Origin of the sequence: Saccharopolyspora dendranthemae (genome assembly GCF_007829955.1) — a bacterium.
Classification (GTDB): Bacteria; Actinomycetota; Actinomycetes; order Mycobacteriales; family Pseudonocardiaceae; genus Saccharopolyspora; species Saccharopolyspora dendranthemae.
On record NZ_VIWX01000002.1, the window covers coordinates 1,025,774 to 1,137,600 of the forward strand.

110 protein-coding genes, 2 pseudogenes and 1 riboswitch (2 of these 113 running past the window's edge) are annotated in these 111,827 nt (G+C 70.5%); of the genes and pseudogenes, 60 read left to right on the top strand and 52 right to left on the bottom strand.

Going from position 1 to position 111,827, the window contains the following annotated elements; genetic code table 11:
• A protein-coding gene (locus tag FHU35_RS13495; RefSeq protein ID WP_145739181.1) for an alpha-mannosidase crosses the window boundary here: on the top strand, nucleotides 1-2,202 show its 3' portion. Its footprint begins 774 nt before the window's first position; only the last 2,202 of its 2,976 coding nucleotides appear in the window; the start codon falls outside the window, past its left edge; the stop codon is at nucleotides 2,200-2,202.
• Nucleotides 2,203-2,260: 58 nt separating this feature from the next.
• Here FHU35_RS13495 and FHU35_RS13500 read toward each other — a convergent pair whose 3' ends face one another.
• A complete protein-coding gene (locus tag FHU35_RS13500; RefSeq protein ID WP_246110279.1) occupies nucleotides 2,261-3,343 on the bottom strand; it encodes a peptidoglycan recognition protein family protein in 1,083 nt (360 codons plus the stop codon).
• A gap of 270 nt (nucleotides 3,344-3,613) precedes the next feature.
• On the opposite strand from FHU35_RS13500, the gene FHU35_RS13505 reads away from it, so the two are divergent.
• Nucleotides 3,614-3,925, top strand: a complete 312-nt coding sequence (locus FHU35_RS13505; RefSeq protein WP_145739185.1) for a DUF6221 family protein — start codon at nucleotides 3,614-3,616, stop codon at nucleotides 3,923-3,925.
• A 1,074-nt stretch (nucleotides 3,926-4,999) separates the two neighbouring features.
• Nucleotides 5,000-6,298 (top strand): nucleoside hydrolase, encoded by a 1,299-nt coding sequence (locus FHU35_RS13510; RefSeq protein ID WP_186459409.1) that lies wholly within the window; start codon nucleotides 5,000-5,002, stop codon nucleotides 6,296-6,298.
• Between the two features lie 600 nt (nucleotides 6,299-6,898).
• Here the strand turns inward: FHU35_RS13510 and FHU35_RS13515 are convergent.
• The gene (locus FHU35_RS13515) at nucleotides 6,899-8,452 is read right to left on the bottom strand and encodes an FAD-binding protein (RefSeq protein ID WP_145739189.1); all 1,554 of its coding nucleotides are present in this window, start codon (nucleotides 8,450-8,452) and stop codon (nucleotides 6,899-6,901) included.
• Between the two features lie 140 nt (nucleotides 8,453-8,592).
• Between FHU35_RS13515 and FHU35_RS13520 the strand changes: the two genes are divergently transcribed.
• Complete coding sequence (locus tag FHU35_RS13520) at nucleotides 8,593-9,006, top strand: hypothetical protein (RefSeq protein WP_145739191.1); 414 nt, start codon at nucleotides 8,593-8,595, stop codon at nucleotides 9,004-9,006.
• 6 nt (nucleotides 9,007-9,012) lie between these two features.
• Here the strand turns inward: FHU35_RS13520 and FHU35_RS13525 are convergent, their stop codons facing one another.
• Nucleotides 9,013-10,110 (bottom strand): alpha/beta hydrolase family protein, encoded by a 1,098-nt coding sequence (locus FHU35_RS13525; RefSeq protein ID WP_145739193.1) that lies wholly within the window; start codon nucleotides 10,108-10,110, stop codon nucleotides 9,013-9,015.
• A gap of 235 nt (nucleotides 10,111-10,345) precedes the next feature.
• Between FHU35_RS13525 and FHU35_RS13530 the strand changes: the two genes are divergently transcribed.
• On the top strand, nucleotides 10,346-11,107 hold the full coding sequence (locus FHU35_RS13530) for a dienelactone hydrolase family protein (RefSeq protein ID WP_246110280.1): 762 nt from the start codon (nucleotides 10,346-10,348) through the stop codon (nucleotides 11,105-11,107).
• Nucleotides 11,108-11,168: 61 nt separating this feature from the next.
• Here FHU35_RS13530 and FHU35_RS13535 read toward each other — a convergent pair whose 3' ends face one another.
• Entirely contained in the window at nucleotides 11,169-11,459 is a 291-nt protein-coding gene (locus tag FHU35_RS13535) for a DUF1330 domain-containing protein (protein WP_145739195.1), read from the bottom strand.
• 230 nt (nucleotides 11,460-11,689) lie between these two features.
• Between FHU35_RS13535 and FHU35_RS13540 the strand changes: the two genes are divergently transcribed.
• Both FHU35_RS13540 and FHU35_RS13545 read left to right on the top strand, forming a co-directional pair.
• On the top strand, nucleotides 11,690-12,664 hold the full coding sequence (locus tag FHU35_RS13540; RefSeq protein WP_145739197.1) for a methyltransferase: 975 nt from the start codon (nucleotides 11,690-11,692) through the stop codon (nucleotides 12,662-12,664).
• A 74-nt stretch (nucleotides 12,665-12,738) separates the two neighbouring features.
• The gene (locus FHU35_RS13545; RefSeq protein WP_145739199.1) at nucleotides 12,739-13,197 is read left to right on the top strand and encodes a hypothetical protein; all 459 of its coding nucleotides are present in this window, start codon (nucleotides 12,739-12,741) and stop codon (nucleotides 13,195-13,197) included.
• A gap of 10 nt (nucleotides 13,198-13,207) precedes the next feature.
• Here the strand turns inward: FHU35_RS13545 and FHU35_RS13550 are convergent, their stop codons facing one another.
• Together FHU35_RS13550 and FHU35_RS13555 are read right to left on the bottom strand one after the other, a co-directional pair.
• Complete coding sequence (locus FHU35_RS13550) at nucleotides 13,208-14,620, bottom strand: pyridoxal phosphate-dependent decarboxylase family protein (protein ID WP_145739201.1); 1,413 nt, start codon at nucleotides 14,618-14,620, stop codon at nucleotides 13,208-13,210.
• 148 nt (nucleotides 14,621-14,768) lie between these two features.
• Nucleotides 14,769-15,761 (bottom strand): DUF2278 family protein, encoded by a 993-nt coding sequence (locus FHU35_RS13555; RefSeq protein ID WP_145739203.1) that lies wholly within the window; start codon nucleotides 15,759-15,761, stop codon nucleotides 14,769-14,771.
• A gap of 228 nt (nucleotides 15,762-15,989) precedes the next feature.
• On the opposite strand from FHU35_RS13555, the gene FHU35_RS13560 reads away from it, so the two are divergent.
• Entirely contained in the window at nucleotides 15,990-16,874 is an 885-nt protein-coding gene (locus FHU35_RS13560; protein WP_145739205.1) for a TIGR03620 family F420-dependent LLM class oxidoreductase, read from the top strand.
• A gap of 13 nt (nucleotides 16,875-16,887) precedes the next feature.
• Entirely contained in the window at nucleotides 16,888-17,238 is a 351-nt protein-coding gene (locus FHU35_RS13565; protein WP_145739207.1) for a DoxX family protein, read from the top strand.
• A gap of 9 nt (nucleotides 17,239-17,247) precedes the next feature.
• Here the strand turns inward: FHU35_RS13565 and FHU35_RS13570 are convergent, their stop codons facing one another.
• From FHU35_RS13570 to FHU35_RS13580, 3 genes are all read right to left on the bottom strand, one after another.
• Nucleotides 17,248-18,036: an ArsR/SmtB family transcription factor gene (locus FHU35_RS13570; protein ID WP_145739210.1), complete on the bottom strand. Its 789-nt coding sequence runs from the start codon at nucleotides 18,034-18,036 to the stop codon at nucleotides 17,248-17,250.
• 131 nt (nucleotides 18,037-18,167) lie between these two features.
• Nucleotides 18,168-18,491: a putative quinol monooxygenase gene (locus tag FHU35_RS13575; RefSeq protein ID WP_145739212.1), complete on the bottom strand. Its 324-nt coding sequence runs from the start codon at nucleotides 18,489-18,491 to the stop codon at nucleotides 18,168-18,170.
• 251 nt (nucleotides 18,492-18,742) lie between these two features.
• Nucleotides 18,743-19,465, bottom strand: a complete 723-nt coding sequence (locus tag FHU35_RS13580) for a 3-keto-5-aminohexanoate cleavage protein (RefSeq protein WP_145739214.1) — start codon at nucleotides 19,463-19,465, stop codon at nucleotides 18,743-18,745.
• A gap of 108 nt (nucleotides 19,466-19,573) precedes the next feature.
• Between FHU35_RS13580 and FHU35_RS13585 the strand changes: the two genes are divergently transcribed.
• Complete coding sequence (locus FHU35_RS13585; protein ID WP_145739216.1) at nucleotides 19,574-20,140, top strand: hypothetical protein; 567 nt, start codon at nucleotides 19,574-19,576, stop codon at nucleotides 20,138-20,140.
• On the opposite strand, the gene trpS is transcribed toward FHU35_RS13585, so the two are convergent.
• The 3 genes from trpS to FHU35_RS13600 form a co-directional block, all read right to left on the bottom strand.
• Entirely contained in the window at nucleotides 20,122-21,186 is a 1,065-nt protein-coding gene (gene trpS / locus FHU35_RS13590; protein ID WP_145739218.1) for a tryptophan--tRNA ligase, read from the bottom strand. The two genes, FHU35_RS13585 and trpS, sit on opposite strands and share 19 nt — an antisense overlap.
• A gap of 197 nt (nucleotides 21,187-21,383) precedes the next feature.
• Entirely contained in the window at nucleotides 21,384-22,124 is a 741-nt protein-coding gene (locus tag FHU35_RS13595; RefSeq protein ID WP_145739220.1) for a GNAT family N-acetyltransferase, read from the bottom strand.
• Nucleotides 22,125-22,194: 70 nt separating this feature from the next.
• Complete coding sequence (locus FHU35_RS13600; protein ID WP_145739223.1) at nucleotides 22,195-22,716, bottom strand: MarR family winged helix-turn-helix transcriptional regulator; 522 nt, start codon at nucleotides 22,714-22,716, stop codon at nucleotides 22,195-22,197.
• Between the two features lie 63 nt (nucleotides 22,717-22,779).
• Here FHU35_RS13600 and FHU35_RS13605 point away from each other — a divergent pair, with 63 nt between their 5' ends.
• Complete coding sequence (locus FHU35_RS13605; RefSeq protein ID WP_145739226.1) at nucleotides 22,780-23,547, top strand: SDR family NAD(P)-dependent oxidoreductase; 768 nt, start codon at nucleotides 22,780-22,782, stop codon at nucleotides 23,545-23,547.
• 15 nt (nucleotides 23,548-23,562) lie between these two features.
• On the opposite strand, the gene FHU35_RS13610 is transcribed toward FHU35_RS13605, so the two are convergent.
• On the bottom strand, nucleotides 23,563-24,207 hold the full coding sequence (locus tag FHU35_RS13610) for a LysE family translocator (RefSeq protein WP_246110281.1): 645 nt from the start codon (nucleotides 24,205-24,207) through the stop codon (nucleotides 23,563-23,565).
• 228 nt (nucleotides 24,208-24,435) lie between these two features.
• Between FHU35_RS13610 and FHU35_RS13615 the strand changes: the two genes are divergently transcribed.
• Together FHU35_RS13615 and FHU35_RS13620 are read left to right on the top strand one after the other, a co-directional pair.
• The gene (locus FHU35_RS13615) at nucleotides 24,436-25,422 is read left to right on the top strand and encodes a malate dehydrogenase (protein ID WP_145739228.1); all 987 of its coding nucleotides are present in this window, start codon (nucleotides 24,436-24,438) and stop codon (nucleotides 25,420-25,422) included.
• A 129-nt stretch (nucleotides 25,423-25,551) separates the two neighbouring features.
• A complete protein-coding gene (locus FHU35_RS13620; protein WP_145739230.1) occupies nucleotides 25,552-26,091 on the top strand; it encodes a GNAT family N-acetyltransferase in 540 nt (179 codons plus the stop codon).
• Here the strand turns inward: FHU35_RS13620 and FHU35_RS13625 are convergent.
• A complete protein-coding gene (locus FHU35_RS13625) occupies nucleotides 26,088-27,233 on the bottom strand; it encodes a coiled-coil domain-containing protein (protein ID WP_145739232.1) in 1,146 nt (381 codons plus the stop codon). The genes FHU35_RS13620 and FHU35_RS13625 overlap by 4 nt on opposite strands.
• Before the next feature lie 66 nt (nucleotides 27,234-27,299).
• Between FHU35_RS13625 and FHU35_RS13630 the strand changes: the two genes are divergently transcribed.
• The gene (locus FHU35_RS13630) at nucleotides 27,300-28,097 is read left to right on the top strand and encodes a pentapeptide repeat-containing protein (RefSeq protein WP_145739235.1); all 798 of its coding nucleotides are present in this window, start codon (nucleotides 27,300-27,302) and stop codon (nucleotides 28,095-28,097) included.
• A 13-nt stretch (nucleotides 28,098-28,110) separates the two neighbouring features.
• Here the strand turns inward: FHU35_RS13630 and FHU35_RS13635 are convergent, their stop codons facing one another.
• On the bottom strand, nucleotides 28,111-28,869 hold the full coding sequence (locus FHU35_RS13635) for a PIG-L deacetylase family protein (RefSeq protein ID WP_145739237.1): 759 nt from the start codon (nucleotides 28,867-28,869) through the stop codon (nucleotides 28,111-28,113).
• A gap of 318 nt (nucleotides 28,870-29,187) precedes the next feature.
• Between FHU35_RS13635 and FHU35_RS13640 the strand changes: the two genes are divergently transcribed.
• Nucleotides 29,188-29,844, top strand: a complete 657-nt coding sequence (locus FHU35_RS13640; protein ID WP_145739239.1) for a DUF6518 family protein — start codon at nucleotides 29,188-29,190, stop codon at nucleotides 29,842-29,844.
• Between the two features lie 38 nt (nucleotides 29,845-29,882).
• Here the strand turns inward: FHU35_RS13640 and FHU35_RS13645 are convergent, their stop codons facing one another.
• Nucleotides 29,883-30,641 (bottom strand): SDR family NAD(P)-dependent oxidoreductase, encoded by a 759-nt coding sequence (locus FHU35_RS13645; RefSeq protein ID WP_145739241.1) that lies wholly within the window; start codon nucleotides 30,639-30,641, stop codon nucleotides 29,883-29,885.
• 110 nt (nucleotides 30,642-30,751) lie between these two features.
• Between FHU35_RS13645 and FHU35_RS13650 the strand changes: the two genes are divergently transcribed.
• Nucleotides 30,752-31,387, top strand: a complete 636-nt coding sequence (locus tag FHU35_RS13650; protein ID WP_145739243.1) for a TetR/AcrR family transcriptional regulator — start codon at nucleotides 30,752-30,754, stop codon at nucleotides 31,385-31,387.
• Between the two features lie 20 nt (nucleotides 31,388-31,407).
• Here FHU35_RS13650 and FHU35_RS13655 read toward each other — a convergent pair whose 3' ends face one another.
• Nucleotides 31,408-32,259: a LysR family transcriptional regulator gene (locus tag FHU35_RS13655; protein ID WP_145739245.1), complete on the bottom strand. Its 852-nt coding sequence runs from the start codon at nucleotides 32,257-32,259 to the stop codon at nucleotides 31,408-31,410.
• Nucleotides 32,260-32,329: 70 nt separating this feature from the next.
• Here FHU35_RS13655 and FHU35_RS13660 point away from each other — a divergent pair, with 70 nt between their 5' ends.
• Nucleotides 32,330-33,214: an EamA family transporter gene (locus FHU35_RS13660; protein WP_145739248.1), complete on the top strand. Its 885-nt coding sequence runs from the start codon at nucleotides 32,330-32,332 to the stop codon at nucleotides 33,212-33,214.
• On the opposite strand, the gene FHU35_RS13665 is transcribed toward FHU35_RS13660, so the two are convergent.
• A complete protein-coding gene (locus tag FHU35_RS13665; protein ID WP_145739250.1) occupies nucleotides 33,211-34,143 on the bottom strand; it encodes an AraC family transcriptional regulator in 933 nt (310 codons plus the stop codon). The genes FHU35_RS13660 and FHU35_RS13665 overlap by 4 nt on opposite strands.
• 73 nt (nucleotides 34,144-34,216) lie before the next feature.
• On the opposite strand from FHU35_RS13665, the gene FHU35_RS13670 reads away from it, so the two are divergent.
• Nucleotides 34,217-35,281, top strand: coding sequence for an aldo/keto reductase (locus tag FHU35_RS13670; protein ID WP_145739252.1), 1,065 nt, complete (start codon nucleotides 34,217-34,219; stop codon nucleotides 35,279-35,281).
• A 26-nt stretch (nucleotides 35,282-35,307) separates the two neighbouring features.
• Here the strand turns inward: FHU35_RS13670 and FHU35_RS13675 are convergent, their stop codons facing one another.
• Nucleotides 35,308-35,703 (bottom strand): VOC family protein, encoded by a 396-nt coding sequence (locus tag FHU35_RS13675; RefSeq protein ID WP_145739254.1) that lies wholly within the window; start codon nucleotides 35,701-35,703, stop codon nucleotides 35,308-35,310.
• Nucleotides 35,704-35,757: 54 nt separating this feature from the next.
• The gene (locus tag FHU35_RS13680) at nucleotides 35,758-36,810 is read right to left on the bottom strand and encodes a tyrosine-type recombinase/integrase (protein ID WP_145739256.1); all 1,053 of its coding nucleotides are present in this window, start codon (nucleotides 36,808-36,810) and stop codon (nucleotides 35,758-35,760) included.
• A gap of 179 nt (nucleotides 36,811-36,989) precedes the next feature.
• Between FHU35_RS13680 and FHU35_RS13685 the strand changes: the two genes are divergently transcribed.
• Nucleotides 36,990-37,766, top strand: a complete 777-nt coding sequence (locus tag FHU35_RS13685) for an AAA family ATPase (protein ID WP_145739258.1) — start codon at nucleotides 36,990-36,992, stop codon at nucleotides 37,764-37,766.
• A 42-nt stretch (nucleotides 37,767-37,808) separates the two neighbouring features.
• On the opposite strand, the gene FHU35_RS13690 is transcribed toward FHU35_RS13685, so the two are convergent.
• Nucleotides 37,809-38,678 (bottom strand): AraC family transcriptional regulator, encoded by an 870-nt coding sequence (locus FHU35_RS13690; protein ID WP_145739260.1) that lies wholly within the window; start codon nucleotides 38,676-38,678, stop codon nucleotides 37,809-37,811.
• Between the two features lie 293 nt (nucleotides 38,679-38,971).
• Between FHU35_RS13690 and FHU35_RS30430 the strand changes: the two are divergent.
• Together FHU35_RS30430 and FHU35_RS29630 are read left to right on the top strand one after the other, a co-directional pair.
• Nucleotides 38,972-39,199, top strand: a pseudogene (locus FHU35_RS30430) (alpha/beta fold hydrolase); the annotation flags it as partial.
• Between the two features lie 254 nt (nucleotides 39,200-39,453).
• Nucleotides 39,454-39,735 (top strand): hypothetical protein, encoded by a 282-nt coding sequence (locus FHU35_RS29630; RefSeq protein WP_222429402.1) that lies wholly within the window; start codon nucleotides 39,454-39,456, stop codon nucleotides 39,733-39,735.
• A gap of 10 nt (nucleotides 39,736-39,745) precedes the next feature.
• Here FHU35_RS29630 and FHU35_RS13700 read toward each other — a convergent pair whose 3' ends face one another.
• Entirely contained in the window at nucleotides 39,746-40,495 is a 750-nt protein-coding gene (locus FHU35_RS13700; protein WP_145739263.1) for an SDR family oxidoreductase, read from the bottom strand.
• Between the two features lie 139 nt (nucleotides 40,496-40,634).
• Here FHU35_RS13700 and FHU35_RS13705 point away from each other — a divergent pair, with 139 nt between their 5' ends.
• On the top strand, nucleotides 40,635-41,300 hold the full coding sequence (locus tag FHU35_RS13705) for a helix-turn-helix domain-containing protein (protein ID WP_246110282.1): 666 nt from the start codon (nucleotides 40,635-40,637) through the stop codon (nucleotides 41,298-41,300).
• Between the two features lie 44 nt (nucleotides 41,301-41,344).
• Nucleotides 41,345-41,740: pseudogene (locus FHU35_RS30435) on the top strand (GNAT family N-acetyltransferase); the annotation flags it as partial.
• A gap of 448 nt (nucleotides 41,741-42,188) precedes the next feature.
• Here FHU35_RS30435 and FHU35_RS13715 read toward each other — a convergent pair.
• Entirely contained in the window at nucleotides 42,189-42,836 is a 648-nt protein-coding gene (locus FHU35_RS13715; RefSeq protein ID WP_145739269.1) for a TetR/AcrR family transcriptional regulator, read from the bottom strand.
• A 95-nt stretch (nucleotides 42,837-42,931) separates the two neighbouring features.
• On the opposite strand from FHU35_RS13715, the gene FHU35_RS13720 reads away from it, so the two are divergent.
• Both FHU35_RS13720 and FHU35_RS13725 read left to right on the top strand, forming a co-directional pair.
• Complete coding sequence (locus tag FHU35_RS13720; RefSeq protein ID WP_145739271.1) at nucleotides 42,932-43,780, top strand: SDR family oxidoreductase; 849 nt, start codon at nucleotides 42,932-42,934, stop codon at nucleotides 43,778-43,780.
• Nucleotides 43,777-44,886 (top strand): MBL fold metallo-hydrolase, encoded by a 1,110-nt coding sequence (locus FHU35_RS13725; protein ID WP_186459410.1) that lies wholly within the window; start codon nucleotides 43,777-43,779, stop codon nucleotides 44,884-44,886. Before FHU35_RS13720 ends, FHU35_RS13725 begins: the two co-directional genes overlap by 4 nt.
• 119 nt (nucleotides 44,887-45,005) lie before the next feature.
• Here FHU35_RS13725 and FHU35_RS13730 read toward each other — a convergent pair whose 3' ends face one another.
• Entirely contained in the window at nucleotides 45,006-45,320 is a 315-nt protein-coding gene (locus FHU35_RS13730; RefSeq protein ID WP_145739273.1) for a DMT family transporter, read from the bottom strand.
• Nucleotides 45,321-45,341: 21 nt separating this feature from the next.
• Nucleotides 45,342-45,408: riboswitch (guanidine-III (ykkC-III) riboswitch) on the bottom strand.
• A gap of 174 nt (nucleotides 45,409-45,582) precedes the next feature.
• On the opposite strand from FHU35_RS13730, the gene argG reads away from it, so the two are divergent.
• From argG to FHU35_RS13745, 3 genes are all read left to right on the top strand, one after another.
• Entirely contained in the window at nucleotides 45,583-46,998 is a 1,416-nt protein-coding gene (argG, locus tag FHU35_RS13735; RefSeq protein WP_145739275.1) for an argininosuccinate synthase, read from the top strand.
• Nucleotides 46,999-47,156: 158 nt separating this feature from the next.
• Nucleotides 47,157-47,729, top strand: a complete 573-nt coding sequence (gene mug / locus FHU35_RS13740; protein ID WP_145739278.1) for a G/U mismatch-specific DNA glycosylase — start codon at nucleotides 47,157-47,159, stop codon at nucleotides 47,727-47,729.
• 250 nt (nucleotides 47,730-47,979) lie between these two features.
• A complete protein-coding gene (locus tag FHU35_RS13745; RefSeq protein ID WP_145739281.1) occupies nucleotides 47,980-48,582 on the top strand; it encodes a hypothetical protein in 603 nt (200 codons plus the stop codon).
• 76 nt (nucleotides 48,583-48,658) lie between these two features.
• Here FHU35_RS13745 and FHU35_RS13750 read toward each other — a convergent pair whose 3' ends face one another.
• Nucleotides 48,659-49,477, bottom strand: a complete 819-nt coding sequence (locus FHU35_RS13750) for an ABC transporter ATP-binding protein (protein ID WP_145739283.1) — start codon at nucleotides 49,475-49,477, stop codon at nucleotides 48,659-48,661.
• 196 nt (nucleotides 49,478-49,673) lie between these two features.
• On the opposite strand from FHU35_RS13750, the gene FHU35_RS13755 reads away from it, so the two are divergent.
• The gene (locus FHU35_RS13755) at nucleotides 49,674-50,684 is read left to right on the top strand and encodes a s-methyl-5-thioribose-1-phosphate isomerase (protein WP_145739285.1); all 1,011 of its coding nucleotides are present in this window, start codon (nucleotides 49,674-49,676) and stop codon (nucleotides 50,682-50,684) included.
• Here the strand turns inward: FHU35_RS13755 and FHU35_RS13760 are convergent.
• Complete coding sequence (locus tag FHU35_RS13760) at nucleotides 50,672-51,127, bottom strand: MarR family winged helix-turn-helix transcriptional regulator (protein WP_145739287.1); 456 nt, start codon at nucleotides 51,125-51,127, stop codon at nucleotides 50,672-50,674. The two genes, FHU35_RS13755 and FHU35_RS13760, sit on opposite strands and share 13 nt — an antisense overlap.
• 95 nt (nucleotides 51,128-51,222) lie before the next feature.
• On the opposite strand from FHU35_RS13760, the gene FHU35_RS13765 reads away from it, so the two are divergent.
• On the top strand, nucleotides 51,223-52,143 hold the full coding sequence (locus tag FHU35_RS13765; protein WP_145739290.1) for a quinone oxidoreductase family protein: 921 nt from the start codon (nucleotides 51,223-51,225) through the stop codon (nucleotides 52,141-52,143).
• Between the two features lie 88 nt (nucleotides 52,144-52,231).
• Here FHU35_RS13765 and FHU35_RS13770 read toward each other — a convergent pair whose 3' ends face one another.
• The 5 genes from FHU35_RS13770 to FHU35_RS13790 all read right to left on the bottom strand — a co-directional run bounded on the left by FHU35_RS13770 (nucleotide 52,232) and on the right by FHU35_RS13790 (nucleotide 56,663).
• The gene (locus FHU35_RS13770; protein WP_222429364.1) at nucleotides 52,232-52,951 is read right to left on the bottom strand and encodes a M24 family metallopeptidase; all 720 of its coding nucleotides are present in this window, start codon (nucleotides 52,949-52,951) and stop codon (nucleotides 52,232-52,234) included.
• A gap of 83 nt (nucleotides 52,952-53,034) precedes the next feature.
• Nucleotides 53,035-53,349, bottom strand: a complete 315-nt coding sequence (locus tag FHU35_RS13775) for a putative quinol monooxygenase (protein ID WP_145739293.1) — start codon at nucleotides 53,347-53,349, stop codon at nucleotides 53,035-53,037.
• Nucleotides 53,350-53,496: 147 nt separating this feature from the next.
• Nucleotides 53,497-54,645, bottom strand: coding sequence for a glutathione-independent formaldehyde dehydrogenase (locus FHU35_RS13780; RefSeq protein ID WP_145739295.1), 1,149 nt, complete (start codon nucleotides 54,643-54,645; stop codon nucleotides 53,497-53,499).
• A 397-nt stretch (nucleotides 54,646-55,042) separates the two neighbouring features.
• Nucleotides 55,043-55,720 (bottom strand): histidine phosphatase family protein, encoded by a 678-nt coding sequence (locus tag FHU35_RS13785; protein WP_145739297.1) that lies wholly within the window; start codon nucleotides 55,718-55,720, stop codon nucleotides 55,043-55,045.
• A gap of 112 nt (nucleotides 55,721-55,832) precedes the next feature.
• Nucleotides 55,833-56,663, bottom strand: a complete 831-nt coding sequence (locus FHU35_RS13790) for an undecaprenyl-diphosphate phosphatase (RefSeq protein WP_222429365.1) — start codon at nucleotides 56,661-56,663, stop codon at nucleotides 55,833-55,835.
• A 261-nt stretch (nucleotides 56,664-56,924) separates the two neighbouring features.
• Here FHU35_RS13790 and FHU35_RS13795 point away from each other — a divergent pair, with 261 nt between their 5' ends.
• From FHU35_RS13795 to FHU35_RS13835, 10 genes are all read left to right on the top strand, one after another.
• The gene (locus FHU35_RS13795; protein ID WP_145739298.1) at nucleotides 56,925-57,896 is read left to right on the top strand and encodes an aldo/keto reductase; all 972 of its coding nucleotides are present in this window, start codon (nucleotides 56,925-56,927) and stop codon (nucleotides 57,894-57,896) included.
• Nucleotides 57,897-58,065: 169 nt separating this feature from the next.
• The gene (locus FHU35_RS13800) at nucleotides 58,066-59,046 is read left to right on the top strand and encodes a YncE family protein (protein WP_145739300.1); all 981 of its coding nucleotides are present in this window, start codon (nucleotides 58,066-58,068) and stop codon (nucleotides 59,044-59,046) included.
• A complete protein-coding gene (locus FHU35_RS13805; RefSeq protein ID WP_246110283.1) occupies nucleotides 59,043-59,267 on the top strand; it encodes a DUF5703 family protein in 225 nt (74 codons plus the stop codon). Before FHU35_RS13800 ends, FHU35_RS13805 begins: the two co-directional genes overlap by 4 nt.
• 32 nt (nucleotides 59,268-59,299) lie before the next feature.
• Entirely contained in the window at nucleotides 59,300-60,847 is a 1,548-nt protein-coding gene (locus FHU35_RS13810) for an N-acyl-D-amino-acid deacylase family protein (RefSeq protein WP_145739302.1), read from the top strand.
• Nucleotides 60,848-61,056: 209 nt separating this feature from the next.
• Nucleotides 61,057-61,194: a hypothetical protein gene (locus FHU35_RS29285; RefSeq protein ID WP_186459411.1), complete on the top strand. Its 138-nt coding sequence runs from the start codon at nucleotides 61,057-61,059 to the stop codon at nucleotides 61,192-61,194.
• Nucleotides 61,195-61,409: 215 nt separating this feature from the next.
• The gene (locus FHU35_RS13815) at nucleotides 61,410-62,357 is read left to right on the top strand and encodes an LLM class F420-dependent oxidoreductase (protein WP_145739304.1); all 948 of its coding nucleotides are present in this window, start codon (nucleotides 61,410-61,412) and stop codon (nucleotides 62,355-62,357) included.
• 158 nt (nucleotides 62,358-62,515) lie between these two features.
• Nucleotides 62,516-63,166 carry a TetR/AcrR family transcriptional regulator gene (locus tag FHU35_RS13820; RefSeq protein WP_246110284.1) on the top strand — a complete coding sequence of 217 codons (651 nt, stop codon included), beginning with the start codon at nucleotides 62,516-62,518 and terminating at the stop codon, nucleotides 63,164-63,166.
• A complete protein-coding gene (locus FHU35_RS13825) occupies nucleotides 63,163-64,101 on the top strand; it encodes an ATP-binding cassette domain-containing protein (protein ID WP_145739306.1) in 939 nt (312 codons plus the stop codon). Before FHU35_RS13820 ends, FHU35_RS13825 begins: the two co-directional genes overlap by 4 nt.
• Nucleotides 64,102-64,109: 8 nt before the next feature.
• Complete coding sequence (locus tag FHU35_RS13830) at nucleotides 64,110-64,949, top strand: ABC transporter permease (RefSeq protein ID WP_145739307.1); 840 nt, start codon at nucleotides 64,110-64,112, stop codon at nucleotides 64,947-64,949.
• Nucleotides 64,950-64,965: 16 nt separating this feature from the next.
• Nucleotides 64,966-66,156: a macrolide family glycosyltransferase gene (locus FHU35_RS13835; protein WP_145739309.1), complete on the top strand. Its 1,191-nt coding sequence runs from the start codon at nucleotides 64,966-64,968 to the stop codon at nucleotides 66,154-66,156.
• Between the two features lie 131 nt (nucleotides 66,157-66,287).
• Here FHU35_RS13835 and FHU35_RS13840 read toward each other — a convergent pair whose 3' ends face one another.
• On the bottom strand, nucleotides 66,288-67,031 hold the full coding sequence (locus FHU35_RS13840; RefSeq protein WP_145739311.1) for a TetR family transcriptional regulator: 744 nt from the start codon (nucleotides 67,029-67,031) through the stop codon (nucleotides 66,288-66,290).
• A 141-nt stretch (nucleotides 67,032-67,172) separates the two neighbouring features.
• Between FHU35_RS13840 and FHU35_RS13845 the strand changes: the two genes are divergently transcribed.
• Together FHU35_RS13845 and FHU35_RS13850 are read left to right on the top strand one after the other, a co-directional pair.
• Complete coding sequence (locus FHU35_RS13845) at nucleotides 67,173-68,327, top strand: acyl-CoA dehydrogenase (protein WP_246110285.1); 1,155 nt, start codon at nucleotides 67,173-67,175, stop codon at nucleotides 68,325-68,327.
• Between the two features lie 143 nt (nucleotides 68,328-68,470).
• A complete protein-coding gene (locus FHU35_RS13850; protein WP_145739315.1) occupies nucleotides 68,471-68,920 on the top strand; it encodes a DoxX family protein in 450 nt (149 codons plus the stop codon).
• A gap of 9 nt (nucleotides 68,921-68,929) precedes the next feature.
• Here FHU35_RS13850 and FHU35_RS13855 read toward each other — a convergent pair whose 3' ends face one another.
• Nucleotides 68,930-69,400 carry a YkvA family protein gene (locus FHU35_RS13855; RefSeq protein ID WP_145739317.1) on the bottom strand — a complete coding sequence of 157 codons (471 nt, stop codon included), beginning with the start codon at nucleotides 69,398-69,400 and terminating at the stop codon, nucleotides 68,930-68,932.
• Between the two features lie 114 nt (nucleotides 69,401-69,514).
• On the opposite strand from FHU35_RS13855, the gene murJ reads away from it, so the two are divergent.
• Nucleotides 69,515-71,140: a murein biosynthesis integral membrane protein MurJ gene (murJ, locus tag FHU35_RS13860; protein WP_145739319.1), complete on the top strand. Its 1,626-nt coding sequence runs from the start codon at nucleotides 69,515-69,517 to the stop codon at nucleotides 71,138-71,140.
• On the opposite strand, the gene FHU35_RS13865 is transcribed toward murJ, so the two are convergent.
• The 7 genes from FHU35_RS13865 to FHU35_RS13900 form a co-directional block, all read right to left on the bottom strand.
• On the bottom strand, nucleotides 71,141-71,866 hold the full coding sequence (locus FHU35_RS13865; protein ID WP_145739321.1) for a type 1 glutamine amidotransferase: 726 nt from the start codon (nucleotides 71,864-71,866) through the stop codon (nucleotides 71,141-71,143).
• Nucleotides 71,863-73,260, bottom strand: a complete 1,398-nt coding sequence (locus tag FHU35_RS13870) for a MurT ligase domain-containing protein (protein ID WP_145739323.1) — start codon at nucleotides 73,258-73,260, stop codon at nucleotides 71,863-71,865. Before FHU35_RS13870 ends, FHU35_RS13865 begins: the two co-directional genes overlap by 4 nt.
• An 812-nt stretch (nucleotides 73,261-74,072) precedes the next feature.
• On the bottom strand, nucleotides 74,073-74,687 hold the full coding sequence (locus FHU35_RS13875) for a LysM peptidoglycan-binding domain-containing protein (protein ID WP_145739325.1): 615 nt from the start codon (nucleotides 74,685-74,687) through the stop codon (nucleotides 74,073-74,075).
• A 387-nt stretch (nucleotides 74,688-75,074) separates the two neighbouring features.
• Nucleotides 75,075-75,998 (bottom strand): NrfD/PsrC family molybdoenzyme membrane anchor subunit, encoded by a 924-nt coding sequence (gene nrfD / locus FHU35_RS13880; RefSeq protein WP_246110286.1) that lies wholly within the window; start codon nucleotides 75,996-75,998, stop codon nucleotides 75,075-75,077.
• On the bottom strand, nucleotides 75,995-76,858 hold the full coding sequence (locus FHU35_RS13885) for a 4Fe-4S dicluster domain-containing protein (protein ID WP_145739330.1): 864 nt from the start codon (nucleotides 76,856-76,858) through the stop codon (nucleotides 75,995-75,997). Before FHU35_RS13885 ends, nrfD begins: the two co-directional genes overlap by 4 nt.
• Nucleotides 76,859-76,860: 2 nt before the next feature.
• Nucleotides 76,861-80,136 (bottom strand): formate dehydrogenase, encoded by a 3,276-nt coding sequence (fdh, locus tag FHU35_RS13890; protein ID WP_186459412.1) that lies wholly within the window; start codon nucleotides 80,134-80,136, stop codon nucleotides 76,861-76,863.
• Nucleotides 80,137-80,180: 44 nt separating this feature from the next.
• Entirely contained in the window at nucleotides 80,181-80,591 is a 411-nt protein-coding gene (locus FHU35_RS13900) for a DUF2000 domain-containing protein (RefSeq protein ID WP_145739333.1), read from the bottom strand.
• Nucleotides 80,592-80,674: 83 nt separating this feature from the next.
• Here FHU35_RS13900 and FHU35_RS13905 point away from each other — a divergent pair, with 83 nt between their 5' ends.
• A complete protein-coding gene (locus FHU35_RS13905) occupies nucleotides 80,675-81,520 on the top strand; it encodes an AraC family transcriptional regulator (RefSeq protein WP_145739334.1) in 846 nt (281 codons plus the stop codon).
• Here the strand turns inward: FHU35_RS13905 and FHU35_RS13910 are convergent.
• From FHU35_RS13910 to FHU35_RS13925, 4 genes are all read right to left on the bottom strand, one after another.
• Nucleotides 81,502-82,143 (bottom strand): pyridoxamine 5'-phosphate oxidase family protein, encoded by a 642-nt coding sequence (locus FHU35_RS13910; protein WP_145739336.1) that lies wholly within the window; start codon nucleotides 82,141-82,143, stop codon nucleotides 81,502-81,504. The two genes, FHU35_RS13905 and FHU35_RS13910, sit on opposite strands and share 19 nt — an antisense overlap.
• 131 nt (nucleotides 82,144-82,274) lie before the next feature.
• A complete protein-coding gene (locus tag FHU35_RS13915) occupies nucleotides 82,275-83,324 on the bottom strand; it encodes a PDR/VanB family oxidoreductase (RefSeq protein WP_145739338.1) in 1,050 nt (349 codons plus the stop codon).
• A complete protein-coding gene (locus tag FHU35_RS13920) occupies nucleotides 83,325-84,203 on the bottom strand; it encodes a metal-dependent hydrolase (protein ID WP_145739340.1) in 879 nt (292 codons plus the stop codon).
• A gap of 8 nt (nucleotides 84,204-84,211) precedes the next feature.
• Nucleotides 84,212-85,966, bottom strand: a complete 1,755-nt coding sequence (locus FHU35_RS13925) for an SDR family oxidoreductase (protein WP_145739342.1) — start codon at nucleotides 85,964-85,966, stop codon at nucleotides 84,212-84,214.
• A gap of 196 nt (nucleotides 85,967-86,162) precedes the next feature.
• Here FHU35_RS13925 and selA point away from each other — a divergent pair, with 196 nt between their 5' ends.
• The 5 genes from selA (at nucleotide 86,163) to FHU35_RS13950 (ending at nucleotide 92,098) form a co-directional block, all read left to right on the top strand.
• Nucleotides 86,163-87,446, top strand: a complete 1,284-nt coding sequence (selA, locus tag FHU35_RS13930; protein ID WP_145739344.1) for an L-seryl-tRNA(Sec) selenium transferase — start codon at nucleotides 86,163-86,165, stop codon at nucleotides 87,444-87,446.
• A 223-nt stretch (nucleotides 87,447-87,669) separates the two neighbouring features.
• Entirely contained in the window at nucleotides 87,670-89,409 is a 1,740-nt protein-coding gene (gene selB, locus FHU35_RS13935; protein WP_145739346.1) for a selenocysteine-specific translation elongation factor, read from the top strand.
• Nucleotides 89,410-89,484: 75 nt separating this feature from the next.
• Nucleotides 89,485-90,423 carry a non-homologous end joining protein Ku gene (ku, locus tag FHU35_RS13940; RefSeq protein WP_145739349.1) on the top strand — a complete coding sequence of 313 codons (939 nt, stop codon included), beginning with the start codon at nucleotides 89,485-89,487 and terminating at the stop codon, nucleotides 90,421-90,423.
• Nucleotides 90,424-90,714: 291 nt separating this feature from the next.
• Nucleotides 90,715-91,695, top strand: a complete 981-nt coding sequence (locus FHU35_RS13945) for a phytoene/squalene synthase family protein (protein ID WP_145739351.1) — start codon at nucleotides 90,715-90,717, stop codon at nucleotides 91,693-91,695.
• 70 nt (nucleotides 91,696-91,765) lie between these two features.
• Nucleotides 91,766-92,098 (top strand): hypothetical protein, encoded by a 333-nt coding sequence (locus FHU35_RS13950; RefSeq protein WP_145739353.1) that lies wholly within the window; start codon nucleotides 91,766-91,768, stop codon nucleotides 92,096-92,098.
• 21 nt (nucleotides 92,099-92,119) lie between these two features.
• Here FHU35_RS13950 and FHU35_RS13955 read toward each other — a convergent pair whose 3' ends face one another.
• The gene (locus FHU35_RS13955; protein ID WP_145739355.1) at nucleotides 92,120-93,277 is read right to left on the bottom strand and encodes a S8 family serine peptidase; all 1,158 of its coding nucleotides are present in this window, start codon (nucleotides 93,275-93,277) and stop codon (nucleotides 92,120-92,122) included.
• Nucleotides 93,278-93,481: 204 nt separating this feature from the next.
• On the opposite strand from FHU35_RS13955, the gene FHU35_RS13960 reads away from it, so the two are divergent.
• Nucleotides 93,482-93,907, top strand: coding sequence for a universal stress protein (locus tag FHU35_RS13960; RefSeq protein ID WP_145739357.1), 426 nt, complete (start codon nucleotides 93,482-93,484; stop codon nucleotides 93,905-93,907).
• A gap of 103 nt (nucleotides 93,908-94,010) precedes the next feature.
• Here FHU35_RS13960 and FHU35_RS13965 read toward each other — a convergent pair whose 3' ends face one another.
• On the bottom strand, nucleotides 94,011-94,772 hold the full coding sequence (locus tag FHU35_RS13965) for an IclR family transcriptional regulator (protein ID WP_145739359.1): 762 nt from the start codon (nucleotides 94,770-94,772) through the stop codon (nucleotides 94,011-94,013).
• Nucleotides 94,773-94,931: 159 nt separating this feature from the next.
• On the opposite strand from FHU35_RS13965, the gene FHU35_RS13970 reads away from it, so the two are divergent.
• From FHU35_RS13970 to FHU35_RS13985, 5 genes are all read left to right on the top strand, one after another.
• Nucleotides 94,932-95,858 carry a U32 family peptidase gene (locus FHU35_RS13970; RefSeq protein WP_145739361.1) on the top strand — a complete coding sequence of 309 codons (927 nt, stop codon included), beginning with the start codon at nucleotides 94,932-94,934 and terminating at the stop codon, nucleotides 95,856-95,858.
• 61 nt (nucleotides 95,859-95,919) lie between these two features.
• Nucleotides 95,920-97,368, top strand: a complete 1,449-nt coding sequence (locus FHU35_RS13975) for an MFS transporter (protein ID WP_145739363.1) — start codon at nucleotides 95,920-95,922, stop codon at nucleotides 97,366-97,368.
• Between the two features lie 135 nt (nucleotides 97,369-97,503).
• Nucleotides 97,504-97,668: a hypothetical protein gene (locus FHU35_RS29290; RefSeq protein ID WP_186459413.1), complete on the top strand. Its 165-nt coding sequence runs from the start codon at nucleotides 97,504-97,506 to the stop codon at nucleotides 97,666-97,668.
• Nucleotides 97,665-98,153, top strand: coding sequence for a GNAT family N-acetyltransferase (locus tag FHU35_RS13980; RefSeq protein ID WP_145739365.1), 489 nt, complete (start codon nucleotides 97,665-97,667; stop codon nucleotides 98,151-98,153). Before FHU35_RS29290 ends, FHU35_RS13980 begins: the two co-directional genes overlap by 4 nt.
• Nucleotides 98,154-98,176: 23 nt before the next feature.
• Nucleotides 98,177-99,082 (top strand): pseudouridine synthase, encoded by a 906-nt coding sequence (locus FHU35_RS13985; protein ID WP_145739367.1) that lies wholly within the window; start codon nucleotides 98,177-98,179, stop codon nucleotides 99,080-99,082.
• An 18-nt stretch (nucleotides 99,083-99,100) separates the two neighbouring features.
• Here FHU35_RS13985 and FHU35_RS13990 read toward each other — a convergent pair whose 3' ends face one another.
• The 3 genes from FHU35_RS13990 to FHU35_RS14000 all read right to left on the bottom strand — a co-directional run bounded on the left by FHU35_RS13990 (nucleotide 99,101) and on the right by FHU35_RS14000 (nucleotide 102,432).
• Nucleotides 99,101-100,150: a cyclase family protein gene (locus tag FHU35_RS13990; protein ID WP_246110287.1), complete on the bottom strand. Its 1,050-nt coding sequence runs from the start codon at nucleotides 100,148-100,150 to the stop codon at nucleotides 99,101-99,103.
• Nucleotides 100,101-101,441, bottom strand: a complete 1,341-nt coding sequence (locus FHU35_RS13995) for an MFS transporter (RefSeq protein WP_145739369.1) — start codon at nucleotides 101,439-101,441, stop codon at nucleotides 100,101-100,103. The genes FHU35_RS13990 and FHU35_RS13995 overlap by 50 nt, the downstream gene beginning before the upstream one ends.
• Before the next feature lie 97 nt (nucleotides 101,442-101,538).
• Nucleotides 101,539-102,432 (bottom strand): LysR family transcriptional regulator, encoded by an 894-nt coding sequence (locus tag FHU35_RS14000; protein WP_145740043.1) that lies wholly within the window; start codon nucleotides 102,430-102,432, stop codon nucleotides 101,539-101,541.
• A gap of 119 nt (nucleotides 102,433-102,551) precedes the next feature.
• Between FHU35_RS14000 and FHU35_RS14005 the strand changes: the two genes are divergently transcribed.
• Nucleotides 102,552-103,490, top strand: a complete 939-nt coding sequence (locus FHU35_RS14005) for a CoA transferase subunit A (RefSeq protein ID WP_145739371.1) — start codon at nucleotides 102,552-102,554, stop codon at nucleotides 103,488-103,490.
• A gap of 8 nt (nucleotides 103,491-103,498) precedes the next feature.
• A complete protein-coding gene (locus FHU35_RS14010; RefSeq protein ID WP_145739373.1) occupies nucleotides 103,499-104,257 on the top strand; it encodes a CoA-transferase subunit beta in 759 nt (252 codons plus the stop codon).
• Between the two features lie 59 nt (nucleotides 104,258-104,316).
• Here FHU35_RS14010 and FHU35_RS14015 read toward each other — a convergent pair whose 3' ends face one another.
• The gene (locus FHU35_RS14015; protein WP_186459414.1) at nucleotides 104,317-105,564 is read right to left on the bottom strand and encodes an SLC13 family permease; all 1,248 of its coding nucleotides are present in this window, start codon (nucleotides 105,562-105,564) and stop codon (nucleotides 104,317-104,319) included.
• A gap of 32 nt (nucleotides 105,565-105,596) precedes the next feature.
• Nucleotides 105,597-106,715 (bottom strand): PrpF domain-containing protein, encoded by a 1,119-nt coding sequence (locus FHU35_RS14020; protein WP_145739375.1) that lies wholly within the window; start codon nucleotides 106,713-106,715, stop codon nucleotides 105,597-105,599.
• Between the two features lie 125 nt (nucleotides 106,716-106,840).
• Here FHU35_RS14020 and FHU35_RS14025 point away from each other — a divergent pair, with 125 nt between their 5' ends.
• The 3 genes from FHU35_RS14025 (at nucleotide 106,841) to FHU35_RS14035 (ending at nucleotide 111,027) form a co-directional block, all read left to right on the top strand.
• Entirely contained in the window at nucleotides 106,841-107,788 is a 948-nt protein-coding gene (locus FHU35_RS14025; RefSeq protein WP_145739377.1) for a LysR family transcriptional regulator, read from the top strand.
• 75 nt (nucleotides 107,789-107,863) lie between these two features.
• Nucleotides 107,864-108,688, top strand: a complete 825-nt coding sequence (locus FHU35_RS14030) for an HTD2 family dehydratase (RefSeq protein ID WP_246110288.1) — start codon at nucleotides 107,864-107,866, stop codon at nucleotides 108,686-108,688.
• Between the two features lie 59 nt (nucleotides 108,689-108,747).
• The gene (locus tag FHU35_RS14035; protein WP_145739382.1) at nucleotides 108,748-111,027 is read left to right on the top strand and encodes a molybdopterin-dependent oxidoreductase; all 2,280 of its coding nucleotides are present in this window, start codon (nucleotides 108,748-108,750) and stop codon (nucleotides 111,025-111,027) included.
• Between the two features lie 107 nt (nucleotides 111,028-111,134).
• Here FHU35_RS14035 and FHU35_RS14040 read toward each other — a convergent pair whose 3' ends face one another.
• Nucleotides 111,135-111,827, bottom strand: the 3' portion of a protein-coding gene (locus FHU35_RS14040; RefSeq protein WP_145739384.1) for an AEC family transporter. Its footprint extends 228 nt past the window's final position; 693 of the gene's 921 nt are visible here — the last part of the coding sequence; its start codon lies off the right edge, out of view; the stop codon is at nucleotides 111,135-111,137.

Consider the following 111,827-nt stretch of genomic DNA (forward strand, 5'->3'; position numbering starts at 1 on the left):
CACATCGACTCCGCCTGGCTCTGGCCCATCCGCGAAACCATCCGCAAAGTCGCCCGCACCATCGCCAACGTCACCACACTCCTCGACCACCACGACTTCCACTTCGCCATGTCCCAGGCCCAACAACTCGCCTGGATCAAAGACCACCACCCCAAGCTCTACGACCGCGTCCGCCACCACATCAACCAAGGCGGATTCATCCCCGTAGGCGGAATGTGGGTCGAATCCGACACCAACATGCCCGGCGGCGAAGCCCTCGCCCGCCAACTCATCCACGGCAAACGCTTCTTCCTCGACGAATTCAACATCGAAACCGAAGAAGTCTGGCTACCCGACTCCTTCGGCTACAGCGCCGCACTCCCACAACTCATCCACCAATCCGGCTCCACCTGGTTCCTCACCCAAAAACTCTCCTGGAACCAGATCAACCGCTTCCCCCACCACACCTTCCACTGGGAAGGCATCGACGGCACCCGCATCTTCACCCACTTCCCACCCGCCGACACCTACAACGCCGAAATCACCGGAGCCGAACTCGCCCGCGCCCAGAACAACTACGCCGAACACGGCTACGCCAACCACTCACTCCTGCCCTTCGGCCACGGCGACGGCGGGGGAGGACCCACCCGCGACATGCTCGAACGCGCCCACCGCACCCACAACCTCGAAGGCTCACCCCAAGTCCACCTCCACACCCCAGCCCAGTTCTTCACCACCGCCCAAGCCGACCACACCCAACCACCCGTCTACTCCGGCGAGCTCTACCTCGAACTCCACCGCGGCACCTACACCTCCCAAGCCCGCACCAAACAAGGCAACCGACGCAGCGAACACCTCCTGCGCGAAGCCGAACTCTGGTGCACCACCGCCACCCTCAACACCGGCGCCCCCTACCCCCACGACGAACTAGACACCCTCTGGAAACAAGTCCTCCTCCACCAATTCCACGACATCCTCCCCGGATCCTCCATCGCCTGGGTCCACCGCGAAGCCGAAGCCACCTACACCGACATCGCCCACCGCCTCACCACCCTCATCGACCAAGCCCAACACGCACTCACCGGCGACGGCGACCAACCCATCACCTTCAACGCCACACCCCACACCCACGACGGCATCCCCGCCCTCGGAGCCGCACCCACACCCCACACCGCACCCACCACCCCGCACACCCAACCCGACGGCACCACCACCCTCGACAACGGACACATCCGCGCCACCATCGACACCCGCGGCCTCATCACCTCCCTCCACGACCACCACGCCGACCGCGAAGCACTCGCCGCCCCCGCCAACCTCCTCCAACTCCACCCAGACCACCCCAACCACTGGGACGCCTGGGACATCGACGGCTTCTACCGCAACACCACCCACGACCTCACCGACATCGACACCCTCCACACCACCGACGACGCCATCGTCATCCACCGCAGCTTCGGCAACTCCACCCTCACCCAAACCCTCACCATGCCCCCCGACGAAAAACGCCTCGACATCACCACCGACATCGACTGGCACGAATCCGAGAAGCTCCTCAAAGCCACATTCCCCCTCGACGTCCACGCCGACCGCTCCGCATCCGAAACCCAATTCGGCCACGTCATGCGCCCCACCCACACCAACACCTCATGGGACGCCGCCCGCTTCGAAATCTGCGCCCACCGCTACCTCCACGTCGCCGAACCCGGCTACGGCCACACCCTCGTCAACGACTCCACCTACGGCCACGACGTCACCCGCCACACCCGAGACGACGGCGCCACCACCACAACCGTCCGCCTCTCACTCCTGCGCGCACCCCGATTCCCCGACCCCGACACCGACCACGGCCACCACACCCTCCGATACGCCCTGTGCATCGGCACCGACATCACCGAATCCGCCCGCCAGGGCTACCGCATCAACCTCCCCACCCGAACCCGCAACGGCACCCACCCCGTCACACCCCTCATCACCCTCGACAACCCGAACGTCATCACCGAAGCCGTCAAACTCGCCGACGACCACAGCGGCGACCTCATCGTCCGCCTCTACGAAGCCCGAGGCGCCCAAGCCCGCACCCACCTCACCACCAGCTTCCCCGCAGCCACCATCACCCGCACCGACCTCCTCGAACGCCCCACCCACGACCCCCAACCACCCGACACACCCCTCAAACTCCGCCCCTTCGAAATCCGCACCCTCCGCATCACCCGCGCATGAAAAAACCCGGGGTGGACCGCACCGCGATCCACCCCGGGCACACAACAGGGGAGAGGACTCAGGCCAGCAAACCCTGCCAACTCGCCCGATCCACACCACCCGACACGACCAGACCGCTCGTCGCCTGGAAATCACGCACAGCCGACACCATCCGATCACCGAACACGCCATCCACCGGCACGTAATGCCCACGCGAGGTCAACAACACCTGCGCCGCACGCACCGCCTCACCACCAGAACCCGAACCCAGCCCCGGCGTCACGACCTCCCACGCCAACCCGCCGAACAACCCCGGCTCGTCCAACCGCGCACCGAAGCACGACGGACCGCTCGCACCCCGCTCGACCGACACCCGAGACGCCGCCCGCTGCGTCGCCTCACCGAACACACCGTCCACCGGCACCGACAGACCGCGCGCACCCAACAGCATCTGCAACGCCGTCACGTTCGGCCCCTGCGCACCCGGGCGCAACAGCGTCCAGCTCAGCGGCTGCACCACGACCTTGCCGGTCGCCTTGCCCACCGACTCGCGCAGCTCCGGCAACCGCTTGTAGAGCACATCACCGGGGCACTCGGTCGACATGTAGTCGCGGTGCCCGTAGATCGCGCCCGGCTCGATCCCGTACTGCGAGACCATGTACGAGCACAACGACACCAGCGAATCCCAGAGCGATCCCGGGACCGACGCCGAGGTGTAGGTGCCCTCGTTCTCGATGCCCAGCGCCACCGAGTTCTGCTCACCGGCGTGCGCACCCTTGACGTGCTGCGAACCGCCCTTCAGCGCGGAGAGGCTCTTGTGCCGGCCCTCCATCAGGTGGCCGCCGCGGGAGTTGGTGAAGTTCTGGCCCGTGTCCGACCAGCCGTTGGAGTCCATGTGAAAGTCTTGGATCTGTCTGGATAACTCGAAGGCGTGCGACTGCGACGTGTCGTCGCTGTTGGGCGTCGCCGTGTGGTGCACGATGATCTTCGTCGGCTTCGAGTCCAGCACCTCGATCGAGCCGGAGGCGTCCCGGGCCTTCCAGTCCGACGTCGAGGAGATCGACGGAGCCGCCGAGCTCCGCACCGCCGCACCCGCGGGCAAACCGGCGAATCCCACCGCCGAGACCGCCAGGCCGCCGGCCAGCACCGCACGTCGAGCCACTCGTACTTCTCGTTGCGCCATAACTCTTCCCACTCCCGAAATCCGGTCAGCGATCACGAAACAGGGCCCGTGCCCCCGGGGATCGCCACGCTACGCAGCCGATCACGTGATGGGGAATTCCTGGCGATAAGCCGCCACGAGTTCGCAAAGAAGTAACCAAACGACAAGTCCGCCGCAACACGTCATCACCCGGCACCCCGCGCGTCACCGCTATGGACCGAGATCGACAACGGGCCGACCCGGCCGGGGAACCAGGGGAGACCGCACACGATGGACCGCTTCGTCCAGTTCCTGCGCCGCCAGATCCACATCGACCTGGAGCTGCACGGCCAGGACCGCCACGACGAGGAGAGCGGCAACGCCGTCCACCGCTGCCACATCGGCCCTCAGCGCGGCTTCCGGGAGTGCGAGCTCAAAACCCGCGTGCTCACCCAGCACCAGGACTGCGGCACCGGCCGCGGGCCGTGCGACGTGCTCGGCGACAGCTACCCGCCGGAAGATCAACGCGGCTGTCCCACCCTGGCCCTGCTGGGCCTGCCCTACGTGGACCGCCCCGGCTACGCCTCTCGATGGCTCCCGTAGTGGGACCATCTGCGCAGTTCAGGGCCGATCGAGGGCGTGTTCGAAGAGTGTTCGAAAGGCTGGGGTGGGGTAGCGGTGCCAGGACGCCAGGAGGGGAGCGGCCGGAGGTCTCGCTCCGAGTGCGGAGGAGAAGGGCGAGCAGCCTTCCTCAACCGCGGCTGCGGGAAACCAGACTGAGGAGCGAGCCAGACATGCGGTGCGGCAAGCGTTTTGATAAGTCGATCATGATAAGTGCTGCATAATCTACGTTATCCACGAATTGGAGATGTGGTGAGCCGACGCTGAGGGCGTCTTCCTCCGGGGGATCGAAGCGCCACCGCGGCCGCCGGTCGGCATCCCCAGCAGCTCCTCCCAGGATGTTGTTCCTCGCGAACCTCAACGTCAGGTTCGTCCCGGTGCTGCCACGGCCCGCGGTCGGCGCGGCGAGGCCGACGCGCTCTGACCTGGTGATCGATGAAGGTCAGATGCCCTGACTGGCCCTGCATTTCGAGGTCCAGCCAGACCAACCCAGTTACGTCACTGTGACGCTATTAGTGGTTCATAGGGGTCACGGCGAACCAGGGGGATCCCGGCCGATCGGCGATCGAGCCGTACTTGCCGGCCTGGTCGACGCCGCAGGAACGACCACGAGCTGGCCGAGCCCTCGAAGCTGATCGGCGCGCGCTCAGCGACCTGAACCGAGGCGCCCCGGCGGTCGGCCGGTCACCGCCAGAGCCCCACGGCGTCCCCAGCGCGCGCTCGACCCGCGCGGCACGTCGGCGCCGACTGCGCACAAGCCGACAAGCACTGCGCAGCAGCCCCTCTCAGCCTCATCGCCGCAGGTCCCCGTAATGCCGATAATGCACATTATGTTAAGTGAATTGTGCATAGTGGGCCCTCCGCCGCCCCGCCGGCAACGACGAATCCGCTCGTGACCTGAGGCAACACGGTAACGGGGCGCCAACTCGGGGGCTCCATCAGCGCCCTGCCCTACAAGCAGTGCATCTATGCGATCGGTGATCGCATAGACATGCCGCGCCGCCGTAACTATCGCTGGGACCGTTCGTTTTACGCACTGTGAAACGGGTTCTAGCTGTGCGGGTGGCGCTTGCTTCCATGCTGGGCACCACGGGTCTTTGCCGCGTTCGTCGTGCCAGTGTCGCTGTCCTGGCCTTCGCCCTGGCAGCCGGCATGGCGACGCCTGCACCCGCTGCCCTCGGCCATTCCAACGGCACGACCGCCGCCGTCACGGTTGGGCGTATGCCCTCCCCAACATCGAGTGAAGCAGCTCCCAAGGTCATCTTCGATGGTGACGTGGGGCCCGATCCCTGTGACTTCAGCACACTGGCGATGCTGCACAACCTGCATGACACCGGTGAGATCAACCTACTCGGCATCATGGCCACGATGCCGGAACGCAGCAACGTCGAGGTGGTCGACGTATTCAATCAATGGTACGGACACAGGATCCCGATCAGCACGTTCAAGGATCCGTCAGACAAAGGCTACGACCGGTACGTGAAGCCCTCGTCCGAGGTGGCGCACGCGATGTTCCCGGCAAGCCGCACCATCGCCGCGCGGTACGCGTCATGGAATCCGAGGACCTTCGATCAGGTGCCGAACAGTGTCGGGCTGTACCGGAAAATGCTGGCGGGCCAGCAGGATCACAGCGTTACCATCATGACCGCCGGCCAGCTCTTCAACCTCAAGGCACTGCTCAACTCCGGTCCCGATGCCTACTCGCCCTTGACCGGCATGCAGCTGGTGCGCGCGAAGGTGAGCCGCTTCGTCATGATGATGGGCGCCTTCGGCAAGCCCTTGACCGCCGCCGACCTCGCCTATTACGAGGCGGAGTACAACAACAACCCGCCCAACACCTTCTTCCCACTCGCCGTCTCGCAGCATGCTTCCACCAGCAACGGCGTCGGCGCGGAGTACAACGCACACGCCTGGTATCCCGGCCTGACGCAGGCCGTGTTCGAGAAGCTCGACCAGCTGCCCATTCCGAAAACGTTCGTCGGCAACGAGCAGGGCTGGCGCGTGCCGGCCGGCGAGGCCTACAACAAGCTCGCGCTCCATCACCCGGTCCGCATGGGCTACTACGTCAACAACATCGCCTCGAACCCTCTTCAGCCCGGCGTGGCCAAGACGGATCCGGCGTATGACGAGATCGCGCTCCTCTATCTGGCACGGGGTCGCGGCCGCTTCTTCAACGTACACAATGGGCGGGCAACGTTTGAGTCGTCCGGCACCTCCACGTGGACCAATGACCCGGACTCACGAGATGTGCGCTTGACCCTGGCTCCTGGCGTCAACCAAGATCATTCGCTCACCAGGCTCGTTGAACGGCTGGTGATGGGGCATCCAGCTACCTGGCAGGCGCCGTCCAAGTGAGGTTGCTCGGACACTCCGAAGTCAAGCTCGTCAGGGGCGGACCTGTGGACTTGCTTCCACCGAGCAATGCGCACCTTCTGCTGCTCCACGCACAACCTTGGACCCGCTACGCCACAGCCCGGCCTGCCAGATCTACCGATTAGTGCGAGATCAGATACGCAGCCTTACCAGCAAAGTGTTCGGAGGCCACCTCTTCAGCGAAAAGGCCGCCCCCCGCTCGGCAGTTCCCCGGGTGCGTCGACCGGGAAGGTCGAGTCAGCTCGCGCTGAGGCAATCAGGGCAGTCGGTCTCGCCGAAGGTGAAGCGGTTACAGTCCACGTAAGCCTTCTCGGGCAGCCTCAATCCGCACGCGGTCTTGACTCGGCTGTTCCAGATGCTAGAGATCCCCTTGTGCGTGACACCCTTATGAACGACCTCAGCCTTGAACATGACCCTCTCGCTTTCGGTATCCACTGATGAGTTACTGACCCACCCGAGAGTAGATACCCGCTGTGACGTCCGATAGGCCAACTGGTCAGTAACGTCCCACAATGCGGTGAACGGGCAAGAGGCTTCTGCTCCACTAGTCACCGAAAGTGGTCAGGTGTCGTTGAACGGCAGCTACTCCCCTCCCCTGTGCTTGGCCATGTCGAGGGCGGCGAGGTGGCTGAAGACCATGCAGGCGCCGATGGGGTTTCCGCCGCCGGGATAGGTGGTTCCGGAGACGGCGGCCATGGAGTTGCCCGCGGCGTAGAGGCCGGGGATGACCTGGCCCTGGGTGTCCAGCACGCGGGCGTGTTCGTCGGTGCGCAGGCCTCCCTTGGTGCCGAGGTCGGAGACTCCGAAGGCTGCCGCGTGGAAGGGGCCCTTCTCGATGGGGACCAGCGGTGAGGTGCCTTCGGTGAAGACGCGGTCGAAGGGTTCGTCGCCGCGGTGGAAGTCCTCGTCGGTCTTGTCGGCGGCGAAGGTGTTGAACCGGTCGACGGTGCGCGCGAGGGCGTCGGCGGGGACGCCGATCTTGGTGGCGAGTTCGTCGAGGGTGTCGGCGGTGTGCCAGAGTCCTGCGTCGACGAAGTCCTGGGTGGGGCCCATGGGCACGCTGGTGGACTGGACCGGGGGCCTCTCCCCTGCCCTGTCGTCGTAGATCATCCAGAAGGGCAGGGTCATCTGGCCGTCGGCGATGCGGTCGAGCACGGTGCGCCCGATGCGGTCGTAGGCGGCGGATTCGTTGACGAACCGGTCGCCGTGCTCGTCGACGAAGATGCCGCCGGTGAGCCAGAGGGAGAAGGTGGAGGCGCCGTCGGGGTGGGTGATGCCGGGTGACCACCAGGCTTCGGACATGAGGTCGGTGTCGGCGCCTGCGGCGATGCCGGCGAGGGTGGCCAGGCCGCGGTTGCTGGGTGGTCCCATGGCGTCTCGGCTGGTGCCGGGGACGGCGTGTTCGTCGCGCATCGGCTGGTTGTGCTCGAAGCCGCCTGCGGCGATGAGGACGCCGGTGCGGGCGTGGATGTGGCGGCGTTGGCCGTCCTGGATGACCACGGCGCCGGTGGTGGTGCCGTCGGTGAGCAGGAGTTCGTCGCAGGTGGCGTTGCGTCGGAGGTCGGTGTTGGGCTGTTTGGTCAGGGCGATGAGCAGTCGTGCGAGGAGTGCTTGGCCGCCGAAGAGTCCGTCGGGCAGGGGTTCTCCGGCGCGTTCGGTGCCCAGTGGTGGGCGCAGGTGGTCGCGGAGTGCGCCGAGCTTCTCGGGTTTGACGGGTTTGGCCATGATGTGGCGTCCGGTGGGGCTGGCTTTGGGTGCGGAGCCGAAGTAGTCGGGCCACGGGAAGGGTGCGAACTTGAAGTCGGTGTCGGCTTCGAGGTAGTCGATGAGCGGGGCGCCGGTGTTGAGGAAGGCGTCCTGGAGTGCGGTGGGTGTGCGGTCGCCGACGACGGCGTGGAAGTAGGTGCGGGCGTCGTCGAGGGTGTCGGTGTCGCCTGCGCGTTGGAGTGCGGCGTTGCAGGGGAACCACATGCCGCCGCCGGAGTAGGCGGTGGTGCCGCCGAAGTGGGCTGATGCTTCGGCCACGATGACCGACAGTCCTTCGCGGGCGGCGGTGTAGGCGCCGGTGAGTGCGCCTGCGCCGGATCCGATGACGAGGACGTCGCATTCGTCGTCGGGTTCATGCTTGTTCGCCATGCACCCAAGTAGAACATGTTTCATTTTCTGTGGCGAGGACTTGACGGGGAAAGCTCCCCTCCCCTGGCTTGGCGGGTTCTCGGGGTGGGGTCGGGTTCTTCCCGGATCCGTGGGCGGCGCCGGCCGCCTAGCTTGACGGCATGACTACTCCTTCCGCGCCTGCGTTGAACTGGTCGCTGATCGTGCTGCTCGGGGTGTTCGCCCTGGTGCGGCCGATCCTGAACATCACGGGCGGGATGGACCTGCTCGGCAGACCGGTGGGGCCGGTGTTGCTGACGGTCCTGATCTCGGCCGCTTGGATCGCGGTGGTGGTGTGGCGGCGCAGCGCTCGTCCCGTGCTGACCTTGACCTGCGCGGGGCTGGTGTACGGGGTGCTGGCGGTGGTGCTGAGCGCGGTGCTCTCGCCGATCTTGGACGGTGAGCTGAGCGGGCCGCTGGCCACGCCTGGTGACATCGGTGTCGTGATGGTGCTGCTGGTCAACGCGGTCTGGGGCGCGGCTGCGGGTCTGGTGGCGTTGGCGGTGGAGTCGCGTCGGGAGAGCCTGCGCCGGTGAGTGCGCTCAGCGCTGGTCGTGGTGTTCGAAGATGACTTCGGGGTTGTGGGGTGTGGGGCCGTCCAGGAGCGGTTGCGGGAGGCCGCGCAGATGGTGGTCGAAGAAGGCGGCGACGTAGTCGCGGGTGATCTTCGTGGTGCGGTGGCTGTCGAGGTCTTCGCCGGGCAGCTTGCTGCCGAGCTGTTCGAAGAGGCTTGAGAAGTCGGTGAACGAGGCGTGGTCGGTCGCTGCGACGGTGAGCCAGCGTCGCCAGCCGGTGAGGTGGGTCCAGCTGGTGTCCCAGGTGTGGTCGATGCCGCCGGGCCGGTGTGCGGGGGCGCCGATGAGCATGAAGGGGCGGTCGAGGTCGTCGGTGAGGGGCGGGGCGAAGGTTCCGTCGAGGTTGATGCCTGCGGTGACGCGGGGGTCGTTGTGCAGGACTTGGGTGGTGCTGGCGCCGCCGGTGGAGTGGCCGGCCATGCCGATCCGGTTCGGGCGCAGTGGTGTTCGCTCGGGTAGTTCGTTGAGCAGGAAGGTGACGTCGTCGGCGCGGGTGCGTTGGACGGTGGTCTGGTCGTTGAGCTCGCAGGCGAGGCAGGTGGTGAGGCGTCCGTCGGGGAATTCGGTGGCGACGGATTCGTAGTTGTGCCCGATGGCGGCGACGGTGTAGCCGCGGCTGGCGAGGTCTTCGGCGAGGCCGGTGAGTGCGGCGCGGGGTTGCTTGAAGCCGGGTGAGAGCACGATGAGCGGGAGGGTGGGTGCGGTCGGTGGTGCGTTGGTGTGAGCGTGAGTGCGGGTGGTGCTGAGGGTGTCGTCGGGTAGTTCGGGGAGGCCTTCGAGGTAGTCGAGGGTTGCGCGGGATTCGGCCGGGGTGAGGTATGGCGCTGGTGGCCGGTCGGGGTGTGCTGTGGGGTACCAGAGGGTGGTCATGAGTTCGCGTGGTTGTTGCGGGACCCAGGGGTCGGGGCGTTGGTGGTCGACGAGGTGCAGGCGTGTGTGGCCGATGGGCAGTGCTCCGGTGGGTTCGGGGAGCGCGGGTCGGGGTGGTGCGGCGGTGGCGCCGAGCGTGGTGAGGGCCGCGGCGGTGGTGGTGAGGGCGAGTGCGGTGAGCCGGGTTGGTCGCATACCGGGAGTGTGGCGTTGGCGAGGTGCGGTTGCCTCGGGGTGAACCCTGATCGTGTCCCGCGTGTGGATCTGGTGCTCCCCTGGCGCAATTCGGTGGAGTGGCCGGGTGGTGGGTGCTAGGTTCTCGGTGGCCGTGAGACTTCTCGAGGAGGTGGTACCCGTGATCGCAGTGTTGACGTGGGCGCTCCCCTCCCGGGCCGCGGTCGGGCGATAGGCAGGTCGTCCGGGAGCGCCGTTGCAGCGACTCCCGAGAGGCACGACCATGCATGTCATTTCTGAGGCCCGTCTCGATGACGGTGTTGTCGAACGCGGATTCACCCTGGCCGGGGTTCCCGGCATTCTGTGGAAGCCGGCGTGCGCGTCCGAGTCCGAGCCGGTGCCGCTGGTTCTGCTCGGTCTCCCTCCCCTGGGTGTGGCCGCGATGTATCCGCGACTGGTGGCCCGGGCGGAGGCCTGTGCGGCGGTGGGTTTGGCCGCAGTCACCCTCGAGCTTCCGGGAAGCGGCGATCGGCCGCCGTTGCCCGGCGTGCAGCGGGCTCGGGCGCAGCTGTGGCGGGCGCGGGCGGCCGGTGAGCCGGTGGGTGATGCGCTCGTGGAGTCTCTGGTGGTGCCGCTGGTCGAAGCGGCGGTTCCGGAATGGCGGGCGTTGTTGGACGCTGTGCTGCTGTTGCCGGAGATCGGTGGTCCGGTCGGCTTGTCCGGTGGGGTGATCTCGCTGGGTGTCCGGCTCCTGGTGGTCGAGCCGCGCATTGCGGCGGCGGTTCTGTTCGCCGGGAGCGTGGTGCCTCGGGTGACGGTCGAGGAGGCCGGGAGGGTGAGGGTGCCGCTGCGCGTGTTGTTGCAGTGGGATGACGAGGGCAATGACCGGTGGGCGTCGCTGGAGTTGTTCGACGCTTTCGGTTCGGAGGAGAAGTCGTTGCACGCCAACATGGGCGGGCACACCGGTGTTCCGGCTTCCGAGGGGCTGGCGGCCACGCGGTTTTTACCCGGCACCTGAGGTGAGGCCGGTGTTGTCGGTGCTCGGGGTCCTCGTGGGTGTTCCGCGCCGGTTGCTCGTGTCAGAGGCCGTCGACGAACGTGACGCGTCTGTCGAGCGCGTGCTCCCGCACCCGGAGGGCTTCGGCGTACTCGGGCGAGGCGTACCACTCGTGTGCGCGCTCCAGGGAGGCGAACTCGGCGACGATCACGCGTTGTCCGGCTGGCCGGGCGCCTTCGACGACCTCGGTCGTGCCGCCTCTGGCGAGGTAGCGCCCGCCGTACTGGGCGAGGGACGTTTCGGCGAGGGACTGGTACCTGCCGAGTGACGACTCGTCGACGATCTGGACCTCGGAGATCACGTATGCGGTCACCCCTCGATCATGGCAGGAGTGCCGGCGTCCTGTAGTGATTCCGCCGCATGCCCGCGAGTGGAACGGCTCCTGTCGAGCTCCGTCCGGAGGAGCTGGTGCGGGAGCGGGCGGAGCTGGGATGGTCGTTCGAGGTGGGCCACGCGGTGTGGCCGTTTTTTCTGGGTGCGGGTTGCCGAAGCCGGTGGTGGTTGTTGTGCGGAGGGAGTGGGTCTGTGCGGTCGGTTCGGGAGATGGCTGATCTGGTGACGCCGATGTCGATCCGGGTGGCTGCGACGTTGGGGTTGGTCGAGCGTGCCGGGGACGGGGGTGCCACGGCGGAGCGGCTCGCTGCGGAGGTCGGGGCGTGTGCGTCTGCTCTGCGGCGGTTGCTGGATCACCTGGTCGCGGTCGGTGTTTTCGACTTCGATGCGCTCTCGGGACGGTTTCGGCCCACGCGGCTCGGTGCTCAGATGGGTGAGGCCGGGCGGGACGGCATCAATTTGCTGCTGGACATCAACAGCGCTGGTGGTCGTGCGGAGCTGGCTTTCGTCGAGCTTCTCGGGACGGTGACCACGGGGGCACCTGCGTATCCGCGGCGGTACGGGCGGGATTTCTGGTCGGATCTCGATGTTCACCCGGAGTTGCGGCGGACGTTCGACGCCCAGATGAGCTGGCGGTTTCGCGCGCAGGCACCGCAGATCGCCGAGCAGTTCGACTGGGGTCGCTTCGGGGACGTCGTGGACGTGGGAGGTGGTGATGGGTTGTTGCTGGTGGAGATCCTGCGCGCCCACCCTGGTGTGAGGGGGCGGGTGGTGGATCTGGCGCCTGCTGCTGCGGCGGCTGGTGAGCGGTTCGCGGCCGCTGGGATGCGGGATCGGGCGGTGGCTGTTGCGGGGAGCTTCTTCGGTGCTCTGCCGGCTGGTGGGGATGTTTACGTGTTGTCGGACATCGTGCACGACTGGGATGACGAGCATGCTCGGGTGATCTTGGAGGGGTGTTGTCGGGCTGCGGGGCCTGGCGGTGCGGTGGTGGTGATCGAACCGGTGCGGGGTCGGGCGGTGGGTACGGCGATGGACTTGTTCATGTTGATGTGCTTCGGGGGTCGGGAGCGCACGGTGGAGGAGCTGGTGGAGTTGGCCGGTGGGTGCGGGTTGGTGGTGTCCGGTTCGTCGCGGGTGTCGGAGGGGCGCACGGCGGTGGAGTTCGCGGTGGCGTCTGCGGGGTGATGGGTCGGGTGGAACCGGGTTCGGGGTGTGGTGCGTCGGAGCGGTGAGTGCGCCGGTTCGAGAGGAGTGCCGTGGTGAACGACGCTTGGCCCGAGATGGTGGATGGTTGGGAGTTGGCCCGTTCTCAGGGGCGGGAGACCTATCGCATGCGGTTGGCCAACAACGTGACGGTGTTCGCGATTTGGGAGGCCGCTGCGGGTGCGGGCCGGGTCAAGGCGCGGGTGGGTTCCTCGGGGTTGGGTCGGGAGCTGACCTGCAGCCGGGTGGATTTCCGGGATCGCGAGGCGTTTTGGACGGCGGCGTGGTGCGTGGTGGAGATGGCCGCGAACCTGCCGCTGTTCGAGGGTGCTGCGGAGAGTTCGGCGGATTCGCTGGTGCGGGAGCGTGTTGCCGGGTGCGTGGAGGTCGACGCGGAGTCGTTGACGTTCACGCTGGTCAGTGGCCGGAGAATGACCGTGGTGCTGTCTGGTGAGCAGGCGGCGGATCTGTCGCGTGGGATCGAGGCGGCGGGCCGGGCGGCCGTTTCGAGCTGAGCGCGTGGCCTCACGCGGTGGTGCGCAGCGCCTCGCGCACGGCGGCGATGGCGCGGGTGACGTCTTCGTCGCTGGTGCGCCAGTTGACCACCGAGATGCGCATGGCCCGCATCCCGTTCCACGTCGTCGGGCCGAACCACGCTTGCCCGGAGCGTTGGACCACTTCGATGACCTGCTCGGTGCGTGCGTCGTGCCGGCCTTCGGGGTCGAGGAAGCGCACGAGGCCCTGGTTGATCTCAGGCGTGACGAGCAGCTGCGCACCTTCGAGGGCTCCGATCCCGGTTGCCAGTCGGTGCGCGTGGTCGCTGCAGCGCTCGACCATCTCCGCGATGCCACGCCGGCCCAGTGCCCGGATCGCGGCGTAGACCGGCACCGCCCGCCCGCGTCGTGACCACTCGGGGTTCCAGTCGATCTCGTCGCGCGCGGGCTGTTGCGCGTCGTCGTGCTGGTCGGCGTGGATGAGGTAGTCGGCGCGGGTGGACATCGCTGCGTGGTGCGCCTCGGGGTGGGCCACGAAGACGAGCCCGGAGTCGAAGGGCACGTTGAGCCACTTGTGGCCATCGGTGGTCCAGGAATCGGCGTGCTCGATGCCGTCGAGCAGGTGGCGGTAGCGGTCGCTGGTCCCGGCCCACAGTCCGAAAGCGCCGTCAACGTGGACCCATGCGCCGTGGTGGTGGGCGATCTGGCAGGCCTCGGTGAAGGAGTCGAACGCGCCGGTGTTGATCTCCCCTGCTTGCAGGCACACGATCGTCGGGCCGTGCGGTTCGGCGAGCTCTCGTTCTAGCGCGGCCAGGTCCATGCGCCCGTGTTCGTCGCCGCCGGTGCTGCGCAGGCAGTTGGTGCCCAGCCCCAGGAGGCGAACGGCTCGCCGGATCGAGGCGTGCTCATCACCGGAGGTGAGCACCCGCAAGCCCGGTGCTCCCACGAGTCCCTGGCGTTCGACGTCCCAGCCCTGATCACCCAGCAGTTGGTGGCGTGCGGCGGCCAGCGCGGTGACGTGGGCCTGCTGGGCGCCGGTGGTGAAGGCGAACGAGACTTGCGCCGGTAGGTTCAGGAGTCGTGCGAGCCAGTCGCCGGTGATCTCTTCGATGATCGCTGCGGCGGGGCGGCATGCGTGCAGCGCGGCGTTGTGGTTCCAGGTCGAGGTCAGCCAGTCGGCGGCTAGTGCTGCGGGCAGTCCACCGCCGATCACCCAGCCGAAGAACCGGCCTCCTGCGCTGGCGAGCACACCGGCGTCGCTGTCGCGCACGAGCTCGTCGATCACCTGCGTGTCGTCGCAGCCCCGCTCCGGTAGATCCCGCTTCAGCGCCTCGCGCAGTTGCGCCGGGGTCGCGCTGGCCGCGACCGGTCGGTCCTGGAGGCCGTCGAGGAATGACGCGGCGTGCGCGGCGGTGTGTTCCAGCAGCGGGCGGTGGGTGCTCATCGGACCTCCGGGGATGCGGTCCTGCCGATGCTGGCCCGCCACGCGGCCGAGTGCTGGCGATTTTCGGTCTTCGCGCTCGTGTTGACTCTGGTGAGGGCGTTGCAGGTGACCGGTCGGGTGGGTGCGTGACCGGTCACCTGCTGGTGGCTCAGAACTGGACTGTGCGGCCTTCGGTGGCGGCCTGTTCGGCGGTGTAGGTGACGCCGTGGACCTTGAGGTCGTGGGGGTCCAGGACGGTGATCTGGCCGCCGTCGTTGCCGAGTTCGAAGTGCTCGGTTGCCGGGATCTGCAGGGTTTGGCCGGCTGCGATGTCGGGCACCGGCAGGGGCATGGTGTTCTTCCGGGCGTCGGCGAGGGTCCAGCCGGCGAGGGAGATCGTGTGGTCGGAGGTGTTGAGCAGGGTGATGGTTTCGTTCTCCCTGCCGCCTCCGACGGGGTTGACCATGGCGGCCACGACCCGGATCGAGGCGGTTTCGGTGTCTTCGGGTGCCGGCAGGGCGTGGCCGGTCTCGTCGTCGGTGTGCCAGGACTGGGTTTGGAAGGCCATGAAGACCGCGACCCAGCGGTTCTCGTCACCGAAGTGCAGGAGCAGTCCGCCGTCCTGCCAGACGCCGTCGTCTTCCTGGTACTGCTCGCTGTTGCCCTGGTTCATGTGGACGTTGTGGACGCCGTTGCCGGGTTGGAAGCCGAAGATCTTGTCGGGGTTGTCTTCGGGTCCCCAGGGTTCGCCGTAGAGGTAGGCGGTGGCGGTGGGGTCTTGCTGGGCGCGGCGGACGTAGTGGTCGAGGAAGTCGGCGAGGTCGTTGTTGGGGCCTTCGGCGTCGGGTGGGACGGGCCGCATCTGCTCGCGGGTGACGACGTTGGCGCGCAAGTAGTCGAGTGCGGCGCCGCCGGGTTGGGAGTCGAGCTTGTTCCAGCCTGAGCCTGCGGGTGGGAGTGCGGCGGTGAGCGGGTGCTGGAGGTTGTCGGCGGCGAAGTAGAGCAGGTCTGAGGGCTGTTGGCTGGATTCGACGTTGACCGCGGCGCGGTAGTGGCGGTCGTCGTTGTCGACGAGGTGGATTTGGTAGTGCGGGGTGTCGCCGGTTTCGCGGCGGACGTCGATGACGCGTGCGCTGAGCACGCCGTAGGACGTCAACGGCATGGTGGTCTCCCCCATTGAGCTGGTCGGCGCTGTGCGGTGATCACCTTGGTGTGGACGTGGGGAGCAGGGCAATAGTCTCTTCGGCTGATTGACGGTGGTTCGCGTGGGGTTCACCGGCCGTTCAGGGGCCTGAGGCTGACCGGTGGGGTGCGGGCGGCGGCCACGAGCGTTGACTTCCAGTTATGTCGAGGTTTTAGCGTGACTTCGACGACGGCGGAAGGAGTTCACGTGCGTGGCGAGTGGAGTGCGGGCCGGGTCGGTGTGGCGTTGGACGTCGACCGGGATGGTGATCACCTGCGGCAGGCCGCGGAAGCCGAAGCCCTCGGCTACACGGCGCTGTGGGTGCTGGGCGGGCAGCTGGACACCCTCGATCCGCTCGCGGAGCTGGTGCGTGCGACCCGGACGGTGGCGGTGGCGCCGGGGATCATCCCGCTGGACCGGTTCGGTGCCGACGAGGTGGCGGAGCTGTTCGAGCGGGTGGAGGCCGAGGCGCCGGGGAGGCTGTTCACCGGTTTCGGCGGGTTGCAGGCTCGTCCTGTCTCGGCGACCCGGGAGGTCTTGGACGGGCTGGACGGTCGGATTCCCGCGTCGAGGCGGCTGCTGGCCGCGCTCGGTCCGCGCAAGCTGGATCTGGCGCGCGACAGTGCGGCGGGCGCGATCACCATGCTGGTCACGCCGGAGTACACGGCTCAGGCGCGTGCGCGGCTGGGGCCCGACGCCGTTCTGGTCGTCTGCCAGTTGGTGGCGCTCGATGAGGACCGGTCCCGAGCCCGGGAGACGCTGCGGGGCCCGCTGGGCTTCCTGGTCGGTTCGGAGGTGACCGGCTATGCGGCGAACATGCGTCGCATGGGGTTCGCCGACGCCGACATCACCGGTCTCGGCGACCGGTTCGTCGACGCCGTCACCTCGAGCGGGCAACCCGGCACGGTCGCCGAGGACGTGGCGGCACACCTTCGGGCAGGCGCCGACCACGTCGTGCTCTGCGCGCAGTCCGACGGCCACCAGCCCGGTCCGATCCAGCTGGCCCGCACGATGGCGGGTCTGCTCCCCCAGCTGCGCGGCGGTCACATTGCGGGCCTGCCGCGCGTCATGCGGGGCAAGGACCGGTCGTGAAGGGATGTGGGTGATGTTCGTCGTCTACGTGGTCGTGGTGGCCGTGACCGCGCTGTTCAACGCGGTCAGCGCGGGGCTGGACCTCGCCGGTTACCGGCAGGTCCGGGACAACGCCGAGGCCAACGGTGTGCCTGTGGGGTGGTTGCCGACGCTGGGGGTGCTCAAGGGTGCTGGGGCCGTGGGGCTGCTGGCCGGGTTGGTGGGTGTGCCGGTGATCGGGGCGCTGGCGGCGGCAGGTCTGGTGGTGTTCTTCGTCGGCGCGATGGTGGTGCACGCCCGCGCCCGGACGTGGAGCACGAGTGCTCCGGCGGTGCTGTTCTTGGGGTTGGCGGCGGGTTCGCTGTGGCTGGGCCTGGCGGTGTGAGGCCGGGCGTCAGTGCTGCGGGAGTGCCGTACCGGTTTCCAGCAGGGTTTTCAGGCTGGAGATCAGGGCGGGCCAGCCCTGGCTGATCATCGAGCGCAGCGTGGAATCGCTGATGAGGTCGGTGTGGGTCACGGTCAGCTTCACCGTCTCCGCGCCGGCCGGTTCGATGTCGAAGACCACCTTGCTGCGGGGTTCGGCGGCCAGTCGTGCGCGCAGGTCTTCGCTGATGCCGTTGCCTGCGGCCCATTCGGTGGTGAAGGTGTGCCACGTGTAAGCCAGGCGGCGGGGCGAGTCTGCTTCCAGGACGACCTGCTCGGGATGGGTGATGGTGGCGGAGTTCTCCTCCCAGGTGATCTGAGAGCCGGCCTGCCAGTCGCTGCGCAGGCTCACTCCCCAGTACCGGCGGGTGAACTCCGGGCTGGTGAGCGCTTCCCACAGCGTCTCCGGTGTGGTGCGGATGTGGGTCTGGTAGACGAAATCGGTGTCGGGCACGGGGTTCTCCAGGGTGGTGGCCAGGTCGTGCAGGGCGTGGACGTGGTGCTGGTGGTAGCGGCTGATCCAGCGTTCGGAGACCGCCGCGATGGGTGCGGTGTTGAGGTGGTGGAGCTTCTCGCGGCCCCGCCGGGTGGTGGTGATCAGCGATGCGGCTTCCAGGACGGCGAGGTGCTTGCTCACCGACTGGCGGGTCATCTCCAGCTCGCCGCACAGTTCGCGCAGCGTTTGCCCGTCGGTGCGTTGCAGGCTGTCGAGCAGTCGCCGCCGGCCGGGGTCGGCCAGGGCGCGGAAGACCTCGTCCATGCCGTCCCCTCTCTCGCGGCGCTCGGTCCTTCCCCACCAATATAGGCAGCCATTTGGTTGCCTATCAAGTGCGAGAAGAGGGCTCCGGGCCGCAGGCACCCGAAGCCCTCCAGATCAGCCCCCTGACGGGGTCACTCCACCGCCATCTCACCCAGCAGGGACCAGTCGTCCTGGTCCAGCGAGGCGTTGATGACCCGCGGCGTCTCGACCAGGTGCTGCGGCAGCGTCTGCTGCGCGTGCCGGAAGTGCTCGCTCTGCACGTGCGCGGCACCCGCCTCGCCGTCGCGGAAGGCCTCCACCAGCACGTACTCGTTCGGGTCTTCCACGCTGCGCGACCAGTCGAACCACAGGCAGCCCGGTTCGTTGCGGGTGGCGTTGGTGAACCCGGCGGAGATCTGCGGCCACTGGTCGGCGTGCTCCGGCTTCACCCGGAACTTGGCGGTAATGAAGATCATGCTCGCTCTCCTGATGACTGCGGGGCGATGTCGGACTCCGACCATCCTAAGTGGCCGATCACCACGACCCCGACGCGACAACCCTCGTCCGGGTAATCAGCCGAACGCGGAGGCGCACTGGGCGCGCAACTGGGCGGTGACCTCGCCCGCTCCCAGTTTTAGTCCAAACCGAGCCATGATCATGTCCGAAATGTCGGCTCAGTTTGGACTAAAACTGGGACTTGCCGGGCACGCTCCCCATCGGGAGACGGTCAGCGCGCCTCGGCTTCCAGGACGGCGCGTGCGGCGGCCACCAGCTCGGCGTTGTCGGCGGCGATCTGCCCGTCCGGCAGCACGAGCGTGTCCTCGAGCCCGATGCGGGTGCCGAACCCCCGGCGGGCGGCCACCCGCAGCACCGGCCACGCCCCGGCCGCCTCGCCGTGCAGCAGGATCGGTGCCGACGCCGGGTGCAGGCGGGTCAGCAGCGCCTCAGCGGTCGCCGCCGCTCCCCCGGCCGTGCGGTCGGTGACCTCGGCCAGCACCCGCACCACCCGGCTGCGGTGCGGGGAGAGCCGGAAGTGGTGATCACCGTCGGTGCCCGAGAACACCCCGGCCTCCACTCCCACCCCGCGCTCCAGCAGCGCGGCGGCGACCTCGTCGGCACCCGGCTCGTGCCAGTTGACCGAGGCGTGATCGGGCAGCAACGTCCAGGCCTTGATCGCCCGCACCCGCGAGGCGGTGTCCGGCGCCGTCCACGCCCCGGTGGTGACCCCCACCGGCACGCCCGGAGCCGCGGCCCGCACCGCGCGCAACGCCGCGGCCACCGAGTGCGGATCGAGGCTGTCGGTGCCATCGGCGGACTTGGGGTGCAGGTGCACATCGGTGGCACCGGCCGACACCGCGTCGGCCGCCGCCTTGGCCAGCTCCTCCGGCCGCACCGGGAGGTGGAAGTGCTCACGCGGTGACCGGGCGCCGTTGAGGCAAACCTGCAGCATTCACCGATTGTCGCCCCACCCGGCACACCTGCGGTAGTTGATGAACTCGTTTCGTGATCAACACGCGCCCGGTCCGGAGCCTGCCGGGCGGGCATTAGCGTGGGAGGGGTGTTGAGCGACCGGATCGCGCGCGGGGTGGCCGCGGGCGAGATCACCGAGACCTACTTCCGCTGGCCCAGCCCGCAGGCCCGCCCCGGTGCGCGCGTGCCCACCCGCCACGGCCTCGTCGAGATCACCTCGGTCACCGAGATCGACCCCGCCTCGCTCACCGACCACGACGCCGCCCGCGCCGGCTTCTCCACCGCGACGGGCCTGCACACCTCCCTCTCACGCCACCGCGGCCGCACCTACCGGCTGGAGCTGACCCACCTCGGACCGGCCGCCGAACACGGCCCGGCACCCGCCGCCCTAGACGAGCGCACCAGCGGGGAGCTGCAGGCCCAACTCGCCCGGCTGGACCTCGCGACCTCGCGCGGCCCCTGGACCCGCCACGTCCTGGACACCCTGCGCCGCCACCCCGGTCTGTCCCCCGCCGACCTGGCCGCCCAGCAGCAACGCCCCGTCTCCCGCACCAAGACCGACCTCTGGCGGCTGCGGGAACTCGGGCTCATCGACACCACCGCCGAGGGACTCCACCTGTCCGCGCTGGCGCTGTCCTACCTGGACTCCCCGTAGACCGTGCCCATCGCCTCCCGCACCTCGGCCAGCGTGACCTCGGCGCGCTCGTTGGCGCGAGCGTTGCCCCGCGCCAGCACCTGCCGCAGGTAGCCCGGATCGGCCAGCAGCTCGGCGCGGCGCGCCCGCGACGCCGCGAAGCGCTCGTTGACCGCCTCGGTCACCACCGCCTTGAGCGCCGCCGCCCCACCCGAACCGACGCTCTCGGCCAGCTCGAGCGGATCCCGCTCGCTGCACAACGCCCCCAGCAGCACCAGGCTCGCCACCTCCGGCCGCGCCTGCGGCTCGTAGGTGATGTGGCGCTGCGCGTCGGTCTTGGCGCCGCGGATCAACCGCGCGGTCTCCTCGGCGGAGGAACCCAGCATGATCGCGTTGCCGCGGCTCTTGCTCATCTTCGCCCCGTCGGTGCCCAGCAGCAGCGGTGCCGACGACAACAACGCCTCCGGCTCCGGGAACACCGGGCCGTAGCGGTCGTTGAACCGCCGGGCGATCGTGCGGGTCACCTCCAGGTGCGGCAGCTGATCCGACCCGACCGGCACCAGGTTGGCCTTGCAGAACAGGATGTCGGCCGCCTGATGCGCGGGGTAGGTGAACATCAGCCCCGACACACCCGACTGGCGGGAATGGGCGATCTCGTCCTTGACGGTCGGGTTGCGCTGCAGCTCCGGCACCGTCACCAGGCTCAGGAACGGCAGCAGCAACTGGTTGAGCGCCGCCACCTGGCTGTGGGGGAAGATCATCGCCTCGTCCGGGTCGATGCCCGCCGCCAGGTAGTCGGCGATCAGACCCATCACGTGCCCCGAGAGGTCCTCGGCGACATCGCGATCGGTGAGCACCTGGTAGTCGGCGATCACCAGGCTCAGGTGCACTCCCCGGCGCTGCAACCGCACCCGGTTGTGCAGGGTCCCGAAGTAGTGGCCCAGGTGCAGAGGCCCGGTGGGCCGGTCACCGGTGAGGATCCGGAATCGCGACGGGTCCGCCGAGATCTCGGATTCCAGTTCGCTGCTGCGTCGAGCAGCTGGGGAGATGTCGACCGCGGTGGTCATGGGTGTTCCTCTCGTGGGCGCTCCGGCGCCGTCCGCCGAGAGCCACACCGAGCGCGAGAACACGCGAAACGAGGGCCGTCGGTCGAACGGCCCTCGGAGATCTGGGGATGTGCCGCAGTGGGTGGCCGCTCCTAGGAGGAGCGCCACCAAGCCAGATGAGAACTGCAGGTCACCTCAGCACTGTAACCCATCGTGGCTCACGACAGCGCGAAGGTCATGGTCGTCTCGGTGATCTCGAACCCCAGCCGCCGGTAGAGCCGCTGCGCGGGGTTGCCGACCGTCACCGCCAAACCCGCCAGCGAGAACCGGCCCGCCAGGCCCGCCACCGCGCGGCGCAGCAGCAGCCCGCCCAGCCCGGCGTAGGCGGGCCCGCGGCGCCGGAAGACGTCGCTGACCCACGCGGTACCGGCCCGGTCGTTGACGATGAGACCCGCCACGACCCTGTCGCGGCCGTCGACGACCAGGGCGCTGGTCTCCAGCAGCGGACCCAGCACCCGTCCCGACAGCAGCGGCTGCAGCAGTTCGGTGCGCAGCGCCCGGTCATCGGCGGTGACGTGATCGGGATGCCCGGGCGGGTAGGCCTCGCGCCATGCCTCCAGCAGCGCTTCCGGCGGCCGGTCGCAGGCGGTGAACGAAAACGGTGCCGGTGGCCTGGCCCGCGCCCAGTCCGGCGACGGCGGGTCGGCCCTCAGATCGCGGTGCATGGTGTGGGCGTGGCGGCGCAACCGGGCGCCTGCGGCCAGCAACCGCTGCCCGGCGGCCAGGTCGGTCACCACGCTCCAGTCGGGAATCCGCTGCCGCAGCAGCGCCAGCACGTCAGGTCCCTCGGCGGCGATCAGGCGAATCATGCGCGGCGCACCGGCCACCGGCGCGTAGCGCAGCGTCGTGGTCCGGTCGGTGAGCGACACGACCTCGCCGGTTCCGCTCTCGTGCAGCATTCACAGACCACTACACCCCGCATTCCCGCGCGGCAAGCGGTTTTTCGCGATCGTGCGGGTGCACGGGCGGTCAGGGCCGGTCGTCGGCGCCGAAGCGGGTGGTGAGATCGCCCAGCAGCACCCGCAGCAGCCCGGTGAGCTGCTCGCGCTGCTGGGCCGACAGCGACGACAGCAGCGTCTCCTCGTGGCGCAGCAGGTCCTCCACGTGGTCCTGCACCAGAGCGTGGCCGGCGTCGGTGAGCTCCACCTGCACGGTGCGGCCGTCGTGGCCGCCGCGGGCGCGCACGACCAGGCCGCGTTGCTCGGCGCGAGTCACCCGCTGCGAGATCGCACCGGCGCTGACCAGTGATTGGCGGGCGATCTCCCCGGCCGCGAGGCGATAGGGCGGGCCCGATCGGCGCAGCGTCGAGAGCAGGTCGCGGGTCGCGGCGTCCACACCGGCGCGAGCGTCGGAACGGCGGCGCTGGTCTTCCAGGAGTTTCGCGATGCGCCAGATGCGGGTGATCACGCCGATGGACTCCACCGGCATGTCCGGGCGTTCGCGCTGCCACGCCGCCTGGATGCGGTCGACCCCGTCCTCACCGTGACCCATGCTCCGACAGCCTAGGGCCACCCCGCCCGATCCGGGCCTCGTGGGGCAGACCATGATCAGGGCATGATCGACCCGCGACTGCGCGATCGCGTCGCCGTCATCACCGGCACCGACAACGCCCTGGGCATCGGTGCGGCCATCGCCCGCGCCCTGGCCCGCCAGAACGCACGGCTGCTGCTGGTCAACCCGCCCGGCGGCAGCGACCACCTCACCCCCGCCCTGCGCGCCGACGGCCACACCGCGCACGCCATCACCGCCGACCTCGCCGACCCCCAGGCCCCGGCCCACGTCTACGACGAGGCGGAAGCGCTGCTGGGCCCGGTGGAGATCCTGGTGGCCAACGCCGCCCACAACGAGCCCGACACCTTCACCACCGCCCGAGGGGCCCGCCCGCTCAGCGCGGCCGGTCTCGACGCGCATCACGCCGTCAACACCCGGGCACCGGCGCTGCTGATGGCCGAGCATCACCGTCGCCACCAGCGCCGCCGCGCCGACTGGGGTCGCATCATCACCCTGTCCACCGACGCCGCCGACGGGGCACCCGGGGAAATCTCGTACTGGGCCACCAAGAACGCGCTGGAATCGCTGTCGCGCTCGGCGGCCGCGGAGTTCGGGCCCGCGGGCATCACCGTCAACATCATCGCGCCCGGCCCGGTGCAGACCGGATGGATCAGCCGCGAGAACGACAGCCGCTTCGCGCAGCTGTCCCCGCTGGGCCGCGTCGGGCACCCCGACGACATCGCCGACATCGCGGTGTTCCTGGCCTCCCACCAGGCCCGCTGGCTCACCGGGCAAACCCTCTACGCAGGCGGCGGCAAGCGCATGAGCTAAAAGCGGGTGCCGCGCTCACCCCGCCGGGCGGGCGCGGTCGGTCAGCAGCCGCACCGCCAGGCCGGCCAGCACCGTGGCCATCAGCCACCGCTGCGCCCGCACCCACAGCGGGCGGCCGGTCAGCACGCGCGCCACCGTGCCCGCCGCGAGCACGATCACGGCGTTGACGACCAGCGCCACCGCGATCTGCACCCCGGCCAGCATCAGCGACTGCGCGGCCACCGAACCACGTGCGGGATCGACGAACTGCGGCAGCAGCGACACGTAGAGCACCGCGATCTTCGGGTTGAGCAGGTTCGTCACCAGCCCCATCGTGAACAACCGGCCCGCGCCCGCGGGCGCCACGGGCGCCGGCTCGAACACCGAGACCGCACCCGGGCGCAGCGACTGCCACGCCAGCCACCCCAAATACCCGGCCCCAGCCACCTGCAGCACCGTGTAGAGCACCGGGACCAGCGCGAACACCGTGGACAGTCCTGCGGCGGCCGCTGCGGCGTAGAGGGCGAAACCCGCGGCCACACCGCACAACGACATTCCGCCCGCGCGACGGCCCTGGGTCAGCGTCCGCGACACCAGGTAGAGCATGTTGGGCCCCGGGGTCAGCACCAGCCCCAACGCCACCGCCGCGACCCCGGCCACCGCACCACCACCGACCACCACGCACCCCTCCCGGTTGACGACAACGCCAACCTAGGCACCACGGGCCGGGTGGAAAACGGCCAATGCCGCGGCAGTGGCCACCTCACGTGTGGTGCGGATCTCGGTTGCTGAATCGGTCCCGGAGGCGTTCACCTGTGATCCCTGACGGGTCTCCCACACCCCCGAGAGACTGCCGATAGCATCCCCGGCAGAGCCAACACCACCCGTCGAGCAGGAGAACAAGACCTCATGACCAAAGCTCCCGTCACCGTGACCGTCACCGGTGCGGCCGGTCAGATCGGCTACGCGTTGCTGTTCCGGATCGCCTCCGGTCAGCTCATCGACGCCGAAACCCCGATCAAGCTTCGGCTGCTGGAGATCCCGCAGGCGGTCAAGGCTGCCGAGGGCACCGCGATGGAGCTCGACGACTGCGCCTTCCCGCTGCTGGAGAGCATCGACATCACCGACGACGCGCGCACCGCCTTCGACGGCACCAACGTCGCGCTGCTGGTCGGTGCCCGCCCCCGCGCCAAGGGCATGGAGCGCGGTGACCTGCTCGAGGCCAACGGCGGCATCTTCAAGCCCCAGGGCGAGGCCATCAACGCCGGTGCCGCCGACGACCTGCGCGTGCTGGTGGTCGGCAACCCCGCCAACACCAACGCCCTGATCGCTCAGGCCCACGCCCCGGACGTCCCGGCCGAGCGCTTCACCGCCATGACCCGCCTCGACCACAACCGCGCGCAGACGCAGCTCGCGCAGAAGCTGGGCGTGTCGGTCACCGACATCAAGAAGCTGACGATCTGGGGCAACCACTCCGCCACCCAGTACCCCGACCTCTTCCACGCCGAGGTCGGCGGCAAGATCGCCGCCGAGCAGGTCGAGCAGTCCTGGCTGGCCGACGAGTTCATCCCCACCGTCGCCAAGCGCGGCGCGGCGATCATCGACGCCCGCGGTGCCTCCTCCGCGGCGTCGGCGGCCAACGCCGCCATCGACCACGTCCACACCTGGGTCAACGGCACCCCCGAGGGTGACTGGACGTCGGCCGGTGTCGTCTCCGACGGCTCCTACGGCGTGCCGGAGGGCCTGATCTCCTCGTTCCCGGTCACCGCCCGCGACGGCAAGTTCGAGATCGTGCAGGGCCTGGAGATCGACGAGTTCTCCCGCGGCCGCATCGACGCCTCGGTCGGCGAGCTGACCGAGGAGCGCGACACCGTCCGCAAGCTCGGCCTCATCTGATCGAGAGCCACCCAGCACGACCGAGCGGGGCGCGACACCCGGACAACACCCGGGCATCGCGCCCCGCTCTTGCGTGCGAGCGGGAAAACCGGTTGCGACCTGCGGTGTTCACCCACCAGCATCACGTGCATGCCTCGCCCGCAGGAACGTCTCCGGCTGCCCGGCGCGCTGCTGCGCCGACCGACCTCGGCCGACGCGGCCGCGCTGCAGCGGGTCGTCACCGAATCCCTGGAACACCTGCGGCCCTGGATGCCCTGGGCAGAAGGTGACTACCCGGTCTCGGCCGCGGTGGAGTTCATCGACACCGCCACCCGCCACTGGCACAGCGGCCAGAGCTACACCTACCTGATCACCACCGGCGGCCACATCGCGGGCACGATCTCCCTGGAACAGCGCATCGGCGACGGCGGCCTGGAGATCGGCTACTGGCTGCACCCCGAGCACACCGGACGCGGCCTGATGACCGCCGCCGCACGCGCGGTCACCGAGCAGGCCTTCGCCCTGCCCGAGGTGCGACGCGTCGAGATCTGGCACGACGCGGCCAACACCGCGAGTCGACGCATCCCCGAACGTCTCGGGTTCGCCTGCGTCGAGGAGCACCGTCCACCCCGCTTCGCCCCCGCACCAGGACGAGCCGGCGTCGACGTGGTGTGGCGCATGGCCCGCTAGCCGGCCGACCCGTCCTCGGTGGTGGGGCGCAGGGCGCGCAGTTCCTCGTGGGCGGTGTCGAGCTGGGTTTCGGCTCGGTGCGCGCGGTTCTGGGCTTGGTCGCGCGCGTCCTGCACGGCCGCGAGGCGCTGCGCGTGCGCGTCGCGCTCGGAGCGCAACCGCTCGGCGGCCTCCTCGCGCAGTCGCTGGAGTTCGGTGGTGTGCTGCTCGCGCACCGCGGCCAATTCGGTGCGCTGGCGCTCGATCTCCGCGCGTGAGGACTCCGCGGCCGCCCGCAGTTCGGTGAGCTGCTCGCGGGCGGTCTCGGCGGCCGTTTCGGCGCGCGCGGCGCGTTCGCCCGCCTCCGCCTTGCGGTCGGTGGCCTCGGCGATCTCCCGCTGCGCCTGCTGCTGAGCGGAGAGCACCTGCGCGGTCGCTTCGGAGCGGGCGGTCTCCAGGGCGCTGTGGGCCTCGGCGACGGTGTTGTCCGCGTCCTGGCGGGCGCGAGCCACCAGCTCCTCGGCCCGGCGCTGCGCTGCGGCGGTGGCGACCTCGGCTTCGTTGCGGGCCGCTTCGACGTCGGCGGCCGCCTCGCTTCGGGCCTGCTCGGCCTCGGCGTGGGCCTGATCGCGCTGCGCCTGGGCGGTGTCGGTGTCCCGCGCGGCGTGCTCGGCCTCGGCCACCGCGTCCTCGGCCGCCTCCTCGGCGTTCTGGCGGGCCTGTTCGGCGTCGCGGCGCTGCTGCTGGGCGGTGGCCAGCGCCTGCTCGGCCTGGGCGACGCGGTGCGCGGCTTCGGCCTGGGCGGCTTGGATCTGGGCTTCGGCGGCCGAGGGATCGGTGAGGGTGGCCAGTTCTTCCAGGCCCGCGCGCAGGTTTCGGCCCAGCTGCTCCGACAGCAGCCGGTACTGGCGCACCAGTTCCTCGGCGCGCATCCGCGCCCCGTCGAACTCGCTGGCACTCTCCGATGCGGTGCTGGGGGTCTGCTCGGCGACCGCCTGCAGGCGCTGCCGCTGCTTCCAGGCGCGCCACCGGGTGTGTTCGGGCAGGTCGCAGTACTCCGGTGGACGGCCCGGCCCGCTGGGGCGCTCCACCGGGCGTTCGCAGCCCGGGAAGCGGCAGATGCCCTCGGCGGTGTCCTCGGTGGATTGCGGCTGCTCACTCACGAGCAGTGACGGTACCAACGGCCCCGGTCGTGGCGATCACCGCTGGTGAGCGGACAATCTCCCACCATGGGTGAGCGTCAGGATCTGCGTGCCGATTGCGGGCGGTGCTTCGGGTTGTGCTGCGTGGCACTGCCCTTCTCCGCTTCGGCGGACTTCGCCGTGGACAAGCCCGGCGGAAAGCCGTGCCACAACCTGCTGGCCGACTTCTCCTGCGGGATCCACGCGAACCTGCGCGAGAGCGGCTTCGCCGGGTGCACGGTGTTCGACTGCTTCGGTGCCGGGCAGCACCTCTCGCAGTACACCTTCGGCGGGGTGTCGTGGCGGCAGGCACCCGAGACGGCCGAATCGATGTTCGCGGCGTTCGAGGTGATGCGCGGCCTGCACGAATTGCTGTGGTACCTCGACGACGCGCTGGGACGCGACGCCACCGCATCGCTGCACGAAGACCTGCGGGCACGTCGCGACGAGGTCGCGGCGCTCACGGATGGGGCGGCCGGGGAACTGACCGAAGTGGACCTGGGCGCCGAACGTGCGCGCACCGGTGATCTGCTCGGCGAGGCCGGCCTCCTGGTGCGCGGCCCGCACGGTGCGCAGCACCGCGGTGCGGACCTGGTGGGCCGTGGTTTGCGCGGCGCGAACCTGCGCGCGGCGAACCTGCGTGGTGCGCTGCTGATCGCCGCCGATCTGCGCGGCGCCGACCTGGGGTTCGCCGACCTGCTGGGCGCGGACCTGCGCGACACCGATCTGCGCGGCGCCGAGCTCACCGGAGCCCTCTACCTCACCCAACCGCAGGTGGCCGCGGCGCGAGGCGACGACACGACCCGATTGCCCCCGGGGTTGCTGCGTCCCGCGCAGTGGGGTTGAACCCGCCTCGTGGTCAGGCGATCGGCTCGGGCGCTCCGATGTGGGAGTCGGTCAGCGGGTGGCGCAGGAAGTGCTCGGTGCCGAACAGCTCCCGGCGGGTGCGCGGGTCGAGATCGCCGACCAGAGCGGGTAGCGCGCCGCGCTGAACTTCGCTGCGATGAGCCAGCACCGCTTCGGTCTTGCAGTCCAGCCAGCGGCTGATGTCGACCGACGCGCTCAGGTGCTCATCGGGCACCGTGTGGGCGGCCTTGGGGTGCCCCACCAGGTCGCGGTAGGCGGCCAGCGCCGAGTGCGGGTGGGTCACCGAGTAGAGCGCCCGCACCTGCCACGCCTCGCCGGTTTCGGGGTGCAGCTGCTCGAGACCGGCCGCGTGCACCGCCAGCATCGTGATGCGGTGGGTGTGCACGTGATCGGGGTGCCCGGAGATGCCGCCGTAGCCGTCGTGGGTGATCACCACGTCGGGCCGGAATTCCCGCAGGTGGCCCACCAGCCGGTGCACCGCTTCCTGCAGCGGGGAATCGACCAGTCGCGCGCAGCCCGGCGCTGATTCGGGCACCCGCGCGTCGGCGTAGCCCAAGAGCCGGGGCTTGCCCGCACCGAGGATCCGCAGCGCCTCCCCGAGTTCCCCGGCCCGGTGGGTGTCGTCCACCCAGGTCGCGGTCACCACACCGGTGCGGGCGCCCGCCTCGGCTTGGCGGGCCAGCACACCCCCGGCCGACAGCGACTCGTCGTCGGGATGGGCGAAGACCCCGAGCAGACTGGGCACCGGCATCGCGAAACCACCTTCCAGGGCAAAGGAGGCCCGGAGCATAGCCAGCCCCACGTCGCCTCGCGACGCCTGGCAGCGCGGTTGGCTTGTTCACGCACACCACCTGTCCGATACGGGTCAGTCCGGGCACCGCCGAGGAGCGAACTGCGACGGCTCGGGCCGCGATGACGACATGCAGCGCACGCACTCAGCTGATGTCCCCACCGTCCAGGTGATCTGAGTGGGGCGCTGAACCGTCCGGCCCCGATCGGCCATCCGGACGGGCCCGGATTGGGCCGAAACGCGCTCCCGCCGTGCGTGTCCGCTGGGAAACTCCACTGCATGGCTCTCGCACCCACGGTTCCCACGGGCGCGCACCGACGTCGCGGCGCCATCCGCGCCGTGCTGATCGCCGCGGCCTGCGGGCTCGCCGCCGGTGGGGCCACCGCTGTCGCGCAAGGTGCGCTGCCCCCGCAGGTGGCGTCGCTGGCCAACTCCAGCGGATCGTGGACGCTGCTGGCCTTCGCCCTGGCTCTGCCCGCACCGACCGCATTCTCAGGCGCGGTGTGCGGGGCGCTGTCACTGGCCGGGATGCTTGCCGGCTACGTGCTCACCGACCTGCTGCGCGGCTACCCCTCCTCCACCGGGCTGATGGTGTTCTGGGGTGCCGCGGCGGTGCTGGCCGGACCTGTGCTGGGGCTGGGCGCGCAATGGCTGCGACGAAGGCCGGGAACCCGTGCGGCACTGGGATTGTCAGCACTGTGCGGTGTGCTGATCGGCGAGGCGGGATACGGACTGCTCGTCCTCGCCGAGAGCACCCACCCGCTCTACTGGTGGGGTCAGGCGGGTATCGGTGTGCTGCTGCTGGCCGCGGGTGCGGCGTGGAAGCTGCGCGGGCCGGGCGTGATCGTGCAGGTGGTGCTGTTCACCGCCGCGGTGGCCACGGCGTTCCCGGTGCTCTACCTGCACGGCAGCGTGCTCGTGCTGCTGGTGCCGTGACCGGCCGGCGGTCCCGATCTCGATGAGGCCCTCGGTGCTCACAGGAGGGCGCCGCCGGAGACCTCGATGCGCTGGGCGGTGACCCAGCGCAGTCCCTCGGAGGCCATCGTGGCGATGGCGTCGCCGATCTCCTCGGGTTCGCCGACGCGGCCGAGCACGGTCTGGTCGGCCAGAGCCTGGCGCAACCCGTCGTCGTCCCGCATCGCTCCGCCGTTGAAGTCGGTGGCCGTGGGCCCCGGGGCGATCGAGTTCACCCGGATACCGCGAGGCCCGAGCTCTGCGGCGAGATTGCGGCTCAGAGCTTCGAGCGCGGCCTTCGATGCGGCGTAGACGGAGGTGGTGGGCCTGGTGTGGCGGGTCGCTGACGACGACACGTTGATGACCTGGCCGCCCTGGGCCAGCAGCGGCACGAGCGACTGGATGAGGAAGAACGTGCCCCGCACGTTGGTGCCCATCACCGTGTCGAAGTCGTCGAGCGTGACGGTCTCCAGCGGCCCGAAGATTCCCACTCCCGCGTTGTTGACCAGAACGTCGAGCCGCGACGCGCCCCAGCGCTCCAGCTGCGCGCCCAGTTCGGAGGTGAAGGACTCGAAGGAGGAGACATCGCTGAGGTCGAGCCGGAGAACGGCGGCAGTCCCGCCCACGGCCCGCACCTGCTCCGCCGTCTCCTCAGCCCCGGCCGCATCACCGCGGTGGGTCACCACGACCCGCACCCCGCGGGTGGCCAGAGCGATGGCCGCGCTGCGCCCGAGGCCGCGATTCGTGCCGGTCACCACAGCGATCTTGTCGGTAGTCATGAAGTTCCTCCCCAGACGCGAGTCACTCGACTCGCCTTGTTGGTGCAGCGTAAGCGGACACGCGGAGGCGAGTCAAGTGACTCGCCTCGGGCCTGGTGGATACTCACCGCATGGCGGCAGAACTCAGCGCGCACCACCGCAGGCTCGCGCAGCAGAAGCGCGAGGCGATCACCACCGCGGCCACGGAACTGTTCGTGGAGCGCGGCTACGACCGGACCTCCCTCGCGCGGGTCGCCGACGCCGCCGGGGTCTCGAAGTCCACCCTGTTCAAGCAGTTCCCCACCAAGGCGGCGCTCTTCGAGGCCATCATCACCGAGTCCTGGCAGCGCGACGCCGGCGATGCCGCCGAGCGGCCGCAGGTGGGTGATCTGCGCTCCGGACTGACGACCATCGGCCACCGCTACGCCGAGCTCATCGGCCAGCCACGCATGACCGGTCTGTTCCGGATCGTCATCGCAGAACTGCCCCGGTTCCCCGAGCTGGGTCGGATGCAGTTCCAGCTCGGCAAACTGCCCTACTTCGCCTCCGTCCAGCACTACCTGGAATCCGAGCACGAAGCGGGCAACGCCGTGGTGCCCGACGCCGAGAGCGCCGCGAACCAGTTCCTCGGCATGATCGCCAACTACGTCCTGTGGCCGCGGATGCTGCTGACCGACTGGAAACCCACACCCTCGGACGTCAACAACGCCGTCGACGAAGCCGTCCAGACCATGCTCGCCCGCTACACCCCCGACACGCCGTCCTGACGACGCGCGAGCCCCGCCGGTCAGCGCCGGTAGAGCTCGGTGAGCAGGTCGACGACCTTGCCCGCGTGCAGCGGGCGCTCGTCGCGCCACCAGATGACGCGCACCGGGAGCGGCGGCGCGTCGCGCACCGGGCGGAACACCACGCCGCTGCGCCGGTACTGGGTGAGCGTGGCCTCGGAGGTGATGCCCACGACCCGCCCACTGGAGACCGAGGTCAGCCAGTCGTCGACGTCGGCGGTGTCCTCGAAGGACGGTTGCCGGTCGTCCGGCCACAGCTGCGGTGTGGTGGAACCCGCACGCCGGTCGAGCAGCACCGTGCGTTCTGCCAGATCGCTCAGCCGCACGAAACGGCGCCGCGCCCAGGCGTCGTCGGTGGCCATCGCGCAGTAGCGCCGTTCCACACCCACGACGACACCGGAGAAGCGGCGCCGGTCGGGTTCGGTGCGCACCACCGCCAGGTCGCAGGCTCCTTCGGCCAGCCCACCGGTGGCGGAGTTGGTGCGCACCAGCTGCAACCGCACCTCCGGCAGGCCGCGCTCCCAGCGGCGCTGGAAGGCCACCGTGTGCCTGCCCAGCGCCGACCAGGCATGACCGATGCGCAGCGTCGAGTCGCCGGTGGTGGCTTCGCGCACCAGCTCCTCGGCCTCGGCCAGCACGCGCCGAGCGTGGGCGAGAACCCGGGTGCCCGCCGCGGTGGGGACGACCTGGCGGCTGGTGCGGCGCAGCAGCCGCACGCCGAGGGCGTTCTCCAGCCCGGCCAGGGTGCGCGAGACCTGAGCTTGGGAGAGACCGAGTTCGGCAGCGGCGTCGGTGAAGGTGCCGGCCTCGACGATGGCGACCAGGCATCGCAGCTGCCGCAACTCCACATCCATGCGTCCAGCGTATCGCCGGCGCGGCGCATGCATTGGCCGCAATGATGCTCCGGGCCGCAGGGTGGCGGGCATGTCGAGCGCGCACACCACTCCCGCACCGACCATCCCGGACACCACCTCCCGAGGCGCTGGGGTGGCGTTGATGTCGGGCAGCGCCCTGTCCAACCAGACCGGTGCCGCGATCGGATCGTTGGCCTTCGACACCATCACTCCCGCCGGTGTGGTGGCCGTGCGCCAGTGGATCGCCGGACTGGTGCTCCCGGTCGCCACCCGTCCCCGGCTGCGGGAGTTCACCTCGGCGCAGCGGCGGCTGGTGCTCGCTCTGGCCCTGGTGCTGCCGGTCATCAACCTCGCCCTCTACAGCGCGATCGACCGCATCGGGCTCGGCCTGGCGGTCACCTTGGAGTTCCTGGGACCGCTGGCGGTCGCCTTGATCGGGGCCCGCCGCCGCATCGACCTGGCCTGCGCGGTGCTGGCCGCGGCCGGTGTCGCGGTGCTCATGCGCCCGCAACCCAGCACCGATTACCTCGGGATGGGGCTGGCGCTGCTGGCCGCGGCCTGCTGGGCCTGCTACATCCTGCTCAACCACGCCTTGAGCCGATCCCTGCCCGGTGGGCAGGGCACCGCCTGCGCGTGCGGGATCTCCGGGGTGCTGTTCCTGCCCATCGGCGTCGGCGTGCTGGTCACCCATCCGCCCACGGTGGCGGCGCTCGGTTTCGCGGTGACCGCAGGGGTGCTGTCCTCGGCCGTGCCGTTCTTGTGCGACGCGCTGGCGCTGGGCCGCGTGCCCGCTCCGCTGTTCGCGATCTTCATGAGCCTCAACCCGGTGCTGGCGGCCACCGCGGGCCTGCTGCTGCTCGGTCAGCACCTCGACGTCTGGCAGTGGGCGTCCATCGCCGCCATCGTCACCGCGAACACCACCACCGTCCTCACCCCGCCCCGAACCGCTCACTAGCAGCCCTCGCGAGGTCCCGGGCCTGGCCGTGCACGCCGGTGCTGCAGGGGTGTCTTGCCGAAGGCACGTTTGAAGGCGGTGATGAAGGCGCTTTCCGAGGTGTACCCGACCCGTGATGACAATTCGCCTACTGAGGTGTCGTGGTGGGTGAGTTCGTACGCGGCGATCCGCATGCGCCACTCAGTCAGGTACGTCAGCGGCGGGACGCCGGCGACGGCGCGGAAGCGCGCGGCGAAACCGGTGCGGGACATCGCGGCGAGGCGGGCGAGTTCGCCGAGCCGCCACGTGTGGGCCGGGTTCTCGTGCAGGGCCCGCGCGGCCGGGGCCAGCCGCGGGTCTGCGAGGATCCGCAGCCGGCCTGCGGGCAGGGCGTTCGGCCGCGCCAGGTAGGCACGCAGGATCTGGACGAGGAGCAACTGCGCGAGTTGATCCCGAGTGAAGCTGTGACCGGGCCGGTCGTGGCCCATTTCCGCGTCCAGTTCCCGCAGTAGCCAGTCGAGAGCCGACGCCTGCGGGTGCGCTACCGAAATGTGCATGAGCGGCGGCAATGCCCGCACCAGCAGTGCCTCACCACCTGCTTCGACCGTCACTTCTCCGCCTATGCCGGAGAACTCGTCCGCTGTGCCGATGCGATGGTCGGGCACCGTCATCGTTTCGGCATCGAGCGGCAGCACGTCGGCATCGGTGCGCAGGACGAAGGGATGGGCCCCGTTCACCGCGATCGCCTCGCCGGACCGCAATTCGCCTGACCGCCCGCCGGAGGTGAAGGTACAACTCCCGCGCCGCACGGCGATGATCTTGAGCCGGCCGCGGGCCGGGAAGCGCAGCGCCCACCGGCCACTCGCCGACAGCTTTCCGGTGAGGTGGCAGCGGGCCCCGGCGAGGGCGAGCACCTGGGACAGCGGGTCTGGATGGCGATCGGCGAGCACGGCTGTACTTTCGCGCGAAAAATCGGGACTCCGTGCTATTCACCGTACACTTTTCCGGGTTCACGCTGGCGGCATGAATCTCGCTTCGTACCGCACCCTCGGCCGGACCGGTCTCCGGATCAGCCCGCTGGTCCTCGGCACGCTGACCTTCGACGATCCCGGCTGGGGCTGCGATCAGGACACCGCGCTACGCCTGCTGCACCGCTACGTCGACGCCGGGGGAAACGCCCTCGACACGGCCAACGGCTACGCCGGGGGCCGCGCGGAACAGACCATCGCGAAGTTCCTCCGCACCAACCCGTCGCTGCGGGACGGGCTGGTGCTCGCCACGAAGTTCGCCGGCACCATGCACGCCGGCGACCCCAACGGCGGCGGCACCGGCCGCAAGGCGATCCTGCGGCAGCTCGACGCGTCACTCACCCGGCTGGGCACGGATCACGTGGACCTGTACTGGCAGCACTACTTCGACCAGCACACCCCGATCGAGGAGACGATCGGCACCCTGCAGGACCTGGTCACCGCGGGCAAGATCCGGTACTTCGGCCTGTCCGACACGCCCGCGTGGGCCGTCGCACGCGCGGCGAGCCTCGCCGAATCCCGCGGCTGGGCCCCTGTCGCGGCGATCCAGGTGGAGTACTCGCTGCTGCAGCGGACCGTCGAGAGCGAGCTGTTCGGCGCGGCCCGGGCACTGGGCATCGGGGTGACGCCCTGGGGTCCGCTCGCCGGCGGTGTGCTGTCCGGGAGGTACACCCGGACCGGCGCCGCCGAGTCAGGCCGCGCGGACTGGGCGAGCACACGCGCACGGCTGACTGAGAACACCTTCGCCCTGCTCGACGTACTGCACGACATCGCTGCCGAGCAACAGGTTCCGATGCCCGCCGTCGCTCTCAGCTGGGTCCACCACCGCCCGGAAGTGACCGCGACCATCATCGGATGCCGGACGCTCGACCAACTGGAGAACAACCTCGCATCCCTCACCGTGACACTCTCCGCGGAGCAGCTCGCCTCGCTGGACGCCTTGACCGCTCCGCCCCTGCCCTTCCCCTTCGCTTTCCTCGACACCAGCGCGACTGACCTCGCCCAAGGCGGCGCGACGATCAACGGGGTCCCGTCCCGAAACTGGCAACCGTCCCACTGACCAGCACCAGCCACCGTGAGGATCGCTCAGGCCTCGACGACGGCGATGTGGTTGCCGTCGGGGTCGCTGAGCATGAACAACAGCGGCGCCCCCTCCCCGAATTCGGGCGCGGAGTCCAGTTGCACGTCGCCGAGCGCCCGCAGGCGCTCGTACTCGCCGTGCACGTCGGTGGTTTCCACCCCGATCGCGCCGCCGCCGGGCTCCGCGCCCATGGGCGAGTTGAGTGCGAGTCGCGCGGTGGATCCCGGGGGCGCGACCTCCAGCCACCGGTATTCGCCGTGGGGACCGAACCGGGTGTCGCCGCGGACCTCGAACCCGAGCTTGCGGGTGTAGAACTCCAGGGCCGCGTCCTGGTCGGCGACGGTGAACATGGCGACGCCGAGGTTGTTGATGGTCGTGGACGTGTGCGTGTTGGTAGTCATGACATGGGGACTACCCCGCTGCGCGAAAGTCATCGCCCCCACCAGGATTTAACGTCACCGTGACGGATCGGGTGAAGGTCCTTGATCGTTCTCGCTCGGGGCTTCCGGGGCCGCTGTGGCGCGCGAGACCAGGTGCGCCGGGTCGCGCGAGAGCGACAGCGCCACGTGGTCGTAGAGCTGGGTGACCGCCGCCGAGGAATGGCCGAGCGCGTCGCGGCGGTCTTCCAGGGCGGCCCCGTGCTGGCGGGCGATGGTGTTGAAGGTGTGGCGCATCGAGTGCGGGGTGATGCGCTGAGGCATCGCCACCTCGGCTCGTGCGGCCATGGTCTGCACGAGCCGGTGGATTTGGTGACGGTTGACCCTGGCGCCCTCGCGGGTGATCACCAGCGCGTCGGTGTCGGCGTCCGGACGTTGCTGCAGGTAGGCCTCCAGCACACCGTGCAGCGCCTGCGGGATAGGGCGCGTGCGGACCTTGCCACCCTTCATCCGCACCGTCAGCACCCGCATCCCCTCACGCTGGCCGAGGTCGGACAGATCGGCGTTGCACAGCTCTGACACGCGCACGCCCAGATCGATCAGCAGGGCCATCACCAGTGCTGACGCCTGCGGGCCGAGGGTGCGGTGCCGGTAGTCGCGGCTGCCGGCCAGCATCGCGCTCGCCTGCTCGGCCGAGACGCTTGTGGTCGGCGAGTGCCTGCGGTCGTAGCGGGGCCGCGCGGCGTCACGGGCCGGGTTGGCATCGATGGCACCGGCGCGCACGAGGTAGGTGTAGAAGCTGGAGACGGCGGCGAGCTTGCGGGCCCGGGTGGAGGCCGCTGCCGGGCGTCCGGTGCGCGGATTCGGTGTGGCGGCCAGTTCGGCGCCGTACATCTGCACCTCCGGCAGCCGCACGCTCATCGGATCCAGGCCGCGGTGGGTGCACCAGTCGAGGTAGTCGCGCAGGTCCCGCGAGTAGGCCCCCCGGGTGTCGGCGGACTCGGCGAACGACCCCAGCCATGAGGCGATCAGCGCGGCCAGGGTGTGGCCTGTGCGCGTCGGGGCGGCCAGGAGTTCCGTTTGCGCCCGCTTCCCCACCACGTCCGCATCGGACACCGTTCGCCTCTCCATGCACCCACCGTACCGCACATAAGCGCGATTATGCGCGGTGCTCCTGGGTCCGTTTTTCCTGATTGTTGTTCCGTTTCGTTGGTTCCATAACGTTAGTAACGTAATCGTCTGAGGATCGGGCGTGAATCATGGCTGAACCGGGGCCGCCCGGAATCGAGCGCGTACTACCGTTCGGAGCGATGCGTCAGAGCTGGGAAGCACGCCGGGCCGCGGGAGCGTTCCTCCGCCACGCCCGCTTGGAGCCCGGGGTGGGCACCGGCCGCTACCCCTTCACGCTGCCGGTGGTGGCGCGCCTCGCGGCAGGCGACGGACTGGACCTGGATTCGTCAGTGACTTTTCTCGTCGGGGAGAACGGGACCGGCAAGTCCACGCTCGTCGAGGCGATCGGCACCGCCGCCGGGTTCAACCCCGAAGGCGGGTCGCAGTCGTTCCGCTTCACCACTCGCGCCACCGAATCCAGCCTCGGCGACCACCTGATCCTGCGCTGGAACCGCAGACCGCGCACCGGGTTCTTCCTGCGCGCGGAGTCCTACTACAACGTCGCCAGCGAGATCGAACGACTCGATGAGGACCCGTACTCGCCGTCGCTGCTGCCGGCCTACGGCGGTGTGTCACCGCACGAGCGCTCCCACGGCGAGTCGTTCCTGGACCTGGCGATCCACCGGTTCGGCCCGCGCGGGCTCTACGTCCTCGACGAACCGGAGGCGGCGCTGTCGGTGCGCGGCTGCATGGCGCTGCTGGCGCGCCTGGCCGAGCTGGCGGCGCAGGGAAGCCAGATCATCATCGCCACCCACTCCCCCGTCCTGCTCGCGCTGCCGGGCGCGCGGATCCTCGAGATCGACGAGGACGGCGCGATCAACACCACCGACTACGACCACGCCCTGCCGGTCCGCTTCACCCGCGACTTCCTGGCCTCCCCCGACAAGTACCTCCGCCACCTGCTCGACGAACGCTGATCTGCGCGGGGGACGAGCAGGTGGCGTGCGGGGATCTCGGCGTCATTCCGCTTCGACGGGCAGCCACAGCTCGCAGGTGGCGGTGCTGAAGTCCTCCGCGCGATCGAGGATCGCGACGATCGACGGGCCCGGACGCAGTCGCCAGGGATGGGACGGGAACCACTCGGTGGCCGTGGCCGCCCACGTCTCCTGCAGGACCTGCGGATGCGGGCCAGAGGTGTGGAAGACCGCCCACCGGCCGGCGGGCACCTCGATCACGTCGAGATCGCCCGGGGCCGCGCTGCTCTGCGACACGGCGACACCGTGCAGGTAGGTCAGCTCGGTGCCTTCCCGGCTGTCGGGGTCGAGGTCATCGCACACCTGCAGCAGCCCACCCGGTTCGGCGTTGCCGAGCGCCTTGAGCCGCGCGTGCTCCTGCTGCGGCAACGAGGTGACGTGCCGTTGGATGTGCGGGTTGATGCCTTCGTGGATGAGCGGGACCCGGGCGGCGTGCCCGATGAGCCGGAATGCGGGGTGTTCGGCGATGCGGCTGTCCATGGGCGTGTTTCCTTCGACGGTCAGGCGGAACCTGAGCTGCGGTTGTGAGCGAAGGGGGCCTCCGTCGCGGCGCACATCGCTGGGCCGCGCACCGTGCACCGCGCGAAACGCCCGCCCGAACGCCTCGGTGGAGCCGTATCCGTGGCGGACGGCGACCTCGAGCAGGTCGCCTTCGCCGCGGACGAGGTCGGCGGCGGCCGCGGTCATGCGGCGACGCCGCACGTATTCCGACAGCGGCATGCCCGCCAGCGACGAGAACATCCGGCGCAGGTGGTACTCGGTGGTGCCGAGCGTCCGGGCGGCCTCGCCGACGTCGAACTCCTCCCCGAGGTGTTCCTCGACGAGATCCACGAGCCGGTTGAGCTCCGAGATCATGGGGGCCTCCTTCCGGTTTCCACCCTGGCCGACAGGATCCCGGCGATGCCCGACCGTTGCCGTCCGATCCGATCATCCGGTGAATCACGAAGCCCGCCCCGTGGGCGAAACGGGCTCCACCGGTGCCGAACCCTGCGACGATGTCGATGCCGACCCGACCTCTGGAAAGAACCCGACAGGAGACGACCATCCGCACCGCAACGCTCACCCTCGACGACGTGCCACTCGACTACCGCGATCAGGGCGACGGACCGCCGTTACTGCTGCTGCCCGGTGGTACCGGGCAGGCGGCAATGCTCGACGGGCTCGCCGCGCACCTGGCCGAGCACCACCGCGTCGTGGCCCTCTCCAGCCGCGTGGCCTCGGCCGCTCCGGGAACCGTGCGCGCCGACCAGCGGCCGGAGGCCTTCGCGCGGGACGCGCTCGGGGCAATCGAGGCGCTCTTCGACGAGCCGCCGGTCGTGTTCGGCTTCAGCGCCGGGGCCATCGCCACCCTCGCACTGCTGGCCCGCCACCCGGAGCACGTTCGCCTCGGAGTCGTGCACGAGCCACCGGTCCTCGGTCTGCTGCCGGACCCGGGGGCGCACCGGGACGAGCTCGAAGCCGTCCGGTCCGCGGCACGCGACGGGGATCTCGACGAGGCGGCCCGGCTGATGACCGACACCATGACGAGGCCGGAAACCGGTGGGGCACAACCGGACCTGCGGCATCCCGGCAACTGGTTGGAGGGTTACGGCCAGACCGGCCCCGAACCGCCCAGCCGGAGCTGCTGGAAGTGCTGGCCCAGGCCGCCGACCTCCAGCAGCTGTTCCTGGAACACGTCCTGGTCCCGTTCACCACCGTCGAGGTCGACCTGCCCGCCCTGGCTGCCGCGGGCTCGAGGCTGGTGCCCGTCGCCGGCATCGACTCGCGGGGACAGCTCGCTCACCGGGCCGCCTCGGCACTGGCCACCGGGCTGGGACAGGCACTCGTGGAGTTCCCCGGAGGTCACCTCGGGCCGGTCGAACGCCCCACCCAGGTCGCCCACGCACTGCGCGCACTGCTCGCAGCGGGCTGAACCGGGGAGGTCAGCTCTGAGCGGTGGGGCGGACGATGATCTCGCCGACGTCGACGCCTGCGGGTTGCTCGATCGCATACGCCACGGCGCGGGCGATCGCCGAGGGCGGCTGCGCGACCTCCCGCACGCGCGAGGCGGTCTGCTCGTCGACGGCTCCGGAGCGCACGCCCTCGGTGTCGGTCATGCCCGGTGACACGACCGTCACGCGAAGGTCCGGGCCTGCTTCCTGCCGCAACGCCTCCGAGAGCACGCGCACCGCTGTTTTCGTCGCCGCGTAGACGCCCTGGGTGGGCACGATCCGGTGTGCCGATGTCGAGGACATGTGGATGAAGTGCCCCGCTCCCTGCGCGCGGAACACCGGCAGGGCGGCGCCGATCCCGTTGAGGACACCGGTGAGGTTGGTCGCGACCATCTCGTCCCAGTCGTCCTGGCGCAGCTCGTCGAACCCGGAGATCGTCATGTTCCCGGCGTTGGAGACGAGGACGTCGAGCCGCCCGTGGTGTTGCTGCGCCGAGGCGACCAGCCGCGCGAGATCGTCGCGGTGGCGCACGTCGACCTCGACGGCGAGCGCCGCACCTCCGGCGGCCTCGATGCGCGCGACCACCTCGGCGAGCCGGTCCTCGCGGCGGGCTCCGAGCACGACGGACGCGCCGCGCTGCGCCAGGTGTTCGGCGATGGCCGCGCCGATTCCGCTGCTGGCCCCCGTGATGGCGATGACCTTGCCCTCGACGCCGGTGGTGGTGGAGCTGTGCTCGCTCATCGGTCCTCCTGATGCCCCTCGGCGGACGTTCGTGCGGGGCTTCGAAGCGCGGTTGCCGGATGAGTGTCCACCTGCGATCACGAGGGGGCGAGGCCGCCCCCGGAAAGTTGTGGAGCGCACGCTCCACTATTGTGGGTGGGTGCCCAGACCTCGCGTGCACGACCTCGATCACGTCCTCGACGTCGCCGAACGGCTCATCGTCGACGAGGGCGCTCACGGGCTGACCGTGCGCGGTCTCTCGGCGGCCAGCGGCGTGCCCAACGGGGCGATCTACCACGCCTTCGGTTCCGCGGCGGCCCTGCGCGGCCGGATGTGGTTGCGGGCGGCCACGGAGTTCCTGGACCTGCAGACCCGGCTCGTCGACGAGCAGCTGGGAACCTCCACGACCCCCGAGCCCGATGCCGCGGTCGCCGCGGTGGTGGCCGCAGCCGACGCGCTGGCGGTCTTCGCCGAGCGCCGCCCGGAGGGCGCCCGGATGCTGCTGTCGGTGCGCCGGGAACAGCTGCTGGGGCCCGAACTTCCCGGTGAGCTCGCCGATGCGCTGCTGGGACTGGACCGCCGGTTGACCTCCGAGGTGCTGTGCCGGTTGGCGCTGGCGCTGTGGGACAGGCGCGACGGGCCGAGCGTGGAGGTGATCACGAGCTGCGTCGTGGACCTGCCGACGGCGCTGCTGGGCCGCGCCCTGCGCCAGCCCACCACCGGCGGCACCGCGCCGATCACGACCGACCTGCGCACCCGGCTGGCAGCGGCCGTGCGCGGCGTCCTCCAGCTCGACCCACCGCAGAACCCCGCACCGCACCCGTGATCAGAAGGGACCCCGCGATGCCCTCGTCGCACTGCCCGCCCGAGATGCTGCGCGGAGCCAAGCAGGTCTCCGTCGGCCCCGGACTGACCGGACTGCTGTGGGCCGACGTGGCCACGCAGCTGCCCGACCCTGCCCGCGAGCACTTGCGCACGACGTTCCCGCCGGTGGCGGTGCAGGCGTTCACGGCCACGACCGAGCAGTTCTGGCTGGACTGGCTCTCCGACGAGAACCTGGACCGGCTGGCGGGCCTGGTCGTGGCCCTGGACTCCGAGGGGCTCCCGGTGGGGTGGGTGGCCAGCAGCGACCGCCGCTTCGGCGGGCGGCGCTGCTTCTACGCCAGTTCCGCCGGCGTGCACCCGGACCACCAGGGCTCCGGGATCTCCAGCACCCTCTGGCGCGCGCTGCTGCGCTCAGCGATCGTCAAAGCCGCCCCGCGCCGCCTCTACGCGGTGATGCGCACCGCCAACCCCCTGGTCTACGGGGCGTGGTCATCGGCGACGGGCAGGCCCGACGCGGCCTGGCCCGCGCCGGGACGCGAGATCCCCGATCACGTCCGTCGCATCGCCGTGGACGCCGCCACCGACCTCGGCCAGGCGGATCGGCTCGACGAGAGCACCCTGGCCATCACCGACGCCTACGACGACACCGAAGCCGGGCTGTGGACCGAGCGGCCCACCTCCGACCGCGAGGAGATCGACGCGTGGTTCGCGCGGCTGCTCGGCCCGCGGGACGCGATCGTGCTCGTGGTGGCGTTCCAGCCGGTGCGCATCATGTTCGACGAGCTGCGTCGCCAGCTGCGCCGCAACCTGGGGTTGCGCGCGAGCCGTTCCTCCCGCTCCTCTCGCGCCAGCTGAGCCCCGGCTGAGGGCGCGGGAGCGTCCCGCGCCCTCAGCCTTCGAGGTGGTTGCGCACCGCGGTGAACAGCGTCGAGCAGGTGTCGACGAGTTCGGCGGGTGTTTCGCGCTGCCCCCGGTGCAGCCAGTCGACCAGCAGGTGGTTGACCGCCCCGACCAGTCCGATGGCCGCGAGCCGCTGCGCGTCGCTGGGCCCGTCCCGCTCGGCCAGCTGCGACCACACGGCCGTGGTGAGTTCGGCGAAGTCCGCCAGGACCGCGTGCCTGCGCTGCTCCAGGTCCGCCGAGGCTCCCACCACTTCCAGCAGCACCACGCGGGCGCGGCGGGCGTCGGCGGTGAGGTAGTCGACGAAGGCTTCCAGCGCGCTGCGGACGACCTCCTCGGCCGAGCGGTCCTCGGCGTCGGCGATCGCCGCGGTGGTCGCCGCCCGCATCTGCTCGGCGAGCTCGGTGTAGAGCGCGACCAGGCAGGTGTGGCGGTCGCGGAAGGACTCGTAGAAGTAGCGCTCGGTGAGACCGGCCTGCCGGCAGATCTGCTTGACCGACGTCGACGGGTAGCCCTGGTGGGCGAACAGCTCCAGCGCGGCGGCCAGCAGCGCGGCGCGCCGCTGGCGCGTGCGCTCGGCGGCGTCCTGTCCCGAGTAGCGGCGCCCCTGCGGCCGCGTCGCGGTTCGGTCGGTCATCGCACTTCCCCTGGCTCGGCTGCTGTGGCAGTCTATCCGAATATCTGACACGCTCATGTGTCAGATGGTGGTGCTGCCACGATCGGAGGACGAGGATGTCGATGCCGGTGACCGGCCGCGTGATCGCGGTGACCGGAGGTGCCCGCGGGATCGGGCGCGCGATCGCCGCACGGCTGGCCTCGGCCGGGGCGCGCGTGGCCATCGGCGACCTCGACGGCACCGCCGCGCGGGCCACGGCGGCCGAGTTGTCGCCCGAGGTGCGGGGATTCGCCTGCGACGTGACCGACACCGCCTCCTTCACCGCGTTCCTGGAGTCGGTGAACGACACGTGGGGGCCGGTGGAGGTGCTGGTCAACAACGCGGGCGTGATGTGGGTCGGCGCCTTCGACGAGGAACCGGAAGCCGCCACCGAGCGCCAGCTCGCGGTCAACCTCCACGGTGTGATCCGCGGTGTGAAGCTGGCGGCGCCGGCGATGCGCGCCCGCGGCAGCGGCCACATCGTCACGGTGGCCTCCGCGGCGGCCAAGCTCTCCCCTGCAGGCGAATCCACCTACGCGGCCACCAAGCACGGCGTCTACGGCTACCTCGCCGGCGTGCGCGCGGAGCTGCGCTCCAGCGGTGTGGAGCTGTCGGTGGTGATGCCGGGCGTGGTCGACACCGAGCTGGCCGCGGGAACGGCCACCGGCGCGGCCAAGCTGCTCACCCCCGACGACGTCGCCGAGGTCGTGGCAGCGGTCATCCGCCGCCCGCGCTTCGAGGTGAGCCTGCCTCGCCACGTGGGCCCGCTGGTGCGGTGGAGCAACGTCTTCCCGCAGCGCGTCCGCGACCACCTGATCCGCCTGATGGTGCCCGACCAGGTCGCCGCCGCAGGCGACAAGACGGCCCGATCGGGCTACGAAACCCGCACGTTGGCCACACCCGACGACCGAGGAAGCACAGCATGAGCATCTCCCTGCCAGCCCAGGCCACCCGCCGGATCCCGGAGTTCGAGGGGGTGCACGACATCTGGCCGCGCGGCAAGCGGCTGGAGGCGGTGCGCGAGGCCGCCCGCAACTACCGCGAGCGCTTCCTGTCGCAGGGGCAGGTCGCGGCGATCAAGAGCGTCGACATCGCCGCCGCCCCCTACCCCGCGCGGTTCGCCTTCCAGGGTTACGCGGTCCAGCTCAACCCGGTCATCTCGATCATCAACCGCATGTTCATCATCCAGTTCGAGGGCTTCGACGGTCAGCTCAAGACCCTGGTGTGGGAGCCGACGGTCTCGGCGGGCTCGGCCGAAGCGCCGTTCTACGCCAAGCTGCAGGCGCTGGGCCAGAAGCTGCGGGCCGAGCGCCTGTTCGCCCAGTTCTACAACGACCCCGACACCGTGCTGCCGCGCCTGGGCCTGAGCAACAGCGACGTCGACTACCTCAGCTTCGATCACCTGCACGTCCAGGACGTGCGCATGATCCTGGGCAGCGACAAGCCCATCCCCGGCGAAACCGCGCCCCGCGAGCCGCTGTTCCCGCACGCCAAGCTGCTGGTGCACCGCAAGGAACTGGGCACGTTCGAGTCGACCCACCCCATGCAGTGGGCGTGGTACGTCGAGGGCGGCATGGACGGCGTGCCCGAGGAGCGCCTGGAGGTCATCGAGGGCGACGTCGAGCTGGGCGTGGGCGTGAGCCTGCTGTGGACGCCCGGGCACACCGACGGCAACCACTCGCTGGTGGTCAACACCCCCGACGGGGTGTGGGTGTCGTCGGAGAACGGCATGGCCGCCGACAGCTGGCAGCCGGAACTGTCGAAGATCCCCGGCGTCAAGCAGCACGCGAAGTTCTACGGCCGCGAGGTCGTGCTCAACGCCAACACCCTCGAGGACTCCCTGGACCAGTACGACTCCATGGTCAAGGAGAAGACGCTGGCCTCCCCGTCGCCGAAATCCCCCCAGTGGCTGCAGATCATCCCCTCCTCGGAGTGCGCGGCCTGGAAGCGCCAGTGGCCGGTGATGCCCACCCACACCCACGGCGGTCTGGACTACGGCACCATCACCGCCCCTCGACCTACGCGAGACTGAACCCCCCTGGGGGACGGGGAAATCGGGTGCCCGCCGCGCAGCAGCGGCGGGCACCGGATTTTCGCTTCACCGCCACGCGCCCCCGGCTACGGTCTGACACATGCCCCGAGCAGCGATTGTCAGTGGGCGAGCTTGAGGCCCACGACGCAGGTGATCAGGCCCAGCAGCAGGGCGAGCTTGAGCGGTGAGATCGTTTCGTCGCCGGTGGCCATGGAGTAGCCGACGGTGAGCACCGCGCCCACGGCCACCCACACCGCGTAGGAGGTGCCGGTGGGCAGCGTCCGCATGGCCAGGGCCAGTCCGCCCATGCTGATCGCGAGCGCGCCGACGAACACCAGCGAGGGCGCCAGTCGGCTGAAACCTTCGGATTTGCCCAGGGCCACGGCCCAGACGGCTTCGAACATGCCGGAGATGATCAGGACGATCCATGCCATGATGTCGCGCGCTCCCACGCGCCTGCACCGTCTTTGCATGGCCAGGTACGGTGCGCCTCGTCCGGATCCCGCTTCACCGCCGATTCTGCCCGACGGGTGCGCTCGGGGTTCGTCCGGGAGGCGGTGAATCCGGCCACCAGCTGCGCCTGCGGTCGTCGGCGGGCGCGGGCATCCGGTCGCCGACCTGCGCCCCGAGGTGAGCTGTCACACCTGGGGGCGACCCGGGTGGATAACCATACAGTCCTTCGCATAAACTTTCCGCATGTCCAAGGTTCTGACGTCTCTGCCGGTCGGCCACCGGGTCGGCATCGCCTTCTCCGGAGGTCTCGACACCTCCGTTGCCGTGGCCTGGATGCGCGACAAGGGCGCCGTGCCGTGCTCCTACACCGCCGACATCGGGCAATACGACGAGTCCGACATCGCCTCGATCCCGGGCCGGGCCAAGGACTACGGCGCCGAGATCGCGCGCATGGTCGACTGCCGCGAAGCGCTGGTCGAGGAGGGGCTCACCGCGCTGTCGTGCGGCGCGTTCCACATCCGCTCCGGCGGGCGCACCTACTTCAACACCACTCCCCTGGGCCGCGCGGTGACCGCGACGCTGCTGGTGCGCGCCATGCTGGCCGACGACGTGCAGATCTGGGGCGACGGGTCGACGTTCAAGGGCAACGACATCGAGCGGTTCTACCGCTACGGGCTGATGGCCAACCCGCGGCTGCGGATCTACAAGCCGTGGCTCGACGAGGACTTCGTGCAGCAGCTGGGCGGCCGGCAGGAGATGTCGGAGTGGCTGGTCGAGCACGGTCTGCCCTACCGCGACTCGGCGGAGAAGGCCTACTCCACCGACGCCAACATCTGGGGCGCCACCCACGAGGCCAAGTCGCTGGAGCACCTGGACACCGGCATCGAGATCGTCGACCCGATCATGGGCGTGCGGTTCTGGGACGAGTCGGTGGCCATCGCGCCCGAGGACGTCACGGTCTCCTTCGTGCAGGGACGGCCAGTGGCCATCAACGGCGAGGAGTTCTCCTCGCCGGTCGACCTGGTGCACCAGGCCAACGCGATCGGTGGCCGGCACGGGCTGGGCATGAGCGACCAGATCGAGAACCGCATCATCGAGGCCAAGAGCCGCGGCATCTACGAGGCTCCGGGCATGGCGCTGCTGTTCACCGCCTACGAGCGGCTGGTCAACGCCATCCACAACGAGGACACCGTCGCCAGCTACCACAACGAGGGCCGCAAGCTGGGCCGGTTGATGTACGAGGGCCGCTGGTTCGACCCGCAGGCGCTGATGCTGCGCGAGTCGCTGCAGCGCTGGATCGGCTCGGCGATCACCGGTGAGGTGACGTTGCGGCTGCGCCGGGGCGAGGACTACTCGATCCTCGACACCCGCGGCCCGGCGTTCTCCTACCACCCGGACAAGCTGTCGATGGAGCGCACCGAGGACGCCGCGTTCGGCCCGACCGACCGGATCGGCCAGCTGACGATGCGCAACCTCGACATCGCCGACTCGCGCGCCAAGCTGGAGGGCTACGCGCAGCTGGGCATGGTCGGCAAGGCCCAGACCGAGCTGGTGGGCTCGTTGCAGGCCGGTGGCGCGGAGGCGATCGCCTCCGTGGGCGCCGAGGAATCGGAGTCGCAGGCACTGGATCGCGCGGCGATGGAGTCGGGCACCGACTGAGACCGCGTCGTGGCCGCTCGTGCGAAGTCCGCTTCGCGCGGGCGGCCATGATCGCATTGCGCCGCGGGAACGCGCGCCGGGGGCGCTGGGTTCGGGGTGTCCGGGCGTTGTCGTTAGGGTCCCGGGGATGAACCGGGGTCGGGTTGCGGAGGTGCGAGTTGTCGGGTGACCGGCCGAGTGCGCAAGAGCTGGAGGCCGCCAGCGGCGCCACGATCGACGACGTGCTGGCACCGGACCTCGCCGTGCTGTTCTGCGGGATCAACCCGGGATTGTGGTCCGGTGCGACCGGATTCCACTTCGCGCGTCCGGGAAACCGCTTCTGGCCGGTGCTGCACGCCAGCGGGTTCACCCCGCGCGAGCTGGCCCCGCCGGAGCAGTCGGAGCTGCTGGGACTGGGGTTGGGCATCACCAACCTGGTCTCGCGCGCCAGCGCGAAGGCCGCTGAGCTCTCCGAGCAGGAACTGGCCTCCGGGGCGCAGGCGCTGACCGCGAAGGTGCAGCGCTACCGGCCCCGCTGGGTGGCCGTCGTGGGCATCACCGCCTACCGCAAGGCCTTCGGCGCCAAGCGCGCCACCTTCGGTGCGCAGGACCGGACGATCGGTGACGCAGGTGTGTGGGTGCTGCCCAATCCCAGCGGCCTCAACGCGCATTGGAGCGCCGCGACCCTGGCGGCGGAGTTCGGCCAGCTCAGGCAGGCGGTCATGGCCGGCGAGGAATGCCCCTGCGGGTGAGTGATCGGCCTCGTCGTGATCGCTCGCGGGTGGCTTAGGGAACACGGGGGTGTCCTTTACCGGTCCGTGACCGGTAGGGTCTGCTCCGCCGGAACGGAAGTCCCCGATCCGGTGACATTGGCCGTTTGCTGACGCAGAGTCGATACGGATGACTATTCAAGACGATCTTGCTCGACCGTGGTTCCAGCCCGTGGTCCCTTCGGAAGCGCAACAGCAGCAACCGGATACGGGATCGCCGACGACACGCATGATGGGCCAGCTGCCCGTCGACGAGGCCACCTCCCCCGGCCCGTCGGAAACCGGCCCCATGCCCGCCCCGGCCGCAGCGCCGCAGCGGACCGAGTTCCACACCCCCGCCCCGCAACCCCCGACGCGCGAGACCCCGCAGAACTCCCGACCGCAGCGCCCGAGCACCACGATGTCGGAAGGCACGAGCTTCGCCGAGGCGCTCGACCCCGGTTCCGCACCCCCGTGGGCCCCCGCCCCGGGTCCCGCCGGCCACGACGGCATCGCCGGAGACACGGCGTTCCAGGCCTTCTACAGCGACGAACCGGTCTCCTCGCCGTCGATGCCCTCGATGCCTCCGGGACCGCCGATGGCGCCGCCACCGGTGCCCGAGCACGTCGAGGTCACCCAGCCCTACATCCCCGCGATCCGCGACGAGCAGCCGGAATTCGCCAAGCGGCTCAACACCCAGTCGGCCGCGTCCCCGACGGCGCTGACCGGGCCGCAGCCCGCGGTGACCGAACGCCCGGCCGCCCCGGTGCGCAAGCGCGGCATCATGCGCAGGGCGGTGCGCCGGATCATCGGGCCCGACCTGCTGCGCAAGGACCCGCCGAGGAAGCGGCGCTAACGCACCGTCCTCACCCGCGGTGGTCCTGGCACGGGCGCAGACCTGCATCCTGCGCCCGTGCCAGGACCACCGTTTTTCATGCCTCGACGCGGGTGGCCGCGCGGGCGTACCAGCGGCCGTGATCGCGGGTGATGTGCACCGGGTGGTCGAAGCACGTGCTGATGTGCTCGCCGGTGATCACCTCGTCCACCTCACCGGCGGCCAGGCAGCGACCGTCGCGCAGCAGCATCGCGTGGGTGGTGCCGGTGGGCAGCTCTTCGAGGTGATGCGTCACCAGCACGGTGGCCAGCCCCGGGTGTTCGGCGCGCAGCTCATCGAGGCTGGTGAGCAGTTGTTCGCGCGCGGCAAGGTCCAGCCCGGTGGCCGGTTCGTCGAGCAGCAGCAGCCGGGGCTCGGGCATCAGGGCGCGGGCGATGAGCGCGCGACCGCGTTCGCCCTGCGACAGGGTGTTCCAGGCCGCCTCGGCGCGCTCGGCGATGCCCAGCACACCGATCAACCGCTCGGCGCGGGCGCTTTCAGCATCGCTGGGAACCCAGCGCGGCACCAGCTCGGTGGTGTTGGTGGCGCCGGTGAGCACGACCTGACGTGCGGTGAGCGGGCTGCGCAACGGGTGGCGGGGGTTGACGTGGCCCACGAAGCTGCGCAGCGCCCGCATGTCCACCGCCCCCAAGCGATGCCCCAGGACCTCCACGCTGCCGCGCGTGGGGTGCTGGTGGGCGCCCAGCAGGCTCAGCAGCGTGGACTTGCCCGCACCGTTGGCGCCCAGCAGCGCCCAGTGCTGACCGGGGTGGACCTTCAGACCGATCTCGCGCAGCAGGTGCCGGCCGTCGCGGACGACCTCGACGTCGACGGCGCGCAGCACGGGGCCGCGCTCGCCGGGGCGGGGGTGGTTCACAGAGTTCCTTCGGGCGCCGTGGTGCGGGGCTGAGGGGCGCGGGTGTCGCGGGTCCTCGGGTGATCAAGCCGGCCTGGTGGCGGCGATCAACGCGGTGTCGTGAGCCTAGCAAACGGTTGGTGGTGGCCGGGCGGGCGCGCGGGCTGGCTAGGCTGAACGCCGCCCGGCCGTACCCGCTGCTCCACCCGAGGATTCGATGTCTCGTTGCGCTGTGCCCACCCCGACGCTGGCCGACAGCGTCCGGCTCGACGACGACGGCGTGCACGTCCTGGACCGCCGGGTGTTCCCGTTCGAGCACCGCTGGGTCCACGCGCGCACGGTCGAGGAGGTCGCGCGGTCCATCGAGGAGATGGTCACCCAGTCCTCCGGCCCGTACTTCGCGGTGCTGTGGGGACTGGTGCTGGCCGCCCGCGACGCCGAGGGCCTGCCACCGGAAACCGCGCGCACGCGCGTCGCGGAGGCATCCGCGCGGCTGATCGCCACCCGCCCGACCAACGACCAGCCGCGCAAAGCCGCCGCATTCGTGCTGGAGGCGATCGCCGAGGCGGACGACGTGGCCGCGGCCGCGCTGCAGGGCGCTCGCGCAGGCGACGCCGACTACCGGCGGCGCTGCCGGGAGATGGGCCGGGCCGGCGCGGCGCTGCTGGACCACGGCGCCCGCGTGCTCACCCACTGCTGGGGCGATCTCTACCTGCTGGGGCTGGTGGAAGCACTGCTGGAGCAGGGCAAGCAGCCGGAGTTCGTCTGCACCGAAACCCGCCCGTACCTGCAGGGCGCGCGGCTGACCGCCGAGTCGCTGGCCGAGATGGGCGTGCCCACCACGCTGGTGACCGACGGGATGCCCGCCTCGCTGATGCGGGAGGGCCGGGTCGACGCGCTGGTGACCGCCAGCGACCGGATCACCATGGACGGCTCGGTGGTCAACAAGGTGGGCACCCTGCAGCTGGCGACCGCGGCGCGGGCCTTCGGGGTCCCCTTCCACGCGCTGTGCCACGCCCCCGACCCGCGCACCACCTCCGGATCGCAGGTGCCCATCGAGTACCGCGACGGCCAGGAAGTCCTGCACACCCTGGGACGACGCAGCGCCAGCGACAAGGTGACCGGCCTGTACCCGGCGTTCGACGTCACCGACCCGCACCTGGTGACCTCGGTGATCACCGACCGGGGCGCGTTCACCCCGGCCGAGCTGCACCGCTACTGGTCCTGATCGCCCCGGTGCAGCCGCGCCAGCAACGTCATCAGCAGCTCGCGCTCGGTGACGCTCAGCGGAGCCAGCAGCTGCTGGTTGGCCTCATCGGCCAGCGCTGAGCAGCGGCGAAGACAGGTCAGGCCGGCGGGCGTGGCCGACACGGCGTTCTTGCGGCGGTCGCGCGGGTCCGGCCTGCGCTGCACGAGCCCCTTGTCCTGCAGCTCGTTGATCAGCCCCACGACGTCCTTGGCGTCGATGTCCAACCGGCGCACCACCTCGGCCTGGGCCAGCGGGCCGTGCTCGGCGACGGCGGCCAGCACGGCGTGCTGGCTCAGCCGCAGGCCTTCTTCGGCCAGCGCGCGGGCCACCAGCTCGCGACCGCGCGCGGCCACGCGGCCGGTCAGCCAGCTGGGCAGGGACTGGATGTGCTGGAGCGCTCGGGGGTCCTCGGAGTCGGCCACGGACGCAGCCTAGCCGAAAAACCGTTGGACACCCCAACGAGCGTCCTTCTACTCTCGATTTCGTTGGTCCACCCATCGAATCGGAGGAGAGCGCGATGCGACGAGTCAACTACGGTCTCAACGGCGGACCCGAGGTCCTGTTCGTCGAGAACACCCCCGCCCCCACGCCGGGTCCCGGCCAGCTGCTGGTGCGCTGCGAAGCCATCGGAGTCACCCTGCCCGCCGTGCGTCGCGTGCGCGAAGGCCCCGAACCCATACCCCTCGGAGGGGAGATCGCCGGGATCGTCGAAGCACTCGGGCCCGGCGTGCGCGGCTTCCAGCTCGGCGAGCGCGTCACGGGCCTGTGCTTCGAGCACGCCTACGCCGACAGCGCGCTGCTCGAGGAGACCATGGCCTCCCGAGTCCCCGGCGGCGCCGACTCGGTGACCGCCGTGGCGCTGGTGCGCAGCGGGCTGGTGGCGCGCCGGGCGTGCACGGCAGGTTCGCTCGGCCACGGCGAATCGGTGCTGATCACCGCCGCGGCCGGCGCGGTCGGCACCATGGCCGTCCAGCTGGCCCGCGCCCACGGAGCACGCGTGGTCGCCGCCGTCGGCACGACGGTCGACAAGCGCCCGCACCTTCGGGCCCTCGGAGCCGATGCGGTCGTGGCCTACGACGACGACACCTGGGGTGACCCGGTCGACGTCGTGCTGGACTCCGTCGGCGGCACCCTGCTGGCCAAAGCCACCCGCGCCCTGGCTCACCGCGGCCGGCTGGTGACCTTCGGCTCCGAGACCGGCCCCATCCCCTCCCACGAGCTGATCAGCCGGTCCGCCTCGGCCACCGGGTTCCGCATGGGCTCCCCGGCCGCCCCGGCGCTGATGGCCTGCTGGCGCGACGAGCTGTGGGACTGGCACCGGGACGGCCGCCTGCGCACCGGCGTCCACGAGCTCCTCCCCCTGGAGAAGGCGGCACGAGCCCACGAAATCGTCGAAGCCCACGCCAATCTCGGCAAGGTGGTCCTCGTGCCCGGCTAGCCCGCTCAGCCGGTGGCACGTCGCGCGGATCGAGCGATCCCGGCCCCAGGTCGCTCGATCCGCGCGACACCGTCAGCGGTCACGAGTGTCAGGTGAGAACGCGAGCCCCGTTCTCGGTGATGGCGATGGTGTGGCCGCTGTGAGCCGCGCGGCCCTCGTCCCCGGTGCGCACCACCGACGACTCGGAGTCGAGGTGATCGTGGCCGCTGGCGGTGAAGATCGGTTCGACGCTGAACACCAGACCGGGCCGCAACGGCATCCCGCGCGCCGGGTGGCCGTCGTTGGGCACCTGGGGTTCCTGCCTCGGTTGCCTGCCCACACCGCACCCGCCCACCGGCGGAACGCCGAAACCCGCGCTGCGCCCGACCAGCCCGACCGCCCGGCACACCTCACCGAGCCTGGCGCCCGGCCGGGCCGCCGCCACACCATCGGCCAGCGCTAGCCGGGTCGCCTCGATCAGCCGCCGGTCGCCCTCGTGACCAGTACCCGCGGTCCAGCTGGTGGCAGCCCGGGCGAACCACCCGCCCACCTCCAGCGCGCACGCGACGCTGAGCAGATCACCGGGCACCAGAACCCGCCCGTCCGGCACGCCCCCGAGGATCTCGTCGTTGACCGACGCGCTGATCACCGCACCACCGACCGGCCGCGCACCCGCCCCGGCCGCGACCTCGCGGGCGATCTCGTCGAGCTCGGCCAGAGCCACACCCGCCACCACGTGCTCACCGAGCCCGGACAGCACCGCTGACACGGCCGACCCGGTCACGGCCAGCGCGTCGATCTCATCCGGACTGCGCAGCTCGATCACCATGCCGCGATCATGCACCCACCACCCGTCTCCGGCCGAGGTCGTTGATCACCCCGGAGGGGAGGACGAACTGGCGGTCATCGAGTTCAGGCCGGGGGTTTCTCGGCGATCACGTCCACCGGTTCGATGGTGGGCTCGGCGAACAGGGTTCCGGTGTTGTCGGCGAGGGCTTGGGCGACCTTGCCCGAGAGGTGGGTCTGGCGGCCGGAGTCGTCGGGGAAGGCGTCGTAGATGCCGAAAGACGAGGGCCCGAACCGGATGGCGAACCACCGCACGGTGGCGGGTTCTTCCTGCACGAGGGTCAGCCCTCGCCGGAGGAAGTCCTCGACGTCGTTCTCCCGGCCCGGTAGCGCCTCGATACGCACGAGAAGCCCCGCGGTCACTGGTACAGGAGCAGACATGATCGAACTCCTTCGATGGGATGCCGTCAGTGGGGTGGCTGTCACGAGGACAGCGGAGGAAGTTCTCCACGTCGTCTGCTCATCCGGGTGCGCTTCCACCCGGATGAGCAGACCTGTGGTGAGCAGGCGACGCCGGCTGGTGCCGTTTCAGGCCATGGCGGGTTTGAGGACGACCTTGGTCCAGCCGTCTTCGCGCTTGTCGAACTGATCGTAGGCCTCGGGTGCGCGTTGCAGCGGCAGGTCGTGCGAGACGATCCAGGACGGCTTCGCGCGGTCTTCGTGGATGAGGTCGCGCAGGTAGCGGTTGTAGTGCTTGACGTTGGCTTGGCCGGTGCCGACCTTCTGACCCTTGAACCAGAAGGTGCCCATGTCGAACGCGATCTGGCCGTTGCGCTGCATTTCGTCCTGGGAACCGGGGTCGGCGGGCAGGAAGATGCCGACGACGCCGATGCCACCGGTGAAACGCACCGAGCCCACCAGGTTGTTCATGGTCATGTTGGAGCGTTCGGTGCCTTGCGGGTCGTGGGCCTGGTAGCCGACGCATTCGCAGCCGCGGTCGGCGCCCTTGCCGTTGGTCTGGTCCAGGACCTGCTGGACGGGGTCGCCCTTCGAGTCGTCGATCGGGATGACCCCGATCTGCTCGGCCAGCCGCAGCCGGTCCGGGTGGCGGTCGACGATCATGACCTTCTTAGCGCCCTGGATCATCGCGGAGTAGGCCGCCATGAGGCCGACCGGTCCGGCGCCGTAGACGACGCAGGACTCCCCTGGGCGCAGTCCGGCAAGTCGAGTGGCGTGCCAGCCGGTGGGGAAGATGTCGGAGACCATGACGTAGTCGTCTTCCTTCTCCTCGGCATCCTCGGGCAGCCGCAGGCAGTTGAAGTCCCCGAAGGGCACCCGCAGGTACTCGGCCTGACCACCGTCGAACGGGCCCATCCCGGCGAAACCGAACGCGGCACCGGCCATGTTCGGGTCCGGATGGACGGTCAGGCAGAACGCGGTCAGACCATCCTCGCAGTTGCGGCAGAAACCGCAGCCGATGTTGAACGGCAGGCACACCCGGTCACCGACCCGGATGCGTTCGACACCGCTGCCCACCTCGGCCACCACACCGAGGTTCTCGTGCCCCAGCACCCGACCCGCTTCCAAGTCGGTGCGACCTTCGTACATGTGCAGATCCGAACCGCAAATATTGGTCGCCGTGACGCGGACGAGAACGTCCGTGGGACGTTCGATCCTCGCGTCAGGCACGTCCTTGACCGCCACCTGACGGGGACCCTCGTAAACCAGTCCCTTCATGATCCCACTCCTGACTCGGTGTCGAGCACAACAACGGGCGGGCGACCGCGCACCAACGCTCCGCTCGTGGAGATCCGCCCGCGCCCGCAGGATTACCCGTCGCAGGCAAGAGGAAACCCACCGTGCCGCGCGCAATCACCACCCGGTGAGGCAGGCCCTTCTGCCAGGAGGTGAGGCCCGGATCGAGGCAGCAACGAGACATCTCTCAGCACAACCCGTCGCCCCACAAGGACGTCGATGAACCCGAGGCTTGATCGCACCAGCGGCAGCCCGAGCATCGGACACCTCGGCGCGCTCGCGGCCCGACCCGTCCGGGTCTGCCACCGCGCCTCGCGCTCCACCGCCGCCGAACGAAAAACCGAGCAGCGAAGCACGTCTGGCGTTCGGCAGCCGCGACTTAGTCCTGCTTACCGGTGCTCCCGCCCACCACGGCATCCGAGGACTGCGACTCCGGCGGCGGCAACAACCCCGACACGTCCCCACCCGTGTCGTTGACCTTCAGCACGAACGGCCGCGTCTCCGTGTAGCGCACCACGCTCACCGAACACGGATCCACCACGATCCGCTGGAACGAATCCAAGTGCAGACCCAGCGCATCGGCCAGCACCGACTTGATCACATCACCATGACTGCACAACAACCACACGTCCCGCGCACCGAGCATCCGGTCGTGCTCGCGCACCGCGGCCACCGCCCGCGCCTGCACCTGCGCCAAACCCTCACCACCCGGGAACACCGCCGCAGACGGGTGCTGCTGCACCACCTTCCACAGCTCCTGGTCGGTCAGCTCGCTGATCTTGCGCCCCGTCCAGTCCCCGTAATCGACCTCCGCCAGCCGCTCCTCGACCACCGGCTCGATCCCCCGCTGCCCCACCAGACCCGCGACCGTCTCCTGGCAGCGCTGCAGCGGAGACACCACGACCCTGCTCAACGGCACGCCCTCCAAGCGCGCAGCAAGACCCGCGGCCTGGCCGCGCCCCGTCTCGTCGAGACCCACACCGGGTGTGCGCCCGGCCAGAACACCGGAACCGTTGGCCGCCGAACGGGCGTGCCGGAGCAGAATGAGAGTCGCCACGTCCGCCGAGGGTAGGCGTCACCGCCAAACCCACCGCCCGCAGCCCGCCCAAAAAAGCATCGGGACGGCCCGGCAGGCCGCCCCGATGTCACCGTCGTCCGCTTTCAGCGCCTCACGGCTGCATCACACCGAAACCCAGCAACGCGAACAACGCCGCGCCCAGAGCGATCCGGTACCAGACGAACAGGTACACGCTGTGCTTCTCCACGAACCGCAGCAACCACGCGATCACCGCATAACCGATGACCCCAGCCACCACGGTCGCCACGATCATCTGCGCACCCGAGGGCTGCAGCCCGTACGGACTCGGCTCGAACACGTGCGAGACCTCCGACAACCCCGCCGCGAACACCGCCGGAATCGCCAGCAAGAACGAGAACCGCACCGCCGTGGCCCGCGTCAGCCCCAGCGACAGACCCGCCGTGATCGTCCCGCCGGAACGCGACACACCCGGGATCAACGCCAACGCCTGCGCGAAACCCATCAGCACACCATCGCTGAGGCGCAGCTGAGCCTGCTCGCGCAACTGCTTGCCGAACCGCTCCGCCAGACCCATCAGCACACCGAACAGCACCAACGTCAGGCCGGTGATCCACAGACTGCGCAGCGACGAGCGGATGTAGTCCTGGAAGAAGAAGCCCAAGATCCCGATCGGCAAGCTGCCCACGATCACGTACCAGGCCAGCTTGTAGTCCTGGGTGGCGCGCACCTCGGCGTTGAACAACCCGCGGAACCACACCGCGACCAGCCGGACGATGTCACCGATGAAGTAGATGACCACCGCCAGCTCGGTACCGATCTGCGTCACCGCGGTGAACGACGCACCCGCGTCCTCGCCGAAGAACAACTTCGACACGATCGACAGATGCCCTGACGAGGAAATCGGCAGGAACTCGGTGAGCCCCTGGACCACGGCCAACACCATGGCCTGCAACCACGACACGAAACCCACTCCACACGCTCGACAAGGGAAACCAGGCCGCACCCGGAACTTCCGGCCCGGTCCCCAGATCTTCCAACATCCCCAGGCGCCCGAACCCCCCACCCTTGATCACCCCGTCGGGGCAGGTCAGCCAGCAACCGATCACCCCGCGCAGCCGACCGCACGACACACCACCACGCATGTGATCCACACCACGCCATATCGGACCCGCCGAGCCGACCTCACCACCCACGCCCCCCGCAGCGCATACCCTGCAACACCGTGGAACAGCGACAACTCGGCCGCAGCGGCCTCCGCGTCTCCCGGCTCGCACTCGGCACCATGACCTGGGGCCTCGACGTCGACGCCGACGAAGCAGCCGACCAGCTGACCACCTTCCACGCCGCAGGCGGCACCCTCATCGACACCGCCGACGTCTACCAGGACGGACACGCCGAAGAACTCCTCGGCGCCCTGCTCACCCACCACATCCCCCGCGACGAGATCATCCTCGCCACCAAAGCCGCCGCCCGCCGCAAACCCGGCCCCTTCGGCGGCGGAGCCTCCCGCGGCTCACTCCTGAGCGCCCTCGACGACTCCCTCCGCCGCCTGGGCACCGACCACATCGACCTCTGGCAGGTCCAAGCCTGGGACCCCGCAGTCCCCCTCGACGAAACCCTCGCCGCACTCGACACCGCCGTGGCCACCGGCCGCGTCCGCTACACCGGCATCGCCAACTACACCGGCTGGCAAACCGCCACCGCCGCCGCACACCAGCACCACCACCCCCTCCGCACACCCCTCATCTCCACCCAAGTCGAGTACTCCCTGCTCGAACGCGGCACCGAACGCGAAGTCATCCCCGCCGCCGCGCACCACGGACTCGGCATCCTCGCCTGGGCACCGCTCGGCCGCGGCGTCCTCACCGGCAAGTACCGCAACGCCACCCCACCCGACTCCCGCGGCGCCACCACCCACCTCTCCGGCTACGTCGAACACCACCGCACCGAACGCGCCGCCCGCATCGTCCAAGCCCTGCTCACCGCAGCCGAAGGCCTCAACACCTCACCCGCACAAGTCGCCCTCGCCTGGATCCGCGACCGCCCCGGCGTCACCGCCCCCGTCCTCGGTGCCCGCACCACCACCCAACTCAAAACCGCCCTCACCGCCGAAGACCTCACACTCCCCCCGGCCATCCGCGCCGCGCTCGACGACATCAGCGCACCCCAACTCGGCTACCCCGAGAACCACTAGCCGACAACCAGACCCACTTCCCGCAACCCCTCCGACGTGCCAAGCTGATGGGTCACCCCCAGGGGCGGCCTGCACCCTCCGTCCCCCGATCAGGGATGCTGGAGGAAGCAGCAACCACCCAGCGGAACCACCACCCCCGCAGGGCAGCACCACCACAGGAGGGCCTTCCTTGCGTCGTCTGGTCATCACCTGCCTCACCCTCACCCTGCTCGCCGGGTGCGGCATGGACGACAACGCCGACCCCCTCCAGGTCACCGACACACTCACCCAAGCGCGACCCGCCGCCGCACCACCCGCGACCACCCCGCCCGAAGGCACCGCGCATCCCGCACCACCCGCCCAGCACACGGCCTACGACCGCGACACCCGCACCCTCGTGCTCGCCACCGGCCCCCAGCTGCAGCTCGTCGACACCACCACCGGCAACCGCCGCACCGTCGACCTCCCCGCCGCACCCACCAACATCCACGCGCGCAGCGGCCAACTCCTCGCAGCCCTGCCCGACGCCGGCCAGATCACCCGCGTCGACCTGCGCACCGCCACCGCACACCCCACCCCCGTGCCCGGCGGACCCGTCGACGCCCTAGACCTCGACGCCGAGCGCACCGCCGTCATCCAGCGCGACACCGCCACCGTCACCATCCTCACCAACGGCCAACCCGGCGTCACCACCGAGAAGTTCGAAGGCCCCGCACAACTGCTCGACCACGCCGGCCAGCTCTACGTCCTCGACCGCCTCACCACCGCCATCACCCCCATCAACCCCGCCACCGGCGAAAAAGGCGCAGGACTGCGCGCAGGACAAGGCGCCACCAACGCCGTCCAAGACCGCTACGGCCGCATCCTCACCATCGACACCCGCGGCCAATGCCTCCTCGCCTTCAGCACCGACCCCCTGATCCTCAAGCAGCGCTACCCCGTCCCCGGCGCCCCCTACGCACTCGCCTACGACCCCACCACCGACATCGCTTGGGTCACCCTCACCGCCACCAACGAACTCGTCGGATACGACATCGCAGGCGGCGAACCCCGCGAGGTCCGCCGCATCCCCACCATCAGCCAACCCGATTCCCTCGCAGTCGACCCCGACAACCGGACCCTCTACATCGCCTCCGCCAACGGCGCCGGATACCAGGTGGTGACAATGTGAGCGCACACGCCGACGAGATCGAGACCGATGCCGACTGGGAATACCGGCCGCTGCGCCTCCCACCCGGCATCACCCGGATCAGCGCCGCGACCCAACTCAGCATCCACGCCGAGTACTCCGGCTGGGAACTCTCCCGCGTGCTCCTCTACGCCGACGGCACCCGCAAGATCTGGCTCCGCCGCAAGCGCAACACACCCGGAGTCCCCAACATCATCACCTGACCGCGCCACGACGCCCTCAGGAAGGCGCAGGGATGACCGAGCTGCTCACCGGAGCCCTCCTCGCCGACGGAACCGGACACCCGCTGCGACCCGCCGACGTCATCATCGACAACGGCCGCATCACCGCCGTCGAACCGCCCGGAACGCTGCCCGAGCACCACCCGCGCCGCGACCTCACCGGCCTCGTCCTGGCACCCGGGTTCATCGACGTCCACTCCCACGCCGACAACGCACCGCTGCTCACCGAGGACGACACCACCAAGATCCTCCAAGGCGTCACCACCGAGGTCGTCGGCAACTGCGGTTTCAGCCTCGCACCGCGCAGCACCACCCACGCCGAGGTCCACGACGGGTTCCTGCAACGCCTCTTCCCACCCCTCGACGTCACCTGGAACCGTTTCGCCGAACTCCTCGACGCCACCGACGCCGCAGGTCACGTCACCAACCACTGCCCGCTCATCGGTCACGGCACCCTCCGCGTCGCCGCCACCGGCATGAGCGACGCCGCCCCGGACGCCGCCGCGCTGCACCGCATGCGCGAGATGCTCGACGAAGCCATGAGCGCAGGCGCTTTCGGCCTCTCCACCGGCCTCATCTACCCACCCGCCCTGTTCGCCGGGATCGACGAGCTCACCGCGCTCGCCCGCACCCTCGGAGGCCACGGCCTCTACGCCACGCACATGCGCGACGAAGGCGACCATCTCCTCGACGCCATCGACGAGGCCCTGCGGATCGGCCAGGTCGCCGGCCGCACCCAGCTGTCGCACCTCAAGGCGACCACACCCCGCAACTGGGGCAAGATGCCCGCCGCCCTCAGCCGGATCCACCGGGCGCGCGAGCACGGCCACGACGTCGCCCAGGACGTCTACCCCTACACCGCCTCCTCCACCACGCTCACCTCCGTGCTGCCCGCCGACTACCTCGGCGGCAGCGGCGAGCACATCCTCGCCAAGCTCTCCGCGCCCACCGCGCACGCGGACCTGACCGCCGCGATCGGCCGCACCACCCACTTCGACCGCATCCTCATCGCCACCACGAGCAGCCACCGCGATGAAGGCCGCACCCTCGCCGAGATCGCCGATGCCCGCAGCTGCGATCCGGTCCGAGCCCTGATCGACCTCCTGGTGGACGAGGAGCTGAGGGTGGCGATGATCCACTTCTCGATGCACGAGGACGACCTCGAACTCGCCCTGCGCGATCCGCGCACCATGATCGGCTCGGACGGCCTCCCACCGGGCAACGGCGGACGCCCGCACCCGCGCATGACCGGCACCTTCCCCCGAGTGCTCGGCCGGTACGTCCGCGAGCGCGAAGTCCTCCAGCTCCCCGACGCCGTCCGGCGCATGACCGCGCTGCCCGCCGACACCTTCCGCATCCCCGACCGCGGAATGGTCGCTCCGGGCCGCATCGCCGACCTGGTCGCCTTCGACCCCGCGACCGTCGCGGACGTCGGCGACTACCAAGAGCCGATGCGCCCACCCGCCGGAATCCCCTGGGTGTGCCTGGGCGGGCGGACCGTCGTGGAAGCAGGCCGATTCCTCGGCGAGCGAGCCGGTACCCGCCTCAGCCCGAAGGCCTGACTTCCGTTCTGGCGGTCTTTCAGCAGTCGTGCGTGCTGGAGGACGCGGAGCATTCTTTTCACTCGCCACTGAAGTTGCAGAAGTCAATATCTAAGACAACGCTGCTCTTCCGAGGGATTCCGGAACCCCCGTGGCGCGTCCCACATGCGATCTGTCCAGCAGGGACGGACGATCGGCCGGTGAAATCCGTTGCCGAGAGGAGCCCGGCCATGACGCTCTCAGATCATCGAGTCGCCCAGCAGGACTCCTTTGACCCGGACATCGACCTGGACCTCCCGGTCCAGTCGCGCCGGGAGTCAGTCGACACCGAAGACGACGAAAGCCACGTCATCCGCGGCTACGACTGACGACGAGCGGGCGCGCCGTCCAGGCCACAGCACGACCTCCCAGGACCAGGCGGCGCGCCACCGCTCTCCTCCCCCTCCTCGCGGTTGTGCTTTTGGTCTTTAGACGGTTTAAATTCAGTTGACACTGAAGATATAGATGCATTCAACCCTCTGCTGGCGCTCCGCCCCTGGTGAAATCGGGAGACGGTGATGCGGCCGAGGAGCAGCATCCGGACATGGCTGAATTCCGGTTCTCATGCAACGTCTTCGCGATCCGCTCCGCCTCCGAGTTCGGCGACCACTGCCGGCGGGTGGAATCACTCGGCTACGACGTGGTGTTCACGGCCGATCACCTCGGCCGCCCCTCCCCTTTTCCGGCGCTGGTCGCCGCCGCGCAGGCCACCGAGCGGATGCGCGTCGGGACGCTGGTGATCAACGTCCCGTTCTGGAACCCCGCCCTGCTCGCGCGCGAGATCGCCACCACCGACCTGCTCACCGGCGGACGCCTCGAGGTCGGCCTCGGCGCCGGGCACATGAAGTGGGAGTTCGACGAGGCCGGCATCGAGTGGCAGCCCTTCGGCGCCCGCACCGAACGGCTGCGGTCCACCATCGCCGAGCTCGCGCGCCAGTTCGCGCTGGACGGGTTCCCGCAGCAGCAGGAGGCCCGGGCGGAGCACGGCCTGCCCGCGCTCCGCCCGGTGCAGCGCACCGGGTTCGACGGGTCCGGCCCGCCTCTGCTCGTCGGCGGCACCGGCGACCGGGTGCTGCGGATCGCGGCGGACACCGCGGACATCATCGGCATCTCCGGCATCCGCCAGATCCCCGGCCACCCGCCCGGCACCTTCCGCATCTGCACCGCCGAGGAGATCGACGAACGCGTGCGCTTCGCCCGGGAGAACGCGGGACCACGCGCCGACCAGGTCGAATGGCAGGCACTCGTCCAAGCGGTCGCCCCGAGCGAGGACCGCCGGACCACCGCCGCCGAACTCCTCCCCCGGTTCGGCGGCACGATGACCCTCGATGAGCTCTTGGAGACCCCGTTCCTGCTCATCGGCACGGTCGAGCAGATGGCCGAGCAGGTTCGCCGCAACCGCGAGCGCTTCGGCTTCACCCACTGGACCGTCCACGCTCCGTACGTGGAAGCATTCGCCCCGGTCCTCCAGCGCCTCCGCGAGGCGGGCTGAACGTCGAACGGGCAGTGGTGGTCTGAATTGCCCGTGATCAATGTTCGTTTCGCCCGGACGGTTCGGACCACAACTGCCACGCAGCCCGACGGCCAGACGTCGAGTGAGTGAGCACCCACTCATTGGCATGAGTGAGCACTCACTCCTATGGTGGTGAGGTGACCGCAGAGCAACCGCGCCGCCGTGCTTCGGCGATGAGTCCCGATCAGCGGCGCGAGGCGATCGTCGCGGCCGTCCTGCCGCTCGTGCGCGAGCACGGGGCGCACGTCACGACCAAGCAGATCGCCCAGGCCGCCGGGATCGCTGAAGGCACCGTGTTCCGCGCCTTCAGCGACAAGACCGAGCTCCTCCAGGCCTGCGTCACCGCGGCCCTGCGCCCGGACGAGCTGTGCGCGACCGTTCGAGCGGTCCCCCGCGACACCGACGTCGCTGAACGGCTGACCGAAGCCGCTCAGCTGTTCCTCGACCACTTCACCCGCTTCGGAGAGCTCGTCCACACCCTCGCCGCCTCCGGGTTCGACCTGCGCGGCGGACCCGACCGCAAGCCGACCGGACTGCCCGAGGCACGCGAGCAGTTCATCCACGACCTCAACGCCGCGGTGGTCTCCCTGGTCGATCCGCAGGAGCTGCGGATCCCGCCGGAGGACCTCGCCAAATACCTGCAGTCGCTCGTGCTCGGTCTCCGCTTCACCGCCACCGCGCAGAGCACGGCGGACACCGATCACACGGCCGCCATCCGCGCGCGCGTCGACGTGCTGCTGCACGGCGCCCTCGCCGAAACCGCCCACACCACCGGGGAATCCTCATGACCGATCCGATCATCGAAGCGCACCACATCACCCAGAGGTTCGGGGACGTCACCGCCCTCGACGACGTCAGCATCTCCGTCGGCCAAGGCAGCGTCCTCGGCCTGCTCGGCCACAACGGAGCGGGCAAGACCACGCTGATCAACGTGCTGAGCACGCTGCTGCCGCCGACCAGCGGCACCGCCCGCATCGCAGGCCTCGACGTCGTCACCCACCGGCGCGAGGTCACCGCGCGCATCGGGCTCACCGGGCAGTTCGCCTCCGTCGACGAGCAGCTCTCCGGCTACGACAACCTCGTCCTCATCGCCCGGCTGTTAGGCGCGAGTCGCCGCGAGGCCAAGCAGCGCGCCGACGAGCTCCTGACCACCTTCGACCTCGCCGAAGCCGGACGACGCCCGGCACGGACCTATTCCGGCGGCATGCGCCGCAGGCTCGACATCGCCGCCAGCCTCGTCGGCCAGCCCGACGTGATCTTCCTGGACGAACCCACCACCGGGCTCGACCCCGTCAGCAGGCTCAACCTCTGGCAGATCGTGGAAGACCTCGTCAACGACGGCACCACCGTCCTGCTGACCACCCAGTACCTCGACGAGGCCGACCGCCTCGCCGACTCCATCACCGTGCTCTCGGCGGGCAAGGTCGTGGCGACCGGCACCGCCGAGCAGCTCAAGGCCCAGGTCGGGCAGCGCACCGTCAACGCCACGCTCACCGATGGTTCCCGCACCACCGACGCCCTGCGCTCCCTCCGGGCCGCCGGGTTCGACCCGGTGCACGAGGACACCCGGCTCACCATTCCCATCAGCGCTTCCCGCCAGCTCGCCGACGTGGTGCGCGCGCTCGATGAGACCGGCATCGACATCGGCGACCTGGGACTCGGGGAACCGACCCTGGACGACGTCTACCTCGCCCTCGCCCACCACACGCCCACCGCCGCCTGAGGGATCCCATGACCACCACCTTGACCGCTCCGCCGAGCGCCCCCGCCCCCGCGCCCACCACCCGGCGCTGGCGCGGCGCCTCCTACCCCACCCAGATCCTCGTGCTGACCGGCCGTTCGCTGCGCGCCGTCATCAAGGACCCGCGCGTGGTCATCTTCAGCCTGCTGCAACCGCTGATCATGCTGACGCTGTTCAGCCAGGTCTTCGGGAAGGCGATGATGGGCAACGTCGCCGACCAGGGCGGCAGCTACATCAACTACCTGATGCCGGCGATCCTGGTGACCACCGGCATCGGCGCGGCCATGCAGTCCGGGGTCGGCCTGGTCACCGACATGAAGAACGGCGTCATCGCCCGCTTCCGCGCCCTGCCCATCGGCATGAGCGCGGTGCTCATCGCGCGCAGCCTCGCGGACCTGGCCCGCACCGCGGTGCAGCTGATCGTGCTCCTGACGGTCGCCGCACTGGTCTACGGCTTCGCCCCCGCCGGCGGCTTCGGCGGGACGCTCGGCGCGTTCTTCCTGGCGCTGTTCGTCAGCTGGTCGTTGTCCTGGCTCTTCCTGGCGCTGGGCTCCTGGCTGCGCAAGGAGGAGGTCATGCAGAGCATCGGCTTCCTCGCCATGTTCCCGCTGATGTTCGCCTCCAGCGCGTTCGTGCCCGTGCAGTCGCTGCCGACCTGGCTCGGGGTCGTGGCCAAGATCAACCCCCTGACCTACGCCGTGGACGCCTCCCGCAACCTCTCCCTCGCGCTGCCCACCGGCGCGGGCGTGATCTCCGCGCTGGCCACCAGCGCACTGCTGTGCGCGGTCGGCATCACCATCGCGGTCCGCGGTTTCCGCCGCCCGCTCTGACCCGTCTCGAGGAGCTATGAAGAAGCACTTCCTGTTCACCAGCGTGCCCGCCTTCGGGCACGTGAACCCCACGTTGGCGCTGGTCAGCGAGCTGCTCGACCGAGGCCACCGGGTCACCTACGCGGTCGGGTCCGACGCGCTGGAAACGGTGCGGGCCACCGGCGCCGAGGTGCTGGGGCTGCCGACGAAGATGCCCGACATCGCCGGGCAGGGGAACGTCTTCACCCCTGAGCGCATGCGGACGATGATGGAGTTCTTCATCGGGGACGTCCGCCAGTGCATGCCGGTGCTGCTGGAACACTTCTCCGATTCACCGCCGGACGCGGTGTGCTCCGACGTGATGACCACCTACGGCCGGATGCTGGCCGACAAGCTCGGCATCCCAGCGGTCTCGTTGGTCCCCAACTTCGCGAGCAACGAGAACTTCGATCTGCGCTCCTCCATGATGGCCGAGCACGCCCCCGCGGTCGGTCCGCAGCACGCCGAGGCCATGACCAAGATCCACGAGGCGATGACCGAGGTCGGTGAGGAATTCGGCGTCGAAGCCGTTCCCCTGATCGGCGGGCCTCCGACCGGCCTGAACCTGGTGTTCCTGCCGGAGGAGTTCCAGCTGGCGCACGAGACGTTCGACGAGCGCTTCCGGTTCATCGGCCCGCTCGTGGGCGACCGCGCGGACGAGGACTACTCCCCCGCCGACCCGCAGCGCCCGCTCGTCTACATCGCGCTGGGAACCGCGTTCAACGAGCGCCCGGACTTCTACCGGTTGTGCTTCGAAGCCTTCGCCGAGGGACCGTGGCAGGTCGCGCTGTCGATCGGATCGCGCGTGGATCCGGCCGCGCTGGGCGAGATCCCGGCCCACTTCGACGTGCGACCCTCGTTCCCCCAGCCCGCGGTGCTGCGGCACGCCGAGGCGTTCGTCTCGCACACCGGCATGAACTCGACCATGGAGTCGCTGCACAGCGGCGTTCCGCTGATCGCGGTGCCGCAGATGCCCGAGCAGTCGGCGAACGCCGCCCGCGCGGAGGAGCTCGGCCTCGGCGTGAAGCTCGATCCGGAGACCGTCACCGCCGCGGAGCTGCGCGCGGCCGTCGACCGGATGTCCTCCGATCCCGACGTGCGCAGCAACCTCGACCGGATGCGGGACGTCCTGCGCTCGACCGGAGGAGCTCCCGCCGGGGCCGACGCGATGGAGGCCTTCGTGGTCTGATCGCGGCCGCTTGATCCCGGGGCGGGTGGTGTTCTCCGCCTGTCCCGGGATAATTTCATTCCACACTGAACCCACGAATGTAATCGATATGTGATGCGCTGTGATCCCATTCGGCACCGGGTGCCGAGCGATCACCGTTCGACGTCGCGCAGGGCCTCCTGGACCCGCTCCAGAACCGCTCCCGCCGAGGCGGAGGTGCGCACGGCGGCCACCACGACCGAGTCCTGACCCGCGCCGGTCGCTCCCCCGGGCCACTGCCCGGACAGCGCCTCGCGGACCTGCTCGGTGGCGTGCCGCAGCGCCGCCCCGGCGTCCAACTCTCCCCCGCTGCGCAGCCACTGGCGCAGCACGTGGTTGTGCGCGGCGACCACCGCCGAGGCCGCGACCGCCGCGTGCAGCTCGGCGTCGGGCTGGCCGGCGAAGCGGGCGCGCAGGTAGCGCGCGAAGACCCGCTGGTACCGGTCGATGCTCGCGATCTCCTTGTCCCGCAAGGCCGGGACCTGCCTGGTCAGCTCCGAGCGCTTGAGCGAGACCTCGGGTTCTTCGAGGTACATCCCCAGCACGAACTCCGCGGCCTCCCCCAGGACCCGCAGCGCGTCGGCGTCCGGAGCAGCCGACTCCAGCAGCTCCACGACGTCGGCCAGCCGCTCGTCGTGCCCGGGGAACACGACGTCCTCCTTGGACCGGAAGTACCGGAAGAAGGTACGCCTCCCGACCCCGGCGGCCTCGGCGATCTGGTCCACGGTGGTCGCTTCGAAGCCCTGCTCGGCGAACCTCTCCAGCGCGGCGACCGCGATCGCGCTGCGCACCTTCCGGCGGCCGTGCGGAGTGCGTCCAGAACGGGGCTTGGGAGCCGCAACGACTGCCTCGGACATGGCTGCGAATGTAGCACCGCAGAATTGCTAGTGGCACTCAGTGCCGTTACGATGAGGGCGACATCAGGTCCGCCGCGTTACGCGGGCGGCATGCGACGAGACCCCGCTCGCGGCTGTGCGACGGGACTAGGGAGGGACCCGGTGGACCCGAACTTCGACACCTACCAGCTCGCCGAGGAGCACGACGCGCTGCGCGAGGCGGTGCGCGCCCTCGCCGAGAAGGAGATCGCGCCCCACGCGACCGACGTCGACGAGCAGGAGCGCTACCCGAAGGAAGCCCTCGACGCGCTGGTCAAGGCCGGTTTCGCCGCGACCCACATCCCCGAGGAGTACGGCGGCGAGGGCGCCGACTCGGTGGCCACCTGCATCGTCATCGAAGAGGTCGCCCGGGTCTGCGGGTCCTCCTCGCTGATCCCCGCGGTCAACAAGCTCGGCACCATGCCGATCATCCTGTCGGCCTCCGAGGACCTCAAGAAGCAGGTCCTGCCCTCGATCGCCAGCGGTGAGACCACCGCTTCCTACGCGCTATCCGAGCGCGAAGCGGGCTCCGACGCCGCGGCGATGAAGACCCGCGCCCGCCGCGACGGCGACAACTGGGTGCTCAACGGCAGCAAGTGCTGGATCACCAACGGCGGCGTGTCGAAGTGGTACACGGTCATGGCCGTGACCGACCCGGAGAAGGGCGCCAACGGCATCAGCGCCTTCGCCGTGCACGCCGACGACCCGGGCTTCACCGTCGGCCCCAAGGAGAAGAAGCTCGGCATCAAGGGCTCGCCCACCGTCGAGCTGTACTTCGAGGACGCCACCATCCCGGCCGACCGGATCATCGGTGAGCCGGGCACCGGCTTCAAGACCGCGCTCAAGACCCTCGACCACACGCGTCCGACGATCGGCGCGCAGGCGGTCGGCATCGCGCAGGGCGCGCTGGACCAGGCGCTGGCCTACGTCAAGGAGCGCAAGCAGTTCGGCAAGTCCATCGCCGAGTTCCAGGGCGTGCAGTTCATGCTCGCCGACATGGCGATGAAGGTCGAGTCCGCCCGTCAGATGGTCTACGTGGCGGCCGCCCGCGCCGAGCGCGGTGAGCCCAACCTCGGCTTCATCTCCGCGGCGGCGAAGTGCTTCGCCTCCGACGTGGCCATGGAGGTCACCACCGACGCCGTCCAGCTCTTCGGCGGCGCCGGCTACACCCGCGACTTCCCGGTCGAGCGCATGATGCGCGACGCCAAGATCACCCAGATCTACGAGGGCACCAACCAGGTCCAGCGCATGGTGATGGCACGCAACCTCCTCAAGTGAGGTCTTCCTCGCGCGAGTGCCCCGGTGGAACGGCGTTCCACCGGGGCACTTCTGCGTTCAGCGGAGTTGCCGCGCCGATCCCGAGATGACGGGCGAGTCGATCACGCCGACACTGGGAGGACCCGCACAGCACAGGAGTCGGCATGAACGCGCTTCGCAGCTCGCTCACCCTCATCGGCCGGATCGGCGTCGGGATCGTCCTCATCGCGCACGGCTGGCAGAAGCTCGTGACCTGGGGCGTTCCCACGACCGCGCAGAACTTCGGCACTATGGGCGTGCCGCTGCCCCAGCTCGCCGCCTGGTACGCGACCGTCGTGGAGCTCATCGGCGGCGTCCTGCTGATCCTCGGCATCGCACTGCCGCTGGTCGGACTGGCGGTGGCGCTCGACATGGCCGGAGCGATCATCTTCGTCCACCTGCCGCACGGCCTGTTCGCGCCGGACGGATTCGAACTGCCCCTGGTCATCGGCGCGGCCGCGCTCGCGATGGGGTTCAACGCCGGGAACTGGTCCCTGGACCACGCGATGTTCGGGCGGCGTGCGCGGCGCGAGTCGAAGTACGTCGCACCGTCGACGCCCGATCCCGGGCGTTGACGCTCCCCACTACTCCCCCGGCTCGACCTCGCGAGGGCGTTCGCGGCCGGCGAGGTAGTTGCCCGACTCCGCGTAAAGGCTGCTCAGCAGCCAGCTGGCGACTCCGATGTCGTCGCCGATGCCCAGCAGCGGCAGGAAATCCGGGATGAAGTCGATCGGCGAGACCAGGTAGACCAGCGCGATCAGCCACAGCGCCGCCTGGTAGCGCGGGAGCTCGGGGTTCCGGCCCCGCGCGGTCGAACCGACCATGGACGGCACGGCCTTGACGCGGGCGAACGGCGATCCGGCCGCCCCCGCGCGATGCGCCCGGACCGCGGCCCGCACGGGCGACCGGCGCAGTCGGGCGACGAGCCCCGCGAGGCCGATCCCCGCCCCCGCGGCCATCAGGCCCACCGGCAGCAACCAGCCACCCGCGTCGCCACCGAAAGCGATCGCCACCACCGCACCGGCGACCAGCAGGACCACACCGAACACGATCACGCGCGCACCCCTTTCACAGGCCTCTCGATCAGCGTGCCACGGAACCGGTTCACCCGGCGAGAGCGGGTGTTTCGTGGCACCTTCAGCATCGAACGAGCCGATGGGAGGGGCTACGTGGTCGATCAGGCCGACACCGGTGTCCGAAGCCCCTCACTCGCCCGCGCGAGCGCGGCCATGGCCGTGGCCACCGCGATTAGCAGGATCAGCGGCCTGCTCGCCAAGGTGTTGCTCGTGGTGGTGCTCGGGCTGGGCATGGTCAACGACTCCTACACCGTGGCCAACACGCTGCCCACCGTCGTCAACGAGCTGCTGCTGGGCGGGGTGCTCACCAGCATCGCCGTTCCGCTGCTGGTGCGGGCGCAGCGGGAAGGACCCGAGCACGGGCAGTCCTACGCGCAGTGGATGATCACCATGGGCGCGGTGCTTCTCGGCGTCGCCACCGCCGTCGCGGTCGCCGGTGCCGGGCTGCTGACCGCGCTGTACCTGGGTCCTGACACCCGGGCCAACGCGGAGCTGACCACCGCGTTCGCCTACCTGCTGCTGCCGGGCATCGTCTGCTACGGCATGTCGGCCCTGCTGCAGGCGATCCTCAACGTGCGCGGTCTGTTCGGCACTCCCGCCTGGGCACCGGTGTTCAACAACCTCGTGGTGATCACCACCGTGATCGTCTACGCGGTGATGCCCGGTGAGATCTCCACCGACCCGGTGCGCATCGGAGAGCCGAAGCTGCTGGTGCTCGGGCTCGGAACGCTGGCCGGGATCACCACCCAGCTGCTGGTGATGGTCGTGTCCTTGCGGCGCAGCGGGTTCCGCTACCGGTGGCGGTGGGGATGGGACCGGCGGCTGTCGGAGTTCGGCGGTCTGGCCGGCTGGGTGGTGCTCTACACGCTGATCAGCCAGGCCGGGATGGTGGTGATCACCCGCGTCACCGCGCAGGGCACCCCGGGCAGCGTGGCGACGTTCAACTACGCGTGGCTGCTGTCCCAGGTGCCCTACGGCGTGCTGGGCGTGTCGCTGCTGACGGCGCTGATGCCGCGGATCAGCCAGGCCGCGGCCTCCGGCGAAACCCGCGCGTTCGTCGACGACGTCGCCTGGGGCACGCGGATGACCGCGGTGCTGCTGATGCCGGTCAGCGCGCTGCTGGTGGTGGCGGGCGGTCCGCTCGCGGTCGCGTTCTTCTCGCTGGGCGCCAGCGACGTCGCCGCCGCCGGGCGGCTCGGCTGGGCGCTGGCCGCGGCGGCCGCGGGCGTCGTGCCCTTCGGGATCACCATGCTGCAGCTGCGGGCCTTCTACGCGATGCACGACGCCCGCACCCCGACCTGGATCAACGTGATCATGGTCGCCGTGCGCAGCGTGCTGTGCTACCTCGTGCTGGCCACCGTGGACCCGCAGGACGTCGTGCTCGGGGTGACCGCGGCGATGTCGGCGAGCTTCCTGCTCGGTGCCGTGGTCGGGCAGATCTGGTTGCGCGCCCGGATCGGTTCGCTGCGTACCGGAGCGACGGTGGTGGGGTGCCTGCGCGCGCTGCTGGCGTGCACCGTCGGGGCGTTGTGCTCGCTGGCGGTGCTGGCCGGGGTGCGCGCGTTGACCGGCCCGCTGAACCCGATGGTGGACGCGTGGCTGGCCCTCGTGCTGCACGGGATCGTCGTGCTGGCCGTCAGCCTCGGCGTGCTCGCCCTGCTGCGGGCGCCCGAGCTGCGGCCGGCCCTGCAGAAGCTGGGCCGGCTCGCTCGTCGGTGACTACTTGCGGTTGCGCACGTGCACCCGGGTGCGCTCGGTGCGCAGCGCTTTGAGCTCGGGCGGGTCCGGAACCGGTGCCAGCGGTTCGCCCAGGGCCCACTCCAGCAGCAGGTCGGCCAGCTTCGGGTTCCGCGCCAGCACCGGGCCGTGCATGTAGGTGCAGACGACGTGCCCGGTCACCGCGCCCTCGGCCTCGTCCCGGCCGTTGCCGACGCCGCGCACGACCTTGCCCAGCGCGTGCGAACCGGGCCCGAGGGACGTGCGCCCGAGGTGGTTCTCGAAACCGGTGAGCATCCCGACCCCGCCGAGCGTGGACTGGGTGGTCACCTCGCCGATCGCGCGTCCGCGGCCCGGCTCGGTCGTGGCGTCGACGAGGCCGAGCCCGTCGTGGCGCTGCCCGTCACCGGTGACGAAGCCCGTTCCCAGCACCTGCAGACCGCCGCAGATCCCCAGCACCGGAACTCCTCGGGCCACCGCGCGGGTCAGGCCGGCACCGCGGCGCAGGAAGCGAACGGCGGCGACCTGCGCGACGTCCTCCCCGCCGCCGATCAGGTACAGGTCGCAGTCCTCCGGGACGGCGTCGTCGGAGGACAGGACGGTGACCAGCTCGCTGCCGATGCTCCGCCAGCGCAACCGCTGGGCCAGCACGATCGCGTTGCCGCGGTCTCCGTAGGTGCCCAGCAGGTCTGGCAGGACGAGGGCGATGCGGACTCGTTCCCCGGTCATGTGCGGCTCCTGGTGTGCAGGTCGCGGAAGGCGGTGTAGTTGGCGATGACGTCGGGCAATCCGCCTTCGGTGCCGCCGAGGGCGACCTCGACCGTGGAAGCGACGCTGGCCCGCACCCCGGCGTAGCGCAGGCGCACCGCGAGGTCCAGGGCTCGGTCGCCCGCGACCTGGACGGGCCGGCCGCGCAGCATCTCGAAGTCCACGTCCCACAACCACGAGACGTCGTAGCCGTCGGCTTCGCGGCTGTTGACCACCAGCACCAGCGGTTCGTCGTTGCTGGAGACCAGGTCGAGCATCTCCAGCCAGCTGGCGGGGTTCTTGGCCAGCAGCAATCGGACCCGGCGTCCACCGAGCCGCACCGTGTCGTAGCGGCCGGCGGCCTGCGAGATCCGGCGGACGCGCGCCAGCACCGGGGCTTCCTCCCCGCCCAGCTGCAGCGCGGCGGCCAGCGCGAAGGTGGCGTTGACGCGGTTGACGTGACCGGGCAGGGCGAGCGCGAGCTCGTGGTGGGTGCCCTCGGAGTCCAGGACGCCGGTGTCGGTGACCTTCCAGTCGGCGGGTGGCCGCGCGAGCCCGCACTGGCAGCGCCAATCGCGGTCGACGTCGCCGATGAAGGCACCGCACTGCGGGCAGTTCAGCGCGTCGTCGCGCCACCGCACGCCACCGGAGACCCAGGTGACGTGGGGGTGGCCGGCGGCGGCGAACACGATGTTGGGGTCGTCGCGGTTGGCGATGACCTGCGCCCCCGGGGCTTGGGTGAGCGCCCGTTGCAGGCTGGCCGCGACGGTGCGGACCTCGCCCACGCGGTCGAGCTGGTCGCGGCTGAGGTTCAGCAGGAGGATCGCCGACGGTTCGAAGCGCTCGGTGACCTGCGCCAGGTGCAGCTCGTCGACCTCCAGCGCGGCGAAGGGAGCGTCGAGCTGGGTCAGCAGCGCGGCGACGTGACCGTCGAGCATGTTCGCGCCGGTCGCATTGCTGACCGCGGGTGCCTTCGCGCGCAGCGCCTCGGCGACCATCTGGGTGGTGGTGGTCTTGCCATTCGTTCCGGTGACCATGACGACACGCCGACCGGTTGCCAACCGCTGCAGGAGATCGGGTTGTAGCGTCAGCGCCAATCGGCCACCGATCATGCCGCCGGATCCGAGACCGAGACGCTGCGACAGCGACGCCGCCCACTTGCCTGCGTTGATGGCCATCGCGGTGCGCAGGCCCATCCGACGGGTGTCGGCGGGCTCGCGCACGGGCGCGGGAACGACCTTCCAGTGCTGGTCAGCGCCCTGGGTTCGGTCAGGCGGACGGCCGCCGTCGGCGCTCGGCCGCTGATCGGGCGACTGGCGCTGGGCCGGTGTCTGGTCGACCGTCGGCTCGTCGGTCTCCCGCGTGGTGTCGGACATGCGTCCCCTCCCCCCTCGGGCGGCCGTCGCACGCGGCACGCCGGGTCGGCTCAGGGCTGCGCGACACCGCTAATCGGCCGCACTCGGGCGCGCCGCCCTTCGCTTCCTGGCCAGTGTGGCCCGGCTCCGGCGAAACAGCGCGACGATCAAGAGCAGGAAACCGGCCGTGATGGCAGCGGGTCCGACCCAGCTGTCGAGTCCGGAATCGACTGCGGCGTCCATTTGAAGTGCGATGAACATCGGGGGTCCCCTTTCCGAAGGTCGGGGGTAGGGGCACGCGGGGTGAGTGCGGTCACGTCAATGGTCCGCCGCGGCTGGGGATGTCCGCTGCGCTGACATGCCGGTAAGTCCCGCGTTCGAGCAGCAATCACTCGGGATGATGTCGCGAGGGCACGTTAGGTGATCGGACGGTCGACTCGAGAGATCAGAGCCGACTTCACGTCTCGCGACATTTCGTTGCGGTTGTGCGGTTTTGAGTCCGAACGGCGGATCATTCCACATCGCAGCGCTCACCCGTTGGGGTCTATTGCGGCGATACGCTCGGCGATCAACGAACGTGCAATTACTCTCGGATTTGATCCCGACGGTGTTCGTCAAGATCCGAAGGGAGCCGGACGTGACCGAACTCGTGCTGATGCTGGGCTTCTTCGCCTTCGCCGGAATCGGCTGGACCGCATGGGACATCCGCAACGACCTGCGCCGCCGCAAGCTCAAGTGAGAGGCGTTCCGCAGATCGCAGACGAGGGACCCCGCCGGAGAGAGGAAGGCGGGGTCCCTCGTTCATGCGCACCCTGGTCCGCAGACGGGGTGGGTCACTTGATGGCGAGCTGCTGACCCGGGAAGATCACGTTCGCGTCCTTCACGGCCGAACGGTTCTTGTCGAAGATCGACTCCCAGCTCACGCCCTGGTCCTGCGCGATCGAACCCAGGGTGTCACCCGACTGCACGGTGTAGGTGCCCTCGACCTTGACGGTCTTCTTGACCGGGTTCTTCTTCTTGGTGGTGGACTTCTTCTCGGTGCTCTTCTTGCTGCTGCCCGATTCGGCGTCCTGGTGCTCGGCACTGCCGCCCTTGGTCAGGCCGGCCTTCTTCGAGCACACCGGCCACGCGCCCGGGCCCTGCGCCTGGAGCACGCGCTCGGCCACGGCGATCTGCTGCGACTTGCTGGCCTGCGCGGCGTTCGAGCCGTAGCTGTCGCCGCCGTAGGCCGACCAGGTGGACTGGTTGAACTGCAGGCCACCGTAGTAACCGTTGCCGGTGCTGATGTTCCAGTCGCCACCGCTCTCGCACTGCGCGACGGAGTCCCACGTGGACTCCGAGGCCGCGTTGGCCGGGAGGGTCATGGCGAACGGAGCGGCGACCGCAACGCCGGCGACGGCGACGCGGGTGAGGTTGCGACGGGTGGTGGACTTGCGGTGCTTGCCCATTGTCAGTCTTGTCTCCAGCAACGCCTTCGTGCCGTTCCAGCCCTGGGGCTCCGTGCGGCCGGCTCTGCCGTCCGCACCGGGTTCCCGGCGGTCGTCACGTCCCTGCCCGCAATGCAGTCTCGGGGTTTCGGAAAGCCCGCCGGGCAGGGTTCGGCGCTGCGGACTTCCGGGCTTGCTGTCGGCTCGGGGGCGCCGACGCCAGGCAACGCTACGTAGCTGAAAAGTGTGAACAAAACTCACAGCCAGTGGCGCTCGTCATAGAAACGCAACCAAGATCGCGACGATGTTGGTGTTTTAGCTGGTCATTTCTTGATCAGAAATGCGTTATTCACCTGAAATCAAACCACGCAGGGTGAGACTTGAACCACTACTCACTCACGTGAGTGACTACTGGAGGTCACCATCCGAACTCGATCTGTGCACTTCGCCACGGACTTCGGACCCTGGTGCGCCCACGCGTTCGCGCTGGGGCTCGACGACGTAGCGGGGATCGCGGGCCGTTTCCCGGCCTGCTTCGAACACTCCGTAGCGAGTGGCGACCGCCCCGAGCGTCAAGCAGGCCCCCGCCGCCACACCGGCCGCGCGGCTGCGCCCGGCCGCCAGCGCCAGCCCCGCGCCCACGGCGGTGGTCGCCCGCGCCACGCGCAGCACCGCGCCCGCCCGTCCGGTGCGGTAGGCCTCCGCGGCCAGGCCCAAGCGGGCCTCCATCCGCCTGCTCGCGGCCAGTTCCAACGCCGACCCGGCCACAGCCATCCGGCGCGCCGGGCGGGCTTGCGCAGGCGCCGCGACCAGCCCGACCGCCCCGGCGCTGGCGACCGCGCTCCCGGCGAACACGAACGGCAGCTCCCGGTAGGCCTCGTGCCAGCCCGGCACGGCGGTGTCGGCCAGCAGGACCGCGGTGTAGGTGGTCATCGCGGGTGCGAGGAAGCCCGCCAGCACTCCGGCCGCCTTGCCCGGCACCGGCAGCAGCCCGGTGAGCTCGCTGGCGGCGGCCGCCCCGGCCAGGCCCGAGAAGGGCGCGAGGATCCAGGACCCCACGCTCAGCGGTGAGGTCGGTTTGAACACCCGCAGCATGTGCAGGAACCGCGCCGGCCGTCCCAGGTCGTGCACCAGGGCTCCGACGCTCGCCGTCGCGCCCACCGCCGCTGCCACCCGACCGGCCCGCGCCAGGTGCCGACGACCGGTGAGATCCGCCAGCAGCGCCATCGTCGAGGACGCTCCGGCCATGCCGCCGAGGTAGAGGTAGGCCGGGACGTCCGGGACCTTCCACACCGGTTCCTTGAGCACCGGCAGCCCGTAGTAGGAGCTCACCTGCGCCTCCCGAGGAAGGATCCCGCGATCAGCGCCGCTGCGGTGAGCGCCCCCGCGGCCGCGTGCCGCCACATCGAGGGCAGGTCGCGCGTCGTGACGACCGGATCCGGCGGCAGGCCGTAGACCTCGGGCTCGTCGAGCAGCAGGAAGAACGCGCCGTCGCCGCCGACGCCGTCGGTCGGGTCGTGGCCGTAGAGCCGCGCGCTGGTCACGCCCTGCTCGTGCAGCTCGTCGACCCGCAGCGCGGCGCGCTCCCGCAGCTCGTCGAGGGGTCCGTACTGGATGGACTCCGTCGGGCAGGCGGTGGCGCAGGCGGGCATGAGCCCGGCCCCCAAGCGGTCCTGGCACATCGTGCACTTGGCCGCGCCGCCGGTGTCGGGCCGCATGTCGATCACGCCGTAGGGACAGGCCGGGACGCAGTAGCCGCATCCGTTGCACACGTCGTCCTGCACCAGCACGGTGCCGTGCTCGGTGCGGATCAGCGCGCCCGTCGGGCACACGTCGAGGCAGGCCGCGTGCGTGCAGTGCTTGCAGACGTCGGAGGACATCAGCCAGCGCACCTGCTGCTCATCCGGCGCGCCGAAGGCGGGCATGCCGAGTTCCTCGGGGGTCCCGCTCTGCTCGACGAAGGCGACGTGCCGCCAGGTGGTTCCGCTGAGCGCCTCGGTGTTGTCGTAGGACATGCCCGTCAGGTCCATGCCGTCCTCGGGCAGCAGGTTCCACTGCTTGCAGGCGACCTCGCACGCCTTGCAGCCGATGCACACGCTCGTGTCGGTGAAGAACCCCGCGCGCGGCTGCGGCGGGTACCCGGTCTCCCCCGCCGGGTCGTCGAGCGGTCCCGACAGCCGGTTGACGCTCACGCTCAGCCTCCTTCCACTCTCGGGTCGTCCGCGTGCTCGGTGCCGGTGCGCTCGTCGATGCCCGCGCGGTCGCGGTACTCGGCGACCAGGCGGTTGAGCGCGGCGGCGCGCGGTCTGCGCCCGGGCCGGACGTCGCAGGCCCCGGCCTTGGTCTCCATGATGTGCACGTTGGGGTCCAGCGCCACGCCGATGAGCTCGTTGGCGGCGTCGCCGGTGGTCAGCCCGTTGGGTCCCCAGTGCCAGGGGATGCCGATCTGGTGCAGCGTGCGCCCGCCGATCAGCAGGGGCCGCATCCGCTCGGTCACCATCACCCGGCCTTCGATGGCGCTGCGGGCGGTGACGACGGTGGCCCAGTCGCCGTGCTGGAGACCTCGTTCGACCGCCAATTCCGGGGAGACCTCGAGGAACATGGCCGGGGCGAGCTCGCTGAGGTGGCGCAGCCAGCGGCTCATGCCGCCCGCGGTGTGGTGCTCGGTGAGCCGGAACGTGGTGAACACGTACGGGAACACGTCGCTGCCGGGTTCGTCGCCGCTGGGCTGGTAGCGGTTCTCCGGGCGCGAGTGGATCTGCCGCGCGGGGTTCCGCTGCTGGTGCGGGTGCAGCAGGTTGGCGACCGGTGATTCCTGCGGCTCGTAGTGCGCGGGGAACGGACCGTCGACGAGACCCGCGGGTACGTAGAGCCAGCCGCGCCCGTCGCTCTGCATGATGAACGGCTCGGTGCCCGCGATCCCCGCCGGCCCGACGGCGCCGTCCTCCGGCTGGTAGTCGGGGCGCTTGGTCTTGTCGAAGTCGGGGACGTCGTGGCCGGTCCACTCGCCTCGCCCGTCGTCCCACCAGACGTAGGCCTTGCGGTCGCTCCAGGGCTTGCCGTCGGGATCGGCCGAGGCGCGGTTGTAGAGGATGCGGCGGTTGGCCGGCCACGCCCAGCCCCACTCCGGCGCGACCCGGTCCTGCTGGTCGGCGGGAACGCGGCGGGCGGACTGGTTGACGCCGTCGGCCGTCACGCCGCAGTAGATCCAGCAGCCGCATCGGGTGGATCCGTCGGAGCGCAGCTGCGGGTAGGCCGACAGCGGGCGGTCGTCGCCGTCGTAGCCGTTGATCTCGGCGAGCACGGCCTCCGCGCTGGGTTCGGCGATCTCCCCGTGCGTCGGGTAGTCCCAGGTCAGCTCCAGCACCGCGCGGTCGCGCTCGTCCTCACCGGTGAGCTTCTCCCTGATCCGGCGGCCGAGGTGGTAGTAGAACCACAGGTCGCTGCGCTGGTCCTCGGTCGGTTCGACGGCTTTGTGGTGCCACTGCAGGAGGCGCTGGGTGTTGGTGAACGACCCGTCCTTCTCGGTGTGCGAGGCGGCGGGCAGGAAGAACACCTCGGTGCCGATGTCGGCGGTGCGCATCTCGCCGGTCTCGATCTCGGGACCGTCCTTCCAGAAGGTGGCGGTCTCGATCATGTGCAGGTCGCGCACGACCAGCCAGTCCAGCGCGGCCAGGCCCATGCGCTGCTGGCGGGCGTTGGCGGTGCCCACGGCCGGGTTCTCCCCGATGACGAAGTAGCCCTGGCACTTGCCCTCGATCTGGTCGAGCACCGTTTGGAAGGTGCCGTGGTCACCGGTGAGCCGGGGCAGCCGGTCGAAGCAGAAGTCGTTGTCGGCGGTGGCGTGCTCGCCCCACCAGGACTTGAGCAGGCTGACCAGGTAGGACCGGATGTTGGCCCAGTAGCCGCAGGCCAGCTCGTCGTCGGCGACGAAGGACTCCAGGTCGGTGTCGGTGTGCGCGTGCGGCATCGGGATGTAGCCGGGCAGCAGGTTGAACAGGGTCGGGATGTCGGTGGAGCCCTGGATGCTGGCGTGCCCGCGCAACGCCAGGATGCCTCCGCCGGGACGGCCGATGTTGCCCAGCAGCAGCTGCAGGATCGAGGCGGCGCGGATGTACTGCGCGCCGACGGTGTGGTGGGTCCAGCCGACGGCGTAGGCGATGGCCGAGGTGCGGTCGCGCCCGGAGTGGGCGACGAGCTGGTCGGCGACCCAGGCGAAGTCCTCCTGGGAGATGCCGCAGATCTGCTCCACCACGTCCGGGGTGTAGCGCGCGTAGTGGCGCTTGAGCAGCTGGAACACGCAGCGCGGGTGTTCCAGCGTCGGGTCGGATTCGGGGTGCCCGTGGTAGACGGGCCCGCCGGATCCGCTGCGCTCGGGGCGGCTGGCGGCGCGTTCCCGGCCGTGCCTGCTGGTCGGTGCCTGCTCGGTCCCGTGGCCGCCGACGGCGGGTGCGGCCTGGCTGCCCTGGTACTGCCAGGTCGTGACGTCGTAGCTGCCCGCCTCGGGGTCGAAGCCGGAGAACAGGCCGTCGAGGTCCTCGGTGTCGGCGAACTCCTCGCCGACGATCATGGCCGCGTTGGTGTAGGCGACCACGTAGTCGTGGAAGTGCGCGTCGCTGCTGAGCACGTGGTTGATCAGCCCGCCGAGGAACGCGATGTCACTCCCGGCCCGCAGCGCGAGGTGCTTGTCCGCCACCGCCGAGGTGCGGGTGTAGCGCGGGTCGACGTGGATGATCTTGGCGCCGCGCTTCTTGGCCTCCATGACCCACTGGAAACCGACCGGATGGGCTTCGGCCATGTTGGAGCCCTGGATGAGGATGCAGTCCGATTCGGCGAGGTCCTGCTGGAAGGTGGTGGCGCCGCCACGCCCGAAGGAGGTGCCCAGACCGGGCACCGTGGAGGAGTGTCAAATGCGCGCCTGGTTCTCCACCTGGAGCGCGCCCAGGGCGGTGTAGAGCTTCTTCATGAGGTAGTTCTCCTCGTTGTCGAGGGTCGCTCCTCCGAGGCTCGCGATGCCCATCGTGCGCCGCAGCGGCCTGCCTTGGTCGTCGGCGTCCTCCCAGGTCGCGTCGCGGGTGGCCAGCACCCGATCGGCGATCATGTCCAGCGCGACGTCGAGGTCGAGGTCCTCCCACTCGGTGCCGTGCGGACGGCGGTAGCGGACCTTGGTCTCGCGCAGCGGTGAGGTGACCAGCTCCCGGCTGGCCGAGCCCTTGGGGCACAGGCGCCCGCGGCTGATCGGCGATTCCGGGTCGCCCTCGATCTGGGTGATGCGGCCACCGGAGGTGAAGATCCGCTGGCCGCATCCCACGGCGCAGTACGGGCACACCGAGCGCGTGACGTCGTCGGCGTCACTGGTGCGAGCCCGCAGCTCGTCGGTGCGCCGGGACCGCGACGCCGGGCCCCTGCCCAGCCGGTCGGGCCCGGTGAGCTGTCGCAACACCGGCCAGTTCAGCCACGTGGCCGCCATGTCCCGGAGGGTACCCAGCCTGTCGATCTCTCACACCTCGCGCGTCACGGGTGCAGGGCGAGTCCCTTGCAGACCTTGTCGACGGCGTTGCGCGGCCCGTGCACGGCGAACCCGACGAGGTCGAGGTCGTCGGTGGAGCGTTCGGCGACCACACCGCGGTTGTCGGTGTCGTTGCCGGTCTTGAACATGCCTTCGGAGTAGATCGCCGTAGGCATGTCCCGCGCGACGGCGCGGGCGTGGCTTCGCGCCAGCTCGTCGGCGGACGCCGCGTGGACCAGCACGGGAAGTCCGAGCAGCGGGAGGTACTCGCGGCCGTCGGCGTCGACGTAGTCCTCGCCCATCAGTTCCGGGTGAGCGGCGGTGATGCCGCTGGCGAGGAAGGCGGTGACGTTGAGCCGCTGCCAGCCCGCCAGGTCCTCGCGCACCACCACGGCGATCTTCGTTCGGTGTGCCATGCGCCGATCTCAGCCCCTCGGCGGGCGCGAGGTCTTGAACGCTGGTGCGCCGGCCGTTCCCCGCGGCGGTGAACAATGGGGGCATGAGCCAGGAGTGGGTCTCCTACCGGCGTTCGCCCCGGGTACCGGTCGAGGTGATGCGCGCGCACTTCGAGCACCACCGCTACGACCTGCACGCCCACGAGTCCTACTCGTTCGGCTGCACGGAGCTGGGCGCGCAGACCTTCCGGTGCAGGGGCGCGCAGCGCACCAGCGCGGAAGGCATGGTGATGGCGTTCAACCCGGAGGACCCGCACGACGGGCACGCCGCGGACGAGGGCGGCTTCACCTACCAGATCGTGCACCTGTCCCCGGAGCTGATCGGGGACGTCCTCTCCGACGAGGCCGGTCGGCCGGTGGGGCTGCCGCTGTTCGCCGAGCCGGTGCTGCACGAGCCGGGCCTGGCCGCCGCGCTGCGCGAGGTGCACGCCGCGCTCACCGGCGGCGAGAGCGCGCTCGCGCAGGACGAGGCGCTGCACCGGGCGGTGCGGACGATGGTCCGGCTGGGCGCGGTCACCGCCGCTCCCCCGGGCTGGACCGCGGAGACCCGGCGGGAGGACGACGGTCTGCGGCAGGTCCGGGAGCTGCTGCACGCGGAGTTCGCCACTGACGTCGAGACGGCACGGCTGGCCGAGATCAGCGGCCGGAGCCGGTTCGCGCTCTACCGCGCGTTCCGAGACCTGCACGGCCTCACTCCCGGCGAGTACCAGCGGCAGCTGCGGGTGCGCTGCGCGCGTCGATCGCTGGCGTCCGGGCGGACTCCGGCCGAGGCGGCGGCGGAGGCCGGCTTCGCCGATCAGAGCCATCTGACCAGGTGGTTCCGCCGGTACTACGCGATCACCCCGGCCCGGTTCCGAGATGCCGCGCTCGGTCAGCCCGTGGCGTCGTAGAGCAGGCGCTCGTAGCGCTCGGCGGAGTAGTAGTGCTCGAGCTCGGCCATCGAGTCGTGCGGGCGTTCGAGCTCCTTGGCGATGTGCGCGCGGGACGGAACGGCGTCGGGGTCCCAGGTCTGGGGGTCCCAGAGCCGCGAGCGCAGGAACGCCTTGGAGCAGTGGTGGAAGACCTGCTCGACCTCCACCAGGAGCGCGACGCTGGGCCGATGGCCCTTCACGACCATCCGCTCGAAGAACGGGGCGTCGCGCAGCAGCCTCGCGCGGCCGTTGATCCGCAGCGTGTCGCCGCGTCCGGGGAGGAAGTAGATGAGGCCCACGTGCGGGTTGGCCAGCACGTTGCGGAAGCCGTCGACGCGGCGGTTGCCGGGCCGTTCCGGGAGGGCGATGGTGCGCTCGTCGAGCACGAGGGTGAACCCGGCGGGGTCGCCCTTGGGCGAGACGTCGCACCGGCCCTCCGCGTCGGAGGTCGCGACCAGGCAGAGGGGCGACGCGGCCAGCCACTCGCGGTCCAGCGGGTGCAGCGCGGAGCGTTCCTTGTCCAGGACCCGCTGCAGCGGTGCGCCGACGGCCTCCTCCAACTCCTCGGTCGAGGTGATCTCCGTCAGCCCGTCGCGTTCCACGGTTCCTCCCCAGGTCGCCTCCGACCGAGGCTACGGGTCCGCCTGGGTCCCAGGAAGCGTTTTTGCGCGGGGTCGCCCGGTCCCGCTTCCGGGCGACCCCGCTTCCCCTCCGGTCCCCCGACCGGGGTCCTTCACAGATCGACGGCGATCGGCCCCCGCCCTCGATCCACGCAGAGCGCCACGTCGTCGCCGCGCGCCCGGCCGCGCCTGCGCACCTGGCCGGACAGCAGCGGGACGTGGCAGGTGCCGCAGAAGCCCTGACGGCACGAGTAGGCGACCTCCGGCATCACCTCGCCGATCGCGTCCAGCGCGGTGCGGTCGGCGGGCACCTCGACCGTTCTGCCGCTGCGGGCCAGCTCCACGCTGAAGGCCCGGCCGTCGATGATCGGGGGCGCCGAGAACCGTTCCCAGTGCAGGCCTCTGGCGGTGCTGCCGGGCAGGTCCAGGCGCAGCGACGTGATCATCGGCACCGGACCGCACGCGTAGACCGCGGCGCCCGGCGGCGCGTGGGCGAGCAGTTCGCCGCCTGCCGCGGGAACGCCGAACTCCGTGTCGGGACGGATCCACACGCGTTCCGCCGGTAGGTCGCCGATCTCGCCCAGGAACGGCATCGACGCACGCGATCGTCCGGTGTAGACCAGCCGCCAGTCGGCGCCGCGGGTCCGGGCGGCGCGCACCATCGGCAGGATCGGGGTGATCCCGATGCCGCCCGCGACGAAGAGGTAGGAGCGCCCGCGGACGAACGGGAACGCGTTGCGCGGACCGCGCGCCACGATCCGGTCGCCCTCGCAGAGCTCGTCGTGGATCTCGCGGGAACCGCCCGCGCCTTCGGCCAGGCGCCGCACCGCGATTCGGTAGTGGCGCCGCTCCCCCGGCGGCCCGCACAGCGAGTACTGCCGCGTGCGGCCCGAGGGCAGCAGCACGTCCAGGTGCGCGCCGGGCTGCCAGGCGGGCAGCGGTCCGCCGCCGGGTCTGCTCAGCCGGAGGCTGCGCACGCCGTCGGCTTCGGCCCGGATCTCGGAGATCACCAGGGGCAGGTCGTGGTCGACCGCGCGTGCTGGTCCGGCGTCGCGGCGGCTGTTGCGGTGCAGCCACTCCACGCCGCCGACGACCCGGTCCAGCACGCGCATCAGCCGGTTGGGTCCGGCGGTCCCGGTCGGCTCCGGTCGGGTCTCGGCCATCTAGTGGCCTGCCGCCAGCGCCGCGGGCGAGCCGGCCAGGTAGTCCACCGCCTGCGCCGTCGAACCGTGCTGCGACGGGTGGTAGCCGGGCCGGAAGAACGCCGGGAGGGAACCGAGCAGCTGACGGTAGCTCGGGGTGAGCCCGAGGCGTCCGGTGCGGATCAGGTCGCGCCAGCGGGGCTTGCGCCTGCCGCGCAGCACCGGGTCGTGCGCCAGCAGGAAGCGCAGTCCGCGCACCCACAGGATCGTCAGCACCGCGGTCGCGAGCAGCATGGACTGCACGCGCAGCAGGTATCCGCCGTGGACGTGCTGGTAGACCTCGAAGGCGACCGCGCGGTGCTCGACCTCCTCGGCGCCGTGCCAGCGCAGCAGGTCCAGCATCGTCGCGTCCGCACCGGCCAGGTCCAGCTCCTCGGCGTCGAGCACCCATTGGCCGAGGAACGCGGTGAAGTGCTCGATGGCGGCGACCAGGGCCAGCCGCTGCACCAGCCAGGACTCGGCGCGCTTGCCGCGCAGCGGCCGGTCGCCCAGGGTCTTGCGGAACATCCAGCGGACCTGCCCGACGAACGGCCGGGTGTCCAGGCCGTGGGCGTCGAAGTGGTCGATCACGCCCTGGTGCGATTCGGCGTGCACGGCCTCCTGGCCGACGAATCCGCGCACGTCCTCGGCCAGCCGCTCGTCGGTGATCAGCGGCAGCGCCTGCTTGAACACCTCCACGAACCAGCGCTCCCCTTCCGGCAGCACCAGGTGCAGGAAGTTGATCCAGTGCGTGGCGAACGGTTCGCCCGGGACCCAGTGCATCGGCAGCTGGGACCAGTCGAACTCCACGTCTCGCGCGTGCAGCGCGACGCGCTCCGGCTCACCGGGGTCCAGATCCATGCCACCTCCTACTTGGGCATGTGGTCGACTCGGGCCGCGGCCCGCAGCAGTCGGGGGGTGAGCCGCGAGAGCACCAGTCCGGCGCGGGCTTCCGGGGTCACCGGGGCGATGGCGGGCGCGCGTCTGGTGGCGCGCAGGATCTCGTCGGCGGCGCGTTGCGGGCTGAAGTCGCGGCGCTGGTAGAGCTCGGTGGCCGCTCGGCGGCGCTTGGCCTGCTCGGCCTCGTCGGTGCCCGCGAAGCGGCTGCTCGTGGTGATGCCGGTGTTGACCAGGCCCGGGCACACCGCGGTGACCTTGACGCCGTCGGCGGCCAGCTCGACGCGCAGGCACTCGCTCAACCGCAGCACGGCGGCCTTCGTCGTGCTGTAGGCGGGCAGCACCCGGGAGGGGAGGTAGGCCGCGGCGGAGGCCACGTTGATGATCCGGCCGCCCTCGCCGCGCTCGGCCATCTGCCGCCCGAACAGCCGGCAGCCGTGGATGACGCCCCAGAGGTTGACGTCGATGACGTCCTCCCACTCGGCGACCGTGGTGTCCAGGAACGCCCCTGCCAGGCCGATTCCGGCGTTGTTGATCACCACGTCCGGCGTGCCCAGCTCGGTGCTCACGCGCTGCGCGAAGTCGGCCATCGCGGCCTGGTCGGACACGTCGACCTCGTACGTGGTGCCGGCGTCTCCGAGCAGTTCACCGGTCTCCCGCAGGGCTTTCAGATCGACGTCGGCGGCGACGACGTGCGCGCCGGCGGCGGCGAAGGCCTGCGCGGTGGCCCGGCCGATGCCGTTTCCCGCGCCCGTGATGACCACGAGCTGGTCGGCGAACTCGCCTCGTCCGGGCAGCACGCGGGCGCTGCGCAGACCGCGGGACTGCTCGCCGCCCTCGACGTGGTCGACGAACTCGGCGGCGCAGCGGGCGACGAGTTCCGGACGGCTGCGGGGAAGCCAGTGACCACCGGGGAGTCGCCGCACCCGCAGGTCGGAGGCGAGGTCCTCGATCTCGGCCTGCAGCGGCGTCGACACGAACGGATCGCCGGTGGGTGCCAGCACCTGCACCGGGACTCCGGTGTGCCGCCTGACCGGCTCGCCGAGCCGTCCGGCGTTGGCGCGGTAGAGCTCCAGGCCGTTGATGCCGTCGGAGGTGACCGGGCGGGTGGGTTTCCCCGCGGCCTTGGGGTCCATGCGCTCCACGGTCGAGATCAGCTTGGCCATGATCCCGCTGCGCCAGGCCAGTTCCGGCAGGGCGGGGAGCTGGAAGAACGCGATGTAGGCGGAGAAGGCGAGCTGGGTGGCCAGTTCGCGCAGGTCCCGCGGGTTCGGGCGCAGTTTCGAGCGCAGCCACTGCCCGTAGTGGTCCAGGCCCGGACCGGAGAGGGAGGTGTAGGAGGCGATGCGCCCTTCGGCGCGCGGTTCGGTCACCGCGTGCCAGGACTGCACCGATCCCCAGTCGTGCGCCAGCAGGTGCACCGGGCGGTCCGGGCTGACGGCGTCGGCGACGCGGAACAGGTCGTCGGCGAGCTGGTCGACGAGGTAGCCGTCGGTGGTCTCCGGGCGGTCCGAGCCACCGGCGCCGCGCACGTCGTAGGTGACCACCCGGTAGCGGTCGGACAGCGCGTCGACCACGCCGTCCCAGACGGTGTGGTCGTCCGGGTATCCGTGGACGGCGAGCACGGTCGGCGCGTCCTCGGGTCCGCGCACCTGCACGGCCAATCGCAGCCGGTCACCGGTTTCGAGCCATCCACCGGTACTGCCCTGCCACGATGCGCGAGTCATGCGCGAAAGCCTAACGACGTTGTCAACGGCCGTTGTCACGGTTCACCCGGCCGCACTCCAGGATCCCCCGAACCAGGCCGCGGAGCCCGGATTTCACCCGTATTTCCGATCCCGATCCGGGTCCGCACCACGCGATTCACCCCGGTGGCCGTGCCGACGACGAGCGGGCGACCAGGTGGGTTCCTATGGTTGGGGCATGGCTGATCAACGCCGCGGCGTCCCGGGAACCGATCGGGTGCTGGCCGATCCGGACGTGGCCGCCGCCGTCGAACGACTGGGCCACGACCTGGTCGTGCGGACCGTCCGGGAGGTGGCCCAGCGCGCCCGCGACGGACTGCTCGCGCCGGAGCAGGTGGTTCCGGAAACGGTTGCCGCGCTACCCGATTCGGCATCAGGTCTGCGTCCGGTGGTGAACGCGACCGGCGTTCTGCTGCACACCAACCTCGGACGCGCACCGCTGTCGGCGGCCGCGCGGGAAGCGCTGCAGGTCGCGGCGGGAACGACGGACGTGGAGCTGGACCTCGACACCGGCGACCGCGGACCCCGCGGCGCTTCGGCCGTCGAGGCCCTGGTGCAGGCCGTTCCCGGAGCCGAAGCCGCGCACGTGGTCAACAACGGCGCCGCCGCGCTGGCGCTGGTGGCCACGGCGCTGGCCGCGGGACGGGAAATCGTCCTGGCCCGCGGCGAGATGGTGGAGATCGGCGACGGTTTCCGCGTTCCCGACCTGCTCACCTCCACCGGGGCCCGGCTGCACGAGGTCGGCGCGACCAACCGCGCCCGGCTCGACGACTACCGGCACGCGCTGGGTCCCGACACCGGGTTCGTGCTCAAGATCCACCCGTCGAACTTCGTGATCAGCGGGTTCACCGCCGAAGTCCCGGTGTCCCGGCTGCGCGAGCTCGACGTCCCGGTGGTCGCCGACATCGGTTCGGGACTGCTGCGGCCGGACCCGGTGCTGCCCGGCGAACCCGACGCGGCGAGCACCCTCGCCGACGGCGCGGACCTGGTCATCGCCAGCGGCGACAAGCTCCTCGGTGGCCCCCAGTGCGGGCTGCTGCTGGGCCGCGAGGAGGTCGTGCGCCGGCTGCGCCGCCATCCGCTGGCGCGGGCGCTGCGGGTGGACAAGCTGACGCTGGCCGCGCTGGAGGCCACCGTGCGCGGCCCGCGCCCGCCCGTCGCCGAGGCGCTGCACCGGACCGGTCTCGCCGAACGCGCTGCGGCGCTGGCCGATTCGCTCGCGGCGTCCGGGATTCCCGCCGAGGCGCTCGAATCGGGCGCGACCGTCGGCGGCGGCGGGGCTCCCGGTGCGGTGCTGCCGAGCGCGGCGGTGGCCCTGCCCGGCAGGTTCGCCAAGCAACTGCGCCTCGGCGATCCTCCGGTCGTCGCGCGCCTGGAACGCGGCAGGTGCCTGCTGGACCTGTTCGCCGTCGAACCGGCCGATGACGAAGTGCTGCGCCGCGCGGTCCTGGCCGCGCACTAGGAGCTGTTGAGGAATGCGGCGGAGCCGCTGTGTCAGGTGTGGGACTCAGCCCGCACCGCCGCGGGTTCTGATCGCCTTCGTGGCGAGTACGCCGGGACGCCGATGTCCACCCCTGGGTAAGCGGAAGACATCAGGAGCGGCGCACGGAGTCCATGAAGGCGATCAGGTTCCGCTACCCGCACCGCCACGCAAAGCACTCCATCAAGAGCCTCGAGGAGGTCTCATGCGCGTGGTTGCCACGGCTGGCCACGTCGACCACGGCAAGTCCACGCTGATCCGGCGGTTGACCGGGATGGAACCCGACCGCTGGGCTGAGGAACAACGCCGTCAGCTGACCATCGACCTCGGCTTCGCCTGGACCGAGCTCGCCGACGGATGCGGTGTCGCCTTCGTCGACGTGCCGGGCCACGAGCGGTTCGTGCCCAACATGCTCGCCGGCGTCGGCCCGGTGCCCGCGGTGCTGTTCGTGGTCGCCGCCGACGAGGGCTGGATGCCGCAGTCCGAGGAGCACCTCGACGCGCTCGACGCGCTGGGCGTCTCCGAAGGACTGCTGGTCATCACCCGCAGCGACCTCGCCGACCCCGGGCCGGCGCAGGAGCAGGCACGTCAGCGGCTGCGCGGCACGAGCCTGGCCGGCATCCCGCCGGTGCGGGTCAGCGGACGCACCGGTGCCGGGATGGACGAGCTCACCGAGGCGCTGGACGCGATGCTCCACCGCCTCCCTCCCCCGGATCCCGACGCCGACGTCCGGCTGTGGATCGACCGCGCCTTCGCCATCAGGGGCGCGGGAACGGTCGTGACCGGAACGCTGCAGGGCGGCACGCTGCGCGTCGGCGACCACCTGCGCATCACCCCGACCGGGCTCGACGCTCCGATCCGCGCGCTGCACGCGCTGGGCACCGCCGAAGGGTCGATCACCGCTCCCGCTCGGGTGGCGGCCAACCTGCGCGGCGTCGATCTCGACCAGGTCCGGCGCGGCCACGCACTGATCACGCCGGAGCGGTGGCTGACCACCGACGTGCTCGACGTGCGCGTCCACCCGGCCGGCGATCTGCCGCGCGAACTCGTCCTGCACATCGGCTCGGCCGCTGCGCACGCCAGGGCGCGCCCGCTGGGCGCCGACACCGCCCGGCTGACGCTCGCGCAGGAGCTGCCGCTGCGGATCGGGGATCGCGCGCTGCTGCGCGACCCCGGAGGACACCTGGTGCGGGGCGGGGTCACCGTCCTCGACGTGCGCCCTCCGCCGTTGGACCGCCGAGGTGCGGCACGGCTGCGCGCCGAGGTCCTCTCCGAGCTGACCGGGACCCCGGACTGGACCGACGAACTGCGCCGACGCGGCATCGTGCGGGCCGCGGAGCTGACCGCCATGGGAGCCGCACCGCCGGCCGGCGGCCGGTGGCTGATGTCGGAGCAGCGCCGGTCCGAGCTCGCCGCGCGGCTGCGCGTGGTCTGCGCCGAGCACCGCAGCGCTCACCCCCTGGAGGACGGGATGCCCTCGGGGGCGGCCATCCGGGCGCTGGATCTCCCCGACCCCGCGCTGCTCGCCGACGTCGCCGACGAAGCGGGCATCCCGCTCGGCGGTGGCCGGCTCGGAGACGGGGGCAGCGCCCTGCCCCAGCACGTCGCCCGCGCGGTGGAGGTGGTGCGCAGCGGATTGCGGGAACACCCGTTCCGCGCGCCGACCGCCGCTGAGCTGGCCGAGCTCGGCATCGGCGACCGGGAGCTCGCCGCCGCCGAACGAACCGGTGCGCTGCTGCGCCTGGGCCCGTCGCTGGTGCTGCTGCCCGATGCCGAGCGCGCCGCGCTGCCGCACCTGGAGGAGCTCGACGAACCGTTCACGCTCAGCGAGGCCAAACGCGCGCTGGACACCTCGCGTCGCGTCGCGGTTCCCTTGTTGGAGCTGCTCGCGCGCCGCGGCCGCACCCGCAGGTTGCCGGACGGGACCCACCGCCTGGTGCGGTGAAGCCATGCGATCAAGTGCCCCCCGGCTCATCGTGGGAGGTGCCGACGCCGGTGCCGGGCGATGGGAGGCGACATCATGCCGCGCAAGATCTGGACGGGGTCGATCAACTTCGGCCTGGTGACCATTCCGGTCGGTCTCTACGCCGCGACCGAGGACCACACGATCTCCTTCCACCAGTACCAGCGCGGGACCACCGACCGGATCCGCTACAAGCGGGTCAACGAGTCCACCGGGGACGAGGTGGGCTTCAACGACATCGTCAAGGGCCGCGAGTACGGCGACGGGATCATCACGGTCGAGCAGTCCGAGCTCGAGGAGATCGCGCCGGGCCGCTCCCGCACCATCGACATCAGCACCTTCGTGGACCTCACCGAGATCGATCCGGTGCACTTCCAGAAGACCTACTGGCTCGCGCCCAACTCAAAGGAGCACTTCCGGCCGTACAACCTGCTGCGCCGCGCGATGGAGAAGACCGGCCAGGCGGGCATCGCCACGTTCGTGCTGCGCGGCAAGCAGTACCTCACGGCCGTGCGGGCCGACACCGACGTGCTGGCGCTCAACACGCTGTACTTCGCCGACGAGATCCGCGATCCGGCCGACCTGGTCGGCGACCAGCCCGAGCAGTCCAAGCCCTCGGACAAGGAACTCCAGATGGCCACCACGATCATCGAGTCGATGAGCGGCGAGTGGGAGCCCGAGGAGTACTCCGACACCTACACCGAGCAGGTCGAGGAGCTGCTGGCCGAGAAGGCGCGCGGCGGCGAGGTGCAGGCGGCCGAGGCGCCGCCGCAGCCCACCGACGTCATCGACCTCACCGAGGCGCTGCGCCGCAGCGTCGACGAGGCGCGCAAGGGCCGTTCTCCCGCACCGGCCGAGGACCTCTCGTCGCTGACCAAGTCCGAGCTCGAGGACCGCGCCAAGCAGCTGGGTGTCAAGGGCCGGTCGAAGATGAAGCGAGCCGACCTGGAGCAGGCCGTGGCCGAGGCAGGCCAGGGGGCCCGCAAGGCGTCCTGACCGCTCACCACACCCGTGGTGCGTCCCGCAGATCGCCTGTTCGGAAGCGGTGCGGAAATAGTTCGGCGATCTCGCGTCATGGGTGCGTGCCGGGCCGGTCCCGTTCCCGTGGGCAGCCCTTGGTGCGCGGCCCACGGGCGCGCGGGACGCAGAGGGGATTCCGCGTGTGAAATCCGCCGGGCGCGGGCGCTGCAGAGGCGGCTCGTGCCCGGCGGTCCCCGCACGTGACCCCGTTCACCTCACCCCGCCACCGACGCCACCGGCGCGGGCGCGATGTGCTGAGATCTGGCCATGGACGCGGGTGCCTGGTTGGCGGTGGGAGCACGCCGTGAACTCGACTCCGCCGGTGTTCCCGCCGCTCTGCGCGAGGCTTACCTGCGCTGCCGGGCCCTCAACGCCGAGCACGGCCGCACCTACTTCCTCGCGACCCGCCTGCTGCCGCCGTCGCGGCGTCCTCCCGTCCACGCGCTCTACGGCTTCGCCCGCTGGGTCGACGACATCGTCGACGAGGTCGGCGAGGGCACCACCGCCCAGCGCGCCGACCGCCTCGACGAGCTCGACCGGCGGCTGCGGGAGGCGCTCGAGACCGGCACCAGCGAGCACCCGGTGCTGGCGGCGCTGGTCGACACCGTCGAACAGCACCGGGTGGACCCGGTGCTGTTCGAGGACTTCCTGTCCTCGATGCGGATGGACCTCACCGTGGCCGAATACCCGAGCAGGACCGAACTGGAGCGGTACGTGCACGGCTCGGCCGCGGTCATCGGGATGCAGCTGCTGCCCGTGCTCGGCACGGTCGGCCCCGCCGCCGAGGCCCGCTCCGCGGCCGCCGCGCTGGGCGTGGCGTTCCAGCTGACGAACTTCCTGCGCGACGTCGGTGAGGACCTCGACCGGGGACGCGTGTACCTGCCCGCCGACGAGCTGGCCGTCTTCGGCGTCGACCGGGAACGGCTGCTGTGGTGCCGCCGTCGCGGGCGTGCCGACGGACCGGTCCGGCGCGCGCTGGCCGACCAGGTCGCGCGGACCCGCGCGCACTACCGCGCCGCCGAGCCGGGCATCCAGATGCTGGCGCCCGAATCGCGCCCGTGCGTGCGCACGGCGTCGGTGCTCTACGGCGAGATCCTCGACCACGTCGTCGCTTCGGGATACGACGTGTTCAGCAGGCGGATCGCGGTACCGGTCTCGCGCCGGCTGGCCGTGGCCGCCGGAGCGGCCGGTGTGGTGCTCGTCTCGCGCGCGGTGCGCGGAGGCTTGGGTTCCCGGTCTCGCGGGTAGTACCAGGGCAGCACGGCTGGTGGCGCCGGGTTGCACGACGCCTGCCTGTTCGACACCGGGGAGCCTGACCATGAACGCACGACCCACGAGTTGGCACGACGTCAACGCGACCGCCGACATGATCACCGTCGCCGGTCAGCGCCTGCACGAGGGCACCCGCGCGATCGCGGGCAGCCCGGTGGAGGCGGCCAGGGCCCGTGACGCGCTGCTGGACCTCAGCGCGGCGAGCGCGAGGCTGGCTCGGCAGCTCGACCTGCTGGCCGCCGACAGCGGCGGCGGCGGTTCCGAACCGCCCGCGGTGCACGTGGCCCTCGACCAGGCGGCGGCCGCCGCCGAGGACCTGGGCAACTGCACGCGGGTCGCGGCCAGGGCGATCGAGGACGAGCTGGGCGGCGAGCAGTGACCCGCCGCCCGCGCTTCCCCGTCAGGGTGCCTGGACGATCCCGGCGCCGACGTCGGTGCCCGGCTGCGGCAACCGCCGTGCCGACTGAGTGAGCCGTGTCCACAGCGCCCGCGAGCGATCCGGCGATTGCTGCGCGTGCAGCGCGGCGATGCCCGAGACGTGCGGCGTGGCCATGCTCGTGCCGTCGAGCTTGCGGTAGCGCTCGGCGCCCGGCCAGCTCGAGTAGACGTCCACGCCCGGCCCGACCAGGTCGACCTGCCCGACGTCGTCGACGGTGCCGCAGGAGAAGTCGGCGACCTGCAGCTGCGAGTCGACCGCCCCCACGCCCATCACCGACGGGCAGTTCGCCGGGTGCCCGACCGGGGCGATGACGCCCGCCGAGCGCTGGCTCTCGTTGCCCGCTGCCGCGATGATCAGCGTTCCGCGCTCCAGTGCGCGACGCGCGACGCGTTCGAACGCCTCGGAGTACGGCTGGCCGGGCTGGGTGGGCGCGCCCAGCGACATGGACACGACCGAGCAGCTGTTGGAGATCGCCCACTCGATGCCGGACAGGATTCCGCTGTCCGAACCCGATCCGTCGTCGCCGAGGACCTTGCCCGCGTAGATGCTCGCCTCGTGCGCGATGCCGTAGCCGGGGCCCGCCTGCGAGGTGCGCGGTCCGCACGCGGTGCCGATCACGTGCGTGCCGTGCCCGTGGCCGTCGTGGGCGCTCTGCCCGTCGACGAACGCACCGGTGACGATGTCCCGGCCCGCGAAGTCGGGGTGCTGCTCGTCCAGGCCGGTGTCGAGCACCGCCACCCGCACGCCCGCTCCGGTGGCGGTGGCCGCATCGGCGCGCACCGCCTGAAGCCCCCAGGTGAACTCGCCCTCCGCCGGTGGTGCCGGCTGGCCGATCGCGAACACCCTGCGCTCGGCCTCGATCCCGGCGATCGGCCCGGACTCGCCTGCCGCACGGGTCAGGTTGGCGAACTGCTCATCGTCGGCGTCGATCAGGGCGACCCCGAGCTGGTGCAGCACGATCCCGCCCGCGCTGCTGAACAGCTCACCGGGTCCCGCTCCGGCCGCGTCGGCGGTGTTGGCGCACCGGATCCCGGTCAAGCGGGTCAGCTCCCGGGTGCCGATGATCGTCGAGTCGTCCTCGAGTAGGACCAGGTATCGCCCGGTCTGGCTGGAAGTCATGTCGCTCCTCGTCGGTCGATGGCGCGGATGCGACTCATCGGTAGCGGACGGAGATCAGCGATCACAACGGAATCCCCTCGCCCCAACCCGTTCGTGTCACCGGCGCGGGTACGCATCGATCCGACACGCCGCGCTATGACAGCGGACTGGACTGGATCGCCCGCGCGTACTTCCATGGGGGCAGGGCCAACTCGGGAGGTCGTCATGACGGACCACGGCAGGATCGTCGTCGGCGTGGACGGATCGGAACCCTCGAAGTGCGCCATGCGCTGGGCGCTCAAGCAGGCCGCGCTCACCGGCTCCTCGGTGCGCGCGATCAGCGCCTGGGAGTTCCCGGCGTTCTACTCCTGGGAGGGCGGCCCGATGCCGCCGGACGACTTCGAGGACTCCGCCCGGCAATGCCTCGACGACACGGTCTCGGAGTTCCAGCAGGCCGATTCGGAGGTGACCATCGAGCGCGAGCTGGTGCACGGGCACGCCGCCCAGGCCCTCATCGACGCCTCCGCCGAGGCCGACCTGCTGGTGGTCGGCAGCAGGGGCCACGGCAGCTTCTACGGCGCGCTGCTGGGTTCGGTGAGCCAGCGCTCGGCGCTGCACTCGAAGTGCCCGGTCGTCATCGTCCGGCACTGAAGGGTTTGTTTCCAGAGTCGGTGGTAGCCGCTGGTGTCGTCCCCTGCGGGGATTTCCGCCACCCGCACCGCCAAGCACACCGACACTGGAAAACCCCGTTGAATCAGGCGGTGTGGCCCAGCCTCTCGGACAGGGCGGCGGCGCCTTCGCGGACGAGATCGCGCAGTGCGGCCTCGGTTTCGTCGTTCCAGCGCAGGATCGGCACCGAGATGCTCATGGCGGCGACGATCTCGCCGCTGGTGTCGCGGACCGGTGAGGCCACGCACGCGACCGACTCGTTGGACTCGCAGTACTCGCGGGCCACGCCGTTCTCGGCGATCTCGTCGAGCTCCTTGCGCAGCGCCTTGCGGTTGGTGATGCTGTGCTCGGTCATCGCGTCGAGCTTGTGCCCGCTGTAGATCTCCTCGACCTCGGCCCGAGGCAGCGAGGCCAGCAGCGTCTTGCCCAGGGCCGTGCAGTGCGCCGGCAGCCTGCGTCCGACAGCGGAGACCATCCGCACCGGGTGGCTGCTGTCGACCTTGGAGACGTAGAGGACGTCGGCGCCGTCGCGCACGCCCACGTGGACGGTCTCCTGGCAGCGCTCGGCGATCTCCTCGGCGACCAGCTGCCCTTCCTTGGCCAGGTCCAACCGCTCGGCGTAGGCCGAGCCCAACTGGAAGCTGCGCACGCCCAGCCGGTACTTGTTGGTGGCGCGCCCGGTGGGCATCAGGTAGCCCCGCTCGTTGAGCGTGCCGACCAACTCGTGCACCGTGGTGCGGGGCAGACCGAGCTGCGCGGTGATCTCCGGCGCGCTGAGCTCATCGGTCTCCAGGAACAGTTCGAGGACGTCGAACGCCCGCTCCACGGCCGGTACCGCTCGTGCCAACGCTGCCGCTCCTTCCACTCGGACCAACCCGGTGCTGACCGGTATTTCGAACATCGTACCTGATTTCGATCGACGTTCGAGCTGTCGTATTGACCACTCCTCGGTCGCGATCATACGATTTTGCGAACGTTGTTCGGAATGTCGAACGGAGAATCCCAGGTGCGCCAGACACGCGACTTCCTGCGAACCCTCGGTCTGCCCACCGACGACACCGCGGCCACCAGCGGCAAGAGATTCCCCGACGGCGCCCAGTACCGCGTGGAGATTCCCAGCACGGAGGGCCCCGACGTGCTCGACGCGGTGCTGGCCGAGGCCGACGCGCGCGGAGTCGTCGTGCACCGGATCTCCCAGGGCAGCGGCGGGATGCTGCTCACCGACGACGAGCTCGCGACCATGGCCGCCACCGCCGCGGGACGTGCGATCGAGCTGAGCCTGTTCGCACGACCGCTGGCGGGCTGGGACATCGGCGCGATGGCGGCCTCCGCAGGAGGCGCCCCGGTCGCCGCGCAGGCACGCGGGACCGAGCAGCTGGTGCACGTGCTGGAGGACGTCCGCCGCACCGCCGAATCCGGCATCCGCAGCGTGCTGATCACCGATCTGGGCGTGCTCAAGGTCGCCTCGGCGATGCGCGAGGCCGGCGATCTGCCGCCCGAGCTGCAGTTCAAGATCAGCGTCCAGATGGGCTTGGCGAACCCGGCGTCCGTGCGCATCGCCGAAGACCTGGGCGCCGACACCTACAACGTGCCCACCGACCTCAGCATCGGACAGCTGGCCGCCCTCCGCGCCGCCACCGACCTGCCGCTGGACGTCTACGTCGAAGCCCCCGACGACATGGGCGGATTCGTCCGGCACTTCGAGATCGCCGAGATCGTCCGCGTCGCCGCGCCGGTCTACGTCAAGTTCGGCCTGCGCAACGCGCCGAACATCTACCCCAGCGGCACCCACCTCACCGGCACCGCCGTCGCGCTCGGCCGCGAGCGGGTCCGGCGCGCCCAGCTGGGCCTGGGGCTGCTGCGCCGCTACTCCCCCGACGCGATCGCCTCGAACCTGCCCGCCGAGGGCCTGGCCGTGCCGCTCACCGGCTAGGGACGTCCGGCACGCGCGGGAGCGAGTTTCGCCCGACGGACGGGAGGCCTATCGTCGGCGCGTGTCCACTGCCGTTGCGCTTCGCTCCCGTTCCGGCCGCTGGATCCTGCTGGCCACCATCTTCGGCTCCGGGGTCGCGTTCCTCGACGGATCGGTGGTCAACGTGGCGCTGCCGGCCATCGGCCGCGACGTCGGCGGCGGCCTGCGCGTCCTGCAGTGGGTCCTCGACGCCTACCTGCTCACCCTGAGCGCCCTGCTGCTGCTCGGCGGCGTGCTGGGCGACCGCTACGGCCGCCGACGGGTGTTCACCCTCGGGCTCGTGGTGTTCACCCTCGCCTCGCTGGGCTGCGGGCTCGCCCCGACCGGCGAGGTCCTGATCATCGCGCGGCTGGTGCAGGGCGTCGGCGGGGCGCTGCTCGTCCCCGGCAGCCTCGCGCTGATCAACGCCTCGATCGACCCGGACGACCGCGGCGAGGCCGTCGGCCGCTGGGCCGGGCTGACCGGCGTGTCCTCGGCCATCGGCCCCTTCGTCGGGGGCTGGCTGGTCGACGCGGCTTCCTGGCGGTGGGTGTTCCTGATCAACGTGCCGATCGCGGCCGCCGCGCTGCTGGCGCTGCGCCACGTCCCCGAGACCCGCGACCCCGACGCCACCGGTCCCCTGGACATCGGTGGTGCGGTGGCCGTCACCGCCGGGCTGACCGGGACGATCTTCGCCCTGATCGAGGTCCCCACCACCGGCTGGAACCCCTTGTCCACCACGGCCGCGGTGGTCGGTGTCACCTCGCTCGTGGTGTTCCCGATGCTGGAGGCCCGCCACCCCAGCCCGCTGCTGCCGCTGTCGTTGCTGCGCTCCTCGCAGTTCTCCGGTGCGAACGCGGTGACCCTGGCGGTCTACGCGGCGCTCAGCGGCGCGCTGTTCCTGCTGTCGCTGCAACTCCAGCAGTCGATGGGCTACTCGGCGCTGGAAACGGGCATCGCCACGCTCCCGATCACGATCATCATGCTGCTGCTCTCCGGCCGAGTCGGCGCGCTGGCGCAGCGCACCGGGGTGCGCATCCCGATGACGATCGGTCCGTTCGGCTGCGCGGCCGGGCTGCTGCTGCTCACCCGCGCCCAGACCGGCGCCACCTACCTGAGCGGGGTGCTGCCCGGTCTCCTGGTGTTCGGGCTCGGACTGTCCATCACCGTGGCGCCGCTGACCGCGGCCGTGCTCGGCTCGGTCGGGCCGGAACGCGGTGGCGTCGCCTCAGGGGTCAACAACGCGATCTCCCGCTTGGCCGGGTTGCTCGCGGTGGCGGTGCTGCCCGTGGTCGCCGGGCTGACCGGTACCGGGGACGGCGCTCCGCTGGGACCCGGGTTCACCACCGCCCTGCACATCTCGGCCGCCCTGTGCGCGGCCGGCGGCGTCATCGCAGGCCTCACGGTGGGCAAGGGCGGCCGGGTGGAAACCCCTCCCCTGCCCGGCCTCAACCACGCGTGTCAGGACCCGTCCTGCGAGTACCGCGACTGATTCGAACGCCTCTGCTCATTTGGCTCACCACGCCGAAGCTACGGACGCCGCGCCCCACGGGTTAAGGCACAAAGTCACCGTTTCGGCCGTCGCCTTCATCACCCCGCGGAGCCGCGGATGTGATGAGATCAAGAGATGAGACGAGGTCGACGCGGCCATCCGTGCGAGGTGCCCACCCAGATCGGGTTGTGGCGGTGCCCGGAGTGCGGCCAGCAGTGGGAGATCCACGGCATCGAGGGAAATCCGCAGATCCGCAAGGTGAGCCGCGTCGGGTGGTTCGTCGCGAAGCTGCTGGGATGAGCGACGTGGCCGCACCGCTGCTGGTCGGCTCGGTGGAGTACCGGGTCCACCGAGCCGCGCAGGACGACCTCCCGTCGATCGTCGGGCTCCTGGTCGACGACGAGCTCGGGTCGAGCCGGGAATCGGCGACCGACCTCGCGCCCTACCGGGAGGCGTTCGCCGCGATGGACGCCGATCCCGCTCAGCTGCTCGTCGCGGTGAAGGACCCCGACGGGCTCGTCGTCGGCACCCTGCAGCTGACGTTCATCCCCGGGCTGGCCCGCCGAGGCGCGCTGCGCGCCCAGATCGAAGCGGTGCGGGTGCATGCCGCGCACCGCAGCCGCGGACTGGGCGCCGCGCTGTTCGGCTGGGCGGTCGAGGAGTCCCGGCGGCGCGGGTGCGCGCTGGTCCAGCTCACCACCGACAAGAAGCGCACCGACGCGCACCGCTTCTACGACCGGCTCGGCTTCACCGCCTCCCACGAGGGCTACAAGATGAGCCTGTGACCTGTGGCTATGCTGGTCCGACCATGCGCCGCAAGCTCCGCTCACCGCTGCCCCAGCGCGACGGCCTCGACCCGGTCCGGCTGCACCTGCCCACCGACGGGCACTGGGACCGGGTCCGGGACTTCCTCGTCGACCGGCTCTCGAAGGTGCCGGCGGAGGTCGTCGACGAGATGCTGCGCACCGGGCGCTTCGTCACTCACGACGGACCGCTCAGCGCGCAAGACCCGTACCGGCCCGGCGGTTTCGTGTGGTTCCACCGCGATGTCGCACCGGAGGAACCGGTTCCGTTCGAGCTGGAGGTGCTGCACCGCGACGAGCAGATCCTGGTCGTCGACAAGCCGCACTTCCTGGCCACGACTCCGCGCGGCGGACACGTCATCGAGACCGCCCTCGTCCGCCTGCGCACGCAGCTCGACCTACCGGCCCTCTCGCCGGCTCACCGGCTGGACAGGGCCACGGCCGGAGTGCTGCTGCTGGTGATCGACCCGGCGCTGCGCGGTGCGTACCAGACGCTCTTCCACGACCGGCGTGTCGACAAGGTCTACGAGGCGATCGCCCCGCACGACCCGCACCTGACGTTCCCCCGGACCGTGATCAGCCGGATCACCAAGCACCGGGGCGTGCTGGCCGCGGTCGAGGAACCGGGCGAGCCCAACGCCGAAACCCGCATCGAGCTCCGGGAGCACCGCGGGCCCTTCGCCCGCTACCGGTTGCACCCCTGCACCGGACGCACCCACCAGCTCCGCGTGCACCTCAACTCGCTGGGCCTGCCCATCGTCGGCGACGACCTCTACCCCGATGTCCGGCCGAAGGCCGACGACGACTTCACCGACCCGCTCCAACTCCTGGCCCGCTCGCTGGAGTTCACCGACCCGCGCACCGGAGAGCTCCGGCGCTTCGAATCCCGCCGAGCTCTCGACTGGCCATGACCGCCCGAGCGCAGAACCTCAGAAGGTGGCGACGGGGGTCGTCGGGGAACCGACCGCTCCGGGCAGGTTGAGGGGTGGTGCGGTGAGCAGGAAGCGGGATCGGCCCAGCCGTCGCAGGTCCTCGGCCAGCGGCGTGAGGTGCCAGAGCTCCCCCAGGTGCACGCCGAGCTTGAACAGGCAGTGGTGGTGCAGCGGCAGAGCCGGGGCCGGTGGGTCGGCCTGCCGCGACGGGAGGTTCTCGACGGCGTAGTTGTCGGCGATCATCGCGCTCAGCCCGGAATCGGTGATCCACTGCAGCAACCGTTCGTCCCGCCCGTCGAGGGCCGCGCACGCCCCGTGCAGGACGTCGGGATCGGGGTCGCCGTTCATCTCGACGATGCGCTGCGCGAAACCGGTGTGCAGGCACACGAGATCGCCCTTCTCGACCTCCACCCCGTCGGCGGCCATGATCTCGGCGAGGGTGTCGTAGCCGACCAGCTCGCGCCCGTCCCCGAGGTGGTGGCGCAGGTCGATGAGCACGCCGCGCCCCTGCGCACCGGTGCGGGCGAGGGAGTCGATGCCGAGGGGCCCGCCCGTCGAGGTGGTCCCCTCGTGCGGGCCTCCGACCCCCGCGTCGGCCGGTTCGGTCGGTCCGACGACGTGCTCTCCCGCGCGGAATCCGTTGTAGAAGACGGGTTCCGGGATCCCATCGCCGTCGGCGTCGAACAGCGCCCCGGCGTGGGCGAAGGAGTCCCACTGCGTCGAGTACTGCAGGTGCAGCACGACGAGATCGTCGCAGAGCACGTCGGTGGTTCCGTCGACCTTGGCGCGCAGCTCGTAGTTGAAGTTGATCTCCCCGTAGCGCCGGGTCGGTCGCAGCACCGGCGGGAACCGGTTGGGGTTCAATGCGTTCCCGCCCGGCAGCGTGAGCGGCAGGCTCAGCGTCCGGCTGAGGCCCTCGCGCACCTCCGCCGCCGCGGCCCGAACTCGCTCCGGCGTCAGCAGGTTCATCCGCCCCGCGGTGTCGTCGGGGCCGAAATCACCCCAGTTGGACCCTTCCGGCCGTCGAGTCCAGCGTGCTCCGGTCACCGTTGCCTCCCGGGTTGTCGCGCTCGTCGTAGCTGGGCCTGCGCAGCAGCAACAGCATGCAGCCCAACGTCAGCAGCACCTGGAACAGCGCGTAGGCGATGACGACGTTGATGGAGCCCGACGCGCCCAGCAGGAACTGGCCGACCACCGGCGTGGTCCCGCCCAGCAGTGTGCCGCAGAGCTGGTAGCAGAGCGAGAGTCCGGTGTAGCGCACTTCGGCCGGGAAGCGACCGGCGAGGATTCCGGCCATCGCCGCGTAGTACAGGCAGTGCGGCACCGTGGCGACCGCGACGCCGACCATCGCCAGCCAGTAGTTCTCGGTGGCGATCAGCAGGAACATCATCGGCAGCAGGACCACCTCCGGCAGCAGCATCCACGTCACCGCGCGGGACAGGCTGCGCATCTTGGTGGCGATGACCGCGCCGAAGGGCTGCACCAGGATCTGGGTGATGTTGGCGACCAGGATGATCGTCAGGAAGTCCGGCTTGGCGAAGCCGAGGTCGCTGGTCGCCCAGGACAGCGCGAAGGTCGACTTGAAGTAGGTCGCCGACAGGCCGATGGTGCAGGCGCCGATGCCCAGGGCCAGCAGGCCCGGGTGCGACCGGACGACCTCCCACACCGGCAGCTTCGCGGTCCTCCTGGAGGAGATGAGCCGTTCCATCGCAGGGGATTCGGTGACCCGCAGCCGGATGAACAGGCCGACCACGACCAACCCCGCCGAGGCCAGGAACGGGACTCGCCAGCCCCAGCTGAGCATGTCGGCTTCGGGGAGCTTGCTGATCAGCAGGAAGCACACGGTGCTCAGCGTGTTGCCGACCGGGGAACCCTGCTGCGCGAACGCGCCGTAGAGGATGGACTTGCCCCGGGGCGCGTGCTCGGAGGCGATGAGCACCGAGCCGCCCCACTCGCCGCCGAGCCCGATGCCCTGGATCATGCGGATGCTCACCAGCAGGATCGGCGCCCACACCCCGATCTGCGCGTAGCCGGGCAGCAGGCCGATGGCAGTGGTCGCCACGCCCATCATCAGCAGCGTGATGACCAGGGTCTTCTTGCGCCCCAACCGGTCTCCGACGTGACCGAAGATGACGCCGCCCAGCGGACGGGCCAGGAAGCCGACCCAGAAGGTCGCGAAGGCCACCAGGGTGCCCAGCGCACCGGAGAGCTCGGGGAAGAAGACCTCGTCGAAGACCAGCGCCGCGGCGGTGCCGTAGATGTAGAAGTCGAACCACTCGATGGTGGAGCCGATGAAAGCTCCCACCCCGGCACGGTTCGCCGTGCGTGCGCTGCTCATGCGTTCCCCTTCGAACCCGGTGATCGAGGAAACGGTGGCAGTCCGGACGTGGAGGCGTCCAATACGAAATCATCGCGGCATTGAGACGCGGTCCTGATCAATCGGGCGTGGGCAGGGCCGCCTCGGCGATGTCGAGAACGGTGTGCAGGGCGGCGTTGCTGTTGTCCTCGCGCCAGGCCAGAGCCGCTCGCAGGCGGGTCGGCCTGCCCGCCAGCTTCCGGTAGACCAGGCCGGTCTGCTGGATGTGCTGGCAGGAGGTCAGCGTCAACGTGACACCGACCCCGGCCGCGACCAGCGCGAGGATCGTGTAGGAGTCCGGCGCCTCCTGCACCACGCGCGGGGTGAAACCCCCTGCCACGCAGGCCTTCACCAGCGCATCGCGCAGCGTGGACCCGGCGTTGGAGGGGAAGCTGACGAAGGGCTCGGCGGCGAGCTCGGCGATCGGGACGCGCTCCAGCTCGGCCAGGCGGTGATCGGTGGGCAGCGCGCAGATGAGCTCTTCGACCTCGATGACGCGCGTGTTGACCCCTGGCCGGTTTACCGGGAGTCGCACGAAACCGAGGTCCAGCGTTCCGTCGGCGACCTTGGCCAGGGCGACGTCGGCGTAGGTCTGGCCGCGCATCACCAGTTCCAGGCCGGGGTGGGCGGCGCGCACGGCGCGGGTCAGCACCGGCAGCGCCTCGTGGCTGGAGGCACCGGCGAACCCGACGGTGACCCGCCCGCGCTCCCCTCGCCCGGCGGCCCTGGCCGCGCCGATCGCGTCCTCGACGTCGTCGAGCACGGCGCGGGCGGGCTCCAGGAAGGACTCACCGGCGTTGGTCAGCCGGACCGAGCGGGTGTTGCGCTCGAACAGCCGCACGCCCAGCTCCTTCTCCAGCTGCCTGATCTGCTGGCTCAGCGGCGGCTGGGCCATCTGCAGGCGCTTGGCGGCGCGACCGAAGTGCAGTTCTTCCGCGACCGCGACGAAAGCGGTCAGGTAGCGCAGCTCCACACCGAACTCCGATCTATTCATCCCTGCTCTAGATCTGACACTAATTCGGTATTGGACCTGTCTCAATCCGGGGTGGCAGGCTGAGGCGCAGGCGGAGGACCGGAACCCCTGGGGGATCGATGTCGCAGGTCAGCAAGCCGGACAAGACGAGATCGATGCGGGACGCCATCGCCGAGTTCGTCACCGACGGCGCCACGGTGTCGCTGGAGGGCTTCACGCACCTGATCCCGACCGCGGCCGGGCACGAGATCATCCGGCAGGGACGCCGGGATCTGACCATCGCGCGGATGACCGCCGACGTCATCACCGATCAGCTCATCGCCGGTGACTGCGTGAGCGGGCTGATCTCCTCGTTCGTCGGCAACTCCACCGCCGGTTCGCTCGGCGAGCTGCGCCGGAGGGTCGAGGCGGGGGCGCTGGAGTTCTCCGAGCACAGCCACTACGGCATGATCTGCCGCTACCTGGCCGGGGCCCAGCGGCTGCCGTTCTACCCGCTGCGCTCCTACGCGGGCAGCGACGTCCCGGGCATCAACCCCGGCATCCGCAAGGTCACCTCGCCCTTCCCCGGGCCGGACGGCGGCGAGGAGCAGATCTACGTGGTGCCGCCGCTGAACCCGGACGTGACGATCGTGCAGGCGCAGCGCGCGGACCGGGCGGGCAACACCCAGATCTGGGGTCTCACCGGTATCCAGGCCGAGGCCGTCTACGCCGCGCGCAGGGCGATCGTGGTGGTCGAGGAGGTGGTGGCCGACGAGGTGATCCGCTCCGATCCCAACCGCACGGTGATCCCCGCGCACGCGGTGGACGCGGTCGTGGAGTGCCCGCGCGGTGCGCATCCGGCGTTCGTGCAGGGCTACTACGACCGCGACGGCGAGTTCTACCGCGAGTGGTCGCGGATCAGCGCCGACGAGACCCGGTTGCGGGAGTGGCTGGACGAGTGGGTGCTGGGCACCTCCGACCACTCCGAGTACGTCGCCAAGCTCGGTGAGCAGCGCTGGGAGGCCCTGGCCGTCGGCGAGGCGTGGAGCGAGCCGGTCAACTACGGCCGCAGGCTTTGAGGAGGATCATGTCGATCACGTCGTCGGAGCTGCTGGCTTCGGTCGCTTCACGCGAACTCGCCGGCGCGAACACGGTCTTCGCGGGGATCGGGCTGCCGACGCTGGCGGTGTCGCTGGCGCAGAAGACCGTGTCCCCGGACGTGGAGATCGTCTACGAGTCCGGGGTCTGCGGCGCGCATCCCGCGCAGCTGCCGGAGACGATCGCCGATGCCGTGCTCATCACCGATTCCGAAGCGGTGCTGCCGATGACCGCGCTGTTCGGGTACGTGCTGCAGGGCGGCCGGATCGACGTCGGGTTCCTGGGCGCCGCGCAGATCGACCGCTTCGGCAACCTCAACTCCTCGGTGATCGGCGACTGGCACGCCCCCGACGTCCGGCTGCCCGGTTCGGGCGGCGCCATGGAGGTCATGGCCAACTCAGGTGAGGTCTTCGTGGTGATGCGCCGCCACGATCCGCGCTCGTTCACCGCCGAGCTCGACTTCTGCACCTCCCCCGGCCCGGACCGCGCGATCGCCGACGGAATCCGCCCGCGCGGCAAGGGGGTCACCCGCGTCATCACCGAGCTCGGCATCCTCGCCCGCGACGACGTCGGCGAACAGCTGCGCCTGGTGGCCGTCCACCCCGGTGTCACGGCCGAGCAGGTCCGCGCGGCCACCGGGTGGGAGCTGCAGGTCGCCGACGACCTCACCACGATCACCCCGCCCTCGGAAGCCGAACTCCACCTCCTGCGCGACGAAGTCGACCCGGACCGCGTCTACCTGAGGTGACCGCGCGACGAGCGGGTGGCGCCTCTCGGAAGGCACCACCCGCTCGTCGCACCGGAGCCTCAGAACGCGTTGGGCAGCACCAGGAATCCCCACGCGAGCGCCGGACCCGCACCGACGATCCCGGCCGTGTACCCGATGATCTGCCGGTAGAAGCGCGCTTGGTCGACTCCCCTGGCGTTGCTGAGCACCAGGGCACCGTTGGTCGAGAACGGCGAGGTGTCCACGATCGTCGTGGAGACCGCCAGCGCGGCCACCAGTCCGGCCGCGCTCAGGTGGCTGGACAGCAGCAGCGGCACGGCGATCGGGATGATGGCGGTCAAGATCGCCGTGGAGGAGGCGAACGCGGACACGATCGCCACCACGAAGCACAGCAGCAGCGCCACGAACAGCGGTGCGCCCATGTCGGCCGCTCCGTGCGAGATCGCCTCGATCGTGCCCGCCTTCTCCAGGATCTCGACGTAGGTCACCATGCCCGCGACCAGCAGGATCGTGGACCAGCTGATGCCGTCGACGGCCTTGGCCTGGTTGCGGATGTCGATCAGCGTCAGCGCGGTGGCCGCCAGGAGCGCCAGGAACCCGATCTCCAGGTGGAACACCAACGCCCCGACGACCAGGCCGGCCAGCGCCACCAGCGTCACCGACTGGCGCCAGGTGATGCCCGAAGCGGCCTCGTCCTCGCCCTCGGTCGTGGCAGCCGCACCGCCACCCCGCCCGACACCGCCGAAGGCGAAGAAGGTGATCAGCGAGAGCAGCAGGTTGAACCCGAAGCTGGCCGCGAACAGCGCGGACGCCGAGATGTTCAGCGGCGTCTGCTCGACCATTCCCAGCACGAGCGCGCCGGACACCGCGATCGGGGAGAACGCCCCGGCGTGCGCACCGCTGATCACCATCATGCCGACCATGAGCTGGCTGAGCCCGAAGCGGTGGGCGAAGTTGAGGCCCACCGGAGCCAGCAGCGCCACTGCGGCCGGGGTGAACGTGCCGAAGGCCGTGAGCACCGCCGCAACGGCGAACAGCACCCACGGGATCAGCGCCGCCTTGCCCCGGACCAGCTTGATCCCGGTGCGGACGACCACGTCGATGGTTCCGTTGCGCTGGGCGACCGAGAACAGGTAGGTGACACCGACGATGGTGACGAACAGCGAGACGGGGAACCCTTCGAAGATCTCGTCCTCGCTGAGCCCGAGCGCGGAGGTCCCGACCAGGAAGGCCCCGACGAAGGCGAGGAGCCCGATGTTGATGGGCAACACCGTGGCCACCACGAACATGACGCCCAAGGCGCAGATGGAGATCATTTCAGCAGACATCGTTGTCCCATGCTCTTCGAGTTCGGCGAATGTTAGGCGGTGGCGAGGTCGGGCACCAGGAGGTCCGCCTCGCAGAGGATCCGGGCCGCGCGGCGCACGGTGACCCGTCGCGGCACCGCTCCGACGAGGTCGGTGCAGGTCACCTCGACGACCCCGGCGGGAGTTCCGATCCGCACCGTCTGACCGGACGCCGTGGCGACCTCGTGCACGACCGATTTCTCCTGCAGCGCGGCGACCGCCACGCCGACCGCGGAGGTGAGTCCGATGGCCGGGTGCGGCGAGTTCATCGACAGCATCCGGACCGACACGTCGTGGTCGGCGCGATCGATCTCGTCGCCCAAGGAGCTGCGGTACCCGCGCGGCTCGCCGACCAGGCCGATCTTGGGGATCGCGTCACCGGGATCGGTTCCCGGGCCGGTGAGTCCCATGAGGTCCGCAGCCCGTCCGCGCACCGCCCGCAGCGGCGCGACCAGGTCGCGCATCTCGGCGATGGTCTCGGCCCCGGTGCACCCGACCTCCGCAGCGTCCAGCAGCGCCACCGGTGCACCCGCGTCGATCAGGCTGGCCGTGACAGGGCGGCCGGCGAAGATCAGCTCGTCGACGACGCGGCCGGTGGGCATCACCGAACCGGTGCTGCGTCCCGCCGGGTCCAGGAAGGTGAGGCCGACGGCGACTCCGCCGGCGCGGGTGCCCGGTACCGTCTGGTCGCCGAACTCGTGGACCCTGCCACCGGCGGTGTCCACGACCGCTTCCAGCACCGCGCCGGTGTTGACGTTGCGCAGCCGGACCCGGGTCGCATCCCCGTTCACCGGGACGATCCCGCGGGTCACCGCCCAGAGCGCGATCGCGGTGGCGCAGTTGCCGCAGTTGCTGCCCCACTCGACGCGGCCGACACCGATGCCGACCTGCCCGAACAGGTACTCCACGTCGACGTCACCGGTCACCGCGCGACGCACCACGGCGGCCTTGGAGGTGGTGGGAGTCGCGCCTCCCACGCCGTCGAGCTGCACCGGATCGGCCGCGCCGTAGGCGCTGACGAGCAGGCCCTCCAGCTCGGCCGGAGCCGAATCGATCGTCGTCGGCAGCGACGACTCGTCGAACAGCCAGCACTTGCTGGTGCCACCGCGGACCAGCGTTGCGGGAACGTGCACCGGGAACTTCCTTCCAGAGCGGATCTTTCGGCGTTCACCGTGACCCGCGGAAGGGTTGAGTACAATGTCCGATGTCTAATCCCGACTTAAGCTCAGCTAACCCCTACTGAGCGGCGGAGGTGCCCGTGCTCGACGTCCGCAGGGTGTTGCTGCTGGTGGAGGCGGCCGAACGGGGCTCGTTGACAGCCGCCGCCGAGGCGCTCGCGATCACGCCCTCCGCCGCCTCGCAGCAGATGTCCCGGCTGGAGAGCGAGGTCGGCCAGCCGTTGCTGCACCGCCAGCCGCGCGGTGTCCGGCTGACCGACGCCGGAGCGGCACTGGCCGAGCGCGGCCGGTCGATCCGGCGCGAACTCCGGGCAGCGCAAGCGGATCTGGATTCCCTGATCACATTGGACAGAGGAACGCTGCGGCTGGGATCCTTCCCCACCGCCAGCGCTTCCCTGCTGCCGCTGGCCCTCACCCGGTTCTCCCGCAAGCACCCGGGCCTGCGGACCACGGTGCACTCCGCGCTGCTCGCCGACCTGCTGGAGCTGCTGCACACGGGCGAGATCGAGCTGGCGATGCTGTGGGACTACGAGTGGAACCGCATCCAGGACCCCGCGCTGGCGATCGACCACCTGCTGGACGACCCGACGGTGCTGGTCGTGCCCGCCAACTCGGAACTGCTCGACGAGCCCTCCATCGGGCTGGCCGACCTCGCCGACCACCAGTGGATCATCCGGGCCGACAACCACCCGGTGGCCGAGGTGCTGCGGCGCAGCTGCCGCCTGGCCGGGTTCGAGCCCATGATCTCCTACGAGTCCCAGGACTACCAGGAGGCGCAGGCGATGGTCGCGGCAGGGCTCGGGATCGCCATCGCGCCCCGGCTGGCGCTGACCAACCGGCGCAACGACGTGCGACTGCTCAACTTCGCCACCGACGTTCCCGCACCGACCCGGCGGATCCTGCTGGCGCGCATGGCCTACCGCGACCCGACCCCGGCTACCGTGGCGATGACCGAGATCCTGCACGCCGTCTCCCAGCGGTTCACCGACGACAACCTGCACCGCAGCCAGCTCGGCACGGTCCGCTGAGGACGCGGTCCCCAGCCGGCGCGCACTCGTGTTTGCATGGCCAGGTCAGCGGAAGAGCCCGAGGAGGAGGATTCGGTGCTGGAGGAATACCTGCGGGATTGGCGTCCGCGCCCGGTGGTCGAGCACGATTCCCTGGCGCCTGAGCAGTCCAGCGCGCTGGCCAACGCGCTGGAGACCTCGGCGCCGGTGGACGTCCTGCCGCCGCTGTGGCACTGGGTGCACTTCCTGTCCTGGCCACCGCACTCCGAGCTCGGTCCCGACGGGCACCCGCTGGCCGGTGACTTCCTGCCGCCGGTGCCGGACCGGCGCCGCATGTTCGCCGGTGGCCGGATCACCATCACCGAACCGCTGCGGCTGGGAGTGCCCGCCGAGCGCACCACCGAGCTGGGCGGTGTCACGGTCAAGCAGGGCCGGTCCGGCGAGATGGCCTTCGTCACCGAGCACCGCGAGATCCACCAGGACGGGCGGCTGCGCATCACCGAGGAGGTCGACTACGCCTACCGCAGCGGTGAGAGCGACACCAAGAACCCGACCCGGTTGCCGCCCACCGACTTCCCCGCTTCCGACGCCGCGTGGCAGCGGCGGTTCGCAGGCGATCCGACGCGCTTGTTCCGGTTCAGCGCGCTGACGGCCAACACCCACCGCATCCACTACGACGAGCCGTACTGCCGCGAAGTGGAGGCTTACCCGGGGCTGGTGGTGCACGGTCCGCTGCTGGTCCTGCTGATGACCGAGCTGGCGCGGGAGCACGGCGGCATCAGCGAGGTGTCCTACCGGCTTCGCCGCCCGGTCTTCTCCGGGGACCCGGTGCTGGTGTGCGGCGACGAGGACGGCGCGATGTCGGTGCGCTCCGACCAGGTCGCGGCGGAGGCGTCGGTGACGTTCACCGAGCCCCGGTAGCATCGCGAAGGACCATGAATTCGCAGGTCGGAACGCGCCCGGCCAGGAGAGGAACCGGGATGTCGACCGAGCAGTGGGTGCCGACGACCGCGCACTGGGGCGCCTACGAGGCCGCAGCCGACGGCAACGGCGGGGTCCAGGTCCGCCCGCATCCTGACGACCCGGCACCGTCGGCTCTGCTCGGCAACGTTCCCGGCATCGCCCGGCACACCACGCGCGTGCAGCGCCCGGCGATCCGGCGCGGCTGGCTCACCGGTGGTCCCGGGCCGTCGTCGCAGCGCGGCCGCGAGGAGTTCGTCGAGGTCGACTGGGACACCGCGCTCGACCTGGTCGCCGCGCAACTGGACCGGGTGCGCAACGAATCGGGCAACGAAGCGATCTACGGCGGCTCGTACGGCTGGAGCAGCGCCGGTCGCTTCCACCACGCGCAGAGCCAGCTGCACCGCTTTCTCAACACCATCGGCGGCTACACGGCCTCGCGGAGCAACTACAGCTTCGGCACCTCCGAGATCCTGCTGCCGCACGTGGTGGGCAGCTCGGCGGCCGTGCTCGGTTACGCCGACAGTTGGGCGACGGTGCGCGAGCACACGGACCTGATCGTCGCCTTCGGCGGTGTGCCGGTGAAGAACACCTCGGTCAACCCCGGCGGTGTGGCGCGGCACAGCACCGCCGCCGCGACGGCCGACCCCGGGGTGGAGGTCGCCTCGATCAGCCCGCTGGCCGACGACGCTCCCGGCGGCGGGCGCTGGTACTCGATCGAACCCGGCACGGACGTGGCCATGCAGCTGGCGCTGGGGCACGTGCTGCTCACCGAGGACCTGCACGACAGCGCGTTCCTGGAGCGCTGCTGCACCGGTTTCGACGTGTTCGCCGGTTACCTGCGGGGTGAATCGGACGGCGTGCCGAAGACGCCCGAGTGGGCCGCCGGGATCTGCGGTGTCGAGGCCGTCGACATCCGCGAGCTGGCCCGCCGGATGGCGGCGGGGCGGACGCTGGTGACCGTCACCTGGTCGCTGCAGCGCGCGGTGCGCGGTGAGCAGCCGGTGTGGGCCGGGATCGCGCTCGCGGCCATGCTGGGTCAGATCGGTTTGCCGGGCGGCGGTTTCGGGCACGGCTACGGCTCGATGGCCGATGTCGGCGGCGACGGCCCGGTGCTGCAGCTGCCGACGCTGTCGCAGGGGGCCAACCCGGTCGGCACGTTCATCCCGGTCGCGCGCATCGCCGACATGCTGCTGCACCCGGGAGCCGAGTACGACTACAACGGCACGCGGCTGACCTATCCCGACATCCGTCTGGTGCACTGGGCGGGCGGCAACCCCTTCCACCACCACCAGGACCTCACCCGGTTGCGCCGCGCGTTCGCCCGGCCGGAGACCGTCGTGGTGCACGAGACGCACTGGACGGCCACGGCCCGGCACGCCGACGTCGTGCTGCCGGCGACCACGACCCTGGAGCGCGAGGACCTGGGCGCGGGACGGCGTTCCACGCACCTCACCGCGATGCACCGCGTGCTCGACCCCGTCGGCGAGGCCCGCGACGACTTCACCATCCTGGCCGGGCTCGCCGAGCGGCTCGGCGTGCGCCGGCGCTTCACCGAGGGGCGCAGCGCTCGGGGATGGGTGGAGCACCTCTACACCCGGTGGCGCGACCAGCTCGCCCGCCAGGGCCACCACCTGCCGGAGTTCGACCAGTTCTGGAAGGCCGGGGAGGTCCGGCTCCCGCAGGTCCCGGAGGACCCGCCGCTGGTGCGCTTCCGGCGCGACCCCGAGCGGGACCGGCTGCACACGCCGAGCGGGCGCATCGAGCTGCACTCGGAGAAGGTCGCTTCCTTCGGGTATGACGACTGCCCCGGTCATCCCGCGTGGCTGCCCGCGGAACGCGGCGGAGCGCTGCACCTGATCGCCAACCAGCCTCGGACCCGGTTGCACGGGCAGGGCGACGTGGGCGCGGTCAGCCGGGATTCCAAGGTCGCGGGGCGCGAGCCGATCACGCTGCATCCCCGCGACGCCGATGCGCGCGGGATCGCCGAGGGCTCGGTGGTGCGGGTGTTCAACGATCGCGGGGCCTGCCTCGCAGGGGTCGTGCTCAGCGATCGCCTCCGGCCGGGTGTCGCCGTGCTCTCGACCGGTGCGTGGTTCGATCCGCAGCCCGACCCGCAGCACCCGGGCCAGGAGCTCTGCGCGCACGGCAACCCCAACGTCCTCACCGCCGACGTCCCCGCCTCCCGCCTCTCGCAGGGCTGCGCCGGCCAACGCACCCACGTCGACGTCGAGCCGGCCGAAAACCCCCTCCCCGACGTCAAGGCCCACACCCCTCCCCCGCTCACCCGGAGGCCGTGACCTCGCCCGCTCCCAGTTTTAGTCCAAACTGAGCCGACATTTCGGACATGATCATGGCTCGGTTATGACTAAAACTGGGACTTGCCGCGTCGTCCGGGCGGGAGGGATCAGCCCAGCAGGGCTGTGACTGTGACGAGGACCGGGACCGAGAGGATCGTGGAGAGCAGGATCGACTCGCGGGCCAGGCGGACGCCGACGTTGTACTTCGAGGCGTAGACGAACAGGTTCTGCGCGGCGGGAAGCGCCGAGATGACCACGGCGGCGAACAGCGGAGCCCCCTCCATCCCGAACAACCCCGCGCCGACCGACCAGGCGATCACCGGGTGCACGAACGACTTCAGCGCCACCGAGACCAGCACCGGCCAGCGCTCAGCACCCCCTGCCGGCAGCTGCGAGCCGCGCAGCGAGATGCCGAAGGCGAGCAGCACGGTGGGCACCGACAGGTGTCCCAGCAACGTCAGCGGCTCGGCGACCGGGACCGGGATTCGCCAGCCCAGCAGCGACAACGAGACGCCGAGCAGGGAGCAGATGACGATCGGGTTCCGGAAGGGCGCCAGTACCCGGACCCACACCGAGGACTGCTCGCCGGCCTGCGCGAAGTCGATGACCGTGAGCCCGATCGGCGTCATCACCAGCAGCTGGAACAGCATCACCGGGGCGACGAGGCTCGCGTCGCCGAGGACGTAGACCGCGACCGGGATGCCGAGGTTGCCTGCGTTGACGTAGCTGGAGCACAGCGCTCCGATGGTGGTGCGCCGGACGTTCCACCGCCGCCACAGCGCGATCAGCACGAACAGCCC

Bases quoted from the DNA above. Each gene is read 5' to 3' on its own strand.
- FHU35_RS13505 (WP_145739185.1), top strand. From the start codon at position 3,614: ATGGACCGCTTCGTCCAGTTCCTGCGCCGCCAGATCCACATCGACCTG.
- FHU35_RS13515 (WP_145739189.1), bottom strand. From the start codon at position 8,452: ATGGCGAACAAGCATGAACCCGACGACGAATGCGACGTCCTCGTCATC.
- FHU35_RS13520 (WP_145739191.1), top strand. From the start codon at position 8,593: ATGACTACTCCTTCCGCGCCTGCGTTGAACTGGTCGCTGATCGTGCTG.
- FHU35_RS13525 (WP_145739193.1), bottom strand. From the start codon at position 10,110: ATGCGACCAACCCGGCTCACCGCACTCGCCCTCACCACCACCGCCGCG.
- FHU35_RS13540 (WP_145739197.1), top strand. From the start codon at position 11,690: ATGGCTGATCTGGTGACGCCGATGTCGATCCGGGTGGCTGCGACGTTG.
- FHU35_RS13550 (WP_145739201.1), bottom strand. From the start codon at position 14,620: ATGAGCACCCACCGCCCGCTGCTGGAACACACCGCCGCGCACGCCGCG.
- FHU35_RS13555 (WP_145739203.1), bottom strand. From the start codon at position 15,761: ATGCCGTTGACGTCCTACGGCGTGCTCAGCGCACGCGTCATCGACGTC.
- FHU35_RS13565 (WP_145739207.1), top strand. From the start codon at position 16,888: ATGTTCGTCGTCTACGTGGTCGTGGTGGCCGTGACCGCGCTGTTCAAC.
- FHU35_RS13570 (WP_145739210.1), bottom strand. From the start codon at position 18,036: ATGGACGAGGTCTTCCGCGCCCTGGCCGACCCCGGCCGGCGGCGACTG.
- FHU35_RS13575 (WP_145739212.1), bottom strand. From the start codon at position 18,491: ATGATCTTCATTACCGCCAAGTTCCGGGTGAAGCCGGAGCACGCCGAC.
- FHU35_RS13580 (WP_145739214.1), bottom strand. From the start codon at position 19,465: ATGCTGCAGGTTTGCCTCAACGGCGCCCGGTCACCGCGTGAGCACTTC.
- trpS (WP_145739218.1), bottom strand. From the start codon at position 21,186: ATGACCACCGCGGTCGACATCTCCCCAGCTGCTCGACGCAGCAGCGAA.
- FHU35_RS13595 (WP_145739220.1), bottom strand. From the start codon at position 22,124: ATGCTGCACGAGAGCGGAACCGGCGAGGTCGTGTCGCTCACCGACCGG.
- FHU35_RS13600 (WP_145739223.1), bottom strand. From the start codon at position 22,716: ATGGGTCACGGTGAGGACGGGGTCGACCGCATCCAGGCGGCGTGGCAG.
- FHU35_RS13605 (WP_145739226.1), top strand. From the start codon at position 22,780: ATGATCGACCCGCGACTGCGCGATCGCGTCGCCGTCATCACCGGCACC.
- FHU35_RS13615 (WP_145739228.1), top strand. From the start codon at position 24,436: ATGACCAAAGCTCCCGTCACCGTGACCGTCACCGGTGCGGCCGGTCAG.
- FHU35_RS13620 (WP_145739230.1), top strand. From the start codon at position 25,552: ATGCCTCGCCCGCAGGAACGTCTCCGGCTGCCCGGCGCGCTGCTGCGC.
- FHU35_RS13630 (WP_145739235.1), top strand. From the start codon at position 27,300: ATGGGTGAGCGTCAGGATCTGCGTGCCGATTGCGGGCGGTGCTTCGGG.
- FHU35_RS13635 (WP_145739237.1), bottom strand. From the start codon at position 28,869: ATGCCGGTGCCCAGTCTGCTCGGGGTCTTCGCCCATCCCGACGACGAG.
- FHU35_RS13640 (WP_145739239.1), top strand. From the start codon at position 29,188: ATGGCTCTCGCACCCACGGTTCCCACGGGCGCGCACCGACGTCGCGGC.
- FHU35_RS13645 (WP_145739241.1), bottom strand. From the start codon at position 30,641: ATGACTACCGACAAGATCGCTGTGGTGACCGGCACGAATCGCGGCCTC.
- FHU35_RS13650 (WP_145739243.1), top strand. From the start codon at position 30,752: ATGGCGGCAGAACTCAGCGCGCACCACCGCAGGCTCGCGCAGCAGAAG.
- FHU35_RS13655 (WP_145739245.1), bottom strand. From the start codon at position 32,259: ATGGATGTGGAGTTGCGGCAGCTGCGATGCCTGGTCGCCATCGTCGAG.
- FHU35_RS13660 (WP_145739248.1), top strand. From the start codon at position 32,330: ATGTCGAGCGCGCACACCACTCCCGCACCGACCATCCCGGACACCACC.
- FHU35_RS13670 (WP_145739252.1), top strand. From the start codon at position 34,217: ATGAATCTCGCTTCGTACCGCACCCTCGGCCGGACCGGTCTCCGGATC.
- FHU35_RS13675 (WP_145739254.1), bottom strand. From the start codon at position 35,703: ATGACTACCAACACGCACACGTCCACGACCATCAACAACCTCGGCGTC.
- FHU35_RS13680 (WP_145739256.1), bottom strand. From the start codon at position 36,810: ATGGAGAGGCGAACGGTGTCCGATGCGGACGTGGTGGGGAAGCGGGCG.
- FHU35_RS13685 (WP_145739258.1), top strand. From the start codon at position 36,990: ATGCGTCAGAGCTGGGAAGCACGCCGGGCCGCGGGAGCGTTCCTCCGC.
- FHU35_RS13690 (WP_145739260.1), bottom strand. From the start codon at position 38,678: ATGATCTCGGAGCTCAACCGGCTCGTGGATCTCGTCGAGGAACACCTC.
- FHU35_RS13700 (WP_145739263.1), bottom strand. From the start codon at position 40,495: ATGAGCGAGCACAGCTCCACCACCACCGGCGTCGAGGGCAAGGTCATC.
- FHU35_RS13715 (WP_145739269.1), bottom strand. From the start codon at position 42,836: ATGACCGACCGAACCGCGACGCGGCCGCAGGGGCGCCGCTACTCGGGA.
- FHU35_RS13720 (WP_145739271.1), top strand. From the start codon at position 42,932: ATGTCGATGCCGGTGACCGGCCGCGTGATCGCGGTGACCGGAGGTGCC.
- FHU35_RS13725 (WP_186459410.1), top strand. From the start codon at position 43,777: ATGAGCATCTCCCTGCCAGCCCAGGCCACCCGCCGGATCCCGGAGTTC.
- FHU35_RS13730 (WP_145739273.1), bottom strand. From the start codon at position 45,320: ATGGCATGGATCGTCCTGATCATCTCCGGCATGTTCGAAGCCGTCTGG.
- argG (WP_145739275.1), top strand. From the start codon at position 45,583: ATGTCCAAGGTTCTGACGTCTCTGCCGGTCGGCCACCGGGTCGGCATC.
- FHU35_RS13745 (WP_145739281.1), top strand. From the start codon at position 47,980: ATGGGCCAGCTGCCCGTCGACGAGGCCACCTCCCCCGGCCCGTCGGAA.
- FHU35_RS13755 (WP_145739285.1), top strand. From the start codon at position 49,674: ATGTCTCGTTGCGCTGTGCCCACCCCGACGCTGGCCGACAGCGTCCGG.
- FHU35_RS13765 (WP_145739290.1), top strand. From the start codon at position 51,223: ATGCGACGAGTCAACTACGGTCTCAACGGCGGACCCGAGGTCCTGTTC.
- FHU35_RS13770 (WP_222429364.1), bottom strand. From the start codon at position 52,951: ATGGTGATCGAGCTGCGCAGTCCGGATGAGATCGACGCGCTGGCCGTG.
- FHU35_RS13775 (WP_145739293.1), bottom strand. From the start codon at position 53,349: ATGTCTGCTCCTGTACCAGTGACCGCGGGGCTTCTCGTGCGTATCGAG.
- FHU35_RS13780 (WP_145739295.1), bottom strand. From the start codon at position 54,645: ATGAAGGGACTGGTTTACGAGGGTCCCCGTCAGGTGGCGGTCAAGGAC.
- FHU35_RS13810 (WP_145739302.1), top strand. From the start codon at position 59,300: ATGACCGAGCTGCTCACCGGAGCCCTCCTCGCCGACGGAACCGGACAC.
- FHU35_RS29285 (WP_186459411.1), top strand. From the start codon at position 61,057: ATGACGCTCTCAGATCATCGAGTCGCCCAGCAGGACTCCTTTGACCCG.
- FHU35_RS13815 (WP_145739304.1), top strand. From the start codon at position 61,410: ATGGCTGAATTCCGGTTCTCATGCAACGTCTTCGCGATCCGCTCCGCC.
- FHU35_RS13825 (WP_145739306.1), top strand. From the start codon at position 63,163: ATGACCGATCCGATCATCGAAGCGCACCACATCACCCAGAGGTTCGGG.
- FHU35_RS13830 (WP_145739307.1), top strand. From the start codon at position 64,110: ATGACCACCACCTTGACCGCTCCGCCGAGCGCCCCCGCCCCCGCGCCC.
- FHU35_RS13835 (WP_145739309.1), top strand. From the start codon at position 64,966: ATGAAGAAGCACTTCCTGTTCACCAGCGTGCCCGCCTTCGGGCACGTG.
- FHU35_RS13840 (WP_145739311.1), bottom strand. From the start codon at position 67,031: ATGTCCGAGGCAGTCGTTGCGGCTCCCAAGCCCCGTTCTGGACGCACT.
- FHU35_RS13850 (WP_145739315.1), top strand. From the start codon at position 68,471: ATGAACGCGCTTCGCAGCTCGCTCACCCTCATCGGCCGGATCGGCGTC.
- FHU35_RS13865 (WP_145739321.1), bottom strand. From the start codon at position 71,866: ATGACCGGGGAACGAGTCCGCATCGCCCTCGTCCTGCCAGACCTGCTG.
- FHU35_RS13870 (WP_145739323.1), bottom strand. From the start codon at position 73,260: ATGTCCGACACCACGCGGGAGACCGACGAGCCGACGGTCGACCAGACA.
- FHU35_RS13875 (WP_145739325.1), bottom strand. From the start codon at position 74,687: ATGGGCAAGCACCGCAAGTCCACCACCCGTCGCAACCTCACCCGCGTC.
- FHU35_RS13900 (WP_145739333.1), bottom strand. From the start codon at position 80,591: ATGGCACACCGAACGAAGATCGCCGTGGTGGTGCGCGAGGACCTGGCG.
- FHU35_RS13905 (WP_145739334.1), top strand. From the start codon at position 80,675: ATGAGCCAGGAGTGGGTCTCCTACCGGCGTTCGCCCCGGGTACCGGTC.
- FHU35_RS13915 (WP_145739338.1), bottom strand. From the start codon at position 83,324: ATGGCCGAGACCCGACCGGAGCCGACCGGGACCGCCGGACCCAACCGG.
- FHU35_RS13920 (WP_145739340.1), bottom strand. From the start codon at position 84,203: ATGGATCTGGACCCCGGTGAGCCGGAGCGCGTCGCGCTGCACGCGCGA.
- FHU35_RS13925 (WP_145739342.1), bottom strand. From the start codon at position 85,966: ATGACTCGCGCATCGTGGCAGGGCAGTACCGGTGGATGGCTCGAAACC.
- selA (WP_145739344.1), top strand. From the start codon at position 86,163: ATGGCTGATCAACGCCGCGGCGTCCCGGGAACCGATCGGGTGCTGGCC.
- selB (WP_145739346.1), top strand. From the start codon at position 87,670: ATGCGCGTGGTTGCCACGGCTGGCCACGTCGACCACGGCAAGTCCACG.
- ku (WP_145739349.1), top strand. From the start codon at position 89,485: ATGCCGCGCAAGATCTGGACGGGGTCGATCAACTTCGGCCTGGTGACC.
- FHU35_RS13945 (WP_145739351.1), top strand. From the start codon at position 90,715: ATGGACGCGGGTGCCTGGTTGGCGGTGGGAGCACGCCGTGAACTCGAC.
- FHU35_RS13950 (WP_145739353.1), top strand. From the start codon at position 91,766: ATGAACGCACGACCCACGAGTTGGCACGACGTCAACGCGACCGCCGAC.
- FHU35_RS13955 (WP_145739355.1), bottom strand. From the start codon at position 93,277: ATGACTTCCAGCCAGACCGGGCGATACCTGGTCCTACTCGAGGACGAC.
- FHU35_RS13960 (WP_145739357.1), top strand. From the start codon at position 93,482: ATGACGGACCACGGCAGGATCGTCGTCGGCGTGGACGGATCGGAACCC.
- FHU35_RS29290 (WP_186459413.1), top strand. From the start codon at position 97,504: ATGAGACGAGGTCGACGCGGCCATCCGTGCGAGGTGCCCACCCAGATC.
- FHU35_RS13980 (WP_145739365.1), top strand. From the start codon at position 97,665: ATGAGCGACGTGGCCGCACCGCTGCTGGTCGGCTCGGTGGAGTACCGG.
- FHU35_RS13985 (WP_145739367.1), top strand. From the start codon at position 98,177: ATGCGCCGCAAGCTCCGCTCACCGCTGCCCCAGCGCGACGGCCTCGAC.
- FHU35_RS13995 (WP_145739369.1), bottom strand. From the start codon at position 101,441: ATGAGCAGCGCACGCACGGCGAACCGTGCCGGGGTGGGAGCTTTCATC.
- FHU35_RS14005 (WP_145739371.1), top strand. From the start codon at position 102,552: ATGTCGCAGGTCAGCAAGCCGGACAAGACGAGATCGATGCGGGACGCC.
- FHU35_RS14010 (WP_145739373.1), top strand. From the start codon at position 103,499: ATGTCGATCACGTCGTCGGAGCTGCTGGCTTCGGTCGCTTCACGCGAA.
- FHU35_RS14015 (WP_186459414.1), bottom strand. From the start codon at position 105,564: ATGTCTGCTGAAATGATCTCCATCTGCGCCTTGGGCGTCATGTTCGTG.
- FHU35_RS14035 (WP_145739382.1), top strand. From the start codon at position 108,748: ATGTCGACCGAGCAGTGGGTGCCGACGACCGCGCACTGGGGCGCCTAC.